The following is a 111,563-nucleotide window of genomic DNA, read 5'->3' as shown; positions in this document are numbered from 1 at the left end:
CCGTGCCCGAGCACGTGGCGATCGTGATGGACGGCAACGGCCGGTGGGCGAACCGCCGCGGACTGAATCGCATCGAGGGGCACAAGGCAGGGGAGGAGGTGCTGCTCGACGTCGTCGCCGGTGCCATCCAGGCCGGGGTGAAGCACCTGTCGGTCTACGCGTTCTCGACCGAGAACTGGGCGCGCTCGCCCGAGGAGGTGCGCTTCCTCATGGGCTACAACCGCGACGTGCTGCACCGCCGACGCGACCAGCTCAACGAGTGGGGCGTGCGGGTGCGATGGGCGGGGCGCAAGCCGCGGCTGTGGGGCAGCGTCATCAAGGAGCTGCAGTACGCCGAGCAGCTGACGCGCGGCAACGACGTGCTGACTCTCACGATGTGCGTCAACTACGGAGGACGCATCGAGCTGGTCGACGCGATGCGGGCGATCGCGGCGGATGTCGCGGCAGGACGGGTGAAGCCCAGCGCGATCAGCGAGAAGATGATCCGTCGTCACCTGTACGTGCCCGACATGCCCGACGTCGATCTGTTCGTGCGGAGCTCGGGGGAGCAGCGCACGTCGAACTTCCTGCTGTGGGAGTCGGCGTACGCCGAGATGGTGTTCCTCGACACGCTGTGGCCGGACTTCTCGCGCGAGGAGCTGTGGCGTGCGATCGGCATCTACCTCTCGCGCGACCGGCGCTTCGGCGGGGCGGTCGACGCCCCGGACGCGTCCGCCTGAGCGCGCAGCCACCCCTCGGTCTCGCGCGGATGGCGCATCCGCACGATGGTGAGGTGGGGGAACTGCTCCTGGAGAAGGGGGAGACGCTCGGCCCAGAGACGCAGCGTCTTCGTCTGCCAGGCGAGGATGTTCTTCTCGGGATCCCGGTTGAGCATGTTCCACGGTCCGGGTTCCCGTTCGGCCCGTGGAACAGCGCGTCGATCTCGACGTGTCGTAATCCCCACGCTTCGCCGATACGTCGGGCGAGGGTGGTTTTCCCCGACCCTGAGACGCCGGCGATCAGCACCCGATCGGGCCGGATCGGCAGGGGATCGTCGGCGGAGAGCATCCGAGAATCCTATCGACCGGAATAGCTCTCCTGCGGATGCGGTTTGATGGGAGTGTGACTGAACCCATCTCGATCGACATCTGGTCCGACATCGCCTGCCCCTGGTGCTACATCGGCAAGCGCAACCTCGAGAAGGGCCTCGAAGCCACGGCATCCGATGACGACGCTCCACAGGTGACCATCACCTTCCACTCGTTCGAGCTCTCGCCCGACACCCCGGTCGACTTCGACGGAGACGAGATCGACTTCCTCGCCGGGCACAAGGGCATGCCGCGCGCACAGGTCGAGCAGATGCTCTCCAACGTCACGGGCGTCGCGGCGAACGCCGGTCTCGAGTACCGGTTCGACCTGCTCCAGCACACGAACACCGTGAAGGCGCACGAACTGCTGCACTTCGCGAAGGCCGAGGGCCTCCAGCACGAGATGGAGGAGCGCCTCATGTCGGCGTACTTCACCGAGGGCAGGCACGTCGGGCGGGTCGACGACCTCGTCACGCTCGCGACGGAGGTCGGGCTCGCCGCGGATGCCGCCCGCGAGGCGCTGGAGACGGAGCGGTACCTTCCGGCCGTCCGGCAGGATCAGGCTCAGGCCCGAGCGTACGGAATACAGGGCGTGCCGTTCTTCGTCATCGACGGCCAGTACGGCATCAGCGGCGCGCAGCCGCCGGCGGCCTTCGAGAACGTGCTCCGCGACCTGTGGGCGAAGCGCGGCGAGGTCGAGCCGGAAGAGGCGACCGCCTAGCGGGTCAGGGCCGCCTCGATCGCCTCCACGATCTCGGGAGCGTCCGGCTTCTGCTTGGGCCGGAAGCGCAGCACGTCGCCGTCGGGCAGCACGAGGAACTTCTCGAAGTTCCACTCCACCCGCCCCGCCTTGCCATCGGCATCCGCCGTCTGCTTGAGGGCCTTGTACAGCTCGGCTGCGTTGCGCCCGTTGACCTTGACCTTGTCGTTCACCGGGAAGGTGACGCCGTAGGTCGTCGAGCAGAACTCGAGGATCTCGTCGACCGAACCGGGCTCCTGGCCGAAGAACTGGTTGCACGGGAACCCGACGACGCTGAACCCGCGATCGCCGTAGAGGCGCTGCAGTTCCTCGAGCTGTTCGTACTGCGGGGTCAGGCCGCACTTCGAGGCGACGTTGACGACGAGGACCACGTCGGCGCCGAGGTCGTCGAGGGTCTTCTCGTTGCCCTGAGCGTCGGTGAAGGGGATCGAACGGAGCGCGGAATCGGTCATATGCACAGCTTAGGTCGCCGCATCCGCACCGGCTCGTCGTCTGGGAGAATGGAGACGACATGACTCTCGCGACCGCCACCGCCCGCCCCCTCCGCATCGGCCCGATCGAACTCGACGTGCCGGTCGTCCTCGCACCCATGGCGGGGATCACGAACACCGCCTTCCGTCGGCTGTGTCGCGAGTACGGGGCCGGGCTCTACGTCAGCGAGATGATCACGTCGCGGGCACTGGTCGAACGCAACGAGACGACCATGCGCCTGATCCGGCATCACGAGTCCGAGACGCCGCGGTCGATCCAGCTCTTCGGCGTCGACCCGAAGACCATCGCCGAAGCCGTGCGCATCATCGTCGCGGAAGATCACGCCGACCACATCGACCTCAACTTCGGGTGTCCGGTGCCCAAGGTCACGCGCCGAGGCGGAGGCGCCGCGCTTCCCTGGAAGTCGCGGCTGTTCGCCGAGATCGTGCAGCAGGCCGTGAAGGCCGCGGGCCCGCTCCCTCTCACGGTGAAGATGCGCAAGGGCATCGACCGCGACCACCTCACCTTCCTCGACGCCGGCCGGGCCGCGGAAGACGCGGGGGCTGCCGCCGTCGCGCTCCATGCCCGCACGGCGAGCGAGTTCTACTCCGGCTTCGCCGACTGGAATGCGATCGGGGAGCTGAAGCAGGCGGTCACCAGCATCCCGGTGCTCGGCAACGGCGACATCTGGTCGGCCGACGACGCCGTGCGCATGATGGAGCAGACCGATTGCGACGGCGTCGTCGTCGGACGCGGCTGCCTCGGTCGTCCGTGGCTCTTCGGCGAGCTGGCCGCCGCTTTCGGCGCGAGCCCGTCGACGAGCTCGGAAGGCGGTCGGGTGGTCGACGCGACGCTCGGCTTCGTCGCCGACGCGTTCCGCCGTCACGCGCAGCTGCTCGTCGAGTTCTTCGAGGACGAGGACCGCGGATGCCGCGACATCCGCAAGCACGTCTCGTGGTACTTCAAGGGCTACCCGGTCGGCGGCGACATCCGCACGGGTCTCGCCACCGCGTCCAGCCTGGCGGAGATCGACGAGCTGCTGGGTCGGCTCGATCGTTCCGCGCCCTACCCCGGGGCGGATGCCGAAGGCCAGCGCGGGCGCGCCGGCCATCCGAAGCGCACCGCCCTGCCGGACAAGTGGCTCGAGTCCCGCGAGATCGAGTCGTCGGCGTCGGAGATGATGCGCGGAGCGGAGATCGAGAACAGTGGCGGCTGACGCTTCGACAGGCCGGGGCGGGCACCGCGCCGACGGCTACGATCCCCGCGACGCCGAGCGGTTCTTCGCCGAGACGCATCGCTCCGAGCGCGACGACTTCGCGCGAGACCGGGCCCGGGTCCTGCACTCCGCGGCGCTGCGCCGTCTCGCCGCGAAGACCCAGGTGCTGAGTCCCGCCAGCACCGCCGACTTCGCGCGCAACCGCCTCACCCACTCCCTCGAGGTCGCCCAGGTCGGCAGGGAGCTCGCCGCAGCCCTCGGCGTCTCCGCCGACGTCGTCGACACCGCCTGCCTGAGCCACGACCTCGGGCACCCGCCGTTCGGGCACAACGGCGAGCGCGCCCTGAACGAATGGGCCGCGGACATCGGGGGCTTCGAAGGCAACGCGCAGTCGCTGCGCATCCTCACCCGGCTCGAGGCCAAGGTGCTCGACGAGGGTGAGCGGTCGGTCGGTCTCAATCTGACCCGGGCGAGCCTCGACGCGACCTGCAAGTACCCGTGGACGGTCGACAGCCCGGTGCCCGACCCCAGCGGACGACTCAAGTTCGGCGTGTACCCCGACGACGAGGCGGTGTTCCGCTGGATGCGCGAGGGGGCTCCCGGTCGGCTCCGCTGCATCGAGGCCGAGATCATGGACCTCTCCGACGACATCGCCTACTCGGTGCACGACTTCGAGGATGCGATCGTCAACGGCTACGTCGACGTCGCGCAGCTCGCCGAACCGCGGGAGCACGATGCGCTCGTCGGCCGCATCCAGCAGTGGGTCGGATACGACTTCACGCGTGACGAGCTGGCCGATGCGCTCTACCGACTGGCGTCGCAGCCGATGTGGCTCGCCTCCTTCGACCGCTCACGACAGGCGCTCGCCCGGCTCAAGAACCTGACCAGCGACCTCATCGGCCGGTTCGCGCGTGCGGCCGTCTTCGCCACGCGCGAGGCCTTCGGCGGCCATGCGCTCGTGCGCTACAACGCCCACGTCGTGGTTCCGCGCGTGGTCGAGGCGGAGATCGCGGTGCTCAAGGGCATCATGGGGCAGGCGATCGTCACCATCGACGCGCGCAAGGGCGTCTACAAGGAGCAGCGGCGGGTGCTCACCCGGCTGGCCGATTCACTGTGGTCGACCGACGCCCTGTGGTCGGCCGGCGCCGACGTGCTCGAGCCGGCGTTCGCGGCCGACTTCCACGATGCGGTCGACGACGCCGCGCGGGCGCGCGTCGTCGTGGATCAGATCGCGAGCCTCACCGATCAGAGCGCCATCGATTGGCACAACCGCCTCGTCGGGGAGATCGATCCGGCGGAGGTCGGCATCTGGACGCCGAGGCACGTCCGCCCGGGTGCGCGCTCGCACGTCGGAAGGCGGCCCGTCGCCGAAGGGGCCCGCTGACATGCCCCGTATCCGGCAGGCCGACGTCGACGAGGTCAAGGCGCGCACGAACATCGCCGACATCATCGGCGAGCGCGTCGCACTGAAGTCGGCCGGTGTCGGCTCGTTGAAGGGCCTGTGCCCGTTCCACGACGAGAAGAGTCCGAGCTTCCACGTGCGGCAGCAGGTCGGCTATTACCACTGCTTCGGCTGCGGCGAGTCCGGCGACGTGTACTCGTTCCTCCGCGAGATGGACCACGTGAGCTTCACCGAAGCCGTCGAGCGCCTGGCCGGGCGCATCGGCTACACGCTGCACTACGAAGACGGCGGTGCCGCCCCCGAGACGAGCGGTCGCAGCCGCCTGTACGCGGCGAACACGGCGGCGGCCGAGTTCTTCCGCTCGCAGCTGCTGTCGCCCGACGCCGAAGCTGGTCGCCGCTTCCTCGGCGAGCGCGGATTCGATGCCGGCGCCGCAGCGCATTTCGGCGTCGGCTTCGCTCCACGCGGGTGGGACGGCATGCTCAAGGCCCTCACAGCGCAGGGCTTCACCCGGGAGGAGCTCGTCACCGCCGGACTCGTCTCGACCGGACAGCGCGGTGTGTACGACCGTTTCCGTGGTCGGCTGGTCTGGCCGATCCGCGACGTCTCAGGACAGACGATCGGTTTCGGTGCGCGCAAGCTCTTCGACGACGACCAGGGTCCGAAGTACCTCAACACGCCAGAGACGCCGATCTACAAGAAGGCGCAGGTGCTGTACGGCCTCGATCTGGCCAAGCGCGACATCTCGCGCGGCGATCCCCGCCGTGTCGTGGTCGTCGAGGGCTACACCGACGTCATGGCCTGCCATCTCGCGGGGCTCACGACCGCGATCGCCACCTGCGGCACCGCGTTCGGCTCCGAGCACATCAAGGTGCTCCGCCGGGTGATGGGCGATGACAACGCGTCGGGAGAGGTGGTCTTCACGTTCGACGGCGACGAGGCCGGGCAGAAGGCCGCACTGCGCGCATTCACCGAGAACGACAGGTTCAACGCCCAGACCTTCGTCGCCGTCGCGCCGGACGGGCTCGACCCCTGCGACCTGCGTCTGCAGCGCGGCGATGCCGCGGTGCGCGGTCTGATGCACGCCAAGCAGCCGATGTTCGAGTTCGCGATCGACCGCAAGCTGAGCGGATTCGACCTCGCCACCGTCGAGGGTCGCGTGGGCGCCCTCCGGGCCGCTGCGCCGATCGTCGCCGAGATCCGCGACCAGCTCCTCCGCCCGGGGTACGAGCGCGTGCTGGCGCGGCGCCTCGGCATGGATCCGACCGAGGTGCGCAGCGAGGTGGAGCGCGCCGCGCGTGGCGCCTCCCGTGAGCCGGCTGTCCGCAGAGAGCCGTCGCCTGCCGAGCCGAGCGCGAGCGGGGGCGCGGCGGGGGTGATGCCCGTGACGCTGGCGAGCCTGCCGCGCACGGCTGACGTCGCGGTCGAGCGCGATGCTCTGATGGGCGCGCTGCAGTACGGCCATCAGGTCGAGCAGGAGCTGCTGAACAGGGCTCTCGGCGCCCCGTTCCGCACGGCCGGGCTCGAAGCCGTGCGCGAGGCCGTGGCATCCGCCCCCGATCGCACGCGCGCCGGCTGGGTGACCGACGCCGTGAACGGTGTGCGGGAGCCGTATCGCTCCCTCGCGGGTGAGCTGCTGATGACGCCCTTCCCTGCGAAGAACGAGGAGGGCGCCGTCGCCTCGGCCACCGATCTCGCCCGGCGCCTCATCCTCCGCCAGCTCGAGCACGAGAAGCAGGAGCTGCTCGGCGCGGTGCAGCGGGTGCCCGCCGATTCCGACGGTGGACGGGCGCTGCGCGTGCGTCTGCGCGACATCGACGTCGAGCGCCAGCGGTTCGCCGAGTCGTAACACCTCAGCCCGTCGCGCAGAGGGCAGGATGGAATCATGTCCCGCACGCCCGACTCGTCTCCCGCCATCGAGTGCTCGGACCTGGTGATCGACCGGGTGGGACACGGCGCTCCGACGCGGGCGGTCGACGGAGTCACCTTCTCGCTCGCTCCGGGTGAGCTGATCTGCGTGGCCGGACCGACGGGTTCGGGCAAGTCGACCCTCGTCGCGGCGCTGGCGGGATCCACCGATCCCTCGGTGCGGGTCGTGGGCGGCAGCGCCGAGGTCTGCGGCGTCAACATCCGTCGCCCGGGGCGCAAGCACCGCATCCTCACCTACCGCACGGGCTTCGTCCCCCAGGGCGCCGGCGCCGACCTTCCGCCGCGCCTCACGGTGAACGAGGTCATCGCCGAGCCGATCCTCATCCGCGAGCGCCGGGTGAACGCGAAGGCACTGTCGATCCGCGTCGCCACCCTGCTCGACGAGCTGCATCTGCCGCTCGGCACGGCGGCGAAGTTCCCCTATGAACTGAGTGCGGGCATGCGTCAGCGGGTGGCGATCGCGCGGTCGTTCGTCTTGGAGCCGCACGTGCTGATCGCCGACGAGGTGCTCGCGAACCTCGATCTCGAGGTCCGTCCGGTCGTCTTCGACGCCATCACCCGTCGACGGAAGGAGCAGGGCATGGCGGCGCTGCTCGTCACGAACGACGCCGATTTCATCCGCGAGCTCAACGCCGAGACCCTGATGCTCCGCGGCGGTCACGTGGTGGCCAGAGGAGTGGGCAAGGACCTCCTCTGGGCGCCGAACGCGGAGTCCGATTCACGCCACTGAGCGCGACACGCCCGACCCGCGCGACGCAGTGCCGGGTGTCATGAGTCGGGCCCGGAGTTTGCTAAGCTTGTCGAGTTGCCCGCTCGTCGGAGCACATTCCTCGGTAGCTCAATTGGCAGAGCAGCCGGCTGTTAACCGGCAGGTTCTTGGTTCGAGTCCAAGCCGGGGAGCCAAGACCCCCGGTCTTCTTCGGAAGGCCGGGGGTTTCTCCGTTCTCGGGGGACGGTGGAGGTACAGCCGCCCACCGCGCACGACGGGGTGAACGAGGAGAGGCCCCGCCGATGGCGGAGCCTCTCCTCGGTGCTGTCGGGCGATCAGCGCGCGGCGCCCTTGAGGGTGCCGGTGACGGGTCCGGCCGGGTCGGAGATCACGCACTGGATGACGCGGTCGTTCAGCTGCTCCCAGGTCTCCTTCGTCGGAGTGATCGGGTAGACGTCGAGCGTCGACTCGTCCCAGATGACGCCGACGAAGTCGGTGTAGGCGTCGCCGATGCATCCGTCGGTGGCGGCGTCGACCGCCTCCTCGGAGAACTCCCCGTCGTCCATCCTGAACTCGTGGTAGACCTCTTCATCGTGGGGCTCGTCGCACGGCACGACGTCGACCGCCTCGATGAGTCCGGTGGCGCTCGACATCTTGCAGTCGCCGACCTTGAGCGCGAACACGTCGATGTTCGCGCTCTCGGTGACCTGGCCGGTCTCGTCGTCCCGGTCGGCGTCTGCGGGACCACCTCCGAGGATGCTGTTGAGCGCGCTGCAGCCGGTCAGGGCGAGCGAGAGCGCCAGAGCGGCCCCGGCGAGTGCGAGCGCGCGTCGGTTGCGCAATTTCATCATGGTCGTGTGTCCCCTCCACAGAGCGTGAGTGCGCCAGAATACCGATATATCGGCTGCGCGCGTCCACGCTATCCGCGGCGGAGTCTATGACGCAACTCCGAGGATGCTGTGTCGCAGCTGGAAGAGCGGGGTCAGCCTTCGAGGTCGTCCACGCCCGGCATCCAGCTCATGCCGGGACGGCCCCAGCCGCGCTTCTTCGCGATCTTCTGCACCGTCTTCCAGTCGCCGTCCGAGAGCCGGTCGACGTACAGGACGCCGTCGAGGTGGTCGAACTCGTGCTGCATGATCCGTGCTCGCCACCCGTCGACATCGATCGTCACCGGGCGACCGTCCAGGTCGATCGCCGTCACGTGCACCCGGTCCGATCGTCGCAGCGGGAACCGCTCGCCAGGAAAGGACAGGCATCCTTCCGATTCGAGCTCGGGATCGGGCTCTCCGGGCTCGACCGGGGCGATCCACAGCTCCGGATTGATGAGGACGCCGCGCCAGGGCCGGTCGTCGTCGTCGACGTAGGCGTAGGTGTAGATGCGCAGCGGGACGCCGACCTGGGGTGCCGCGAGTCCGACGCCGGGGGCGGCATCCATGGTCTCGAACATGTCGGCGACGAGGGTGCGGATGTCGTCGGTGACCTCCTCGACGGGGGAGGCGGGGGAGTGAAGCACGGGGTCGCCCATGATGCGAATCGGAAGTACAGCCACGTCACAACCCTACTGCGCGGGGTGCGGCGGGTAGGGTCGTAGTGTGAGCGCAGGGGTGTGGACGAACACGGCGGAAGAGGTCGGCGACCAGCTCGTCGGCGCCTTCCAGAACCCGGGACTTCTGCTCGGCATCCCGCTGGCACTCGCCGGCGCGGTCTTCATGTCGTTGGGTGCGCAGTACCAGCACCGCGGCGTCGAGAAGGTCGAGCGACTCAGCGGTGCCGACGGGGCCGCCGGTCTCACCGGCCGTCAGATCAAGGCCCTGCTCACGAGGCCCTCGTGGATCGCCGGAACCCTCATGCTCGGTCTCGCGATCGTCTGTCAGCTCGCCGCGCTCGTGAAAGCACCGCTGATCGTCGTCCAGCCGCTGGGCGCGATCGCCCTCGTCATCACCACGCTGCTGAACGCCCGCATCTCGGGGCATTCGCCCACCCGCAAGTCGTTGACCGCCATCGTCTTCTGCGTCGGCGGCATCTTCCTCTTCGTGTTCTTCGCGGCCATTTACGCCACCGAGAAAGAGGTGACCGAACGCGAGCTGTTCGTCATCCTCGCTCTCCTGCTGGTCGTGATCATCGTTCTGGGGGCATGCTGGCTGATCCTCCGGCATCGCATGCGCGCCCTGTTCTACGTCATCGGGGCGGGAATCCTCTACGGCTTCGTCGCCACTCTCGCGAAGGTGGTCATCAAGCGCATCGAGGCCGGTCACTTCGAATGGATCACCGCGATCTGTGTGATCGCGCTCCTGGCCGCGGCATCCGTCGGAGCGTATTTCGTGCAGACCGCCTACAGCTCGGGACCGCCCGACCTCGTCATCGCCGGCCTCACCGTCGTCGATCCGCTCATCGCCGTGCTCATCGGCATGATCGTCCTCGGCGAGGCGGCCGCCGCGCCGTGGTGGGTCTTCATCGTCTTCGCGGTCGCCGGGGCCATCGCCGTCTGGGGCGTGGTCAACCTGGCGCGCTATCACCCGCAGGTCCTCAGCGAGAGCCAGGAGCTCCCGATCGTGCGCGGGAGTGATCCCCAGGCTCAGTAGGCCTGATCGATCAGATCGGGGGAGACCTCGGCCGCCGCCGCCTCGTCGACGAAGAAGACGGTGCGCTTGCGTCCCTTCGCTCCGGCAGCGGGGACACTCGTGTAGCTCGCTCCGGCGAGAGCGAGACCGAGCGCGGATGCCTTGTCGGCGCCGGTCAGCACGAGCCAGACGCGCTTCGACGAGTTCAGCACCGGCCGCGTCAGGGTGACGCGCTCGGGAGGCGGCTTCGGCGAGTCGCGCACCGGCAGGGCGGCGGCATCCGTCACCGTCACCTCATCTCGATCGGGGAAGAGTGATGCGATGTGCCCGTCGGGTCCCACGCCGAGGAAGCAGACCGCGAAAGAGGGCCATGGATGCTCGTCGGTGCCGTGCTGCGCGAGCTCGGATGCGTAGGCCGCGGCGGCCTCGTCGAGGGTCAGACCGCTGTCTGATCCCGCGACCTCGTGGATGTTGTCCGCGGGGACGGGGATGCGGTCGAGGAATGCCTGTCGGGACTGCCGGGCATTGCGGTCGGGGTGGTCTCGAGGGACGAACCGCTCGTCGCCCCACCAGAAGTGCACGAGCGACCAGTCGATGTCGTTCACCCGCCGGTCAGCGGATGCCGCCTCGAGCACCGCGCCGCCCATCGATCCCCCGGTGAGGGCGATGTGAGCGATCCGGCCGTTCTTCGTGCGCGCGCGCACCCGCGTGAGGAAGCGATCGGCCACCCGGGAGGCGAGATCGGCGGGTGTCGGCTCGACGACGACCCGCTTCTCCGCTGACGAGACCTGCATCGACGTCACGCTCCTGTCTCGGGCGGACCCAGCTGTTCCCACCCGTCGGTGATCACACGACCGTACAGGAGATCGGGGTCGAGCCGGCGCAGCTCCTCGGCCAGACACTCGCGCAGCGTGCGACGCGGGAGGTGCAGGTCGTGGTGGGGCTGATCCGGCTGCGTGAGAACGGCGACGCCGGGGGACGGCCGTTCGAGCAGGATGTCGCCCGCTTCGCGCGTCAGCCGCACCGACTTGATGCCCTCCTGCCAGTGCTCCGGATCCTCGTACGACCAGCGCACCGGGACCTCGAGCGCCATCTGCAGCCAGGCCGCGAGCAGGGCCGTCGACGGAGAGGCAGCCGCTCCGCGCACCTCGACGTCGGTGATGGCCTGATACGGCGGCTGGTCGAGCACGGCCGCGAGCTGCTCCCGCCAGTGGGTCAGCCGCGTCCAGGCCAGGTCGGTGTCGCCGGGGGCGTGCGTGCGGCCGAGCAGTGCGAGTCGATCCCGCACATCCGGCGACGTGGCGGCATCCGTGATCCGACGCTGGGCGATCCTACCCAGGGGAGAGGTGGAGGGCGATTCCGGAGCCTCTTCCGGCCACCAGGCGACCACCGGGGCGTCGGGCAGGAGCAGACCGGTGAGCAGGCTCTCCTCATTGCTCGCCGCCTCGCCGAACGCGCGCAGCACGACCACCTCGCTCGCGCCGGCGTCTCCGCCCACGCGGATCTGGGCGTCGAGGCGCGACTCGCCCTCACCCGTCGTGAGGACGATCACGCGCATCGGGTGCTCACGCGACGCGTCGTTCGCCGCGTCGATCGCCGCCTCGGCGACGCCGTTGCGCGCCGCGATGACGAGGGTGAGCACGCGGCCGAGGGCGACGGCGCCGCCCTCCTCGCGCACCTTGACGAGCTGTTTCGCGACCTGACTGACGGTCGTGTCGGGAAGGTCGATGATCACGGGCGTCTCCAGACTCGTCCGTCGCGCGCCAGGAGGTCGTCGGCGGATGCCGGACCCCACGAGCCGGGCGCGTACTGCTCGACCGGGCCGCCCTCGGCCGCCCAGTACTTCTCCACGGGGTCGAGGATCTTCCACGAGAGCTCGACCTCTTCGTGCCGGGGGAAGAGCGGCGGGTCGCCCAGCAGGACGTCGAGGATCAGGCGCTCGTAGGCCTCGGGGCTCGCCTCGGTGAACGCGTGCCCGTAGCCGAAGTCCATCGTGACGTCGCGCACGTTCGATCCGCTGCCCGGCACCTTCGAGCCGAAGCGGATCGTGACACCCTCGTCAGGCTGCACGCGGATCACCAGGGCGTTCTGACCGAGCTCCGACGCGTTGCCGCGCCCGAACAGGTGCTGCGGCGCACGGTTGAACACGACCGCGATCTCGGTGACGCGGCGACCGAGCCGCTTGCCGGTGCGCAGGTAGAACGGCACTCCCGACCAGCGGCGCGTGTCGATCTCGAGCTTGATCGCCGCGTACGTCTCGGTCGTCGACTCGGGGTTCATCCCCTCCTCTTCGAGGAAGCCGGTGACCTGCTCGCCGCCCTGCCAGCCGCCGGCGTACTGTCCCCGTGCGGTCGCGAGCGAGAGGTCCTCCGGCACGTGCACCGCGGCGAGAACCTTCTCCTTCTCGTTCCGCAGGTGCTCGGCCGACAGGCTGATCGGCTCCTCCATGGCCGTGAGGGCCAGCAGCTGCAGGAGGTGGTTCTGGATCACGTCGCGCGCCGCGCCGATGCCGTCGTAGTAGCCGGCACGCCCGCCGACCCCGATGTCCTCGGCCATCGTGATCTGGACGTGGTCGACGTAGTTCCGGTTCCAGATCGGCTCGTACAGCTCGTTGGCGAAGCGCAGAGCGAGGATGTTCTGCACCGTCTCCTTGCCGAGGTAGTGATCGATGCGGAAGATCGAATCGGCCGGGAAGGCCACCTCGAGGGCGGCGTTGAGGGCGCGAGCCGACTCGAGATCGTGGCCGAACGGCTTCTCGATGACGACGCGACGCCAGTGCTCGTCGTCATCGGCGTCCTCCCCGACGAGACCCGAGTCCTTGAGTTGCTTCGCGACGAGCGGGAAGTCCTTCGGCGGGATCGACAGGTAATACGCGTGATTGCCCATGGTGCCGCGCTCCACGTCGAGCGTCTCGACGGTCTCGCGCAGCTTCCGGAACGAGTCGGGGTTGTCGAATTCGCCGGAGACGAAGCGGATGCCCTGCAGGAGCTGGGTCCAGGTCTCCTCACGGAACGGCGTGCGCGCGTGCTGCTTGACGGCGTCGTAGACGACCTGGGCGAAGTCCTGATCCTCCCAGTCGCGTCGGGCGAAACCGACGAGCGCGAAGCCCGGCGGCAGGAGGCCGCGGTTGGCCAGGTCGTACACCGCGGGCATCAGCTTCTTGCGCGACAGGTCTCCGGTCACGCCGAAGATCACGAGCGCACTGGGCCCCGCGATCCTGCTGAGGCGACGATCGTCGGGGTCACGCAGCGGGTTGTGCCCGCGCGAGAGGGGAACAGACATCGGTCGAGGATTCTCCTGCGGTCTACTTCTGGGCGGCTTCGAAGAGGGAGAGCACGTCGGCCGACGACTCGGTGATCGTCAGCGTGACGACCGGGCGGCCGTGCTCGGCGAGCACCGCCGCATCGCCGGCGGCCTGCGCCTGGATGAGCTGCCCGAACGTGAACGGACGCCCGGGGATCTCGAGGTCCACCTCGGTGCGCTCCAGGATCTGGAGGAACACGCCCTGCGCCGGACCGCCCTTGTGGTACTGGCCCGTGGAGTGCAGGAAGCGGGGACCCCAGCCGAACGTCGTCGGGCGACCCGAATCGGCGGCGACGAGCTCGCGCAGGCCCTGGAGCTGCGGGACCTCGAGGCGGTTGACGTATGCCTGGATCGACACGTATCCGTCGGCGGGCAGCTGCGCCCAGAGCGCATCGAGCACGCCCTCGACGGTGCCCGACGCGGCGAGGGCGGGATCGGAGACCCGCACCTCGATGCCGTGCTCGACGAACGCGGGAGCGGTCGGCTCGGGCCGGGCGTCGAGCAGGCCGCGGGCCGCGACCTTCGCCGACTCGACGTCGGGCTGGTCGAACGGGTTGATCCGGAGCAGGTGACCGGCGATCGCGGTGGCGTACTCCCAGACGATGAGCTGAGCGCCCAGGCTGCCGCTGACGAGGATCTCGCCCGGGTGGCGCTCGTGGAGGTGGAACTCGTTCGCGTCGTCCACGAGGCGGACGATCTGCAGATCGGCCGGCTTCGCGTCGAGCTCCGGCGACACCGGGAGCAGAACGACGGGGAGGATGCCGGTGCCGTCCTTGCCGGTGGACTCGGCGATGAGCTGCTCGATCCAGTCGGGGAGACCGACGATGTGCGTGCCGTCGGTGATCAGGCCGAGCTTGTCGCGGCGAGGGGTCGTCGCAGCGATCGCCGCGCCCAGGCGGAGGGCGGGGTTCTCGGCGGAGTCCACCGCGACCTCCAGCAACGACGCCTCGGCCTCGTCGAGCAGTTCGTCGATGTCGACGCCGGCGAGTCCGGAGGGCACGAGGCCGAAGGCCGTGAGCGCCGAGTAGCGCCCACCGACGTGCGGATCGGCGTTGAACACGCGGTATCCCGCCTCGCGCGCCGAGGCGTCGAGGGGCGAACCCGGGTCGGTGACGACGACGATGCGCTCGGTCGGGTCGATGCCGAGGTCGCGGAAGGCGGCCTCGAAGGTGCGGCGCTGCGAATCGGTCTCGACGGTGGACCCCGACTTCGACGAGACGACCAGCACCGTCTCCTCGAGACCGGCGTCGAGCGCGGCGAGCACCTGCCCGGGAGCGGTCGAGTCGAGGATGGTCAGCGGCACGCCGGCGGTCTGCGCGATGACCTCGGGGGCCAGTGACGATCCGCCCATGCCCGCGAGCACCACGCGGGTCACGCCGCGCGCGCGCAGATCGTCGCGCAGCGCGACGATCTCGGCGACGAGCGGTCGCGAGATCGAGACGGCCTCCACCCAACCCAGGCGGATGGACGCCTCCTGCTCGGCGGCGGCCCCCCACAGCGTGGCGTCGCCGCCCGTGATGCGGGAGGCGACGAGGTCGTGGACCAGACTCGGCACGGTCTCGTCGATCGCCGTCCGGGGCGCACCCGAGGTGTGGATGGCGAACGTCATCGCTGCGCCTCCAGCGTCTCCGCGACCTGGGCCAGCAGGTCGTGCCAGGAGTCGATGAACTTCGCGACGCCCTCGTCCTCGAGGACCTGGGTGACGTCCTCGAGGTCGATGCCGACGGCGGCGAGCTCGTCGAAGACCCGGTGGGCCTCGGCGTAGCCGCCCGTGATGGTGTCGCCGGTGATCACACCGTGGTCGAAGGTGGCCTCCAGCGTCTTCTGCGGCATGGTGTTCACGACGCCGGCCGCGACGAGCTCGGTCACGTACAGCGTGTCGGGGAGGTTCGGGTCCTTGACGCCCGTCGACGCCCACAGCGGTCGCTGCAGGTTGCCGCCGATCGCCAGGAGGTCCTGAGCGCGCTTCTCGGCGAATTTCTGCTCGAACAGCTCGTAGGCGAGGCGGGCGTTGGCGAGGCCGGCCTTGCCCTTGAGCGCCGTCGCCTCGTCGCTGCCGATGGCGTCGAGTCGCTTGTCGGTCTCGGTGTCGACGCGCGACACGAAGAACGAGGCGACGGAGTGGATGCTCGCCAGGTCGAAGTCCGCGCTGTGCGCGCGCTCGAGCCCTGTCAGGTAGGCGTCGATGACCTCGGCGTAGCGCTCGAGGCTGAAGATGAGCGTGACGTTGACGCTGATCCCCGACGCGATCGCCTCGGTGATCGCGGGGAGGCCGGCCTTCGTCGCCGGGATCTTCACCAGGAGGTTCGGGCGATCGATCTTCGACCAGAGCTCCTTCGCCGACGCGACGGTGCCCGCGGTGTCGTGGGCCAGGTCGGGGGAGACCTCGATGGAGACGCGCCCGTCGACGTGACCCGACTTCTCCCACACCGGCCGGAAGATGTCGAGTGCGTCGCCGACGTCCTGCGTGGTGGCGGCGAAGACGGCGTCTTCGGGCGAGGCACCCGACGCGGCGAGCTCGGTCACCTGCGCGTCGTAGGACGTGTCGTTCTTGTCGGTGATCGCGTTGGCGAAGATGGTCGGGTTCGTCGTGACGCCCGTGACGTTGCGGGACTCGATCAGCTCGGCGAGGTTGCCCGAGGAGATGCGGGTGCGCGACAGGTCGTCGAGCCAGATGCTGACGCCCGCGGCGGCGAGCTGTTCGGTGGGGGTGCTCATGCGTTCTCCTTGGTGCTGTGTGCGGCGATGGTCTCGCGCGCGGCCTGGACGACCGCGTCGGTGGTGATGCCGAACTTCTCGAACAGTGTCTTGTAGTCGGCGGAGGCGCCGAAGTGGTCGATGCCGACCGAGCGCCCGCGGTCGCCGACGATGCCGCGCCAGCTGAGCACGGACCCCGCCTCGACCGAGACGCGTGCCGTCACCGACGCCGGAAGCACGCTCTCGCGGTAGTCGTCGTCCTGCTCGGCGAACCATTCGAGCGAGGGCGCGGAGACGACGCGGACGTTCACGCCGTCGGCGGCCAGCCGCTCGCGGGCAGCGACGGCCAGCTGCACCTCGGATCCGGTGGCGATGACGATGACGTCGGGGGTGCCGCCGGGCGCCTCGGCGAGGACGTAGGCGCCGCGCACGGCCTGGGAGGCCGCTGCGAGCACGTCGCCGGATGCCGCGCCGTCGCCGCGCTCGAACACCGGGATGTTCTGACGGGTGAGGGCGATGCCCGACGGGCCGCCCTGACGACGGAGGATCTCGAGCCACACGACCGAGGTCTCGTTCGCATCGGCGGGGCGCACGACCGTGAAGTTCGGGATCGCGCGCAGCGTGGCGAGCTGCTCGATGGGCTGGTGCGTGGGGCCGTCTTCGCCGAGCGCGACGGAGTCGTGCGTCCAGACGAAGATCGACGGGATGTCCATCAGCGCGGCCAGACGCACCGACGGGCGCATGTAGTCGCTGAAGATGAGGAACGTCCCCCCGAAGGGGCGGGTCGGACCGTGCAGCTTGATGCCGTTGACGATCGCGCCCATCGCGTGCTCGCGGATGCCGAAGTGCAGCACGCGACCGTAGGGGTCGCCCGTCCACTCGTGGGTCGACCATTCGGCCGGGATGAACGACGCCGCATCCTTGATGGTGGTGAGATTCGACTCGGCGAGGTCCGCCGATCCGCCCCACAGCTCGGGGAGCTCGGAGGCCAGGGCGTTGATCACCTGACCCGACGCGGCGCGCGTCGAGACGTCCTTCCCGCTCTCGAACACGGGGAGGGCGGCATCGATGTCGTCGGGGAGCCGGTGCGCCTCGAGCCGGTCGAGGAGCTCCTTGCGGTCGGGATTGGCGGCCGCCCACTCGTCGAACGCGGTCTGCCAGTCGGCGCGGGCCGCGGCGGCGCGATCGGCCAGCCCGCGGGTGCGCTCGAGCACGTCGTCGGCGACGACGAACGTCTGCTCGGGGTCGAAGCCCAGCACCTTCTTCGTCGCGGCCAGCTCGTCGGCTCCGAGCGCCGATCCGTGGATCTTGCCGGTGTTCTGCTTTCCGGGCGACGGCCAGCCGATGATCGTCTTGAGGATGATGAGCGACGGCTTGCCGGTCTCGCCGTTCGCGGCCTCGATCGCGGCAGAGAGCTCGGCGACGTCCTCGACGTACTCGCCGGTCTTCTTCCAGTCGACGACCTGAACGTGCCAGCCGTAGGCCTCGTAGCGCTTCGCGACGTCTTCGGTGAAGGCGACGTTGGTGTCATCCTCGATCGAGATCTGGTTCGAGTCGTAGATCGCGATCAGGTTGCCGAGCTCCTGGTGGCCGGCCAACGACGACGCCTCGCTGGTGACGCCCTCCTGCAGGTCTCCGTCACCGGCGATCACGTAGACGAAGTGATCGAACGGGCTCGTGCCGGCCGCGGCATCCGGATCGAACAGCCCGCGCTCGTACCGCGCGGCGTACGCGAACCCGACGGCCGAGGCGAGCCCCTGGCCCAGCGGGCCCGTGGTGATCTCCACGCCCTTCGTGTGGCCGTACTCGGGGTGGCCCGGGGTCTTGGAGCCCCAGGTGCGCAGGGCCTTGAGGTCGTCGAGCTCGAGGCCGAACCCGCCCAGGTACAGCTGCACGTACTGCGTCAGGGACGAGTGCCCCGCCGAGAGGATGAAACGGTCGCGGCCCAGCCAGTCCACGTCCTTCGGGTCGTGACGCAGCACCCGCTGATACAGCAGGTAAGCCGCCGGTGCGAGGCTCATCGCCGTGCCGGGATGACCGTTGCCGACCTTCTCCACGGCATCCGCCGCAAGGATTCGCGCAGTGTCCACCGCGCGCCGATCGAGCTCATCCCACTGCAATTCCGACACGTTCATGCCCTTTCCGACAGTTTCGAGGGCGCCCGTATTCCCTGGCGCATCCGCAACGTCACGGAGAGAGTGTGCACAGCGCCGGGCGCGAGTGGTCCCAGCATAGCGGGGGGCTCCACCGCATCACGCGGCCTTGACAACCGGATGACGTCATCGCGTGTCATACACTGGAGAGGTTGTCCGGGTACGCGTGCGGAGGAGGCGATCGAGATCTCGACGATGTCTGATCAGGCCGTGAAGAGGTCGTCCGTCGGTCGCACCGTCAAGGCGTACGTCGCGCTGACCAAACCGCGCGTGCTCGAGCTCCTGCTCGTCTCGACCGTGCCGGTGATGTTCCTCGCGCAGGGCGGGCTGCCCGATCTCTGGCTGGTCCTGGCGACCGTCATCGGCGGCTCGCTGAGTGCGGGATCCGCCGCCGCGTTCAACATGTATCTCGACCGCGACATCGACGCGCACATGCACCGCACGTCGAGCAGGCCTCTCGTCACCGGCGAGGTGAGCCCGCGCGGCGCGCTGATCTTCTCGTGGACCCTCGCGGTGACCTCGACGCTCTGGCTCTGGCTCACCACCAACTGGCTGGCGGCGACGCTCTCCGCGAGCGCGATCTTCTTCTACGTCGTGATCTACACGATGATCCTCAAGCGCCGCACCGAGCAGAACATCATCTGGGGCGGCATCGCCGGATGCTTCCCGGTGCTCATCGGGTGGTCGGCGGTGACCGGCTCGCTCGACTGGCCGGCGTTCATCCTGTTCCTGCTCGTCTTCCTCTGGACCCCGCCGCACTACTGGCCGCTGTCGATGAAGTACAAGGACGACTACGACGACGTCGACGTGCCGATGCTCGGAGTGACGCGCAACGCGTCGCAGGTGGGCCTGCAGGTCATCCTCTACGCGTGGGCGACCGTGGCATGCTCGCTGCTGCTCGTCCCGATCGCCGGCATGGGTCTCGTCTACACCGTGTCGGCCCTGGTGTTCGGCGGCTGGTTCATCTACGAGTCCCACCGCCTGTACAACCGGGCGGTGCACGGCACCGAAGCACGTCCGATGCGGGTCTTCCACGCCTCGATCACGTATCTCACCCTGATCTTCGTGGCGGTGGCGGTCGACCCGCTGCTGCCGTTCTGACTCGACGCCGGAAGGCGACGGCGGCGACCGCGACGAGCTGAGCGGCGCCGATCGCTCGGCGCCGCTCGAGGGGGTCAGCGAGTGACCGCGGGCGCGTGCGGGGCGTCCGTCTCGCTCTGCTCGATCGCGGCGTCGCTCTGCGGCTCGCTCGTCCTGTCCGCAGGTGCGCTCGTCTCGACGGCCGGCTCGACCGTCTGATCCGCGGGCTCGCTCTCCGGCTCGACGGCGTCCGCCGACACGGGGGCGTCCACCGGCTCGGCGGTGCCCACCGGCTCGGCGGCGACGGGGCGCGTGACCACCGACGTCACGGCGGCCAGCCCCACGGCGAGCAGCACTCCGATGATCCCGGCCCCGAGGACCGCGGCGCCGACGACCACGAGCGACTGGCCCACATAGACCTCCACACCGGTGGCGGTGCCGTCGAGCAGCGTGGTCGTCATCGTTCCCAGCTGACTCGCGATCATCCATCCGCCCACGAGCACGGAGACCAGGGCGAGGACGAGGAGGAGCCAGAAGGCGATGGTGCGTGAGAGTGAGGTTTTCATGGCGCCCACCCTTCCCGACCTGCCGATGAGACGTCGATGGGGGCGCTATGGATTCACTGTGCGGCTTCGGCGGGCTCGCCGGCGGCCGGGCGCTTCAGATGCAGGACGACCACCGTGTAGGTCGCCGCCGACAGCGCGGCGAGCACCATGTGGATGCCGACGAGCACGGGCGGGAGTCCCTCGCGGGCCTGCCACACTCCGACGCCCACCTGGACGGCGATGGCGACCACGAGCACGAGGAGCCAGCTCCGCGGCTCGAGGCGCAGCATCCACGCGGCGACGGTCAGCGTGAGCACCAGCGCGGCGAGGATGTATCCCGGCCACGAGTGCACGTGAGCGAGGACGGTCGCGTCGAAGCCGTGACGGAGCACGTCGGCATCGCCGGAGTGCGGACCGGACCCGGTCGTCAGGACCCCGAACACGATCGTCACGGCCAGAGCGAGTCCGGTCACGTGGCTCAGGATCGCGAACCAGGTCGGCACCGCGCGCTCGCGCGGGCCTGGCACGGCGGAGAGGCGCACGAGGAAGGCGGCCGTGACACACACGAGCAGCAGCGACGAGGTGTAGTGGAATCCGACGATGAACGGGTTGAGCCCCGTCAGCACGGTGATGCCGCCGACGAGCGCCTGCGCGACGACGCCGATGAGGACGATCCACGCCAGGGTGAGGAGGTCGCGTCGCTCCGGCGCTCTGCGCGTGAAGCGCACGGCCGCGACGATCACCGCGAGCAGCAGCACCGCCGTGGCGACGGAGAACACCGGGGTGTCCTGTCCCGGTGCGACGAGGTTCGCGACCAGCGTCGCGACGCCGAAGGCGACGGCGGCGGCCACGATGCCGCCCGCGGCGAACCACAGGGCCGAGACGACGCTGCGCCGACCGCCGGTGCGATGCAGCACGAGCAGCACCACGACGAGCGCGATGATGCCGACGACGCCGGTCATCAGCCGGTTGCCGAACTCGATGAGACCGTGCACGCCCTGATCGGCGTAGATCGGCACGAGCGATTCGGGGGTGCACAGCGGCCACTCCGAGCAGCCGAGGCCCGATCCGGTGAGCCGGACGGCCCCGCCGGTGCCGATGATGATCGTCTCGGCGACGAACGACAGCCAGGCGAAGATCCGCAGCAGCCGAGCCCACACGTCGGTGCCTGCCGCCGCCGGAACGGCGGGGCGAGAGGAGGGGGCGGTGGTGGTCTCGGGCATTGGCGTCTCCGAACCGCGCGGACACGGCGAGCGGCCCTGTCGTCAGGCGGAACCTGTAGAATCGGATTGTTGCGATGAGCGCTGACAGCGCGAAAGCATCGACAACAGTTTAGGCGCGAAGAATGCGCCGGTGATGAGGGCCCACAACGGCACACACTTCCGCAGACTCGACGGGGATCCGGTGTGCCGGGGCGGATGACACCGTTTCGGGACCTGATAGGAGAGTGTGTGATGTCGGATGTGCTGATCGACCGCCCGGAGCTCGAAGGTCTGGGGGTGTACGAGTTCGGATGGCACGATGAGGACGCCGCCGGAGCGGTCGCGCAACGCGGCATCTCTGAAGAGGTCGTCCGCGGGATCTCCAGCCTCAAGAACGAACCCGAATGGATGCTGAAGACCCGACTCAAGGGTTACCAGCTCTTCGGACGCAAACCGATGCCGACCTGGGGCGCCGACCTCAGCGAGATCGACTTCGACAACATCAAGTACTTCGTGCGCTCCACCGAGAAGCAGGCGCAGTCGTGGGAAGACCTCCCCGAGGAGATCCGCGAGACCTACGAGCGTCTCGGCATCCCCGAGGCCGAGCGCCAGCGTCTCGTCGCCGGTGTCGCCGCGCAGTACGAGTCGGAGGTCGTGTACCACCAGATCCGCGAGGATCTGGAGGAGCAGGGCGTCATCTTCATGGACACCGACACCGCCCTCCGCGAGCACCCCGAGTTCTTCGAGGAGTACTTCGGCTCGGTCATCCCCGCCGGCGACAACAAGTTCGCCGCGCTGAACACGGCGGTGTGGTCGGGCGGATCGTTCGTCTACGTCCCCAAGGGCGTGCACGTCGAGATCCCGCTGCAGGCGTACTTCCGGATCAACACCGAGAACATGGGCCAGTTCGAGCGCACGCTGATCATCGCCGACGAGGGCAGCTACGTGCACTACATCGAAGGCTGCACGGCTCCGATCTACAAGTCGGACTCGCTGCACTCGGCCGTGGTCGAGATCATCGTGAAGAAGAACGCCCGCGTGCGCTACACGACGATCCAGAACTGGTCGAACAACGTCTACAACCTCGTCACCAAGCGGGCCGTCGCGCACGAGGGCGCCACCATGGAATGGGTCGACGGCAACATCGGCTCCAAGGTGACGATGAAGTACCCGTCGATCTACCTCATGGGCGAGCACGCCAAGGGAGAGACGCTCTCGGTCGCCTTCGCGGGTCCCGGCCAGCACCAGGACGCCGGCGCGAAGATGATCCACATGGCGCCGTACACCCAGTCGTCGATCGTCTCGAAGTCGATCGCCCGCGGCGGCGGACGAGCCGGGTACCGCGGCGAGGTGCGGGTGGACGCCGCCGCTCACCACTCCGCCAACACCGTGCGGTGCGACGCTCTGCTGGTCGACACGAAGTCGCGATCCGACACCTATCCTGCGATCGACATCCGCGTCGACGACGTGCAACTCGGTCACGAGGCGACCGTGTCGAAGGTGAGCGAGGAGCAGCTGTTCTATCTGCAGTCCCGCGGCATGCCGGAGGACGAGGCGATGGCGATGATCGTGCGCGGCTTCATCGAGCCGATCGCGCGGGAGCTGCCCATGGAGTACGCGATGGAACTGAACAAGCTCATCGAGATGGGCATGGAAGGATCGGTCGGCTGAGATGACGACCCCCACGACGACGCCCACCGCGTCGCGCTCCTCGAGCGCGCACGTGGACCCCGCCGCCCAGGTGTCGGACGCCGGCTTCGTGCCCGTCCAGACCCGGTCCGAACGGCCGCACTCGTACGACCCCGGCGACTTCGGCACCCCCTCGGGGCGCGAGGTCAACTGGAAGCACACCCCGGTCGCGAAGCTCGTGCCGCTGTTCGAGGTCGCGGGCTCGACCGACGGGGTGGCCCACGCGTTCGGCGCGGGGGAGCAGTACCTGGCAGCGCCGCTCGCCGCCGACGCGGCACCGCGCGGCGAGGTCTTCCTGGCCGAGGACGTCACGTCGGCCGTCGCCTGGCAGGGCGCGGCCGAGGCTCTCCACATCCGCATCCCGCGTGAGGAGGAGGTCGCAGAGCCGATCCTTCTCGCCATCGAGGGTCAGGGCGCCGATCAGCGCGCCGACGCCCACATCGTGATCGAGGCGCTGGAGCACAGCGCCGCGACGGTCGTGCTGCAGCACACCGGCTCCGCCCAGTACGCACAGAACGTCGAGATCATCGTCCGCGACGGCGCGAAGCTCAGCGTCATCAGCCTGCAGCAGTGGCAGGACGATGCGGTGCACGCCTCGGCCCACCAGGCCCGGGTGGGTGCCGATGCCACGCTCAAGCACTTCGTCATCAGCTTCGGCGGCGGCGTCGTGCGCGTGAACCCGAGCGTCGAGCTCGCGGGTGCGGGATCCGAGGGCTACCTCTACGGCCTCTCCTACGCGGACGCCGGTCAGCACCTCGAGAGCCAGGTCTACCTGCACCACAAGGGGCCGCACACCACCGGAGACGTGCTCTACAAGGGCGCCCTGCAGGGTGAGAGCGCCCACTCGGTCTGGATCGGCGACGTGCTGATCGGACCGGATGCCACCGGCACCGACTCCTACGAGGCCAACCGCAACCTCGTGCTCACCGAGGGCGCCCGCGCCGACTCCATCCCGAACCTCGAGATCGAGACCGGCGACATCGTCGGCGCAGGTCACGCCAGCGCCACCGGTCGTTTCGACGACGAGCAGCTGTTCTACCTGCAGGCCAGGGGCATCACCGAGGAAGAGGCGCGCCGCCTGGTCGTGCTCGGCTTCCTCAGCGACATCGTGCAGCGTCTCGGCATCCCCTCCCTGGAGGAGGAGCTGCTGGCTGCCATCGAGACCGAGCTCGCCGAGGTGGACGCATGACGGCTCAGCGCGTCTGCGGCGTCGCCGACCTCGAGCAGGACACCCCGCTGCGCGTCGAGCCCGACGGTGTCGCGATCACCGTGATCAAAGACTCCGAGGGCGTCGTCCACGCGATCGGCGACACCTGCACCCACGGTGACATCTCGCTCTCGGAGGGCTTCGTCGAAGGCGAGACGGTGGAGTGCTGGGCTCATGGCTCGGCGTTCTCCCTGCTCACCGGCAAGCCCCAGAACCTCCCCGCTTATGAGCCCGTCCCGGTCTACGTCGTCGAGATCGACGGCGACGACGTGCTCATCGACCCGACTGTGACGAAGGAAGTCTGAATGTCTGTTCTCGAAATCCGCGACCTGCACGTGACGGTCGAGACCGAGGCGGGGACCACCCCGATCCTCAACGGGATCACTCTCACCATGAACACGGGTGAGACCCACGCCATCATGGGCCCCAACGGCTCGGGCAAGTCGACCCTGGCGTACACGATCGCCGGCCACCCGAAGTACACGGTGACGTCAGGCACCATCACCTTCGACGGCGAGGACGTGCTGGCGATGAGCGTCGACGAGCGCGCGCGTGCCGGTCTGTTCCTGGCGATGCAGTACCCGGTCGAGATCCCCGGCGTCACCGTCACGAACTTCCTGCGCACCGCGAAGACGGCTCTCGACGGGGAGGCGCCCGCGATCCGCCAGTGGACGAAAGACGTCAAGGCGTCGATGGCGAACCTGCGCATGGACCCGAAGTTCGCGCAGCGCAACGTCAACGAGGGCTTCTCGGGCGGCGAGAAGAAGCGCCACGAGATCCTGCAGCTCGAGGTGCTCAAGCCGAAGTTCGCCGTGCTCGACGAGACCGACTCGGGTCTCGACGTCGATGCTCTCAAGATCGTCTCCGAGGGCGTCAACCGCGCCAAGGAGGCGACCGGCCTCGGCGTGCTGCTGATCACTCACTACACCCGCATCCTCCGCTACATCCGTCCCGACTACGTGCACGTCGTCGTCGCCGGCCGGATCGTCGAGGAGGGCGGCCCCGAGCTCGCCGACCGTCTCGAGGACGAGGGCTACGACCGTTTCCTCGACCCCGCGGCCCCGCTCGAGGCGTAGGCTGGCCGCATGACCGCGACGCTCACCGACCAGAAGTACGACGAGGTCACCGAGGCGCTGAAGGACGTCATGGATCCCGAGCTCGGGATCAATGTCGTCGACCTCGGCCTCATCTACGACCTCGCCTGGGATGACGAGAACGACGCCCTCGTCATCCACATGACGCTCACCAGTGCTGGCTGCCCGCTCACCGACGTGCTCGAGGACCAGACGGCGCAGGCCCTCGACGACGTCGTCGAGCGATTCCGCATCAACTGGGTGTGGATGCCGCCGTGGGGTCCCGAGCGCATCACCGATGACGGCCGCGACATGATGCGCGCCCTCGGTTTCGCGATCTGAGGATGCTCCGGGTCACGGCGCTGCCCCTCGCCGAGCTGCGCGAGCGCACCAGTGAGAAGTGGCGGGAGTATCCCGCCGATGTGCTCCCGCTGTTCGTGGCGGAGACCGATTTCCCGCTGGCCCCCGCGGTCACCGCCGCCCTGCAGCGCGCACTCGATCTCGGCGACACCGGCTACATCGCCTCCCGTCCGCCTCTCGCCGAGGCGTATGCGGCGTTCGCCGAACGCCGGTTCGGCTGGCGACCCGATCCCGCTCGGATGCGGAGCACGGCCGACGTCAGCATGGGCATCGTCGAGCTCCTCCGCCGGGTCACCCAGCCCGGCGACCGGGTCGTCGTCACTCCGCCCGTGTACCCGCCGTTCTACGAGCTGGTCGACGAAGCGGGCGCGGAAGTGGTCCGCGTCCCGCTGCGTGACACGGGCACGGCGTGGGAGCTCGATCTCGACGGCATCCGCTCCGCCTTCGAAGACGGCGCCACCGCGATCCTGCTCTGCAACCCGCACAATCCCACCGGGACCGTTCACGATCGCGACTCGCTCGTGGCGCTCGCGGAGCTGGCCGAGGAGTTCGGCGCGGCCGTGGTCTCGGATGAGATCCACGCGCCCCTCGTCCAGCCGGGGAGCGGCTTCACGCCCTTCCTGGCCGCGGGAGACGCAGCCGGCCGCGTCGGCTACGCGGTGGTGAGCGCCAGCAAGGCCTTCAACCTCGCCGGCCTCAAGTGCGCCCTGATGATCGCCGCCGACGAGCAGACGAACGCCGTGGTGCGGGCGCTCCCGGTCGAGGTCGAATGGCGCACCGGCCAGTTCGGCCTGATCGCCGCGGTCGCCGCGTTCTCGGAGGAGAGCGATGCGTGGCTCGACGGGCTTCTGCGCACCCTCGACGAGAACAGGCTGCTCCTGGAGGACCTCCTGGCGTCGCGGCTGCCCGGCGTCCGCTACCGGATCCCCGAGGCGGGGTACCTGGCGTGGCTCGACTTCTCGGCGATGGCGTGGGGAGACAACCCGGGGCGCCGCATCCTGAAAGACGCCAGGGTCGCGCTGCAGGACGGGCCTGCCTTCGGTGAGGAAGGCCGCGGTCACGCTCGGCTGAATTTCGGCACGAGTCCCGAGATCATCACGGAGGCGATCGAGCGCATCGCATCGCTGGCCGGACGATGAGCGGGGCGGCGCCGGTCGTATCGATCTGGGACCGCGAGCGGATCTGGGTGACCAGCGGTTCGGTCGCGCTCATCTTCCTCGCGGCGATCGAGGCGCTGGCCGTGACCACCGTGATGCCGATCGTCAGCGAAGCGCTCGACGGGCAGGCGCTCTATGCGGTCGCGTTCGCCGGCACCCTCGCCACCAGTGTGATCGGCATGGTCGCCGCCGGAGCGTGGTCGGACGCGCGCGGCCCCCGTGGGGCGCTGTACGTGGCGGTCACCCTGTTCATCATCGGGCTGCTCATGTCTGGTTTCGCCACGACCATGCACCAGTTCCTGGTCGGGCGGCTCGTGCAGGGGCTGGGCACGGGCGGGCAGACGGTCGCGCTGTACGTCGTCGTCGCCCGGCTGTACCCGCCGCACCTGCACGGTCGGGTCTTCGCCGCGTTCGCGGCCGCCTGGGTCGTGCCCTCCATGGTCGGGCCGTTCCTCGCCGGAGCGGTCGCGGAGTACCTCGACTGGCGCTGGGCCTTCCTCGGCGTCGCGGTGCTGACGGCGATCGCGTTCGCGATCATCGCCCTGCGTCTCCGCGGCCTCGATCTCGGACGGGGCGAGCCGCAGGACCGCCGAAGCCTCGCGGTGCGGATGGCGTTGGCCGTCGTCGTCGCCGTCTTCGCGGTGCTGGTCGGTTTCAGCGCCGACATGGATGCCGCGATCGGGTGGCCCGTCGCGCTGGGGGCGATCGCCGTGATCGCCGTCGCCGTGCTCCCCCTGCTCCCGCGGCGAACCCTGCGCGCGGGGCGGGGTCTTCCGAGCGTCGTGCTGATGCGGGGGATCGCGGCCGGGACGTTCTTCGCCGCCGAGGCGTACATCCCCTACCTCCTCATCGAGCGCTACGGCTTCAGCGCCACCTGGGCCGGTGTGGCGCTGATGCTGGCGGCACTCGCCTGGGCGGGTGCCTCGCAGCTGCAGGGGCGGTACGGCGAGCGTCTCGGCAACGCCCGCATCACACTGATCAGCACGTCGGCGCTCCTCGTCGCCCTCGTCTCGGTTCTCGTCGCCGCGCTCGGCACGGTCTCGCCCGTGCTGGTCATCGTCGGGTGGGGCTTCGCCGGGGGCGGCATGGGCCTGCTCTATCCGCGTCTGACGGTTCTGACCCTCGCGTACTCGACTCCGGGGAACCAGGGGTTCAACTCCTCGGCCCTCTCGATCTCGGACTCGACCGGGTCGGCCATCGTGATCGCGGTCGCCGGCCTCGCCGTGGCGACCCTGGGCGGAGGAGCGGACGCGTTCGGTATCGTCTTCGCGCTGTGCATCGCTCTCGTCCTCGCTGGGCTGGTGCCAGGACTCCGCCTCGGACACGCGGCGGAATCCACGGCGGTCTGATCACGAGCCTCTCGCCGATCGGAACGATCAGGCGGAGGCGCGAGCGCGCGCGGAGCCGATGAGCGCCGTGACGCCGAGATCGAAGACGCGATCGAGTCCCTCCGTCACGTCGAGCCCCGCGTCAGAGGGCAGGGCGCCGTGGCTGTCGGCGTGCATGCGCTGCTGCACGAGGGTGGCATGGCCGAGCACGAAGTGCAGGATCGCCGCTGCGCGATCGTCGGCGTCGTCGGCGCCGTCCCGCCGGAGGGCGGTCGCCAGCGCGACCTGGGCGTCGAAGGAGCCCAGCTGGAGCGCATACGTGCTCAGGACCAGCTCGGCGCCGTCGCGATGCGCGAAGAGCGCGTCGCGGATGCGGCGAGCGATCGACAGCGCACCGCCGTCGATGCCATGGATCGACGCGGTGATGCGGTCGCTGAGTTCGGCCAGCAGCTCCTGCTTGCTCGCGAAGTGCCAATAGAGCGCGCTCGGCTGCACGTCGAGGCGCGCGGCGATGCGGCGCATCGACAGATCGGCCAGACCTACCTCGTCGAGCAGGTCGAGCGCAGTGCTCGCCACGCTTTCGCGGTCATGTCTGCTCGAGTTGTGCTCGGGGCTCATCGCCTCAGTATAGTGAACACCGTTCAGGTGAACACTGTTCAGGAAGTAGGAACCATGTCGTCGTCTCGTACCGAACTCGGGCGCGATCTCGCCCGCATCGCCGTCTTCGCGGCCCTCATCGTCGTGCTCGGCACGGTGACCGTGCCGTTGCCGGGCGGCGTTCCCATCACGGCGCAGACACTCGGCGTCATGCTCGCCGGCACCGTGCTGGGCCCTCGACGGGCGCCGCTCGCCGTGCTCGTCGTCCTGGTCCTCTCGGCGATCGGACTCCCGGTGCTCGCCGGAGGGCGCGGAGGCCTCGGCGTCTTCGCGGGGCCGACGGCAGGGTATCTGCTCGGGTGGGTCGTGGGCAGCATCGTGATCGGACTCATCGTGCGGGCCTCCCGGATCACGTGGTGGCGCACCGCCGTCGGCACCGTCGTCGGCGGCATCCTCATCGTCTACGCATTCGGCATCCCGGTGCAGGCGCTCGTGCTCGGCGTCGACCTCGTGCCGACCGCGCTCTCCAGCCTCGCCTTCCTTCCCGGCGACCTGCTCAAGGCCGCCGCCGCGACCGCGCTCACCCTCGCACTGCTGCGGGCCTACCCGCCGGCATTCGGGCGACGCCCCGCCGGGGCGGTGCGGGCGCGTGCGGCCTGACACGCGCACCCGAGTCATCGCCCTCGAGGCGGTGAACGTGCAGCGCGAGGGGCGCGACATCCTGCACGACGTGAGCATCGAGCTCGACGCGCCGCGCATCGCGGTCATCGGGGCGAACGGATCGGGCAAGTCGACCTTCGCGCGGCTGCTCAACGGCCTCGTCGCGCCGACGACCGGACGCGTCTCGGTGCACGGCGTCGACGTGCAGCGGAAGACCCGCGAGGTGCGGCGTCGCGTCGGCTTCGTGTTCACGGATCCGCAGGCGCAGATCCTGATGCCGACGCCGGCCGAGGACCTCGCACTCTCGATCCGGGGAGCCTCCCGGGTGGAAGTGGACCGCCGGGTGCGGGCCGTGCTCGCCGAGCACGGCCTGCAGGACCATGCCGATGTGCCGGCCTCGGCTCTCTCGGGCGGCCAGAAGCAGATGCTCGCCCTGGCGTCGGTGCTCATCACCCGGCCCTCCCTCATCGTGGCCGATGAGCCGACCACCCTCCTCGATCTGCGCAACGCACGGCGGATCGGCGATCTGCTGCTCGCCCAGGAGGCGCAGGTCATCGTCGTCACCCACGACCTCGAGCTCGCCGGCCGCTGCGATCAGGCGGTGCTGTTCGACGACGGGCGGATCGCGGCGTCGGGCCATCCGGGCGAGGTCATCGCCGCGTACCGGAGGTCGTGCGCGTGATCCGGCTCCGTCGACCGGGCACGAGCGTCGTCCACCGCCTGCCGGCGGGACCGAAGCTCGCCACGCTGGCGATCATCGCGATCGCGCTCTCGGCCTTCCCGCACGACGCCGGGAGCATCGCCGTGACCCTGGCGGCGGTGGCCGGGCTCTTCCTCCTCGCCGGTCAGTCGCCCCGCGTGCTCGCCGCCGAGGTCTGGCGACTGCGGTGGCTCGTTCTGGTGCTGGGCCTCGCGCTGTGGATCTTCGTCACCCCGCAGGTCGCATGGATCAACACGGGCCGGGTCGTCGCGCTGATCCTGCTGGCGAGCCTCGTCACGATCACCACGCCGATGGGCGACCTGCTGGCCGTGCTGAGGCGGATGCTCGGCCCCCTGCGTCGGTGGATCGACGTGGATGCCGTGGCGATGACCGTCTCGCTGACGATCGCGATGATCCCGGTCGTCGCGGGCTTCGCGGGCGACACCGCCGACGCCCAGCGAGCCCGCGGCGTGCGCCTCGGCGTCCGGGCAGTCGTGCCGTTGCTCGTGCGCACTCTGCGCCACGCGGACGACGTCGGCGACGCCCTCGCCGCCCGCGGGCTCGTGTGAGCGGAGCGCGAGGCGCAGTGCCGTCAGCAGTCCGACGACGGCGAGCGACGCCGTGGCCGCGGTCGTGCCGACGACGAGCAGCATCGCGATCATGCCCACTCCGATCAGGGCCGCCCCGGCGAGGCGTCGGGACGAGGTCGTCGCCGCGGGTGCGGGACGTGTCTCGGAGCGCGTGAGTGCGACCGCGACCACCGCGCTGAGGACGAGAGCGGTCAGGAGCCACAGCGGGCGGCCGGCCCACCAGGCGGCGCTGCTGGGATCGGGAAGAACGGCGCCGCTGACGAGGGCGATGAGAGCGGTGACGCCGGCCATCGCCAGCAGCACGGGCATGTGCCAGAGGTAGATCGTCATGGCGCGACGGTTCACGAACTGCGAGAAGGCCGCGGGCAGGGTGCGGCGGCCGAGCCGGTCGATGCGGTCGCGAAGCAGGGAGACGAGACCGAGGTGCACGATGCCGACGAGCACGAGCGCACCGGTGGGCGGGTTGATGTTGGCGACGAGGTCGGGGGAGTAGATCCCGGCCGCGAAGGCGCCGATGAGTGCAGTGAGAGCCGTGCCGGCGGCGATCCGGCGGGTGCGGCGGCTCAGCGCGTCGATCGTGCCGTCGGCGAGGAAGAAGCCCAGCTGCTGGAGCGTCAACCACACGAACGCGAGATTGAGGAATCCGATCGCGTCGACTCCGGTGTGCCCACGGAGGAGGTCGACGACGACCACCGCCCCGGCGAGCAGACCGACCGTGGCTACGGGGGCGCTGCGGTGCGCGGCGGCGAGCACGGGAAGCAGCGCCTGACACAGCAGGAACACGCCGAGGAACCAGAGCGGCTGCGCGAAGCGGAATCCGGCGGTCGCCACGAGATGACCGGGAACGCCGGCCAGCTGAAGCATCGCGAGCAGCGCTCCCGCCACGCCGATCACCAGGACCGCCGGGCGCAGGAGACGGTGGATGCGGGCGGCGACGAACGCGGCATCCGACCGTCCTCGCTCGCGACCGCGACGGTGGGCGAGGAAGCCCGCGAACCCTCCGATGATGAAGAACAACGGCATGACCTGCAGCGCCCAGCTCACCGGGACGATCCACCAGGTGCCGTCGCTCGCGTTCTCGAACACCGGACCCCCGGCGGTCACCGTGACACCGACCATGATCGCGTGCAGCAGCACCGCGCCGGTCACGCACAGCGCGCGGAGGAGGTCGATGCCGGTGTCGCGACCGGGCGGCGTCGGGGAAGCGGGCGGTCGGGGGGTGTGGAGCTGCGGTGCCTCGACGGTGGCCATGTGTCCTCCTCGGTGGGGTGTCCGAGGAGCGTACGGACGGGGTGATCGACGGGGGATCACCCTCGGGGGTCGTCGCACCCCTTACCTAGGAGTGATTCAGGAGGCCGGTTCGACGAGTCCGGTGTCGTACGCGAGGATCACGGCGTGCACGCGGTCGCGAAGACCGAGCTTGGAGAGCACCTTGCCGACGTGCGTCTTGACGGTCTGCTCGGCGATGAACAGCTCGGCGGCGATCTCGCTGTTCGAGCGGCCGCGGCCGATCAGGACGAGGACCTCCCGCTCGCGTTCGGTCAGCCCGGCGAGCACGGTCTGCGAGCGCGGCGCGGCGGGCCTGCGACCCGCGAACTGCTCGATCATCCTGCGGGTGACGCTCGGCGCGAGCAGCGCGTCGCCCGCCGCGATCACACGAACGGCGTGCACGAGCTCCTCGGGGAGGGCGTCCTTGAGCAGGAAGCCGCTGGCGCCCGCTTCGAGGGCGTCGTACACGTAGTCGTCGATGTCGAAGGTCGTCAGCATGAGGATGCGGGGCACATGGGCGGCCGGATATCCGGGCCCGAGGATGCGCCGCGTCGCCTCGATGCCGTCGAGTTCCGGCATCCGCACATCCATGAGGATGATGTCGGGGTCGAGCCGGGCCGCCAGCGTGACCGCCTCGGCGCCGGTCGCCGCCTGCCCGGCGACCCGGATGCCGTCGTGCGCGTCGAGGAGGGCCGCGAAGCCGGCGCGCACCATGGCCTGGTCGTCGGCGATGAGCACGGTAACGGTCATGGGTTCTCCTGGGGGTCCGGCGAAGCGGCGTCCGGCGGGCTCGTCGAGCCGGCGAGAGGCAGGGACGCCGCGACCTCCCATCCTCCCTCGTCGGTCGCCCCGGCCGAGAATGTGCCTCCGAGCAGTTCGACGCGTTCTCGCATGCCGCGCAGGCCGTGCCCGGAACCGCGGGAGTCGGCCGGCTCGATCGGTGGGGAATTGCGCACGCGGATGCCGACGGAGGACGCATCCGCCCGGATCCGCACGGTGACGGCGGCGCCGTGCGCATGACGCACCGCGTTGCTCAGCGCTTCCTGCGTGATCCGGTACGCGGCGATCTGCACCGCGGACGACGCCTCGGCGATCGGTCCGGCGATCTCCAGACCGACCGTCACGCCCGCACGTCGGAGGGTGTCGACCAGGGCGGCGACGTCGTCGATGCGCTGCTGCGGAGTGAGCTCCGTCGACTGGTCCTCGGTGCGCAGCACGCCCAGCATCCGGCGCATCTCGGTCAACGACGTGCGCGCCGTCGCCGCGATGCTCTCGAACTCGGCGACTGCTTCGTCGTCGAGGTCGGAGAGGCGGTAGCGAGCGGTGGAGGCCTGCACCTGGATCACCGACATGCTGTGCGCGATCACGTCGTGAAGCTCGCGGGCGATGCGCGTGCGCTCCTCGACGAGGACGCGCTTCGACTCCTCGAGCGCCGAGTGCTCGCGCTCGCGGGTGAGCTCGGCCGCGACGCGCAGGCGGCCGGCGATGAGGAGGGCGATCAGGTAGGCGGCGGTGGCGACGGAGGCGGCGACGATGAGGTTCGCGGTGACGTTGGCGGCCGTGGCGGCGCTCGACGCGACCTCGGGCCGCAGCATCGGGGCGATGAGCGAGCCCAGCGCGCCACTGACCAGGGGCAACACTCCGAGCCGCCCGCCGTGACGCAGCGTCACCACGCCCACGATGAGCACGAACGACAGCAGGGCCGGCACCGACCAGGGCCACGGCGCCTCGGTCGCGAGAGCGGCCGGAACCACGAGCGGCAGCGCGAACGACCCGGCCGTGAACGACACGATCGCCCAGCGCGGCCGGGACTCGGCGAGCAGCGGAGCGCCGCACACCGCGGCGGCCAGGAGGAACGACAGGGGGAGCGGGATGCCGTAGAGAGTCGCGGCCAGCGGCACGAGGGTCGCGGCGAGAGCGACCGTCCCCGCCGCCAGAAGCACCAGGGCCAGGACGGGTCGACGGATGCGGGGGTGCTCCGTGCGCATCCGATCTCGAGCCATGGGAGTCATCCTGCCAGGTGTGCCACCGGCGAGCGGCGGCGGCGGATCGCGGTGGCGCGGTCGATCGTCACCCCGATGGCCAGCGCGATCACGATGCCGATGCCGGCGCTCAGCAACGGCTGGTCCTTCACCCAGCTGCCCGCGACCAGGCCGATGATCAGGCTGAGCACGCTCCAGCTCGCGCCGGCGATCAGGCTCAGCGGCAGGAAGCGTCGCCAGGCGAACCCGAGGGCGCCGGCAGACATGTTCACCGCCACACGTCCGACGGGAACGTACCGTGCGCCCAGGATCAGCGCGGCGCTGCGCCTGTCGAGAGCCGCCTCGGCGTGAGCGAACGCCGCCGCCACCCGCGGTCGTCGCATCCACCTCCATCGCACAGTGCCGACGCGGCTTCCGATCGCGAACGCGATGTTGTCGCCGATCGCCGCGCCGACGGCTGCGACGAGACCGAGCGGCACCAGCATCCACCATTCGCCCGTCGACGACGCCACGGCGGCCGCAGCCACGAGCACCGTCTCGCTTGGCACCGGGGGGAAGAATCCGTCGATCACCGTCACGGCGAAGAGCACGAGGAAGAGCCACGGTGACGCGACGGCGTGAAGGATGAGCTCGTTGATGACGTCCACCCCTGAAGGCTAGGAACGCGGGCTCGCGACGACATCACCCTGCGGTATCGTCTGCGTCACCCCGGAGAGTGAGATCGCGAGGCGGCGGTCGTCACCGCCCGGCGATCTATACTGGGAGGCTGGCCCATCGGCCGACTCCCACCCTGAACGAACGGACATCCGCTGTGCTCGCCGTGCACGACCTCGAGATCCGCGTTGGCGCGCGACTGCTCATGGAGAACGTCTCCTTCCGCGTCGCCGACGGTGACAAGATCGGACTGGTCGGCCGCAACGGTGCCGGCAAGACGACGTTGACGAAGGTGCTCGCCGGCGATGTGCTTCCGTCGGGCGGGAACGTGACCCGTTCCGGCGAACTCGGCTACCTCCCGCAGGACCCGCGGTCGGGCAACCCGGATGACCTCGCACGCACGCGGATCCTCGACGCACGCGGCCTGGGACAGCTGAACCTCGGCATGACCGAGGCGTCGCTGGCGATGGGATCCGACGACCCGGCCGTCGCCGCGAAGGCGATGAAGCGCTACGCGACGCTGACCGAGAAGTTCGAGGCGCAGGGCGGCTACGCCGCCGAGGCCGAGGCCGCATCGATCGCGCACAACCTGTCGCTGCCCGACCGCATCCTCGACCAGCCGCTCTCGACGCTGTCGGGTGGTCAGCGCCGGCGCATCGAGCTGGCGCGCATCCTCTTCTCCGACGCCCAGACGATGATCCTCGACGAGCCGACGAACCACCTCGACGCCGACAGCGTCGTCTGGCTGCGCGAGTTCCTCAAGGGCTACAAGGGCGGGCTGATCGTGATCAGCCACGACGTGGAGCTCGTCGGCGAGACCGTGAACCGCGTGTTCTACCTCGACGCCAACCGTCAGGTCATCGACACGTACAACATGAACTGGAAGAACTACCTGCGTCAGCGCGCAGCCGACGAGGAGCGCCGCAAGAAGGAGCGCGTCAACGCCGAGAAGAAGGCCACGACGCTGCAGCAGCAGGCCGCCCGCTTCGGCGCGAAGGCCTCCAAGGCCGCGGCCGCTCACCAGATGGTCGCTCGCGCCGAGAAGCTGCTGGCCGGACTGGAGGAGGTGCGCCAGGAGGATCGCGTCGCCAAGCTGCGATTCCCCAAGCCCGCCCCGTGCGGCAAGACGCCCATGATGGCCTCCGGCCTGTCGAAGTCGTACGGGTCGCTCGAGATCTTCACCGACGTCGACCTCGCGATCGACCGCGGATCGAAGGTCGTGGTCCTCGGACTCAACGGCGCCGGTAAGACGACCCTGCTGCGCATGCTCGCGGGGGTCGACCAGCCCGACACGGGTCAGCTCGAACCCGGTCACGGGCTCAAGGTCGGCTACTACGCGCAGGAGCACGAGAATCTCGACGTGAGCCGCTCGGTGCTCGAGAACATGGTGTCGGCCGCCCCGCACATCACCGAGACCGAGGCGCGGAAGGTGCTCGGCTCGTTCCTCTTCACCGGTGACGACGTGCTGAAGCCCGCCGGTGTCCTCTCCGGAGGGGAGAAGACGCGCCTGTCGCTGGCCACGCTCGTCGTGTCGTCCGCGAACCTGCTGCTGCTCGACGAGCCCACCAACAACCTCGATCCGGCGTCACGCGAGGAGATCCTCGGCGCTCTCGCGCACTACGAGGGCGCGGTGGTGCTCGTCTCGCACGACCCGGGAGCGGTGCAGTCGCTCAATCCCGAGCGCGTGCTGATCCTCCCCGACGGCGTGGAGGACATCTGGAGCCAGGAGTACCAGGACCTCATCGAGCTCGCGTAGATCGGGACTGCCTCGACGGCGTCATCGCGCGTCGAGGAGCTCGTCCTCGACGTCGGCGTCGCGGTCGCGGCGTCGGGGCCTGCGCGCCGGCGCCTCGACACCCTCGACCTCCTCGCGATGCTTCACGATCTCGGTGCGGATGATGTAGGCGATGAAGATGAAACCCATCACGGCGAACAGGATCCACTGGATCGCGTAGGAGAGATGCGGTCCCGGATCGTCGGTCGGCGAATCGAACGTTCCGAGGGCGCCGTCTCCGGCCGGCCGCTCATCGACGAGCTGGCCGTACGCTCCGGTGATCACGTCGCCGCCGACGAGCTCGGCGATCGACGGGAGATGGATGGTGGGCACCTGGCCCTCGGGCGCGCCGCGGCCGGAGGCGGGCAGCTGCTCGCCGGGCCGGAGCCTGACCGTCACCTCGACCCGGCCCTCCGGCGGGGCCGGGACGGCGTCCGGTGCGTCGCCGTCTCCCGGCGGCACCCATCCGCGATCGACGATGAACACCCTCCCGTCGTCGTCACGGAAAGGCACGAGCACCTCGAAGGCGCTCGTGCCGCCGTGCGGCCGATTGCGCACCAGCAGCTGCTGGTCGGCGAGGTACTCGCCGTGCAACGTCGCCGGATGCCACTGGTCGGCGGGGTCGAGCGCGCCGTCCTGGTCGATGAGCTGCGCGAGCGGCGCCGGATCGGCGTCGTAGTTCTGCTCGACGAGCGCGATCTGCTCCGATCGGGACTCGTTGCGCTCGAACTGCCAATGGGAGAGGAAGGCGCACGCCACCGCGAATCCGATCGCCACGAGCACGTAGACGCTCCACCGCGTCATCCGACCGCTCATGCGGGAACACCGTCGCGAACGGTCACGGGGAAGTCGCGAGCGGCGAGATAGTCGCGGAGGAACGCGACGTGCTCGTCGCACGCCAGCCAGATCTTCTCGCGATCAGCCGAATGGATGCGCGGATTGCGCCAGACGACGTGCCGGGTCGCCGCGCCCCGGCATCCGGCGCGCGAGCATTCGAGCTCGGTCACGATCGATCCCGGCGGCTCTCGTGAATGGTGAAGACCTGCGGATCGGACGTCTCGATCACGGTGTGCTCGGGCGTCGGCGCCTCGATCTCGCGCTGCGGCGACTCGGCGGTGGTCTCGGTGCTGTCGCTGCCGGCGTTGGCGAACACCACGGCGATGTAGGGCAGCACGGCCGCGGCGATGCCGAAGACCCAGGTGTACCAGCCGTAGGGCTGGACCAGCACCATCAGAGCGAAGCACACGATGCGTATCGTCATCGTCAGGGCGTACCGGCGCACACGATGGTCGGCCTCATCCCGCGGGGACTGCGGCAGTGAGGTGACAGCCGGGACCTGACGTGCGTTCTTCACGATACCTCCAGCCTACGCCGGTCCGGCGGGCTCGGGGCGCGCGAGGAAGCCGCTCAGCCGGCGTAGAGGAACGGCAGCGTGAACGCGCCGAAGAAGAGGAGACCGACGATGGTCGAGACGATCGTGAAGACCAGCAGACCCGCCACGACGTAACCGAGGATGAGGCCCGCGAACGCCATGCCGCGACCGCCGATCGCCGGGTCGCGCTTGGTCTGGCGCAGGGCCATGTGGCCGGTGATCACGGCGGCGATCGAGGCGAGCATCGGAATGAGAGCCCAGAACAGCACCAGTCCCGCGATGCCGCAGACGAGCGACGTGATCGCGAGACCGCTGACCGGCCGGGGCGGCGGAGCGGGATAGCCGGGAGTCACGTACGGCTGCGGGGCGGCGGCGCCGTAGGGTGCGGCGGGCGGCGGTGCGTACGAGGGAGCGGCGCCCGGATACGCCTGCGTCGGCGCCAGGGGAGCCGGGGCGGCGGCGGGAGCCGGCGGTGCGAACGGAGCCGGCGCGGCGGGAGCCGAGGCCGCGAACGGAGCCGGGGCGGCGGCGGGAGCCGGCGGTGCAGGCGGTGGGGTGAGCGGCGGCTCCTGCGCTGCGGGTGGGGGGTTGTAGCTGTCGTCGCTCACGTGTTCGCCTTTCGTCCCGTTCAGCGTTCCAGCCCGGGTCGCCCCCTGTCAATCGGACCGCCGGCGATCGCAGGGCTCGCCGATAGGATCGAGGACGGCCGCGAAACCCCCGGCCACCGGCTTGCGAATCAGGAGTGGTACCCATGAGTGCTCAGCGCGTCGTCCTCGTCACCGGAGGCAATCGCGGTATCGGCCGCGCCATCGCCGAGCGATTCGTCCGTGAGGGGTACCGCGTCGCGGTCACCGCCCGGTCGGGAGAAGGCCCGGAAGGCACGCTGACCGTGCGCGCCGACGTGACGGATGCCGCGGCGCTCGATGCGGCGTTCACCGAGGTGGAGCAGCAGCTCGGCCCGGTGGAGATCGTCGTCGCGAATGCCGGCATCACGAAGGACACGCTTCTGCTGCGCATGAGCGACGACGATTTCGACAGCGTGGTCGCCACGAACCTCGGCGGCACCTTCCGGGTGGTCAAGCGCGCATCGAAGGGCATGCTCCGCGCCCGGTTCGGCCGAGTCATCCTGATCTCGAGCGTGGTGGGCCTCTACGGCTCCGCGGGTCAGGTGAACTACTCCGCGTCGAAGAGCGCGCTGATCGGCTTCGCGCGCTCGCTGACGCGCGAGCTGGGAGGTCGGGGGATCACGGCGAACGTCGTGGCGCCGGGATTCATCGAGACCGACATGACGGCCGAACTGCCCGAGGAGACGCAGAAGCAGTACAAGGCGAACATTCCCGCCGGACGCTTCGCGACGGCCGACGAGGTCGCCGGCGTCGTGACCTGGCTCGCCGGCGACGACGCCGGCTACATCTCGGGCGCCGTCATCCCGGTTGACGGCGGACTCGGGATGGGGCACTGATCCCGCGGCCGACCCGTCGGCTCAGCGTGTGACGGCTGCGTCGATCAGGGCGGCGAGCCTCGCCGGCACGGAGAACTGCGGCCAGTGGCCGGAGCCGATCCGCACGACCTCCGCGTCGTCGATCGCGTGGTACTCGTCGGCGTACGGGCCCCACTGGTCGATCATGCCGTCGAACGTCTCCTGATCGAGTGCTCCCATGAGCAGCGTGACCGGAACGCGGTGGCGCGCGCTGTCGCGGAGCACGATCGCGTCGGTCGGAACTCGGGCGGGCACGCTGAGAGTGAGGGGAGCGGTGCGCTCGCGCGTCTCGTCGTCGAGATCGCTGACGTCGTCATCGGGGAAGTGGTCCCAGCCCGGGAACGGCACGACCCCGTCTGCGACCGCGAACTCGCTGATGCCGTTGCCGGATGCCGGAGGCACGGTGTCGACGAAGATCACTCGGGCCACGCGCCCGGGCCGTGCGTCGGCGACGCCCCACGCCACGTTGCCCCCGCCGCTGTGACCCACCACGATCACGTCGCCGTCGAGCGCGTCGACAGCGGCCACCGCGGCGTCGACCCAGTCGGCCATGCCGATCTCCGCGGACTCGGCCGCCGGTGCGCCCAGTCCGGGAAGCGTGAGCGGATGCGTTCGATGCCCCGCCTTCTCGAGGATCGGGACCACGTCGTTCCAGCTGGAGCCGTCGAGCCAGAGGCCCGGAATGAGGATGATGTCCATGACCCGACGGCAGTCACGGCCACCGACATCCACCAGGCGCGCCCGCGGTCTACGGCAGCAGCGGGATGACCTCGGCGAGGTCCTGCCGGGCCACGACCAGGCTCGCGGCCTCGCGGACCGCCGGCTTGGCGTTGAAGGCGAGCCCCAGACCCGCCGTCGCCATCATCTGGAGGTCGTTCGCCCCGTCTCCGATCGCGATCGTTGCGCGCCGGTCGATGCCCAGCTCGGACGCCCACTCGGCGAGGGTCGACGCCTTGACCGCGGCATCCACGATGGCGCCGTCGACCCGGCCGGCGAGCGCGTCGTCGGCGATCTCGAGCCGGTTCGCCCGCCAGCGATCGACGCCGAGCTGCGGGGCGATGTGATCGAGGATCTCGTGGAACCCGCCCGAGACGACGCCGACGACGCCACCGCGCGCGTGCACGGCCGCGATGAGCTCGTGTACCCCCGGAGTGGGCTCGACGCGAGCTCGCACGCGCTCGAAGGCCGACACCGGCACTCCTTCGAGCGCCGCCACGCGCGACCGCAGGCTCGCCGCGAAGTCGACCTCTCCTCGCATGGCCGCCTCGGTGGCAGCCTCCACCTCGTCGCGCCGACCGGCCTCGTCGGCCAGCAACTCGATCACCTCATCGCGGATGAGCGTGGAATCGGCATCGAGGACGACGAGGAATCGCGCGGAGGTCACGTCGTCGAGCCTACCGATCGCCGCGACCCGGTTCGTGCCGGTGACCGCGTCACCGCTCGATGAAGACGCCCTTGCCGACGACCGTGATGCCCGACTCGGTGACCGTGAAGCCCCGGGCCAGGTCGCGCTCCCGATCGACGCCGACGGTGGCTCCGTCGGCCAGCACGACGTTCTTGTCGAGGATGGCGCGGTGCACCCGCGCCCCCTGGCCCAGTCGCACATGGTCGAAGACGACCGAATCGGTGATGGTCGAGCCGCCGCCCGCAAGCGTCCACGGGCCCACGACGCTGCGTTCGAGATGGGTGCCCGAGAGCACCGACCCCAGCGAGACGATCGAGTCGATGGCATTGCCGATGCGACCGACGGAGTCGCGGACAAACTTCGCCGGCGGCGAGTTGACGGCCTGCGAGTGGATCGGCCACTCCATGTTGTAGAGGTTGAAGATCGGCAGGGTGGAGATGAGGTCGCGGTGGGCGTCGAAGAACGAGTCGATGGTCCCCACGTCGCGCCAGTACGACCGGTCGCGCGGCGACGATCCCGGCACGTCGTTCTGCTTCATGTCGTAATAGCCCGCCTCGCCCCGGTCGACGAAGTAGGGGACGATGTCGCCGCCCATGTCGTGCCCCGACGTGGGCGACTCGCCGTCGGCCTCGACGGCGGCGATCAGCGCGTCGGTGTCGAAGATGTAGTTGCCCATGGAGGCGAGCACCTCGTGCGGCGAGTCGGCGAGGCCGGTGATCTCGGTGGGCTTCTCGAGGAACTGCTTGATGCGCCCGGTCTCGGCGTCGGCGTCGATGACGCCGAACTGCGAGGCGAGGGCGAGCGGCTGACGGATGCCGGCGACGGTGGCCTTCGCGCCCGAGGCGATGTGCGCGTCGAGCATCTGCCGGAAGTCCATCCGGTAGACGTGGTCGGCGCCGATCACCACGACGATGTCGGGCTTCTCGTCGTTGATGAGATTGAGGCTCTGCAGGATCGCGTCGGCGGAGCCCGAGAACCATCGTTTGCCGAGCCGCTGCTGGGCGGGAACCGACGCGACGTACGAGTCGAGCAGAGCCGACATGCGCCAGGTCTGCGAGATGTGGCGGTCGAGGCTGTGCGACTTGTACTGCGTCAGCACGACGATCTGACGCAGGCCCGAATTGATGAGGTTGGAGATCGCGAAATCGATCAGCCGGTACTGTCCGCCGAAAGGCACCGCGGGTTTTGCGCGATCGGCCGTCAGGGGCATGAGGCGCTTGCCCTCGCCTCCGGCGAGGATGATCCCGAAGACCTTCTTTGGAGCGGACATGGCTCCACCATAGAGGTCGACGAGGCGCGCTCCTAGCGCCTGGACAAGTGAGTCGCTAGCGTCTAGAGCATGCGAGTCGAGATGATCACGAAGGAATATCCGCCGGAGATCTACGGCGGTGCCGGCGTGCACGTCGCGGAGCTCGTGACCGCTCTGCGACGCAGCATCGAGGTGAGCGTCCGGGCGTTCGGCGCCGCCCGCGATGAGCCGGGAACCTTCTCGTACCGGGCTCCGCAGGAGCTGGCGTCTGCCAACGCCGCACTGCAGACCCTCGGCACCGACCTCGAGATCGTCTCGGCGATCGCGGATGCCGACCTCGTCCACAGCCATACCTGGTACGCGAACTTCGCCGGGCACCTCGCCTCGCAGTTGCACGGCATCCCCCACGTCCTGACCGCGCACAGCCTCGAACCCCTCCGGCCGTGGAAGGCCGAGCAGCTGGGCGGCGGCTACGCGGTGTCGAGCGGAATCGAGAAGCTCGCCTACGAGAACGCCGCCGCCGTCATCGCCGTGAGCGCGGGCATGCGCGCTGACATCCTGCGCAGCTACCCGCAGGTCGACCCCGACCGGGTGCACGTGATCCACAACGGCATCGACGTGGAGCGCTGGCGTCCGGTGGAGGATGCGGCCTTCCTGCAGTCGATCGGCATGGATCCCGCGCGGCCGTCGGTCGTCTTCGTCGGTCGCATTACGCGTCAGAAGGGGCTTCCGTATCTGCTGCAGGCCGCCCGGCTCCTGCCGCCCGAGGTGCAGCTGGTGCTGTGCGCCGGTGCGCCGGACACCCCGGAGATCATGGCCGAGGTGCAGGAGGGCGTGCGTCTGCTGCAGCAGAGCCGAGACGGTGTCATCTGGATCGAACGGATGCTGCCGCGCGACGAGCTCTCGGCGATCCTGACGGCCGCGACGACCTTCGTGTGCCCCTCGGTGTACGAGCCGCTGGGCATCGTGAACCTGGAGGCCATGGCCTGCGGCGCAGCCGTCGTCGGCACCGCCACCGGCGGCATCCCCGAGGTCGTCGCCGACGGCGTGACCGGGCGGCTCGTGCCGATCGAGCAGGTGCAGGACGGCACCGGAACCCCGGTCGACCCGGGGAGGTACGTCGCCGACCTCGCCGCGGTGCTCACCGAGGTGGCCTCCGATCCGGAGCGGGCGCGCGCCTACGGCGAGGCCGGACGGGAGCGCGCCAGGCACGAGTTCAGCTGGGGCGCGATCGCCGACACCACGCGCGCGCTGTACGCGGAGCTGATCCGCTGAGCCGATAGGCTGGCGATATGTCGAGCGCTCTGGAATTCACCGACGTCGTCGTGCGCCGTGAGGGGCGCAACATCATCGATCACGTGACCTGGCAGGTCGACGACGACCAGCGGTGGGTCGTCCTCGGACCGAACGGCGCCGGCAAGACGACGCTCCTGCAACTCGCCGACACCCTCATGCACCCGACGTCGGGAACCGTGACGGTGCTGGGCGAGACCCTGGGCCGAACCGACGTCTTCGAGGTCCGCCCGCGCATCGGATTCGCCTCGTCGGCGATGGCCAAGCGCGTGCCCCGCGACGAGACGGTGCTCGACACCGTGCTCACGGCGGCCTACTCCGTGCTCGGACGGTGGAACGAGAGCTACGAGGAGATCGACGAGCGCCGCGCGCGGCGGGTGCTCGCCGACTGGCGCCTGGAACACCTCGCCGAGCGCACCTTCGGCACGCTCAGCGACGGCGAGCAGAAGCGCGTGCAGATCGCGCGGGCCGTGATGACCGATCCCGAGCTGCTGCTGCTCGACGAGCCGACGGCGTCGCTCGACCTCGGCTCCCGCGAGGAGCTGCTGGCGCTGCTCAGCGGCTACGCGTCGTCTCCGACGACGCCGGCGATGCTGATGGTCACCCACCATGTCGAGGAGATCCCGGTCGGCTTCACGCATGTGATGCTGCTCCGCGAGGGACGGGTCGTCGCTGCGGGACCGATCGGCGACACGCTGACCGCCGACGCCCTGGGCGAGGCGTTCGGAATGCCGATCGCTCTCAGCGCGGAAGACGGCCGCTACGCCGCCCGCGCCGCTTCCTGAGACGCTCGCGCCCCGGCTCGCGATCCGATTCCTCAGCCGGGCGGAGAACTGATAGAATCGACCCTTGGTGCTCTCGCGCCGCAGACTTCCCTCGTCCCTGGCACAATCCAGGGCAGCACTTAAGGAATCCCATGAAGACTGACATCCACCCCGACTACCAGGCCGTCGTGTTCCGCGATCTCGGCTCGGGCGAGACCTTCCTGACGCGTTCGACCGTCACGAGCGACAAGACCATCGAGCTGGACGGCGTGGAGTACCCCGTCATCGACGTCGAGATCTCCTCGGCCTCGCATCCGTTCTACACGGGCAAGCAGCGCATCATGGACTCGGCCGGTCGCGTCGAGAAGTTCAACCAGCGCTTCAAGGGCTTCGGCGGCTCCTCCAAGTAAGGTCCGCCACGAGATAGGCCCCGGTTCCTCGGAACCGGGGCCTATATCTTTCTCCTGCCCTTTCTCCTTCGGCGCGCCAGAATTCAGATGTCGAGGACGATGCGACCGCCGTCGATCCTGCTCGGCGGGTCTCCCGGCGATGGCGCCGGGGCCGTCCGCCGGGTCTGACGATCCCGCTCCTGACCGGCCTCGTGCGCGGTGGGGGACCAGACCGCATCGAAGGCCCCGCCGAGCCCTCCGGACGCACCGCGGTCGTACTTCTCCTCGACGGGCTTCCGGGAGAACGTGTGCATCATGCCGGAGACGAGCAGGATCGGTCCGAGGGCCAGCGCGAGGGCCAGCGTCATCCACCCCATGACCTCGCTCATGGGGCCAGGATAGACGGCGCCCGCCCATCCGGCATCCGTTGTCGGAGGGATGCGCTCAGCGGATCCGACGCCCCTGCGCCAGGTCGATCAAGTGCGTCAGCACCGGTCCGGAGCGCAGCCCGTTGTGCTCGTGCTCGCTCGTCACCCACAGGTGCACGTCGCGGAGCAGTCGTCCGGTCTCGAGCGAGAACTCCAGGGGCACATACGTGTCGTTCGCGTACACGACTGCGGCACCGGTCGTTCCCGAGGTCTCGATCGCGCCCGGGTCGTAGAGCCGCGGCCACTCGAACTCGGCGAGCTCGAGCGCGACGTCGCGCCAGGGCTGGAACGCCGGCACCGTCTCGGTCCATTCGCGGCGGATGTGCTCGCCGGTGAACAGCGTCACGTCGTCGCGGAAGTCATCGGGCTCCGTGCGCTCCGCCGACCACCGCGTCGCGTGGCCGTCGGCGTAGCTCGATTCGTGAAAGGCGAAGTAGAGCGGGTTGCGACCCCCGAACGGCATCGCGTTCATGAGGTCGTACCGGAAGGCGTTCGAGCGGTGGTCGCGTTCGAGCAGCGACCACACCGTCTGCCAGCCGTCGTTCATGCCGAGCGCCGACCCCGCGGACCGTAGGCGTGAGGGCGAGACGACCTCGCCGTCGGGGAGGACGATGTCGCCGGCACGAGCGTGGTCGACGAGTCTGCGCATGCGGTCGCGGTGCTCCGGGAACCGACGGTAGTAGCGTTCTGAGGCGTCGCGCATCTTGTCGTAGCAGAGCGCGTAGACGTCGTCGGGGTGGCGTCCGACCGCGCTCAGTCCGCCGGTGATGAACACGTCGGCGAGCGAGGCGGCGGCCGTCGAGATGTAGGCGAGCGTCGTGAAGCCGCCGAACGACTGGCCGAGCACGGTCCAGGTGGCGGCGCCGAGGTGCTCGCGCATCGCCTCGCAGTCACGCACGATCGAGTCGGCGCGGAGGTGGGTGAGGTGCTCGGCGACGGCGGATGCTCCGCGGGCCAGGTCGTCGTCGCCGACGGGCGTCGACAGGCCGGTGCCCCGCTGATCCAGCATGACCACGCGGTAATGGGCCAGCGCCTCGTCGAGCCATGCCGGGGCTGTCGACGAGTGGAAGGGGCGGGGAGCCTCATGCCCCGGCCCGCCCTGCAGGTAGACGAGGTAGGGGAGCGACTCGCCGTCGTCGCGGGTCACCACGCGGGCGAAGATCTCGATCGTGCGGGTGTCGCCCGGGTCGTCCCAGACGAGCGGGACGGTGAGGGTGTGCTCCTCGACCTCGAGGTCGAGGAGGTGGTGGATGGTCGTGGTCATGTCACATCACGTTCCCGATGTAGGAGTACTTCACGAAGACCTCGGCGGCGATGCCCGCCTCGTCGAGGACGCCCTGGACGGCGCTCATCATGTAGGTGGAGTCCCAGCCCATGTAGAGGTGGTGGGAGTGGTCGAGCTGATCCCACTGTCCCTTCCACGCGGTCTCCTCGTAGATCGGCCCGCCGTGCGCGGCACAGTACGAGACCGCCGCGTCGCGCGTGTCGCTCCACGCGCGCCGGAAGACGCGGTTGAAGAGGTGCTTGACGTCGTACACCTCCCAGCGCTCGCCCCGGTACTCGACGTAATCGAACTCGCGCTCCCAGCCCGCCGGCCAGCCCCGTCGCCGGACGGCGTCGAGGATGGGGGTGAGCCCGTCGTCGTCGATCTCGGGCAGCGCAGGACGCGCCCAGAGGGGCAGCAGCCGGGTCGTGAGACGTACGGTGCGCTGCGCGATGGCCGCGGTGTCCCAGCTCTCCGTCGCCTGCAGCTCCGCCGTTTCGGGCACGGTGCTTCGGGCGTAGGCCGAGGCCCGTTTCACCGGATAGGACTCGCCGAAGGAGCGCTCCGCCAGGCTCTGCTCCAGAAGGGTGAGGTTGCCGAGCGTGGGGGCGAGGGCGCGATGGGCGTTCCGCTCGTCGTCGGAGTAGTCGAGCCACTCGCGCACGCCGTCACCAGACCATGCGTCGGCCGGCACGGTCGGGACGATGTGCTCGACGTCGTAGTCGGTCGTGTCGTCGACGCCCTCGAGTCGGCCCAGCACGTAGGCCGGATGGGGGAGCTCGCTGTACTTCAGCACGGCGCTGACGCGCTCGTCCGAGGGGGTGATGCGCGCGAAGGCGCGCTCGAGCGCCTCGCTGCCGTCGCGACGCGCGCGGCACAGACGGGCCACGAGACGCTCGTTCGGGAGGTTGACCAGCGTCCGCCGAAGGTACATCGCCTGGATGCGCTCGAGCGTGAGGATGAGCTCGTCGCGAGAAATGAGGCCACGGGCGTGATCGCTGTACGCGCTCAGCACGAGAGGGTACGAGGCGCGACCGAAGGTGTTGACGAAACGGAGCTGCCGCGCGATCTCGGCATCCTTTTCGAGGGAGGGATCGAGCAGGATGCCGTAGATCTCGGCGTAGTGGCGCCAGAGCGCCGCATCCGCCTGCAGATGCTCCACGTCGACGCGAGGGAAGGAGCTCCGGAACGCGCTGTAGACGCCGTGCTCTCCGTTGGCCGCCACCTCCCGGCCGGTCGTCATGACGAGGTAATGACGCCAGAAGGCGCCGATCGTCTCGCCCGTGTGGCGTTCGATGGGGAGCCAGAACCGGGCCTCCACATCGAGCTGCTCCGCGTGCGTGAGCCCCATGAGGATGTAGTTGTGGATGAGCTCGTGGTCGCGCAGCGGCTCGCCCGTCGAGTTCAGGCTCTCGAAGATCTGTTGCGCGTTGGCGCCCGCGCCGAGCGTGATGGACACGTGCTCGAGCCGCTTCAGGCCGCGCCAGATCGCCGCCGCCTCGTCGGCGTGCACCTGGCTGCGGAAGAACGCGTAGTTGTCGTCGAAGCGGGACTCGCGGTCGGCGCCGTCGCCGCGCTCGAGCACGACCGACTCGTACAGGTCGGCCCAGGCGTCGTGCGGTCGGAGTTTAGTGCGCGTCGGATCGTCCGGGCGGACGAGCACGCGGCCGAGTTCGGCTGCCAGATCCGGATGGGAGTCGCGGACCGTGTGCTGCAGGGCGGCCGCGAGCAGCATCAGGGTGGTGATGCGCTGCTGTCCGTCGATGAGGACGAGGTCGGTGTCGGCATCCGAGTCGTCCGCCGCCGACAGGATCGAGCCGAGGAAATGCCTGTGCGACCCGTCTTCTGCCGCGACCGCCCGGACGTCGGCGAGGAGCTGCTCGCACCCTCCGATGTCCCAGCGGTACTGACGCTGATACACAGGGACGACGATGCCCGTCGTCCCTGCCGCGAGCCATTCGATCGTGTTGACTGCCGTCGCCTCGACGTTGGTCGCGGTGCTCATGCTGGTGTCTCGTCCCTCCTCGACACGGGGCGCTGCCGACCCGCTGCGCGCCCGGTCCAGTCTATTCGGTTATGCACGGCGCCCCTCCGAGGGGCGGGCCGGCGCCGCTGTTAGGCTTGCCTTATCAGGGCCTGTTAAAACGTGCTGGCCCCCGATGAAAGGATCTGACTCAGATCATGGGATACATCAAGTCCGCGGCTCTCGAGGAAAAGGGATTCGTCGTCCTCGACAGCTACGACCAGGAGCTCGACCCCAAGGAATGGCTCGACATCGAGTACAACGATTGGAAGTCGTCGGGTGACACCCGCTTCGCCCCCCTCGCGAGCGCCTTCGGCGACATCGAGTGCAACGGCTTCTGGAACCACAAGCCGCCGCGCACCGACAAGGACGGCGTCTGGATCGACTCGCAGGTCGCCAAGGCACCCAACCTGACGCGCCGCGCGCAGGAGCCGGGCGCCAACGTCGGCCGCTGCCGGGTGATCGAGCTGCAGCCCACGCCCTACGGCGACTGCCTCTACAACCTGCACCAGGACGACAACAACCGTCTCAACCCCGACGGCACGGGGTGGGTCGTGCGAGGATTCTTCAACCTCACCGACGACAAGGACAGCTACTTCGTCCTGCGCGAGAACCGCACCGACCCGAGCATCGAGTACCGCATCGCGCTGCCGGCCGGCGCTCAGCTCATCGTCGACACGCAGCGCCTCTGGCACGCCGCGACGCACAACGGCGACGAGCCGCGTTACTGCCTCATCACGTCGTGGACCTCGGGCCCCGAGCTCGACGCGTACATCGAGAAGTACCACGGCACCGACGACGTCCCGAACGTCGAGGTGCCCCAGGACGTGCTGGAGCACGGCTACGCCGAGCAGGCGCGGAAGGATGCTGCGCGTGCGGCGTACTACGCGGCCAAGGGCCAGCAGGTCAAGCAGGCGATGAGCGAGGCCTGACGCCCCGCTTCCGTTCCGCGAGACCCCGTCTTCGCGCCGAGACCCCCGCCTGTGAGCGTCTGCAGGTGGGGGTCTCGGCGCGAAGCAGGGGTCTCGACGAGCAGCGTCGAATCACACGCTTGTGATTTCGGATCGGCTCGGGGAGAATGGGCGCATAACCGCATATTCTCGCCACTCCCGTGTGGGTTAGGTCGTTGGGGAAGACGCACCTGATGAAACGGAGAGATCATGGCGACGGCTTACGCACGCGGAGTGGTGTTCATCCACTCCGCGCCTCGCGCGCTCTGCCCGCACCTGGAATGGGCGGTGGGGCGCGCTATCGGGCGCGCGGTGAACTTCGACTGGACAGAGCAACCCGTCCTCGAGGGTTCGCGCCGCGCGGAGTTCTACTGGGACGGTCCGGTCGGCACCGGTGCTGCTCTGGCGACCGCGATCCGCGGGTGGGAGCACCTCCGGTTCGAGGTCACCGAAGACCCGACGCCGCGGAGCGACGGCGGCCGCTGGCTGCACACGCCGGATCTCGGCATCCACTACGCGCAGACGGATGCCGCGGGCAACATCGTCATCGGCGAGGACCGCATCCGCTACGCCATGGAGATCGCGGCCGGCAATGCGGTCGAGCTGCAGCGCGAGCTCGATATCGCTCTCGGCTCGGCCTGGGACGAGGAGCTCGAGCCGTTCCGCCACGCGAGCGATGACGCCCGCGTGGTCTGGTTGCACAAGGTCGGGTAGCCACGAGCCCGGAGTGCGGGAGGCGTGAGTATCGGATGCCGGTGATTCGTCCCGGACGCTGAGAAGACGTTTCCCCCTCCGCTCGACGAGGGCTCCGCTCCGATTCCGGAGCGGGGCCCTCGTCGGTGGAGCGACGCGGTTCAGTCGGCGCCGGCCACCACGAGGACGGCGTTGTGGCCGCCGAAGCCGAACGAGTTGCTGATCGCGTATTGGGGGCCGTCGCCGAGGGGCGTGGGCTCGCCGGAGAGACGGAACGGCACGGCCGGGTCGGGCTCGGTCATGTTGATGGTCGGGGGAGCGACGCGGTCGCGCAGCGCGAGCAGCGAGAAGATCGCCTCAAGCGCCCCCGTGCCGCCGAGCAGGTGACCGGTCGAGGCCTTGGTCGCGGAGACGGGGATCTCGTCGATCCGGTCGCCGAAGACCTTCTTCAGCGCGACGTACTCGTTCGGGTCGCCCACGGGCGTCGACGTGGCGTGGGCGTTGATGTGGGTGATCTGGTCGGGGGTGAGACCTGCCTCGTCGAGCGCCTGGACGACCGCGCGTGCCGCGCCGTTGCCCTCGGGGTCGTTGCCCGTGATGTGATACGCGTCGGCCGTGACCCCACCACCGAGGACGTATCCGTAGATCTTGGCGCCGCGCGCCTTCGCGTGCTCCTCGGTCTCGAGGATCAGCGCCGCAGCGCCCTCGCCCATGACGAAGCCGTCACGATCGATCGCTCCCGGGCGCGAAGCGTGGGCCGGGTCGTCGTTGCGACGCGACAGTGCCTGGGCCGACGCGAACGACGCCATCGTGATCGGGTGGATGGCCGACTCGGTGCCGCCGGCGATCACGACGTCGGCCAGACCCTCCTGCAGGTGGTGGAAGGCATGGATGAGCGACTCGGTGCTCGAGGCGCAGGCGCTCACCACGGTCTGGGCATAGGCTCGGGCGTGGAACTGCAGCGACAGGTTTCCGGCGGCCGCGTTCGGCATGAGCATCGGCACCGTCAGCGGCATCACGCGGCGCGGGCCCTTCTCGCGCAGCGTGTCCCACGCGTCGAGCAGGGTCCACAGCCCCCCGATGCCGGTGGCGAAGTCGACGCCGAGGCGCTCGGGCGCCACCTCGGGCGCTCCCGCGTCCTCCCAGGCCTCACGGGCGGCGATGAGGGCGAACTGCGACGACGGGTCGAGTCGCTTGGCCTCATGCCGGGGGAGCACCTCCTCCGGGCGCACGATGGCCTCCGCGGCGAACGTGACGGGGAGGTCGTACTGCTCGACCCAGTCGTGCTCGAGGGTGCGGGTGCCGGAGACGCCGGCGAGCAGGTTGCTCCAGTTCTCGGGAGCGGTCCCGCCGATGGCGGACGTGGCGCCGATGCCGGTGACGACGATGCGCTTGGTCATGGTGTGGTTCCTTGTCGGGGCGGGGGTCGAGCGGAGGGCGGGCAGAGGCAGAGGATGCCACGCCCCGCAGGCGCGGGGGTGGCATCCTGAGCGGACTACTCCTGGCCCGCGACGATGAAGTCGACCGCGTCGCCGACGGTCTTGAGGTTCTTGACCTCGTCGTCGGGGATGGTGACGCCGAACTTCTCCTCGGCGTTGACGACGATCGTCATCATCGAGATCGAATCGATGTCGAGGTCGTCGGTGAACGACTTCTCGAGGGCGACCTCGGAGGCGTTGATGCCGGTCTCGTCGGTGATCAGCTCTGCGAGGCCGGCGAGGACCTCATCGTTGGTGAAAGCCATGTGGTCTTCCTCTTTCTTACGGGTTGTTTTCGGAACCGTGGAACAGTCTAGGCAAGGTGGCGCGATCTCAGGGGAGGACGACGACCTGGGCGGCGAACACGAGTCCGGCGCCGAAGCCGATCTGCAGAGCGAGCCCGCCGGAGAGTTCCGGGTGCTCCTGCATGAGGCGGTGGCTGGCCAGCGGGATCGACGCCGCCGACGTGTTGCCGGTGGTCTCGATGTCGCGCGCGATCACCGTGGTCTCGGGCAGCTTCAGCTGCTTGGCGAACTCGTCGATGATGCGCATGTTCGCCTGGTGGGGGATGAACGCGGCGATGTCGGACGGCTGGACGCCCGCCTTGTCGAGCGCCTCGCGCGCGACCTTCGCCATCTCCCACACCGCCCAGCGGAAGACCGTGGGGCCTTCCTGACGGAGGGTCGGCCACGGCGCCTCCCCGTCGCGGAACTCGGTGAGCGTGGCGTTCATGCCGACGGCATCCGCCTTCGAACCGTCGGAACCCCAGACGGCCGGGGCGATGCCCGGGGTGTCGCTCGGCCCGATCAACGCGGCGCCGGCGCCGTCGCCCAGCAGGAACGAGATGCTTCGGTCGGCGGGGTCGACGACGTCGGACAGCTTCTCGGTGCCGATCACCAGCGCGTAGCGGGCGGCGCCGGCCTTGATGAGGGCATCGGCCTGCGCGACCGCGTAGGCGTAGCCGGCACAGGCGGCGTTCACGTCGTACGCCGCGGCGGGGTTCGCCCCCACCCGGTCCGCGACGATCGCCGAGACCGACGGCGTCTGCTTCGGGTTGCTGATGGTCGCCACGATCACGAGATCCACCTGATCGGCGGGGACCCCGGACTTCTCGATGGCCTCGGATGCCGCGGCGGTGGCGAGGTCGATGGCGTCGGTGCCCTTGTCGGCGCGGACGCGGGTGATGATGCCGGTGCGCTGGCGGATCCACTCGTCGCTCGAGTCGATCGGACCGATGAGGTCTTCGTTCGGCACGGCGTTCTCACCGCGCGCTGCTCCGAACGAGTAGATGCGCGTGTAGGCCGGTCCGGCGACCTGGGCGAGGGTGGCGCTCATGCGGCTTCTCCGTTCAGCAGCGCGACGGCCGCGTCGAGGTCTTCGGGGGTCTTCACGGCCACGGTCGGGATGCCGCGCAGCCCCCGCTTGGCGAGTCCGACCAGTGCGCCGGCGGGAGCGAGCTCGATCAGACCGGTGATGCCGTGTTCGGCGAACGAGGTCATGCAGAGGTCCCAGCGCACCGGCGAGGAGACCTGGTCGACCAGGAACGAGAGCGCCTGAGGGCCGCTTTCGACGATCGAGCCGTCGCGGTTCGTCCAGAGGGTGATCGAGGGGTCGGCGGGCGTCACCGTCTCGACGGCTTCGCGCAATGCGGCCACCGCCGATGCCATGTAGTCGGTGTGGAACGCCCCGGCGACCTGCAGCGGGATGACGCGCGTGCCCTTGACCGGTTCGGTCGAGAGAGCCTCGAGTCCGCGCAGCTCACCGGCGACCACGAGTTGACCGCCGCCGTTGTAGTTCGCGGGCGAGAGACCGAGCTCGGACAGGCGCTCGAGCACTGCCGTCTCGTCGCCGCCCAGGACGGCGCTCATCCCGGTCGGCGTCTGGGCGGCGGCATCCGCCATGGCACGCCCGCGGATGCCGACGAGTCGCATGCCGGTCTCGGCATCGATGACGCCGCTGGCGACGAGCGCGGCGATCTCGCCCACGGAATGACCGGCGATGCCGTCGGCACGGCGGCCGGCGCGTTCCGCGAGGACGTCGCCGGCGATCAGCGACGCGGCGACGATGAGGGGCTGCGCGATCCGCGTGTCGCGGATCGTGTCGGCATCCGACACCGTGCCGTGCTCGCGCAGATCGACCTCTGCTGCCTCCGAGTAGGCGTCGAGGCGCTCGGCCACCCCGTCGAGCTCGAGCCAGGGAGCGAGGAATCCGGGGGTCTGCGAGCCCTGTCCCGGGCATACGACGACAATCACCTCTTCAGTCTGCCAACGATTCGGGCAGAGCGGTGGATGATCCATCACAAGATTCCGAAGAACCCTTGTGAGTGGCGCACAGTGATCGGTCGGTCAGCGCGGCGGGCGGCGCAGGTTCGCACGCCGACGGGTCTGATCGGTGACGCCGATGGAACCGAGGATCAGAGCCGTCTGCAGGATGAGCGCCTCGCGCGGACCCGTGGCGTCCCACCCGATGACCTCGCTGACGCGCTTGAGCCGGTAGCGGACCGTGTTCGGATGCACGAACAGCTCCCGGGCGGTCGCCTCGAGCGAACGCCCGTTGTCGAGGTAGCTCCAGAGCGTCGTGACGAGATCGGTGGAGTGCGCCTGCAGCGGGCGGAAGATCCGTTCGATGAGGGTCTGCTTCGCGAGCGGGTCGCCGGCCAGCGCTCGCTCGGGAAGGAGGTCGTCGGCCTCGACCGGTCGCGGGGCGCTGCGCCAGGCGCGGGCGACGGCGAAGCCGGCCAGCGCGGCGCGGGCGCTCTGGCTGGCGTCGACCAGCGCCGCGACCGCTGGACCCAGCACGACGTAACCCGGACCGAACGACGGCTCCAGACGCCCGGCGATCTCCTGGAATCCCAGTTCGTCCTCGTCGCCCTCCTGCTGGCCCTCGACGCGTGCGCGCCCGAGCACCAGCACCAGACGGGAGCCCTGCACTCCGATGAGCACGTCGACAGCGAGCTTGCGGGCGGTGCGGCGCACCAGGTCGACGTCGAACTGCGGGGGAGTCGTGCCCACGAGCACGGCGACCTCGCCGTGGCCATGCCAGCCGAGCGCCGCGATGCGGCTGGGCAGCTCCTCGTCGGCCTCACCGGTCAGGATCGAGTCGACGACGAGCGCCTCGAGACGGGCATCCCACAGCCCGCGCGCCTCCGCGGCGCGCGCGTACACGTCGGCGGCCGCGAAGGCGACGTCGCGCGAATACAGCAGGATCGCTTCACGCAGATCATTGCCGCGGCCCGCCACGCGCTCCTCCGTCACCTCGACGGTCACGCGGATCAGCTGCAGCGTCTGCTGGAGGCTGACGCTGCGCAGCAGCTCACGGGGAGCAGCGGCGAAGATATCGGCCGCGATCCACGGAGTCGAGGTGGGGTCCTCGTACCACTGGATGAACGAGGTGATGCCGGCCTGGGCCACCAGCCCGACCGCGGAGCGGCGGGCCGGTGGCATGTCGGCGTACCAGGGGAGGGTGTCTTCCAGCCGCTTGATCGTCACCGAGGCGATGTCGCCCGAGATCCGGCGCAGCCAGGTGAGGGTTGCGGCCTTGTCCATGCCGCTGGAAGGCGGAGCTGTCACCGAGGGCTCAGCTTTCGCCGCCCGCGTTGCCGCTCGTGCCCGCGTTCACGTCGTGCAGGCTGTACTTCTGGATGGCCTGCGCCGCGAGCGACCGGTCGACGGCCCCTTCTTCGGCCAGCGACTGCAGCGTGCGGACGACGACCGAGGGGCCGTCGATCTTGAAGAAGCGTCGAGCGGCGGCGCGCGTGTCGGAGAAACCGAACCCGTCGGCGCCGAGCGTGGCGAAGCGGTTGGGAACCCACGGGCGGATCTGGTCCTGCACGGCGTGCATGAAGTCGCTCACCGCGATGACCGGGCCCTCGGCGCCCTGCAGCTTCTGCGTGAGGTAGGCCGTGCGCGGCTCCTCCTCGGGGTGCAGGAAGTTGTGCTCGTCGGCGGCGAGGCCGTCGCGGCGCAGCTCGGTCCACGACGTGACCGACCAGACATCGGCGATCACGCCCCAGTCGTTCTTCAGCAGCTCCTGGGCCTCCAGCGCCCACGGAAGACCGACGCCCGAGGCGAAGAGCTGTGCCCGGGGGCCGTCGCCCTCGCCGACGGAGACGCGGTGGATGCCGCGGACGATGCCGTCGACGTCGACGTCTTCCGGCTCGGCCGGCTGCACCAGAGGCTCGTTGTACACCGTGAGGTAGTACATGACGTTCGGGTCTTCGTGGTTCCCGCCGTACATGCGCTCGAGACCGGAACGCATGATGTGTGCGATCTCGTAGCCGTACGCCGGGTCGTACGAGACCGTCCCCGGGTTCGTCGCCGCGAGGAGGTGCGAGTGCCCGTCGGCGTGCTGCAGCCCCTCGCCGGTCAGGGTGGTGCGGCCGGCCGTGGCGCCGATGATGAAGCCGCGGGCCATCTGGTCGCCTGCCGCCCACTGGGCGTCACCGGTGCGCTGGAAGCCGAACATTGAGTAGAAGAGGTATACCGGGATCAGCGGCTCGCCATGTGTGGCGTACGACGTGCCGGCGGCCGTGAACGCGGCGAGGGCGCCGGCCTCGTTGATGCCGACGTGGACGATCTGACCCTGCGGGCTCTCCTTGTAGGCCAGGAGCAGCTCGCGGTCGACCGAGGTGTAGTGCTGGCCGTTCGGGTTGTAGATCTTCGCGGTCGGGAAGTACGCGTCCATTCCGAAGGTGCGTGCCTCGTCGGGGATGATCGGCACGATGCGGTGGCCGAAGTCCTTCGAGCGGAGGAGGTCCTTGAGCAGACGCACGAACGCCATCGTGGTCGCGATCTCCTGCGTGCCCGAGCCCTTCTTGGGGAGCGCGTACGCGGAGTCCTCGGGCAGCGACAGGCCGACGTGCGTCGAACGGCGCTCGGGCAGGAACCCTCCGAGCGCACGACGGCGCTCGAGCATGTACTGGATCGTCTCGTCCTGCGGCCCGGGGTTGTAGTACGGGGGCAGGTACGGGTTCTCCTCGAGCTGCGCATCCGTGATCGGGATATGCATCGCGTCGCGGAACGTCTTCAGGTTGTCCAGCGTCATCTTCTTCATCTGGTGGGTCGCATTGCGGCCCTCGAAGTGTGGACCGAGGCCGTAGCCCTTGACGGTCTTGGCGAGGATGACGGTGGGCTTGCCCTTGTGCTCGGTCGCCGCCTTGAAGGCCGCGTAGACCTTGCGATAGTCGTGGCCGCCGCGCTTGAGGTTCCAGATGTCGTCGTCGGAGTAGTCGGCGACGAGGGCGGCGGCGCGCTCGTCGCGCCCGAAGAAGTGCTCGCGGATGTACGCGCCCGACTCGGCCTTGTAGGTCTGGTAGTCGCCGTCCGGGGTGATGTTCATCAGATTGAGCAGTGCGCCGTCGGTGTCGCGGGCCAGGAGGTCGTCCCATTCCCGACCCCAGACGACCTTGATGACGTTCCACCCGGCGCCGCGGAAGAACGACTCCAGCTCCTGCACGATCTTGCCGTTGCCGCGCACCGGTCCGTCCAGGCGCTGGAGGTTGCAGTTGACGATGAACGTCAGGTTGTCGAGTCCTTCGTTCGCGGCCACCTGCAGCTGGCCGCGGCTCTCGACCTCGTCCATCTCGCCGTCGCCGAGGAAGGCCCAGACGTGCGAGGCCGAGGTGTCTTTGATGCCGCGGTTCTCGAGGTACTTGTTCGACATCGCCTGGTAGATGGCGTTGATCGGGCCGAGGCCCATCGAGACCGTCGGGAATTGCCAGTACTCGGGCATCAGACGCGGGTGCGGGTATGACGGGAGGCCGTTCGGAGCGTGCGACTTCTCCTGTCGGAAGCCGTCGAGCTGGTCCTCGGTGAGACGGCCCTCGAGGAAGGAACGGGCGTAGGTGCCGGGGGAGGCGTGCCCCTGGATGAAGATCTGGTCGGCGCCGCCGGGGTGGTCGGCGCCCTTGAAGAAGTGGTTGAAGCCGACCTCGTAGAGGGCGGCCGACGAGGCGTACGTCGAGATGTGGCCGCCGACCCCGATGCCGGGGCGCTGCGCCCGGTGCACCGTGATCGCGGCGTTCCAGCGGATCCAGGCGCGGTAGCGGCGCTCGATCTCCTCGTCACCGGGGAACTCGGGCTCGTTCTCCGGTGCGATCGTATTGATGTAGTCGGTGGTCGGCACCATGGGCACGCCCAGGTGCAGCTCCTTCGAGCGCTTGAGCAGGCTGAGCATGATCTCACGGCCGCGGCCGTGGCCCTTCGCCTCCACCAGCTCGTCGAGCGACTGCTGCCACTCGCCGGTCTCCTCCGGATCGCTGTCGAGGGGGCCCTGGGAGTACGGATCCTGGTCGTGAACGGTCACGGGTGGAGCCTTTCGTCAAGCTGGCAGGTCGTGCCAAGGAAACGGGAAGCGACGCGGGCAGCCTTGTCGGCTGTGCACAACGCGCGCCGCACTCAGCCTAGCCCTGATCCACGACACCGGTGCACAAACGGGTCCCCGATACACTGAGGGCGTCAGGGCCTTTAGCTCAGCTGGTAGAGCGCCACGTTTACACCGTGGATGTCGTCGGTTCGATCCCGGCAGGGCCCACAGAGAATCGCCGGTCCTCCCGGATCGCGGAGATCGCACTGACGGCGATCGCCACTGCGCCGTTCACGCCGCAGCCAGCCGGTTCTTCGAGCGGCGGCGTTCGCCGACGAGGAAAGCGACGAGCAGGATTGCTCCGGTCACGATCACCAGGTACGTGCTCAGCGTCGGCAGGAGGCCCAGGAGGCTCTCTGACGGGTATTCACCGTGCAGGAAGAGCGTCGGGTCGGTGCTGGCATGCACGAGCATCGGCGCGATCAGGGTGCGGGTGACGCGGAGGATCAGGAACATGCAGATGCCGAAGAAGAACGTGTACACGATCTGCAGCAGCGTGACCCCCAGCCCCTGAGTGGACGTGAACAGATTGGTGAAGTGCAGTGCGGCGAAGATGCCGGCGGAGGCGAGGGCGACGGCGATCTCGCCGTGACCACCCTTGCGCATCAGATCCACCGCGAACCCGCGGGTGACGAGCTCCTCGACGAACCCGACGAACAGACCGGTCAGCAGCCAGGTGAACACCACAGTCAGCGGGGCCTTGGCGTAGTCGATGCTGAGCAGCGCAGCCACGTTGATGGCGAGGACGACGATCAACGCGATCCACATCCACCGGCGACCGCCCAGGCTTTGCCGGGCGAACAGCTCCCGCAGCCATCCCACGGACGCCGCGAAGGCCACGAGCAGGATGCTGGTGACGATGATCGGCAGCGCGGTGGCGAAGAACACGTGCGACGCGCTGCCTTCCTCGCCTTGCACTCCTTCATCGACGAGGCCGAGCAGGAATCCCGTCAATTCGTAAACGCCCAGGTATGCGGCGGCGAGCAACAGTGCACGCCAGAATCCGCCGCGGTTCCAGAATCGCTTCCATGCTGAAGACTGCGCGACCATGACAGCTCCATCCCGGAACGCGATGTTCAGGCATCGGATCGGCCTCGCGTCTGAACGGCATTCTGGCAGAAGACGGCGGCACACCGATGAACATCCTCGGGTCCGCGTCACAGAGTGTCCTGCGTTCGGTGACCCTCACACCGTGGATGTCGTCGGTGCGATCCTCCTTTAGCGGCGGTCGCTTCGCGGGTCAAGCGGCTCGGACCCGCGGCATCCTGCTTGATAGCGTGGCGGTCGCCACGATCCGCATGGTTCGGGCGGATCGCGGGAGGCGCGCATGATGGGATTGTTCCGACGGCCGGAGGAGCCCGCACCCGAGTCACCGGGCCTCTGGTCCCGCGGGTTCGGTCTCGTCGCCAGCCGCAGCTTGCAGACCCTCGCCGTGCTCGCGCTCGTGGCGGTGGGCGTGCTCGTCGTCACTCAGCTCTCGCTGGTGTTCATCCCCGTGACCATCGCGCTGATCCTCGCCAGCGCGATCCATCCCCTCGTCAGCCTCATGCGGCGGCGCGGCGTGCCCTCGATCCTCGCCACCTGGATCGCCCTCATCGGCATTCTCGTCGTGCTCGGCGGCGTGGTCTGGGTGATCGTCCTCACCGTCCGCAGCCAGTGGGACGACCTGGTCGAGTCGGCCGCCGACGGCCTCACGCAGGTGACGGCCTGGCTCGACACGCTGCCGTTCGACCTGCAGGCGTTCGACCTCGACGAGATCTGGTCGTACGTCAGCGGCTTCCTGACCAGCAGCTCCTTCGGGCAGGGCGCCATCGCGGGCGTCTCGGCCACCGCCAGCTTCTTCACCGGCCTGGTGCTGATGATCGTCGTCCTGTTCTTCTTCCTGAAGGACGGCCCGCGCATCTGGGAGTTCCTCCTGCGACCGTTCACCGGTCCGAGCTACGCGCGAGCGCGGCGCATCGGTGACAAGGCCGTCGAGGTCTTCGGGGGATACGTGCGCGGCACATCGATCATCGCGGCGGCCGACGCCGTCGGGATCGGGCTCGGGCTCGTGATCCTGCAGATCCCCCTGGCCCTGCCGCTGGCCGTGATCGTCTTCCTCACGGCCTTCATCCCGATCGTCGGCGCGACCCTCGCGGGCGTGCTCGCGGCGCTGGTCGCCCTCGTCACGCACGGCCCGGTCGCGGCGCTCATCGTCATCGGCATCGTCGTCGTCGTCAACCAGGTCGAGGGCAATCTTCTCCAGCCGATCGTCATGGCCCGGTCGCTCCGTCTGCATGCGCTCGTCATCCTGCTGGCCCTGGCGGCCGGCACCATCCTGGGCGGCATCGTCGGAGCAGTGCTCTCCGTCCCGCTCGCGGCCGCCGCCTGGGGCGTGATCTCGGTGTGGGACGGCCCGCACACCGCGGCGCGCCCCTTCCGCAAGAAGCGACCCGAGACGGTCGACGGCGGCGACGGCTCGACCGTCCACGCGGCGTCATGAGCGCCGACGCGGGCGCGCCGACGACGCGGCGCATCGTCATCAGCGGGGCATCCGGATTGATCGGCAGCGCCCTGACCGCTTCCCTCCGCGCGGACGGCATCGAGGTCGTCACCCTCGTGCGTCGGCCGCCGGGAGATCCGTCGGAGCGCGAGTGGATGCCGGGGGAGCGCGAGCTCGATCCCGAGGTGCTCGCCGGCGCCGAGGCCGTCGTGGCGCTCGGCGGCGCGAGCGTCGGCCGCCTGCCGTGGACCCGCGGCTATCGTCGGGAGCTGGTGGAGTCGCGGTTGCAGGCGACGAAGACGATCACGACCGCCCTGCGCGCCCTCCGCGCCGACGCACCGGCGCTGGTGTCGGCATCGGCCGTGGGCTACTACGGATCCGCGCCGGGGGAGCACCTGACCGAGGACTCGCCGGCCGGAGACACGTTCCTCGCACGGTTGTGCGTGCGGTGGGAGGGCGAGGCGCGCCGTGCCGAGGACCACACCCGTGTCACCCTTCTGCGCACGGCGCCCCTCATCCACCGGGAGGGCGTGCTGAAACCGCTCATCCGGCTCACCGCCCTCGGCGTCTCGGGGCCGCTCGGCCCTGGCACGCAGATCTGGCCCTGGATGTCGCTGGACGACGAGGTGCGTGCGATCCGCCATGTCATCGACCACAGGATCACAGGTCCGGTCAACCTCACCGGGCCGGCACCCGCATCCGCGGACGACATCGGACGTGCGCTGGCGCGGGAGATGCGCCGTCCCTTCTGGCTGCGCGCGCCGTCGTGGGCGCTGCGCCTCGGCCTGAGCAGGGCGGCGGCCGACTCGCTCCTCCTCGCCGACGCCGATGTGCGGCCGGCGGCGCTCGAGGCGACCGGCTTCCGCTTCCGGCATTCGACCGCGGCGGAGGCGGTCGCCTCGGCGATCTGATCTTCTGCGACCGGCTGCGCTCGGCTGCCAGACTGAGCGCATGCAGATCATCGAGAACTCGAAGCTCACGGTCGTCGGCGCGGGAAGCGTGGGGTCGAGCGTCGCGTACGCAGCGCTGATCCGCGGGTCGGCCCGTCATGTCGCCCTGTACGACATCGCGACCGACAAGGTCGAGGCGGAGGTTCTCGACCTCGCGCACGGCACGCAGTTCACCGGCTCCAGCGACATCGTCGGCGGCAGCGACATCTCGGTCGCGGCGGGATCGCACGTCGTGGTGATCACGGCGGGAGCGAAGCAGAAACCCGGCCAGACACGCACCGAGCTCGCCGAGGTGAACGCCGCGATCCTCCGCACCATGATGCCTCGGCTGCAGGAGGTGGCCCCGAACGCGGTCTACATCATCGTGACCAACCCCTGCGACGTGCTCACGGTCATCGCGCAGGAGGCGACGGGCCTGCCTCCCGAGCGCATCTTCGCATCGGGCACGGTGCTCGACACCTCACGTCTGCGCTGGAAGCTCGCCGAGCGCGCCGGCGTCTCGACCGCGAGCGTGCACGCGAACATCGTGGGCGAGCACGGCGACACCGAGTTCCCCCTCTGGTCGCGTGCCACGATCGGATCCGTGCCGATCCTGGACTGGGAGGCGCCGGGGCATCCGCGCTTCACGGTCGACGAACTCGATGCCATCGCCGTCGACGTCCGCGACGCCGCCTACAAGGTGATCCAGGGCAAGGGGGCGACGAACTACGCGATCGGGCTGTCGAGCGCGCGGATCGTCGAGGCGGTCCTGCGCGACGAGCATGCCGTCATGCCCGTCAGCACCGTGCTCCGCGACTTCCACGGCCTCGACGGCGTCGCCCTGTCGGTCCCGTCCATCGTGAGCGCGCAGGGAGCCTTCCCGATCCGGAACACGTCGTTCTCGGATCGGGAGCTCGCCCTGCTGCGCCACTCGGCCGATGCGCTTGCCGGAGTCACCGCGTCGCTGCGCGGCTGATCGCCGACCCGCTCCGGTCGCAGGTCAGCGGCTGTGAGGATCGCGACCGTTCAGCGTGGCCACGACCTGGGCGTAGTCCCCACGCGCCTCGCCGTACCGCAGGAACTTGACGTTCTCGACCTGGATCTCGCTGGCGTCGGGATGGGCCGCGATGAGTCCGACGACCTCGCTCACGAACGCGTCGAGCGGCATGGCGACGTCGCTCTCCTCCTGACCCGGCATCAGGGCGGTCCGCACCGCCGGAGGCTCCAGCTCCACGACCTTCACGCTCGTGCCGGCGAGCTGGAGGCGGATCGATTCGCTGAGCATGTGGATCGCGGCCTTCGTCGCGTTGTACGTGGGCGTCACCCGCAGCGGCGCGAAGGCGAGTCCCGAGGAGACCGTCATGATCGTCGCATCCGGAACACCCTGCAGGTGCTCGATGAACGCGCCGATGAGCCGGATCGGGCCGAGCAGGTTCGTCACCACGGTCTCCTCGGCGGTCTCGAGGAATCCCTCGGGCCGGGTCCAGTCCTCGGCGCGCATGATGCCGGCCATCGCGATGACGACATTGAGATCGGGATGGGCTGCGATCACCTCGGATGCGGCGGTGCGGATGCCGGCGGCATCGGTCGTGTCGATCCGCACGGTGCCGATCGCCGGATCGGCCGCCGCGATCTCCTCGAGCAGTTCCGTGCGGCGCCCGCCGACGATGACGGTGTTGCCCTCGGCGCGCAGCGCCCGGGCCAGCGCCAGTCCGATGCCGCTGGTCGCGCCGGGGATGAAGATGGTGTTTCCGCTGATGTTCATGCGCCCAGCCTTCCGGGCCGGTCGCGACGCGACCAGGGACGGCTCAACCCGGGATCGGCGGTCCCTGGATGCGGTCGTCGGCCGCCGGGGATACTGGGAGCGTGAATCGAGAAGCACTGGCCGATTTCCTGCTGCGGCGACGAGCGGCGCTGCGACCGTCGGACGTCGGCCTGAGCGCCGGGGCGCGGCGGCGCACTCCGGGTCTGCGTCGCGAAGAGGTCGCCCAGCTGGCCGCGATGTCGACCGACTACTACACCCGTCTCGAGCAGCGGCGCGGGCCTCAGCCGAGCGTGCAGATCGTCGCGGCGCTGGCCAGGGCGCTGCGCCTCTCCACCGACGAGCGCGACTATCTCCATCGAGTGGCGGGGTACAGCGCGCCGGATCGCACCGTGTTCACGGATTACGTCCGCCCGGGTCTCCAGCGCATCCTCGATCGCCTGCACGACTCGCCGGCGTTCGTGGTGTCGGCGCTCGATGAGGTGCTCGTGCAGAACGAGGCGGCGCGAGCCCTGCTCGGCGACGCGAGCCACCTGACGGGCATCGAGCGCAGCGGCATCTACCGCTGGTTCGCCGATCCCGTCGGGGAGCGGCGCCGATACCCCTCGGCCGATCATGCCCGGCAGAGCCGATCCCTCGTCGCTGCGCTCCGGGCCGCGCACGCCGCGGAGGGGACCGCACCGCGTGCCGCCGAGATCGTGCGCGCGCTGGCCGCCCGCAACCCCGAGTTCGTCGAACTCTGGGAGACGCACGAGGTGCGGCGACGATTCGAGGAGCACAAGGTGCTGATCCACCCCGAACTGGGGGAGATCGAGGTCGACTGCCAGGCCCTGTTCACCGAAGACGAATCGCAGGCCCTGATCGTGCTGACCGCTGTGCCCGGGAGCGAGGCGGCCGACAAGCTCGACCTCGTGCGCGTTCTCGGCACACAGCGGGTCTGAAACTCAGGACTCCTCGTGCGTCGCAGGATCGGCGCCGAAGAGGCGGCCGTCCGGGCGACCGAGCGCCGTGATCGCCCCGACCTCGGCGTCGTCGAGCGACGCCTCGGCGGCGCGGAGGTTCGCGACCTGATGCTCCGCCGACGACGCCTTCGGGATCGCGACGGTCTCGCGGGCGATGTGCCAGGCGAGCACGGTCTGCGCGGGGGTGATCCCGTGATCGCTCGCGATCTCGCGGATGACCGGCTCGTCCAGCAGCTCCTTCGCGCGCCCGAGGGGACTCCACGCCTCGGTCAGGATGCCGCGCTCGCGGTGGTAGGCCAGCTGCTCCTCCTGCGGGAAGAAGGGATGCACCTCGATCTGATTCACGACCGGACGCACGCCCGTCTCGCGCTCGATGCGTTCCAGGTGCTCGGGGAGGAAGTTCGACACGCCGATCTGGCGCACGACGCCGCGCTGCTGCGCGTCGACGAGCGCGGCCCAGGCCTCGACGTACTCGTCCTGACTCGGATTGGGCCAGTGGATGAGATGCAGGTCGGTCGCGTCGACCCCGAGCCGCGACCGGCTCTCCTCGATGCTCGCGCGAGCCCGGGCCGAGGCATGATGCCGGCCGGGGAGCTTCGTCGTCACGATGATCTCCGACCGGGCGACGTCGGAGTCGCGGATGCCGCGGCCGACCGAGCCCTCGTTCTCGTAGTTGAACGCCGAATCGATCAGGCGGTACCCCGACGACAGGGCCGCGGACACGGCCTCGGCTCCGGCATCCCCGTCGAGGGCATAGGTCCCGAGACCGATCGCGGGGAGGGCGAAGCCGTTGTGAGCGGAGAAGGTGGGAACGGTGGACATCGGGTCTCCTTCGGGTGCGGTCCCTCCCAGGGTAGGCGCTGCGGTGAGCGCCGCGTTCCCCACGCCGGAAGGGTCCGCCGGCCGCGTCCGGCTTGAGCCGAAGTGCACGGGTGGGAGAGGCTGGCGACCATGACCTCGTGGATCGCGCTCTCGTGACTGCCGCCGATCAGTGCCCGTGCCTCTCCGGCAACACCTTCGCGACGTGCTGCGGACCGCTGCTCGCGGGTGCTCCCGGTCCGACGGCGGAGCGCGTCATGCGATCCCGATTCACGGCCTTCGTCCGGCACGACGATCGTCACCTCCTCCGCACGTGGCATCCTTCCACCCGGCCGCGTTCGATCGCGTTCGAGCCCGATCTGCTCTGGCGGCGTCTGCTGATCGTCGACCGCGTCGCAGGCGGCCCTTTCGACGACGAGGGGATCGTCGAGTTCGAGGCGTTCTGGCGGCAGGGCGCGCAACGGGGAGCGCTGCGCGAGCGCAGTCGTTTCCGGCGAGAGCAGCACCAGTGGTACTACGTCGACGGAGACGTGCGGTGATGGGCGGACGCCGCCGCAGCGACTAGATTTGACTGCGTGAACGCCAGTCCCGAGAACCAGCGCACCCTGCTCGACATCGCCGACATCGACCGGCGCATCGCGCAGGCGGAGCGTGCGCGCACGCAGCCGACGCAGGGCCCGCGCATCACCGAGCTCGTCGCCATCCGTCAGGATCAGCTGCGCGAGCTCACCGCGCTGACCGGAACGCGTGACGACGTGCGCACCGAGTTGACCCGCCTCGAGTCCGACGTGGCGCTCGTCGAGCAGCGGCGCGTTCGCGACGCCGAACGCCTGGCCGCCGCCACCAACCCGAAGGAGGCCCAGGCGCTCGAGCACGAGCTGGCCAGCCTCGCGCGTCGTCAGAGCGACCTGGAAGACGCCGAGCTCGACGTGATGGGTCGCCTCGAAGAGGCCGAGGCGGCCGTCGCCGCCCAGCAGGCGCTGCTCGACACCACCACCACCGAGGGTTCCGCTCTCACCGCGCAGGCGAAGGCCGACGTCGCCGCCGCCACCGAACTGGGCGCACAGCTCGTGCGAGACCGTGCCGCTGTCGCCGCCACCGTGCCCGCTGCGCTCCTCGCCGACTACGACCGCCGTGCCCGCAACAGCGCCGGTGCCGCACTCCTGACCCGCGGCACCTGCGAGGGCTGCCGCATGGTGCTGCCCAGCACCGACCTGAACGACATCCGTCGCGCGCCGGACGACGCCGTGGTCTCGTGCCCCGAGTGCGGCAGCATCCTCGTGCGCACCGAGCAATCCGGACTGTCGTGACCGGAGAGTTCGCGCGGCGACGATGAGCGGGTCGTCGACGGTGGCGGAGCGGCGCATCGCGCTGGTCGCGCTCGGCGCCGGCGAGTATGCGGCCGTCGATCTCGACGCCGAGGGCGGAGAGCAGGCGAGGACGTTCATCGGATCGGGCGAACTCGCCTCGTGGGTCTCCGCCGCCGAGGGGGCCGACCGACCGCGCTGGATCATCCGATCGGCCGACGAGGTGTACGCCGAGCTGCTCGCAGCCGGCGTCCGGCTGAGCCGCAGCCACGATCTCGTGCTCTGCCATGCGATCCTGCGCGACACCGCCCGGGTTCCCATCCCGCTCCCGCCGTCGACGGCGTGGCGGCGGCGCGACCCGGTCGCGTCGGAGCCGTCGCTGTTCGATGCGCTCGGGGAGGAGCGCCATGACGACCCGATCGCCGAGCTGCTCGAGCAGTACCGGTCGCAGCGCGAGGTGATCGCGAGAGAGCCGGACGGGCGACTGACCCTGCTGTGCGCAGCCGAGTCGGCGGGCGGGCTGATCGCGCAGGAGATGCGAGCGGCCGGGCTCCCGTGGGACGAGCGGGTGCATGACGAGATCCTCACCGAGACGCTCGGCGCGCGTCCGATCGCCGGCGGTCTGCCGAGCCGGATGGTCGAGCTGGGCGACCGGGTGCGGTCGCTCCTCGACGATGCGACACTGCATCTCGACAGCCAGCCGAAGCTGCTGCGGGCGCTGCACCGCGTGGGCGTTCCGGTGGAGTCCACCGGCCGGTGGGAGCTCGCCCAGCACGACCACCCGGTGATCGAGCCGCTTCTGGCGTACAAGAAGCTCTCCCGACTCCTCAGTGCCAACGGCTGGGCTTGGCTGGCCGAATGGGTGCACGAGGGGCGCTTCCGCCCGATCTACATCCCGGGAGGAGTGGTGACGGGACGGTGGGCGTCGGCGGGTGGGGGCGCCCTCCAGCTGCCACGGAGTCTGCGACCGGCTGTGCGGGCCGACCCCGGGTGGACCCTGATCGTCGCCGACGTCGCCCAGCTCGAGCCGCGGATGCTGGCGGCCATGGCCGCGGACGAGGCGATGGCGCGCGCCGCGCAGGGCACCGACCTGTACGCCGGCGTGGTCGCCACAGGAGCGGTCGCGACGCGCGAGGAGGCCAAGTACGCGGTGCTGGGCGCGATGTACGGCGCGACCACCGGCGACAGCGGCCGGTTGGTGCCCCGACTGCGCAAGGTGTATCCGAAGGCCATGGCGCTGGTCGACGCCGCCGCTCGCACCGGCGAGGACGGGGGAATCGTGTCGACCTGGCTCGGTCGGTCCTCGCCCCGTCCGTCAGACGAGTGGATGCGCCTGCAGTCCGATGCCACGGCGGCCGACCCCGACCCGGCCGTCGTCGCGCTCGCCCGTCGACGCGCACGGGACTGGGGGCGGTTCACGCGGAACTTCGTGGTGCAGGGCACGGCGGCCGAGTGGTCTCTGATCTGGTTGGCGGAGATCAGGCACCGGCTGCAGCAGATCCCGCCGGTGTTCGCCGAGTCGGCGTCGGCCACCCCGTTCGCTCAGGAACCGCATCTCGCGTTCTTCCTCCACGACGAGGTGATCCTCCACGTGCCCGAGCAGCATGCGGATGCCGCGGCCGAGGCCGTGCGCGAGGCTGCGGTGGTCGCGACCCGCCGTCTGTTCGGCACTTTCCCGATCGACGTGCCGCTCGACCTCCGCATCGCGCGGTCGGCCGAGAAGCGGCATCCGGTCGCGGGCGCCTCCGAGACGTAGACTGGAGGGGCGAATGGGTCGACCGGACGGTCGCGTGGCGGGTGACCGCACCGAGGAACGTCCGGGCTCCATAGGGCAGGGCGGTGGGTAACACCCACCCGGAGAGATCCGCGAGAAAGTGCCACAGAGAGCAGACCGCCCCGTATTCCGGTCCCCGAGCTCGTCGACGGGCCCGGAGGGGTAAGGGTGAAAGGGTGGTGTAAGAGACCACCGGGGGTCGTGGTGACGCGACCCGCCAGGTAAACCTCGCCCGGAGCAAGGTCAGACAGAGGATGATGACGCGGCCCGCCGAGTCCTCGGGTAGACCGCTGGAGCGGCACGGCAACGTGTCGCCGAGAGAGATGGCCGTCGAAGGGGCGAAGAACCCCGGAACAGAACCCGGCGTACAGGTCGGCCCATTCGCCCCGCTTCGACAGGCTCAGCGACCCACGGGTCCCTGAGCCTGTCGCGCCTGGGTCCCTGAGCCTGTCGAGCCCTGGGCCCCTGAGCCTGTCGAAGGGCCGAGCCGTGGGTCCCTGAGCCTGTCGAGCCCTGGGCCCCTGAGCCTGTCGAAGGGGGTGAGCCCTGGGTCCCTGAGCCTGTCGAAGGGCCGCGCCCTGGGCCCCTGAGCTTGTCGAAGGGCCGAGCCGTGGGTCCCTGAGCTTGTCGAAGGGCCGAGCCGTGGGTCCCTGAGCCCGTCGAAGGGGGTGAGCCCTGGGCCCCTGAGCCTGTCGAAGGGCTAGTCGCCGGCGAGCGACGCGGCGCCGATGATGCCGGAGTTGTTCCGGTGGATCGCGGGGACGATCGGGGTCTTCAGCTCGAGGAGGGGGAGGAAGTCGCCGGCGTTCTTCGAGACGCCTCCGCCGACCACGAACAGGTCGGGGCTGAAGAGGAACTCGATGTGCGAGTAGAACGCCTGCAGTCTCTCGGCCCAGGCGGCCCAGCTGAGGTTCTCCCGTTCCCGCGCCGACGTCGCCGCCCACTGCTCCACCGACTCGAACTCGCCGAAGTTCAGGTGCCCGAGCTCGGTGTTCGGCAGCAGCACGCCGTCGTAGAGGAACGCCGAGCCGATGCCGGTGCCGAGCGTCGTCAGCAGCGTGAGTCCTCGCACGTCTCGGGCGGCACCGTGTCGCACCTCCGCGACGCCCGCCGCATCGGCATCGTTCACGAAGACGATGTTGCGACCGAGGCCGTCGCGGAAGAACCGCTCGGCGTCGAAGTCGATCCACTCCTTGGAGACATTGGCTGCCGAGAGGGTCTTGCCGCGCTTGACGATGGCGGGGAACGCGACGCCGAGCGGCATGGTCGAGTCGTGCACGTCGAGCGTCTTCAGCACCGACTGGACGGCGACGAGGACGTCTTTCGGCGATGCCCCTTCCGGGGTGGGGACGCGCACCCGGTCGGATGCCATGATGCCGTGTTCGAGGTCGACGATCCCCGCTTTGATTCCCGTGCCGCCGATGTCGACGCCGATCGCTTTTGCCATGGGCGATAGCTTAGCGACGAAGGTCCGCGCCAGTAGGATCGATGACATCACGGGAAGAAGGGACAGTCATGTCTGACGGCGACGCGAAGTACTGGTACAACTCCGAGACCGGCCAGGTGGAGTTCGGCATGATCTCGCCGTCGATCGACCGGGTCGGTCCGTTCGACACGGCCGAGCAGGCCGCCCGCGCACCCGAGGTCATCAAGGAACGCTCGCGCGCCTGGGCCGAGGAGGAGGCCGCCGAGCAGGGCTGGGACGTGCGCAGCGGCGACGCGAAGGGCCAGGGCGCGGAGTAGTCATGGACAAGCAGAGGGACTTCGTGCTCCGGACCATCGAGGAGCGCGGCGTCAAGTTCGTGCGGTTGTGGTTCACCGATGTGATCGGGACCCTCAAGTCGGTGGCCATCGCGCCGGCCGAGGTCGAGGGAGCCTTCGCCGAGGGCATCGGGTTCGACGGGTCGGCGATCGAGGGACTCACCCGGACCTTCGAGTCCGATCTGCTGGCGCAGCCCGACCCGACGACGTTCCAGACGCTGCCCTGGCGCGGTGAGATCGATCCGACCGCCCGCATGTTCTGCGACCTGACGACCCCCGACGGCCAGCCCGCTGTCGCCGATCCGCGGCACGTGCTCAAGCGCTCGCTGGCGAAGGCCGCCGACGCCGGATTCACCTTCTACACGCACCCCGAGATCGAGTTCTATCTCCTGAAGTCCTCGTCGTTCGGACCCGAGGGCCCCGTTCCCGTCGACTCGGCGGGATACTTCGACAACGTGCCAGGGGGAACGGCCCACGACTTCCGGCGGCGCTCGGTGCGGATGCTGGAAGACCTGGGCATCTCGGTGGAGTTCAGCCATCACGAGGGCGGACCGGGCCAGAACGAGATCGACCTCCGCTACGCCGACGCGCTGACGACGGCCGACAACATCATGACCTTCCGCACGGTGATCAAAGAGGTGGCGATCGAGCAGGGCGTCTACGCGACGTTCATGCCCAAGCCGCTCAGCGGGCAGCCGGGCAGCGGGATGCACACGCACATGTCGCTCTTCGAGGGCGATCAGAACGCGTTCTACGAGGAGGGGGCGAAGTACCAGCTGTCGAAGACGGGTCGGCACTTCATCGCCGGTCTGCTGCGGCACGCGAACGAGATCGCGGCCGTCACGAACCAGTTCGTCAATTCGTACAAGCGCCTCTGGGGAGGCGACGAGGCGCCGAGCTTCGTCACGTGGGGTCACAACAACCGCTCGGCTCTCGTGCGCGTGCCGATGTACAAGCCGAACAAGGGACAGTCCTCGCGCGTCGAGTATCGCGCGCTCGACTCCGCGGCGAACCCGTACCTGTCGTACGCGCTGCTCCTCGCCGCCGGCCTGAAGGGCATCGAGGAGGGTTACGAGCTGCCGCCCGAGGCCGAGGACAACGTCTGGGCCCTCAGCGACGCGGAGCGCCGCGCCCTCGGGTACGCCGCGCTTCCGGCCAGCCTCGACCATGCCCTCGAATACATGGAGGCGTCGGAGCTCGTCGCCGAGACGCTGGGGGAGCAGGTGTTCAACTACGTCCTGCTCAACAAGCGCAAGGAGTGGGAGGCCTACCGGGGTCAGGTCACCCCGCTGGAGCTGAAGAACAACCTCGAACTCCTCTGAGCATCGACGCATGGCTCGCCCGGACGACTCCGTCTCCCTCTCTGCTCTGGCGAGGCTCGGCTTCTCCGAGCTGAGCGAGGCTTCGGCATCCCTCTCCGAGCTCGCATCGATCCTCGACGTGCCGCGTGCGTCGCTGCTGGAGGGGGCGGACGCCGCCGATCCCGACGCGGCGGTTCGCGGACTCGTGCGCGTGGCACGGCGGGACGCGTCGCCGCTCCGGGCGCTCCTCGCGAGCCCGGAGGGGCGTCATCGGGCCTGGCGCGTCTTCGGTGCATCCGAGGGCCTGGCCGACTTCTTCCTCCGGCATCCCGATCAGCTCTCGGTGCTGTCGGAGTCGATCGACGCTCTGCCGTCGCGGGAGGCGCTCCGCGACCGGCTGCTCGCCTCGGTCGATGCGGAAGACGGGGTCGCGAGATCGGGCGATGACGCGGCGGTCGTCGCGGCACGGGTCGCGTATCGCCGCAGCCTCGCCGCGATCGCGGCGTACGACCTCACCCACCCGGCGCCCGAGACCGTGGTCGGCGACGTCGCGGCGGCGTTGGCCGACGCCGCCGGTGCCGCCCTCGAAGCCTCGCTCGCGATCGCCCGCGCCCGCCTGCGCGCGAGCGTGCCGGCGGAGCAGATCGCGGCGACGCGCCTCGCGATCATCGGCATGGGGAAGTCGGGAGCGCGGGAGCTCAACTACGTCAGCGACGTCGACGTGATCTTCGTCGGCGGCAGCAGCGACGAGGAGGTCGTCGCCGAATCCCGCGCGATCGACATCGCCACGCGGCTGGCGCGCGACACGATGCGAGGACTCGACGGCATCGAGGTCGAGCCGCCGCTCTGGGAGGTCGACGCCAACCTGCGGCCGGAGGGCAAACAGGGTGCGCTCGTGCGATCGCTGGCATCCCATCTCGCGTACTACGACCGCTGGGCGAAGAGCTGGGAGTTCCAGGCTCTGCTCAAGGCGCGCCCGCTCGCCGGCGACGCCGACCTGGGCGCCGAGTACATCGCGGCCGTGCAGCCGAAGATCTGGTCGAGTGCGGCTCGGCAGGACTTCGTCGAGAGCGTCCAGCGCATGCGCGAGCGCGTGATGGAGCACATCGACCCGGACGACGCCCCCTACCAGCTGAAACTGGGCTCCGGCGGACTCCGCGACATCGAGTTCACCGTGCAGCTTCTCCAGCTCGTGCACGGTCTCACCGACGAGTCGTTGCGCACACGCGGCACGCTCGAGAGCCTCGACGCGCTCGTCGCCGGCGGATACATCGGACGGACGGATGCCGCGGCCTTCGCCGACGACTATCGCGTCCTGAGACTCATGGAGCATCGCCTTCAGCTGCGCGAGCTGAGCCGCACGCATCTGCTCCCGCGCACGCCCGCGGGACTGCGGGTGCTGGCCCGCAGCACCGGGCTGGCGGAGTCGGGCGACGCGATCTGGACGCGGTGGGAGAGTGTGCGCCGCGAGGTGCGCGAGATCCACACCCGGCTGTTCTACCGCCCGCTCCTCAGCGCCGTGGCCGGACTGCCCGAGGAGGAGCGCACCCTCTCCGCCGCGCAGGCGCACGATCGCCTCGCGGCCATCGGGTTCCGCGATCCTGCCGGCGCACTGCGTCACATCGGCGCCCTCACGACCGGACTGAGCCGGAAGACGACGATCCAACGGCACCTCATGCCGATCATGGTGCGCTGGTTCGCCGACGGCAGCGACCCCGACTACGCCCTGCTGGCCTTCCGCCGGATCAGCGAGCGACTCGGAGACACCCCGTGGTTCCTGCGCATGCTGCGTGACTCGTCCGGGGCGGCGGAGAGTCTCACCCGCCTGCTGTCGTCGTCGCGGTACATCGGCGAGCTCATGGAGTGGATCCCCGAATCGGTGGCCTGGCTCGACAGCGCCGAGCGGCTGCGCCCGCGCGGGGCGGCCGCCCTCGACGAGGAGGCGCGGGCGATCCAGACGCGTCATGACACCGTGAGCGACGCGCTGCGCGCCGTGCGCGCTCTGCGCCGCCGCGAGCTGCTCCGCACCGCTATGGGCGCGGTGCTCGACGTGCTCACCATCGAAGAGGTGGCGACGGCGCTCACCGAGATCACCGAGGTGACGATCCAGGCGGCGCTGCGCGCCGTCGTCCGAGAGGTGGTCCCGCCCGAAGACGCCGCGCTCGACTTCGCCGTGATCGCCATGGGGCGCTTCGGGGGTGCCGAGCTCGGATTCGGCTCCGACGCCGACATCCTCTATGTCTACGACGCCAACGGCGTCGACGGTCAGCGGGCGCAGGCGCTCTCGACGCAGATCGTCGCCGGCCTCCGCGAGCACCTCACCGATCATCGGGTACCTCTCGATCTCGATGCCGACCTGCGCCCGGAGGGCCGCCAGGGGCCGCTCGTGCGCTCGATCGAGGCGTACACGGAGTATTACCGGCGGTGGTCGCTCTCCTGGGAGGCGCAGGCGCTTCTGCGCGCCCGAGGCGTGGCGGGCAGCGCGAAGCTGATCTCCCGCTTCACCGACCTCGCCGACTCGATCCGCTATCCCGACGCGGTCGACCTCCAGGGCACGCGCGAGATCAAGCGGATCAAGGCGCGTGTCGAGGGGGAGCGGCTGCCGCAGGGGGCCGATCCCCGTCGGCATCTCAAGCTCGGGCCCGGAACACTGAGCGACGTCGAGTGGCTCGTGCAGCTGCTCCAGCTACAGCATGCCCATGCCGTCGTCGGGCTGCGGACGACGTCGACCCTCTCGGCGCTCGAAGCCGCGGTGGACGCCGATCTCGTGCCGGAGGTCGAGGCCGAGCGTCTGCGCGAGGCCTGGCGGCTGGCGAGTCGGCTGCGATCGGCGATCACTCTGTCGACCGGCAGGACCAGCGACATCCTCCCCGCCGATCGGCGCGAGCTCGACGCGATCGCACGGCTTCTCGGCTATCCCGATCGGTCGGCGAGCGACCTCGAGCAGGACTACCTCGGCGTCACGCGGCGCGCGCGCAAGGCGTTCGAGCAGCTGTTCTACGGATGAGGCGGCATGCCGGTTTGCAGTATCCGCCGCCGTGACCCAAGCTGACGATATGACCCCTGAGCGCATCGCGATCGTCTGGAATCCTTCGAAGACCGAGCGGGCGCTGCTGGAGGATGCCGTCGCCGAGGTGTTCGGCGATGCGCACGACGTGCGGTGGTGGGAGACGACGCCGGAGGACCCCGGGCGCGGCATGGCCGAGGAGGCCCTCGAGGACGGGCGCGGGATGGTGATCGCGGTCGGCGGCGATGGAACGGTCCGCGCCGTGGCCGAAGCCCTCGCCGGAACGGATGCGATCCTGGGCATCATCCCTCAGGGAACCGGAAACCTCCTCGCACGCAACCTCGACATCCCCCTCACGCCCGCCGCGGCCGCGTTCGAGCGACTGCGCGACGGCGAGCCGCGGCGCATCGACCTGGGCTGGGTCTCGTACGAGGGCACCGAGCATGCGTTCGCGGTGATGGTGGGATTCGGCATCGACGCGCAGATGCTGGTGGAGACGGACGAGGACCTGAAGTCCAAGGCCGGCTGGCTGGCATACGTGGAGGCCATGGGGCGAGCGCTGGCAGCCACGGAGATGACCGAGCTGACGCTCACCGTCGACGGCGAGAAGGCGGCGGCGGTGCAGGGTCACACCATGCTCATCGGCAACTGCGGGATGGTGCAGGGCGGCATCCGTCTGCTGCCCGACGCGGTGCTCGACGACGGCAAGCTCGACGTGCTGATGGTGAGCGCAGACGGCGCCCTGCAGTGGCTCGACACGCTGCGCTCGTTCGTCTGGGACAACGGCATCCGTCGGTTCTTCGCCGGGGCCGACGAGGCCGTGAGCACCGACTCGGCCCGCCACCTCCCGGTTGAGACGATCTCGGTCGAGATGGAGAAGGCACTCATGTTCGAGATCGACGGCGAGGAGGTCGGGGAGATCTCCTCGTTCCAGGTCCGTGTGCAGCCGGGAGCGATCCTCGTCCTCTGATCGGGCCGGCCGGGCCGGCTACATCGTCACGGCCGGCGGGATGACCTTGCGGTCCTGCGCGGGGAAGACGACCTTCTGCACGATGATGATGATGCTGGCGGCGACCGGGATCGCGACAAGCGCTCCCAGGATGCCGCCGAGCGCTCCGCCCGCGACGGCGGCGATGACCACGAGCGCACCCGGCACGGCGACGGCCTTGCTCATGATCCGCGGCGACAGGACGTAGGCCTCGATCTGCATGTAGACGAGGTAGTAGCCGATGGCGATCAGGGCTGTCACCGGCGAGACGAACAGGCAGATCAGGGAGTTGATGATCGATGCGCTCAGCGTTCCGACCAGAGGGATCATCGAACCGATGAAGGCGATCAGGGCGAGCAGCGCGGGGACCGGCGCGCCGATGATGCTGAGGAAGATGAGGCTGAGAACACCGTTGACGAGCGCGAGCCCGGCCTGGCCGATCACGTAGCGGCCGACCGCCCCCGACACGTCTTCGAGCAGTTCGCTGAAGGTCTCGCGGTGATAGGCGGGGACGAAACGGATGGCCATGCGCTTCATGCTGCGCAGCGACGCCATGAAGTACAGGGTGAGGATCAGCACGATCGTGACCCCGGTGAAACCGCCGGCGATTCCGGCGCCCACGGCGAACACACCGCCGCCGATGTCGAGGAAATTGTCGGGATCCTGCACGAAGCCGAGCACGCCTTCGACGGCGTCCTCGATCGTCGAACCGAACTGCCCGCTCACATCCTTGAACCAGGCGCTGTTCATGAAGTCCTCGATCATCTGCGGACCGTCGGAGATGAGGTTGCTGATCTGCTCGATGAGGAGCGGGACGATCGACAGGATGATGCCGGCGAAGGCGACGACCACCGCGGCTACGACGATGGCGACCGCGGCGGCGCGCGGAAGCTTCCTCTCGATGAATCTCACGATCGGGTCGAGGCCGAGGGCGAGGAAGATCGCGACGCCGATGTACACCAGCACGGTCGCCAGCTGATCGACGATGCCGCCGATGACGAGAGCGACCAGCACACCGAGGGCTCCGAGGAGCCCGAACATGAACGGGTTGGCGCGGGCGTACTTGGCGACGGCGTTCGACGGCTGCGTCTGCGCCACCGGCTCGGCGACGGTCGCGAGGTCGGTGTTCGGTGCCATTCGTCTACGGCGCATGGTTCCCCCGGTCGGGTGTCGGACTCACCCGTCGATCATCCCGCATCGCCGGGTGCTGTCCGTCGGACACGCGCGAAGACTCCGGAAGCGTCACGCCTTCGGGTTCCTGTGCCGCAGGACCCCGAAGGCGAGGGTGGCGACGAACAGGGCGATGCCGATGATCGCGAGCCAGACCAGACCGTCGATCACGAAGCCCACGACCGAGAGCGCCGCCCATGCGACGAGGAGGATCACCAGAACGGTCCACATGAGGTCACCGACCGGTGAGGTCGACCGTCTCGTTCTCGGCGTCGTACTGCTCCCCGGTGAGCTTGGACTTGACGAAGCTGAACAGCGACGCGATCCTTCCGCCAGGGCTGTCCCAGTACTCCGCGGTCTCGGCGGTGAACCTGAGGAGTCCGACGTCGGGGTCGTCGGGACCCTCGGGGAACCACGCCTCCACCGTCGAGCTCCACAACTCGTCGATCTTGGCCCGGTCCTCGACCAGCTCGGCGCGGCCGGACAGCGAGACCCAGGAATCGTCGGAGCTGAGCGAGATGCCGACGCGTTCGTCCTGCCGGATGTCGGCGACGAGCGACGCGCTCTTCGAGACGAGGAACCACAGGTCGCCGTCGAACTCGGCCTCCTGCACCGTCAGCGGATGCGAGACGAGTCGATCATCGGCGTTGCGGGTGGTGAACATGGCGAAGCGGAACTCCTTGACGAGCTCTGCGACGCGCTGGACGGGGGAGGTGTCGGACATGGGGTCGCCCTTTCGTGCACGGTCGGTTCCGTCCCATGATGCGTCGAGGCACCGCGGGCGAGGAGGGGCTTGCGGTCGGTCGTGCGGCGCGATAGCCCGGAACCGACGCACAGGCTCTGGTGCGGGCACCGACCGCGTGATAGGTCTGTACGGGTCGACAGGCGGGAGAGGGGTCCGGTGTGAAGCTGCTGCTGACGTCGGGAGGCGTCACGAACGCCTCCATCCACCGCGAGCTGCAGCAGATGCTCGACAAGCCGATCGAGGAGTGCGACGCGCTGTTCATCCCCACAGCGCAGTGGGGCCATCCGATGTGCTCGCCGCGCTCCGCGTGGAGGTCCGCCGCCGGCACCGGCTCCGATCTCGTCGACCTGGGATGGGCATCCGTGGGACTCCTGGAGCTCACCGCCCTACCCAGCATCGACACGTCACGGTGGCGGGACTGGGTGCTCGATGCCGACGTCCTCCTCGTCGACGGCGGCGAAGCCGTCTACCTCGCGCACTGGATGCGGGAGTCGGGGTTCGTGGACCTGATCCCCGAGCTCTCCCGGACCGTCTGGGTCGGGGTGAGCGCCGGAAGCATGGTGCTCACGCCTCGCGTAGGCCGGGAGTTCCTGGAGTGGAGACCCGACGGCGACGACGGCACGCTCGGACTGGTGGACTTCTCCGTCTTCCCGCATCTCGACTACCCGGGGTGGGACGAGAACACCGGCGAGAACGCTCGGCGGTGGGCCGAGAGCATCGGCGGCCCCGCCTATGCCATCGACGACCAGACGGCGATCGCCGTCGTCGACGGTCGGGCACGGGTCGTCTCGGAAGGCGACTGGCTCGCCTTCGGTCTCGAACCGCGGGACTCGTCCTCGAAGGAGTGAGCGGGCGTCCCTAGCCGTAGAGCAAGTGAGAACCGCTCCACAGCGAGATCTGGAGGGCGAGAATGCCGGCCAGGATGAACAGGGTCGGCAGCAGCGCGAGCGAGTCGATGACGATCCCGACGATCATCATCCATCGCGGCCGGGCCCCCCGACGATGTGCGAGCGCGGCGACGATGAGCCCGATGACCGCGATCGGCAGGGTGGTCAGAGCCGCCCCGAAGCCGATCGGCAGACCCGCGAGGCCGGGAGTCATCGACGACCAGATGAGGCCGACGCCGATCACGGCGAGCGACAGGCATCCGAGCACGAGAGACCAGACGGCGAATCCCGACGGCGATGTCTGCGACGTCATGGCGCGCCCTTCCTGGTCGCCCGCGCTCTCCCCGGTGCGGAATGAGACACAGGGTAGCGCGTTCGCGCCCGGAGACGGGAGAACCCCTCCGCATCCGGCGATGTCGCGCGGTTGCGGAGGGGTTCGGGCGCCTGCGGAAGATCAGACTCCGAAGTACAGCTCGTACTCGAACGGGTGCGGACGCTGCGCCATCGGCAGGATCTCGTTCTCGTACTTGTACGAGATCCAGGTCTCGATGAGCTCCTTCGTGAACACGCCGCCCTCGAGGAGGAACTGGTGGTCGGCTGCGAGCGCGTCGAGCGAGTCGAGCAGGGAGTTCGGCACCTGCGGGATGCCCTTCGCCTCCTCGGGCGGGAGCTCGTAGAGGTCCTTGTCGACGGGCTCGTGGGGCTCGATGCGGTTCTTGATGCCGTCGAGACCGGCCATGAGCTGAGCGGCGAAGGCGAGGTACGGGTTGCCCGAGGCGTCGGGCGCGCGGAACTCGATGCGCTTGGCCTTGGGGTTGGAGCCCGTGATCGGGATGCGGATGGCGGCGGAGCGGTTGCCCGCCGAGTACACCAGGTTGACCGGGGCCTCGAAGCCCTTCACCAGACGGTGGTAGCTGTTCAGGGTCGGGTTGGTGAAGGCGAGCAGCGCCGGCGCGTGCGCCAGGATGCCGCCGATGTACCAGCGTGCGATGTCGCTGAGCTGGCCGTACCCTGCCTCGTCGAAGAACAGCGGCTTGCCGTCGTTCCACAGGGACTGGTGGGTGTGCATGCCCGAGCCGTTGTCGCCGTAGAGCGGCTTCGGCATGAAGGTCGCGACCTTGCCCCACTCGTTGGCGGTGTTCTTGACGATGTACTTGAACTTCAGGATGTCGTCGGCCGCGTGCACCATGGTGTCGAAGCGGTAGTTGATCTCCTGCTGGCCGGCGGTGCCCACCTCGTGGTGCGAGCGCTCGAGGATGAAGCCGGCGTCGATCAGCTTGAGCGTGATGTCGTCGCGCAGGTCGGCCGTCTTGTCGACCGGGCTGACGGGGAAGTAGCCGCCCTTGTACGGGGTCTTGTTGGCGAGATTGCCGCCCTCCTCCTCACGGCCCGTGTTCCATGCGGCCTCTTCGGAGTCGACCTTGTAGAAGCTCTCGCCGGCGGTGACCGAGTAGCGCACGTCGTCGAAGATGTAGAACTCGGCCTCGGGGGCGAAGAACGCGGTGTCGGCGATGCCCGTCGAGGCGAGGTACTTCTCGGCCTTCTTGGCGACCTGGCGCGGGTCCTTCGAGTAGATCTCGCCGGTGCGCGGGTTGTAGATGTCGAAGATCATCACGAGGGTGGTGGCCTCGCGGAACGGATCGATGTACGCCGTCGTCACGTCGGGGATCAGCTGCATGTCCGATTCGTGGATGCTCGCGAAACCGCGGATCGAGGAGCCGTCGAAGAGCTGTCCCTCGGTGAAGAAGGCCTCGTCCACCGTCGCGGCGGGAATGTTGAAGTGCTGCTGCACACCGGGGAGATCGGTGAAACGGATGTCAAGGAATTTGACGTCGTTCTCCTTGATGTAGGTCAGCACCTCGGACGAATCTTTGAACATGTACGACTCCTGTAACGCGGATCGATGGCTTCGGGGCCATTGTGCACAGTACGGCCGGGGCGTTTCCCCGGGGTGTCCGCTTTGTTTCGGGCATGTTACAGGGGTCGCCTAGGCTGGGACGGTGACGGATGCTGTGAACACCTACCCCGGCGAACGACTCGGTTTCCCGGAATCGGGCCCGGGGAGCATCGGCCGACCGGGGCGCCGCATCGGCGCCCTCGCCATCGACTGGGTGGCGGCCGTGATCATCTCCATCGCCTTCTTCGAGTACGACTCCCTCGCCACGATGGCCGTCTTCGCGGTGGTCCAGATCCTGTTCATCCCGACCGCGGGCGGGAGTCCGGGCCACCGCATCCTCGGCATGCGCGTCGTGCGGCTCGACGGCGCCTGGGTGGGGCTCTGGCGCCCGCTGGTGCGCACGGTGCTGCTGATCCTGGTGATCCCCGCGGTGATCTGGGACGCCGACCAGCGCGGCCTGCACGACAAGGCGGCCGGCACGGTGCTCATCCGCGCCTGAGCGGGTCGGCCCGTCGGCCGATGCGGCTCAGGCGCGCCCGCGGTTGCGGCGCCGCGCCTCGCGAGGGGCCCGACCGCCGAGGAAGGACCGTGCCGGGTCGACGATGTAGCCGTGGCGCAGGGCCTCGCGTCCGATCAGCATCCGGAAGCCCATCTCGTCTCGATTGCTGAGCGTCACCTCGGCGAACACCTCGCGATCGACGAGACGGATGAGGAGCTTCACGACCAGACGCTCCTGGGCGTGACCGGACGAGCTGCGCACAGCGCGGCGGTCATGGACGGGGGTCTCGACGACGACGGCGTCTTCGTGCGTGTCCTGCCAGGGGTTCACCCGGAAGCGCACCCACGCCTCGCCCTCGCGCTCGAACTCCGTCACGTCGAACGCATGCAGCGACGAGGTGCGGGCACCCGTGTCGATCTTCGCCTTGATCCAGTCGACTCCGAGATCGGGAAGGGTCACCCACTCTCGCCACCCCGTGAGGGTGTTTGAATGGGGAGACCTACTCACCTAATACATCCTGGCAGGAAATCCCCCGTGAAGATCGCAGTGCTCTCCCGTGCGCCACAGGCGTACTCCACTCAACGACTGCGTGCAGCGGCGCTTCAGCGCGGACACAACGTCAAGGTGCTCAACACGCTGCGCTTCGCGATCGACCTCACGTCGGATGAGCCCGACCTGCACTACCGCGGTCGTCAGCTCAGCGACTACGACGCGATCCTCCCGCGCATCGGCAACTCGATCACGTACTTCGGCACCGCGGTGGTGCGGCAGTTCGAGCAGATGGACGTCTACACGCCGAACACCGCGAACGGCATCTCGAGCGCCAGGGACAAGCTGCGCGCGAACCAGATCCTCTCGCGCCACAACATCGCGATGCCCCCCACGGCGTTCGTGCGCAATCGGGCCGATGTGCGACCGGCGATCGAACGCGTCGGCGGCGCGCCCGTGGTCATCAAACTGCTCGAGGGGACGCAGGGGATCGGCGTGATCCTCGCGCCGCAGGTGAAGGTGGCCGAGGCGATCATCGAGACGTTGCACTCGACGAAGCAGAACGTGCTCATCCAGAAGTTCATCTCCGAGAGCCGGGGGCGCGATATCCGAGCGCTCGTGGTGGGGGATCGGGTCGTCGCCGCGATGCGGCGCTCCGCCGCCGGCGACGAGTTCCGCTCCAATGTGCATCGCGGCGGGTCCGTCGCCGCCATCGAGCTCGATCCGGTCTACGAGCGCGCCGCCGTCCGCTCCGCCCAGATCATGGGTCTGCGCGTCGCCGGCGTCGACATGCTGGAGGGGGAGGACGGCCCGCTCGTGATGGAGGTCAACTCGTCGCCCGGCCTGCAGGGCATCGAGACGGCCACGAAGCTCGATGTCGCGGGTGCGATCATCGACTACATCGCCGGTCAGGTGGCCTTCCCCGAGATCGACGTGCGCCAGCGCCTCACGGTCTCGACGGGCTACGGCGTCGCCGAGCTGATGGTGCACGGAGCCGCCGATCTGGTCGGCAAGACCCTGGGGGAGGCGGGCCTCTGGGAGCGCGACATCACCGTCTTGACGCTGCATCGTGGCGTCAGCGTGATCCCGAACCCCCGCAAGCACGTGGTGCTCGAAGCCGACGACCGTCTGTTCTGCTTCGGCAAGCTCGAGGAGATGCGGTCGATGGTGCCCGAGCGCCGACGGCGCCGCGCCAAGGTGCGCCGCCTGCCTCGGCAGCCCCTCTCGGAATGAACGAGAGCGCGGCCGCCCCGGACGGGACGGCCGCGCTCCGACGACGCGCGGATGCCGGACTCAGCGCGGACGCTGCGCGCGGACCTTCGTCGGGTCGATGCCCTTCGGGATCGGGAGGGACGAGAGCGACTGCGAGACGGATTCGATCCGACGGATGACCGCGGCCATGGTCGTCTTGTCGATCGCCTTGGGCAGCTTCTTGATGGTCTTGGCGAGGTCGGCGATGGCGACCTCGTCGTCGCCGTGGCCGACGTAGAGAACGGTGACGGGCACGCCGTGGGCCACGCGCTGGGCTTTGCTCCGCTCTTCGTTGACGAGACGCGTGAGCCGACCGCGCGCGCCTTCGCCCACCACCACGATGCCGCCGCGACCCACCGTCCGGTAGACGGCTTCCTGGGTCTTCGGGTTGATGCCGACGGGGGTCTCCGACGCCTGCCACCGGCGCCCGAGGCTCGTGCTCAGCACGTGGCCGGTCGCGCCGGGCATGCCGTCGATCTTCGTGTACATCGCCGAGGTCGACAGGCGCGTCATGAGGAACAGCGCTCCCAGCACACCGAGCATGAGCCCGGTGATGCCCCAGAGGATGAGGGTCCACACCTGGAACGGCGGGATGAGGTAGCCGGCGATGAGGCCGAGGAGGATTCCGATCAGCAGGATCCCGACCTGCGCCCACGGCAACCAGGCGTATGCCTCACGGGTGAACCGGAAGAGGGACTTGATCTGGGAGATGAACCCAGGACGCTTCTCGGGTTCAGGAGCACGCTTCGCCATGACTACCAGCCTACCGAGTCGACGGATGCCGTGATGATGAGTTCGCGCCCAGCGGAGCGACGAGGGCTGCACTGCGCCTCCACAACCACGCGTACTGCGGCGATCCGTCCACACTGCCTCGGATCGCTGCCGCGAGGGTGCTCGACGCGATGGGATGAGGGCATGACAGACGTCGAGACGATGGATCGTTCCGAGGTGCTCCTCCCGGGTGCTCATCGGGTGGTCCGCGTGCTCGACCCGACGGAAGGCCCCTTCGCGGGTGCTCTGGTCACGCAGGGGGAAGCGGTGGCCGTGCGGGTCGACGCGTCCGCTCTCGCGGGGTGGGCGGGGTGGCGCTTCGCCGGAGCGGAACACGTTGCGGGTCCCGTCGATGTCATCCGTCGGGTCGACGGGCACGATGCACTCCTGCCGTGGTGCACGGAGCAGGTGCTGGGGTACCTGGCCCGCCGCTCGGCGGCGGGCGCTCCGCTGCCGGCGGGGGAGTGCAGCACGCTCGTCGTGAGCCTTCTGCGAGGGCTCGACGAACTGGGGGCGGACGCCGACGGGGTGCGCACGGGGGTGTGGTGGCTGACCGACGGCGGCCGCCCCACCCTCGTCATCGGCGATGGGCACGACGCCCGCGATGACGCGGCGCAGATCATCGAGCGACTGATCGGCGGCTGCCGCGACAAGGGATCGCTGCGCGTGCTCTCCACGGTGCGTCAGGGACTCCTCGCGGCTCTGCCGCACCCCCGTGTTCCCCGGCCGCTTCTGAACCAGTGGGAGGGGGAACTCCTCGCCATCGCCGCACCGCGACCGCTCACACGCGATACCTTCGCACCGGAGCGGGCGTGCGACATCGCCCGCGTCCGCGATCCGAAGGAGCGGCTGGTCCGGCCGACGCGCGCCGATCGCCCGACCACGCGCCGCGCGCTGTCGCGGCGGAAGAGCCGCGTTCGGCCGCGCCTCTCCTCGATCGGATCGCCGATCATGGCCGCCGTCGACGCACTTCGCGTCTGGAAGGAGAGCCGGGTCCGAGGAACGCGTTCGAACCGGTCGCCGGTACGGGCCGCGCACGATCGATCCGCACCCGGACGGAGGCGCCCCGCGCTGATCGTGGCCGGGGGCGCAGCCGTCGTCGTCCTCGTCGGGGGGCTGGTGTGGCCGACCGGGGAGTCCGGGGAATCGGCGGCGCGGGCGGGTGGCGCGGCCGACCTCGAGTCGCCGGCATCGTCGTCCGACCCGGGCGCCGCGCCCCCGTCACCGGAGAGCTCGTCCGCCGTGACTCGCGCGACGGAAGATCCCTCCGCCGGGAGCCCCGAGGCGGCCGTGACGGCGCTTCTCGCGCGCATAGCCGAGTGTCGGGATGCGGGCGATCAGATCTGCGCCGATGCGGTGGCACCCGGGGCCACCGGCGTCGTCGCATCGGTCAGCCTGCCCGCGGATCGCTTCCCGACGACGGAGCTCGTGGATGAGTATGGCGACGTCGCGGTGATCCGGCTCGGATCATCGGGCGACATCGGCGGACCGGCCCCGGGTGACGACCGAGCGCCGGCGATGACCGAGCAGATGCTGGTGCTGGCGCGTCTGAACGAGAAATGGCTGGTCCGCGACGTCTACGGCGTCGCGGACCAGCCAGGGTGAGGATATGTCGTCAGGCGCCGAGCTGAGCGGCGAACTGCGCCGACTCGAGGCGCGCCTTGACGGCGCCCAGGAATCGTGCGGCGTCGGCACCGTCGATGATGCGGTGGTCGTACGACAGCGCGAGGTAGACGTACGAGCGCACGGCGATCGCGTCGGTCCCTCCGACCTTGACCAGACCCGGGCGCTTGACGACCGTGCCCGTGCCCAGGATCGCCGACTGAGGGAGGAAGACGACAGGCGTATCGAACAGGGCGCCTCGCGAACCGGTGTTGGTCAGCGTGAACGTGCCGCCGGCGAGCTCGTCCGGCTTCAGCTTGTTGTCGCGCGTACGTGCGGCGAGGTCTGCGATCTCGTGAGCGATCTGCGCGATGTTCTTCGACGCCGCATCACGGAGCACGGGAGTCAGCAGGCCGCGCTCGGTGTCGACGGCGATCGAGACGTTCTCCGATGCCGGGTAGACGATCTGGTCGCCGTCGACGGTCGCGTTGACGATCGGGAACGCCTGCAGAGCTTCGGCGGCCGCGAGTGCGAAGAAGGGCAGGAAGGACAGCTTGTCGCCGGTCTTCTCGAGGAACGAGGCCTTCACGCTGTCGCGGTAGTCGGCGAGGGCCGTGACATCGACCTCGACGACCGTCGTCAGCTGAGCCGTCTGCTGCATCGACTCGACCGCACGCTTCGCGAGGACCTTGCGCAGGCGCGACATCGGCTGCGTGGTCCCTCGGAGCGGCGACACCTCGAGCGGCGCCGGTGCCGGGGCGCCGGCTGCGTCTGCGGCAGGGGCGGGCGTGGCAGCGGACTCGGCGGCCTTCAGCACGTCTTCCTTACGGATGCGACCGCCGACGCCGGTGCCGGTGACCGACGCGAGGTCGACGCCCTGCTGGGCGGCGAGCCGACGCACGAGCGGAGTGACGTACAGGTTGTCGCTCTCGGTGGGCAGACTGAGCTTCGGCGCGGCCGATTCGGAAGCGGATCCGGTGGTCGACTCGGCAGCGGCGGGAGCCGGCTTCGGCGCGGCCGCCTGCGCGGCACCGCCGGTGGCCTCTTCCGGGGCCGCCTCAGCGGGAGCGGCGACCGGGGTCTCGGCCTCCGGCCGCTCGGCGGGCTGCTCGACGGGCGTCTCGGAGACCGACGCCGCAGCACCCGGAGCCTCGGCGGCGGTCGGCGTCGCGGCCGGAGCCGCGTCGGCGGCAGGTGCCGCGCCGGAACCGACCCGGGCGAGAACGGCGCCGACGGCGACGGTCTCGTCTTCGGCGGCCAGGATCTCCTGCAGCACACCCGCGACGGGCGAGGGAATCTCGGTGTCGACCTTGTCGGTGGAGATCTCGAGCAGCGCCTCGTCGACCTCGACGCTGTCACCGACCTGCTTCAGCCAGCGCGTCACGGTGCCTTCCGTGACGCTCTCGCCGAGCTCGGGGAGCACGATGTCCTTGGCGTCGCCGGACGGCGCGGCATCCGCGGCGGCTGCCTGCGAGCTCGCGTCCTGCTCGGTCGAGGCCTGGGGGGCGGGCGCCTCCTCGGCGGGCGCCGATGTGTTCTGCTGCTCGGCGGGCGCCTCGGCCGGGGCCGACTCCGCCGGGGCTGCCTCTTCGGCGGCGGGGGCATCCTGCGACGGGGCGGCGGCGCTGCCGTCGCCGATGCGCGCGAGGAGGGCGCCGACCTCGACGGTCTCGTCCTCGGCCACGAGGATCTCCTCGATCACGCCGGTGACCGGCGAAGGGATCTCGGTGTCGACCTTGTCGGTCGAGATCTCGAGCAGGCCCTCATCCGCCTGAACGGTGTCGCCCACCTGCTTGAGCCAGCGGGTGACCGTACCCTCGGTGACGCTCTCGCCGAGAGCGGGGAGGACGACGGATGTGCTCATGACTGAGTCTCCTTCAACAAGTTGTATGACGCGTGTCTAGCTTAGTGACTCGGGCACCGGTTGGTGCTCAGAGGGCGTGCAGCGGCTTCCCGGCCAGCGCGAGGAAGGCCTCGCCGAGCGCTTCGCTCTGCGTCGGATGCGCGTGGATGAGGGGAGCGATGTCCTCGGGGTGGGCCTCCCATGCGACGGCGAGCTGCCCCTCGGTGATCAGCTCGCCGACCCGGTCGCCGATGAGGTGCACGCCGACGACCGGTCCGTCCTTCAGCCGTACGACCTTCACCGATCCGCCGGTCCCGATGATCTCGCTCTTGCCGTTGCCGGCGAGGTTGTACTCGTAGGCGACGACCGCGTCGGCACCGTGCTCGGTGATCGCTGCATCCTCCGTCACTCCGACAGATGCCACCTCCGGGCTCGAATACGTGACCTTCGGGATCTGCGAGTCGGGCACCGTCACCGGCGAGAGGCCCGCGATCCGCTCCGCGACGGCGATGCCCTGCTGGAATCCGCGGTGCGCCAGCTGCAGTCCGGGAACGATGTCGCCGACGGCCCAGACGCCGGGCGCTCCGGTGCGCAGGTCGGAGTCGACGACCACGAAGCCGCGATCGAGCGCCACGCCCGCCTCCTCGTACCCGAGGTCGGCGGTCACCGGTCCGCGTCCGACCGCGACGAGCAGGTAGTCGGCGGTGAACTCCGTGCCGTCCTCGAGCGTCACCGTCACCGAATCGTCGTTCTGCGTGGCGCTCTGGAAGCGCACGCCGAGCGAGTACCGGATGCCGCGGCGGCGGAACGCACGCTCGAGGCCCTTGCTCATGGTGACGTCTTCGTTCGGGACCAGGTGGGGCAGGGCCTCGATGATGGTCACCTCGGCGCCGAAGGATCGCCACACGCTCGCGAATTCCACGCCGATCACGCCTCCTCCGAGGACCAGCACCGTGCCGGGGATCTCGTCGAGGGCCAGCGCCTGCTCGCTCGTGAGGATGCGCCCGCCGATGTCGAGTCCGGGGAGCGACCGGCTGTACGAACCGGTCGCGAGCACCACATCGGCCCCGACGTAGACGTCGTCTCCGACGCTCACGCTGCGGTCGGGGTTCAGGCGTCCGTGCCCGACGACCGTCGTGATGCCGCGTGCCTTGACCAGGCCCTCGAGTCCCTTGTACTTCTTGGCGACGATGCCCTCGCGGTAGTCCCGCACTCCGGCCGGATCGATGCCGACGAGCGTGGCCTCGACTCCGACCGATGCCGCGTCGCGCACGTTCTCCGCGACCTCCGCCGCATGCAGGAGAGCCTTCGTCGGGATGCAGCCGCGATGCAGGCAGGTGCCGCCGACCTTGTCCTTCTCGATGAGGGCCACCGACTTGCCGAGCTCGCTCGCACGGAGCGCGGCGGCGTAGCCGCCGCTGCCACCGCCGAGGACGACGACGTCGAAGCTGTGATCTGCCATGTGTCATGCCTCCTTGTGGGATGCTGCCGCGGATGCTGCGGCGAAGGCGATGAGCGTTCTGACCATCGCCCCCGTGGGGCCCTTCTCGGTGAATCCGTACGGCGCGCCCCCGTGTTCGCCGGACCCCGCGATGTCGAGGTGCACCCACGGGATGCGCGGCGCGTCCTCGTCGTCGGAGGTGCGGCCGACGAACCGACGGAGGAAGAGTCCGGCGTAGGACGCCCCGCCCATGCGGTCGCTCATGTTGACGTTCTGCAGGTCGGCGATGGGCGACTCGAGGGACTCCTCCATGTACGCCGGCAGAGGCATGTGCCAGACGAGCTCATCGGCGTCGCCTGCGGCGGCGAGGATCTCGGCGACCGTGTCGTCATCGCCGAAGACCCCGGTGTGGCGATGCCCGAGGGCGGCGACGATCGCGCCGGTCAGCGTGGCGACGTCGATCACCACGTCGGGGTTCTCCCGGCTGGCGGCGACGAGCCCGTCGGCCAGCACCAGGCGGCCCTCGGCATCCGTGTTGAGGACCTCGACCGTCGTGCCGTCGAGGATGCGCACCACGTCACCGGGCCGCAGAGCGCGTCCGGACGGCATGTTGTCGGTGATGCAGAGCCAGGCGGTCACGTGGACCGGGAGGCCGAGCATGGCGATCGCGCGGATCGCGGCGAGGCCGGTGGCGGCCCCCGCCATGTCGAACTTCATGCCGACCATCGACGCGGCGGGCTTGAGCGAGAGACCGCCGGTGTCGAAGGTGATGCCCTTGCCGACGATCGCGATGTGGCGGGCGGCGTCGGCGGGCGAGTAGTCGAGGCGCACGAGGCGCGGCGGCCGGTCGGACCCCTGCGCGACGCCGAGGATGCCCCCGAAGCCCTGTTCGGCCAGGGCGTTCTCGTCGAGGATCTCGACGGCCACGTCGAGGTCGGCGACGCTGTCGGCGGCGCTCTGCGCGAGCTGCGCCGGGCTCTGCCATTCGGCCGGGACGTTGACGAGGTCCTTGATCAGTGCCACGGCCTCGCCGGCGGCCTTCGCGCGGTCCAGCGCCGCGTCGTCGATGTCGGCGTGCAGCGTGACGGCGGTCGCTCGCGTCTTCCCCTTGTCGGAGCGGTACGTGTCGAACCGGTAGCCACCGAGCACGGCGCCTTCGGCGGCGGCCTCCGCGTAGCCCTCGAGACCGGCGGCGAGGCCGACGGCGACCCGGTCGAACCCGGTCAGAGAGCGCAGTGCCGTGCCCACCGCGTTGCGCACAGCGGCGGCGTTCGGCGTGGCGCCGACTCCGACGACCGCGAAGGGCAGCGAGGTGACGTCGGGAGCGTGAATCCGGAGGTAGGACGACGGTGAACCGGTGAAACCGACGGCCGAGAGGGTCTCGGCCAGTCCGGGATACGCCTCCAGCGGGTCCGCCGCCGCGGAGATGTCGGGGACGACGAGCACTGCGGCGTCTGCAGCGCTTCCGGGGAACTGAACGGTGGTGTGCGAGAGCACGGGAAGCGTCATGCCTCCCATCCTAGGAGCCCGGATCCGGGCGGGCGCCCGGCCGCCCCGCGCGTGTTCGCTCTCAGCATGACGTCGCCAGCCCCCGCATCCGGCGCTGCTCGTAGCATGGAGGCATGCCCTTCTCCGGTGAGATCCACGAACGTGTCGCGAACGCGCCGACGGTGCCGCGCGGATTGCCCCTGGTGGTGCTCCTCACCGGCTTCACCGATGCCGGCAGCGCGGTGGCGGGCCTGATCGAGCATCTCCGCGAGACGGCGTCGCCCCGTCCGATCGCGGTGTTCGAGAACGATCTGCTCCTCGACTATCGCGCGCGCCGTCCGATCATCTCCTTCGATCAGGATCATCTCACCGAGTTCCGCCCGGCGCGGCTCGAGCTCTCCCTCGCGACCGACGCCCTCGGCCAGCCGTTCCTGCTGCTGGCCGGCTACGAGCCGGACTTCGCCTGGAACGCGTTCGCGGAGACGGTGCTCGACCTCGCTGCCGAGTTCGAGGTCGTGGGCCTCAACTGGGTGCACTCGATCGCGATGCCGGTCCCGCACACGCGGCCGATCGGCACCACGGTCAGCGGGAACCGCCGCGATCTGGCCGTCGCCCATTCGGTGTGGCGGCCGCGCACGCAGGTGCCCGCGACCGCGGGCCACCTTCTCGAGTTCCGTTTCGTCGAGAGCGGCCACCGCGCCGTCGGTTTCGTGCTGCTGGTGCCGCACTACCTGGCCGAGACCGAGAATCCGGATGCCGTCATCGCCGCCGCGGACAAGCTCATGTCGGCGACCGGGCTCGTCCTGCTGCTCGACACCGTGCAGGAGCGACGCGAGGACTATCTCGCCCGCGTCGACGAGCAGGTGGCCGGCAACGACGAGTTGCAGCAGATGGTGCACAACCTGGAGCGTCGCTACGACGCGTACATGGCCGGTCGCAATCCCGACGACGAGTCGTACGACGAGGGCGGTTTCAACGAGCGCGATCTGCCCAGCGCCGACGAGCTGGCGGCCGAGCTGGAGCGCTATCTCGCCTCCCGGCCCTCGGGCGACGACGACAAGCCGGGCCGCGGCTGAGCGCGTCCGGCCTGCCATCCCCGGCGGAATGCATCCGCATCGCCGCACGTGTGCGATACTAGGAGTCCGACCCGTTGTCAATCAGTGTTTTCGAACACCGCACTTGACAAGGGTCTTACTAGTGTCCGAAATGTCCCGGGGCGGCCCCCAGCCCCGTGAAAGGCGAAACGTGACTCCTGCCACGACGAAGAAGACCCGGACGAAGAAGGCCGACGAGATCACCGTCGACGAGGTCGACATCGAGGTCGACGCTGCCGAGAAGCCGGCGCCGCTGAGCGCTGCGAAGCGTGCGGCTGCGAAGCGCGCACCGGTGAAGAAGAAGAAGTCGGATGACGTCGTCGATGAGGACGAGTCTCCTGCGGCTGCGGCCGCCGAGGAGGGCGAGGACGAGGAGGACGACTCCAAGCCGGCGTTCACCGAGCCGCTGCCGACCGGCGCGATCGTCATCTCGTCGAACGACGACGAGGACGTGCCCGTCTACTCGACGCAGATCACCGGTGCCACGGCCGACCCGGTCAAGGACTACCTCAAGCAGATCGGAAAGGTCGCGCTGCTGAACGCGGCCGAAGAGGTCGAGCTCGCGATGCGCATCGAAGCCGGACTCTTCGCCGAGGAGAAGCTCTCGGCCATGTCGGCCGCAGAGAAGACCAGCCAGCTGGGTCTCGACCTGCAGTGGGTCGCCCGCGACGGGCAGCGGGCCAAGAGCCACCTGCTCGGCGCGAACCTCCGCCTCGTGGTCTCGCTGGCCAAGCGCTACACGGGCCGCGGAATGCAGTTCCTCGACCTGATCCAGGAGGGCAACCTGGGTCTCATCCGCGCCGTCGAGAAGTTCGATTACACCAAGGGCTTCAAGTTCTCGACCTACGCGACGTGGTGGATCCGCCAGGCGATCACCCGCGCGATGGCCGACCAGGCGCGCACGATCCGAATCCCCGTGCACATGGTCGAGGTCATCAACAAGCTCGCCCGCGTGCAGCGGCAGATGCTGCAGGACCTCGGCCGCGAGCCCACGCCCGAGGAGCTCAGCCGTGAGCTCGACATGACGCCCGAGAAGGTCGTCGAGGTGCAGAAGTACGGCCGTGAGCCGATCTCGCTGCACACTCCGCTCGGCGAAGACGGCGACAGCGAGTTCGGCGACCTGATCGAGGACACCGAGGCGGTCGTCCCGGCCGACGCGGTGGGCTTCACCATGCTGCAGCGCCAGCTCGAGCAGCTGCTCGATTCCCTGTCGGAGCGCGAGGCGGGCGTGATCCGCATGCGCTTCGGGCTCGGCGACGGTCAGCCCAAGACGCTCGACCAGATCGGCGACACGTTCGGGGTGACGCGGGAGCGCATCCGTCAGATCGAGTCGAAGACGATGGCCAAGCTGCGCCACCCGAGTCGCTCGCAGTCGCTGCGGGACTACCTCGAGTGATGCAGGCGAACGAGGGCAAGGCGCTCGAGACGAGCGTCGACGGGAAGAGCTATGCGCGCATCCCCCTGCGCACACGCGTCGTCATGCCGGACGACGACCTCGACGCCGTCATCACGGAGTACGCGAAAGAGGCGGTGCGCCCCGGCGATCTGCTGTTCGTGACCGAGAAGATCGTCGCGATCACGCAGGGCCGGTCGTACCGCCTCGACGAGATCCGTCCGCGCCGACTGGCCCTCTTCCTGTCGAAGTACGTCACGCGCACGCCGTACGGCATCGGCCTGGGCATGCCCGAGACGATGGAGATGGCCCTGCGCGAGTGCGGCACGCCGCGCATCCTGCTGGCGGCTGCGGTCGCGGCCGTGACGAAGGCCTTCGGGCGCAAGGGCGACTTCTACCGCATCGCCGGTGACAAGGCGCGTGCGATCGACGGGCCGACCAAGCACACGATCCCTCCCTACAACGAGGCGGTCGTGCTCGGTCCGAAGGATCCGCGCGGGGTGGCCGCCCATCTGAAGTCGATCCTCGGCGGCTCGCTGGAGGTCGCAGTGGTCGACATCAACGACCTCGGCGGCAACATCCTCGGCTCGACCCTCGACAAGGAGGGGGAGCGCCGTCTGGTGAGGATCCTCGGCGACAACCCGCTCGGTCAGGGGCTCGAGTCGACGCCGTTGGGGATCGTTCGCGCGGTCTGACCCTTCGACAGGCTCAGGGACCCAGGGCGGGCTCAGGGACCCAGGACTCTTCGACAGGCTCAGGGACCCAGGGCGGGCTCGGGGACCCAGGGGCCGAGGGTCAGAAGCCGATGATCTCGCGATACCGCGGCTTGTGCCCGGTGCGGATGCCGGTGACGCTGGGCTTGTTCTCGTAGACGCCGGCGCCCCAGTTGCCCTCCACGAGCACCGGGCCCTCGGGCGACACGACGATGTCCCAACCGACGTACTGCACCTGCGGGACGACGCGCGCCACTCGGTCGACGAAGGCGCGCACCTCGTCCATGAACGGCAGCTGGAAGTCGGCGATCGGGAAGCCCGAGTCGGGGTGGTTCCGGTGCACGTGCCCGTGCGAGTCGTATCCGGCGCCGACCGCATGCCCGTTCTCGTCGAGCATCGTGTAGAAGCCGCCGAAGGTCATCTGGTCGCTCACCGCGCCGCGGCCGAACTTCTGCGCCATCGCCAGGATGTGCGCCTTCTCTCCGTCGAAGAAGGCGGTGACGCGGGTGGTGTTCACCGTGCCGGGGCACACGGCGGCGAGATCGTCGTGCTGACGGATGACCTCTTCGATCAGCAGCTCGCCGCGATCGAGCAGACCGCGATGGAATGCCGTCCAGTCCTCGACGTCCGATGCGTGGTAGCGGTGCACGCCCGTCCCGGCCTGCCCGACGGGCTCCTTCGTGACGATGGTTCCGAGGCGCTCGGTGAGCGTGCGCACGGCATCCGCATTGGTCTCGTCGACGACGAGCCACTCCCGATGCAGGTGGTCGGCGAAGTGGCGGTTGAACTCGATCTTGTCCTGGAAGATCCACCGGTAGTCCGGGTGGTCATAGCGCTGCGAGAGCTGATTCGATACCGGGTGCGTCATGTACGTCTCGCGCTCGGCCCGGCTGAGCATGGCGAAGTCGTAGTCGATGTAGTCCTGGAATCCGACGTTGTGCCTCGCCGCCGACCACAGCATGTCGGCGATCACGGCCGGCACGGCCTTGTGATGCTGCTCCGACGCCTCCTTCGCGCGCTCCACCACCGATCCGATGTCGATCCGACGGGCACGTCCCATCAGATAGCGGATGCGGGGCGCGAGTGAGAGACGAGACATGGGGCTCCGGGGGTAGGGGACCCGATCAGTCTACGGGCCGCTCGCTGATCGTCCGGGGAGCCGGAAGCTAGGCTGGGGACGTGTGCGAGACGACCTCCAGCGCCCTGCCGCGCGCCCTGATCTCCCGCTCCGCACTCGCGGCAGCCGCCACCGCAGCCGTGCAGGCGGGCGGACGCACCGCCGACCTCCGACGCGACGCCTGGGGACACGGACTGCTCGCCGTCGCGCACGCGGTCGTCGCAGCCGGTGCGGATCGCGTGCTCGTCGACTCCGCGGGCGAGATCGACGCGCTGGCGCTCGAGGGGATCGTCGGCGCCACCGCCGGTCACGCCGACATCGATCCCCGCCTGCTGTACGGACTGCCCGACGGGGACGGCGTGCCGGCCACCCGTCCCGTCATGCGACTCGTCGGTCGCGTGATGTCGACGAAGCGGCTTCGGGCCGGCGACGCCGTCTCCTACGGCTACACCCACCGCGTGAGCGCGGACACGACGGTGGCCCTCGTGACCGGAGGATACGCGCAGGGTGTGGTCAGGGCGCTCGGCAACCGGGCGCACGTCGAGGTCGACGGCGTGGCCCGGCCGATCATCGGACGCGTCGCGATGGACGTCTGCGTGGTCGACCTCGGCGCACGCGTCGTCGCTCCCGGTGCGGATGCGATCTTCTTCGGAGGCACCGGTCCGGCGGCGCCGGCCCTGGCCTGGTGGGCCTCCGTCACCGGGATGACCGTGGCGGAGCTCGTCGCCGTCGCCGGAGCGCACGCCGTTCGGGGGTGGGAGGCGTGAACCGCCCGGAGCTGAGGATCAGCAGCAATGCCTTCCGGACGAACATCGCGGCCGTCCGGGCGCGGATCGCCCCATCCGCGCTCATGCTGGTGCTCAAGGACGACGCCTACGGGCACGGGCTCGGCTGGGCGGTCGAGACGGCCGTCGAGGCGGGTGTCTCGTGGTTCGGCAGCTACGACGTCCGCGGAGGCGTACGGGTGCGCCGGATCGTCGGCGGCGATGCGCGGATCCTCGCCTGGGCCACCTCGACCGACGACGAGATCGACGAGGCGCTCGCCCACGACCTCGACCTGGGCGTCGGCACGGCCGACTACCTGCGCCGGGTCATCGCCCGCGCCGAGATCCTCGGTCGTCGTGCCCGCGTGCACCTCAAGATCGACACCGGGCTGCATCGCAACGGCATCCTGCCCGACGAGTGGGCGGCGGCGATCGCCGAGGTGCGAGAGGCGGAGGTGCGGGGGCACCTCACCCTCGCCGGCGTCTGGAGTCACATCGCGGAGGCGAGCGACGCGGACGACGACGCCTCCCGTCTGGTCTTCCTCGACGCGGTGCGCGTCGCCGGGGAGGCGGGAGTCTCGCCCGACGTGCTGCACCTGACGGCATCCGCGGCGTCGTGGTGGCGGCCCGAACTCCGCGGGTCGGTCTCTCGGATCGGGGCGTTCTGCTACGGCATCCGTTCGGCGGACGGACCCGAACTCGACGGCATCCGTCCCGTGGCCTCTCTGTGCGCAGTGGTGTCGGAGGTCGTCGGCGGAGACGCGGTGGTCGGCGTCGGCAGCTTCGACGGACTTCCGTCCACACTCCGAGACGCTTCCGTCGGCACCCCCGCCGGGGCACGGCGGCTCCGCGCGATCGGAGAGACGACGTCGATCGTCGAGGGGTGGTCCGGTATGCGTCCGGGGGACGAGGTGACGATCTTCGGCGACGGGCGGTCCGGCGAGGTGAGCGCCACCACGCTCGCGGAGCGCATCGACACCGTCGGGGAGGAGATCCTCACCCGGCTCAGCCCGCGCGTCCGGCGCGTGATCGTCGACTGAGGCGCGGAACGAAGAAGACTCCGGGCCCGCGCCGATGCGCAGTCCCGGAGTCGGGTTCCGGCCGGAGCCGTGAGTCGGGTCGGATCAGGGGGCGTCGACGAGGCGGGCGCTCTCGTCGTGCCAGCTGGTCGCGATGCTGCGGAGCTTCTCCTCGTACTTGCGTCCGTGGTGCGCGCAGAACAGGAGCTCGGATCCGTTGACCTCTGCGGCGATGTACGCCTGTGCGCCGCAGGAATCGCAGCGATCCATCGCGGTCAGGCGGAACTCGACGGCGGAAGCCTCGCGTTCAGTCGTTGCATTCATCTCGGTGCCTCCTCGGGTGTCGGCCTCGCTTGGGTCGTGCTCAATACAACCACGCTGCACCTGGGGTGATGCCCGGATCGCGGCGTGTTTCGCTCAGCGCGTACGTCTCCGGCGCGAGCTGACCTCGCCCGGGGAGTGTCTGACGGCTCCCGGACCGGCCCCGCAATAGAATCGGAGATTGTGACCGCCGAGTATTCCGCCCATCATCTCCAGGTGCTCGAAGGGCTCGAGGCCGTCCGCAAGCGCCCCGGCATGTACATCGGCTCGAACGGATCGCCCGGGCTCATGCACTGCCTGTGGGAGATCATCGACAACGCCGTCGACGAAGCCGTCGCGGGCAACGGCGACAAGATCGACATCATCCTGCACGACGACGGCAGCGTCGAGGTGCATGACCGGGGGCGCGGCATCCCCGTCGATGTCGAGCCGCGCACCGGCCTCACCGGCGTCGAGGTCGTCTTCACGAAACTGCACGCCGGAGGAAAGTTCGGCGGCGGGTCGTACGCCGCGTCCGGTGGACTGCACGGCGTCGGCGCGTCGGTGGTGAACGCATTGTCGGAGCGGCTGGACGTCGAGGTCGACCGCGGGGGCAAGACCTACGCGATGTCGTTCCACCGCGGCGAGCCGGGGATCTTCCAGGATGCGGGGGAGAAGCGGCCGGACGCGCCCTTCACCCCGTTCGAGGACGACAGCGAGCTGCGCGTGGTCGGGAAGGCTCCGCGCGGGGCGACCGGCACCCGGATCCGCTACTGGGCGGACCGCCAGATCTTCACCAAGGACGCAGCCTTCCAGCTCGGCGACCTCGAGACCCGCGCCCGTCAGACGGCGTTCCTGGTGCCCGGGCTCGAGATCGTGGTGCGCGACGACCGGGCGAAGAGCGGCTCCGGTCCCGCCGACGTCGCCGCCGTGGCCGAGGGCCTGCTGTCCGCCTCGGTCGACGAGGCGTCGAACGAGGTCTCGTACCGCTACGAGGGCGGGATCTCGGAGTTCGTCGACTATCTCGCGACGGACCCGCCGGTGACCGACAACTGGCGCATCCAGGGCGAGGGAACCTTCCGCGAGACCGTGCCGGTCCTGCAGGCCGATGGGCACATGGTCGCCACCGAGGTCGAGCGCACCTGCGCGGTCGACATCGCCCTGCGTTGGGGAACGGGCTACGACACGACCGTGCGGTCGTTCGTGAACATCATCGCGACGCCCAAGGGCGGCACGCATCAGCAGGGCTTCGAGCAGGAGCTGCTGAAGGCGCTGAGATCGCAGGTCGAGCAGAACGCCCGTCGGCTGAAGGTCGGGAACGACAAGCTCGAGAAGGACGACGTGCTCGCGGGCCTCACGGCCGTGCTGACGGTCAACGTCCCGGAGCCGCAGTTCGAGGGGCAGACCAAGGAGGTCCTCGGCACGCCCGCCGTGCGGCAGATCGTGGCGCAGGTGCTGCGCAAGGACCTCACGTCGCGGTTCGCCTCGACGAAGCGCGACGACAAGAGCCAGACCGCCCAGCTGCTCGACAAGATCGTCTCGGAGATGAAGGCACGCGTGTCGGCGCGCGCCCACAAGGAGACGCAGCGTCGCAAGAACGCCCTCGAGTCGTCGACCCTGCCGACGAAGCTCGTCGACTGCCGCACCAATGACGTCGAGCGCAGCGAGCTCTTCATCGTCGAGGGCGACTCGGCGCTGGGCACGGCGAAGAACGCGCGCAACAGCGAGTTCCAGGCGCTGCTGCCCATCCGCGGCAAGATCCTGAACGTGCAGAAGGCGTCGATCAGCGACATGCTCTCGAACGCCGAGTGCGCGTCGATCATCCAGGTGATCGGGGCGGGATCCGGTCGCACGTTCGACATCGACGCCGCCCGCTACGGCAAGGTCATCCTGATGAGCGACGCCGATGTCGACGGTGCGCACATCCGCACGCTCCTGCTCACGCTCTTCTTCCGCTACATGCGTCCGCTGATCGAGAACGGCCGCGTGTTCGCCGCGGTCCCGCCGCTGCATCGCATCATCGTGATGAACCCCGGTTCGAAGCCCAACGAGACCATCTACACCTACAGCGAACAGGAGATGCACGCGCTTCTGGCGAAGCTGCGCAAGGCCGGCAAGCGGTGGCACGAGCCGATCCAGCGCTACAAGGGCCTGGGTGAGATGGATGCCGAGCAGCTGGCGAACACCACCATGGATCGCTCGGGCCGACTGCTGCGGCGGGTGCGGATGGAGGACGCGGAGGCGGCCGGACGCGTGTTCGAGCTGCTCATGGGCAACGAGGTGGCTCCGCGCCGGGAGTTCATCATCGACTCCTCCGGACAGCTGTCGCGCGAGGCCATCGACGCCTGACCGTCCCGCGCTCGGCTCTCGGCCGGCGCCGCCTCAGACGATCGTGCGGCCGATGCTGCCGATGACGCCGTCGATCGCCTGTCCCGAGGCATCGCGTCGCGCCCCGGCTTCGGGGAGCTTGCGCACCGCGCCGGTCGGGTCGACGGCCAGGGCGGGGTTCGGTCCCACCCAGGCGACCGTGAGCCGGTCCTCGCCCTTGAGGAAGGCGTGCGCCCGTACGCCGCCGGTGGCGCGGCCCTTGCCGGGATACTCCGCGAACGAGGAGACCTTCGCCCGGCCGGGATCGGTCCCGGGAAGCGCGCTGTCGCCGCCCGAGACGGTCGCGACGACGGCATCGGCTCCCGAGCCCACCACGCCGAAGAACAGCACCGACGACCCGGCCCCGAGCTTGATGCCCGCCATCCCGCCCGCGGGGGCGCCCTGCGGCCTGACGGCGGATGCCGCGAAGTGCAGCAGCTGCGCGTCGGAGGTCACGAAGACGAGCTCGGCGTCGTCGGGCGCGTCGGCGGCGCCGACCACCGCGTCGCCGGGCTTCATCCCGATCACCTCGAGCTCGGGCCGGACCGGGAGCGATGCCGGGACGATGCGCTTGACCGTGCCCTGGGCCGTGCCCAGCGCGATCGGCGTCTCGCTGTCGAAGCGCACGAAGCCCACGATGCGCTCGCTCTTGGCGGGAATGCCGAGGTAGTCGCGCAACGGCGTGCCCGCGGCGAGCTGTACCGAGGAGGCGGGGACCGACGGCAGGTCGACGGGCGAGAACCGCACGACACGGCCGGCGCTGGTGAGGGCCCCGATCTCGGCGCGCACCGTCGTCTCGACGGTGGCGAGGACCGCGTCGTGCTTGCTGCGTCGGGCCGGGGCACTGAGCTCCTGCCCCTCGCCCAGGTCGACGCGAACCGCGCGGCCCGTCGTGGACAGGACGAGCACCGTCGGCGAGTCGGCGATCTGCAGGTCGGCCGAGCCCTTGGTCGCGCGCGGCTTCGGTGGTGCGGCGTTCATCAGCAGGGTGCGGCGCGGGGTGCCGTAGGCATCGGCGGCCGCGTCGAGCTCGCGCGCGACGGCGGCGCGCAGCAGTACGGGGCTGGCCAGGAGCTCGCGCAGGGTCGCGATGTCGGCGAGCAGCGCATCGCGCTCGGCCTCGAGCTCGATGCGGGAGAACTTCGTGAGTCGTCGGAGGCGCAACTCGAGGATGTACTCCGCCTGCAGCTCGCTCAGATCGAACACGGATCGCAGTCGGGTGCGCGCCTGCTCCGAGTCGTCCGACGAGCGGATGACCTGGATGACCTCATCGATGTCGAGGATCGCGATGAGGAGGCCCTCGACCAGGTGCAGGCGCTCCTCGCGACGCGCCAGGCGGTAGCGGCTGCGCCGGGTGATCACCTCGAGCCGGTGACCGACGTAGACGCTGAGCATCTCCTTCAGTCCGAGCGTGCGCGGCTGACCGTCGACGAGGGCGACGTTGTTGATGCTGAACGAGTCCTCGAGCGGCGTCAGGCGGTACAGCTGCTCGAGCACGGCGTTCGGGTCGAATCCGGTCTTCACGCCGATCGCGACGCGGAGGCCGTGGTTGCGATCCGTGAGATCGGTCACGTCGCTGATGCCCTGCAGCTTCTTCGACTGCACGGCGTCGCGGATCTTCTCGATCAGCCGCTCCGGCCCGACCATGTACGGCAGCTCGGAGACGATGATGCCGGTGCGGCGCGGGCCGAGCGGCTCGACCGACACCCTGCCGCGGACCTTCAGGGCGCCGCGGCCGTTGGTGTAGGCGTCCTTCACGCCGTCGAGGCCCATGAGGATGCCGCCGGACGGGAAGTCCGGGCCCGGCACGAACTCCATCAGCTCCTCGGTGGACGCCTCGGGGTTCTCGAGCAGATGGGTGGCCGCGGCGACGACCTCGATGAGGTTGTGGGGCGCCATGTTGGTCGCCATCCCGACCGCGATCCCGCTGGCGCCGTTCACGAGGAGGTTCGGGAACGCCGCCGGCAGCACGGCGGGCTGCTGGAACTGACCGTCGTAGTTCGGGATGAAGTCGACGACGTCCTCGTCGAGGTTCTCGGTCAGGGCGAGCGCAGCCGCCGCCAGACGGGCCTCGGTGTATCGGGCGGCCGCCGGACCGTCGTCGAGCGAGCCGAAGTTTCCGTGGCCGTCGACGAGGGGCACCCGCAGGGCGAAATCCTGAGCCAGGCGCACCAGGGCGTCGTAGATGGCGGAGTCGCCGTGAGGGTGGAGCTTTCCCATGACCTCGCCGACGACGCGGGCGCTCTTGACGTGCCCGCGATCGGGTCGGAGCCCCATCTCTGCCATCTGATACAGGATGCGGCGTTGCACCGGCTTTAATCCGTCGCGGGCATCGGGCAGCGCGCGCGAGTAGATGACCGAGTACGCGTACTCGAGGAACGAGCCCTGCATCTCGCTGGAGAGGTCGATGTCCTGGATGCGTTCCGCGACGGACTCGGGCGGCGGGGTTTTCGGCATGGACTTCCTGAGGGCGTAGAGGAGCCTGTGTCAGACTGGCTCGGATGTCCCTCATGCTACCGTCCGAGTCGCCGAGCACCCGGAGCCTCGTCGGGGTGGCGGACGACCTGCTCGCCGCGCTCCGCGGCGATGCCGATGCCCTGCCACGGGCCTCGTCGGTCGTGCTCGTCGTCGTCGACGGTCTGGGGGCGATCTCGTTGCGGTCGCACGCCGGACACGCCCGTGCGCTGACGAGCGGCATGACCAAGCGAGATGTGGCGCGATCGGTGTTCCCGTCGACGACCGCGGCCGCGTTGACGAGCATCCTCACCGGAGTGGGCCCGGGCGAGCACGGTCTCGTCGGCTACCGGGTTCTCGACGCCGAGCGCGACCGCCTGGTCAATCAGCTCAGCGGCTGGGAGTCCGACGGCCTCGACCCCCTGACCTGGCAGCCCGCCACCACGGTCTTCGAGCGCGCAGGCGCCCTCGGGCACGAGAGCTTCGCCGTCGGGGTGGCCGCCTATGCGCAGAGCGGGTTCACCCGGGCGACGCTCCGCGGCGCCGAGTTCGTCGCCGCGGCGACTCCGGCGACGCGCGTCGAGACGGCGTACGACCTCGCGCGGCAGCATCCGGGATCGCTGGTGTACTGCTATCTGCCGGAGGTCGACAAAGCGGGCCACCGGCACGGCATCGACTCGGCCGAGTGGGTGGCGGCGCTCGAAGAGATCGACGCGGCGCTCGCGACGCACGTGCCCGCCGGCGTCGGCGTGCTCGTCACCTCGGATCACGGGATGGTCGATGTCCCGGTCAACCGGCAGGCCGTGCTCGACGAGCGGCACCTCGTCGGCGTGCGACATCTGGGCGGCGAGCCGCGGATGCTGCACGTGTACCTCGCACCGGAGGCCGACGGCGCCGAGATCGGCGCCCGCTGGCGCCGCGATCTCGCGGGCGTGGCCGACGTCGTCGATCGACAGGAGGCGATCGCCCGGGGCCTCTTCGGGCCCACGGTGACGCCGGCCGCGGCCTCCCGCATGGGCGATCTGATGGTGGCGTCCCGCGGCGCGAACGCGGTCTACGACGGCACCGCCGCCGATCAACGCAGCCGGGGGATGGTCGGCCAGCATGGAGCTCTCACGCCGGAGGAGCGCCTCGTGCCGCTGCTCCGGCTCGGCGCCTTCGCTCGCTGACCGAGGTCGCGCGCAGTCGGCCGTCTACTCGTCGGTGCGGGCGCCGAAGACGATCTCGTCCCACGACGGCATGGCATTGCGGCGCCGCCGACGGGCGTTGCCGTCGGCGGAGTCGTTCGACGACGGCTGCGGAGCCGGCTCCGGCGCGTCGGGTTCGTCGCCCTGGTCGAAGGCGTCGAAGAGCGCGATCGGATGCTGCTCCGAGTGGTCGTCGGTCTCGTCAGGGAGCACCGGCGCCGTCTCGCGCTGTCCGCGACGCCGACGGAGCGCCTCGAGCAGGTCGGCGGTCTCGGGGTTCGTCGTCTGCGACTCGGGCGCTCGGTTGATCGCGGCATCCTGCGCCGCGGCGTTCGAGCGCTCCGGGCCCCCCGGTTCCTCGGTGGTCTCGGGGGTCGGCACCAGGCGCGGGCCGAACGCGCCGGAGTCGAATCGGCTGTCGTCCTTGTACGGCGACGCCGTGCGCTCGTGGTCGACGGCGCGCAGACGCGGGATCAGGCCTTCGGGCAGCGATCCCTGGCGCGACAGCTGCGTCGCATCGGCGTTCAACGGCGAGAGGGAACTGCGTCGCGGGTCGAAGCTCCAGCGTGCATCGTGGTCGACGTCGTTGGCGGTGAACTCCAGCTTGACGACCCAGCCCGATTCCTCCTTCCAACTGGCCCAGCGCTCGGCCGTGGCTGCGACCTCGGCGAGCTTGTCGCGGACCGCGGCGCCGAAGGTGGGTTGGGCGTCGGGCTCCACCTCGCTGCCGATGAGCACGGGGACGGCGAGAGCCTGACCGATGATGTGCTCGCGCTCGGCGAGCACCGGTCCTTCGAAGCGCACGACGTCGTCGATGCTGATGCCGAGCAGTTCGGCGACCTCGGCCGCCGTCAGGCCGGCGCGGATCTGCGCCTGGATGTCGCGGGGGCTCGCCGCGAGCCTCTGGGCGGTGGGATCGGCCTGGCGCGTCGCGCGCCGGATCTCGCGCTGCAGCACGTCGTCGATGGGCAGCGCGAAGCGCTCGCCCGACTCGGTAGCGAGGACGAGAACCCCTGCTTCTGTGCCGACGATGGTGACGTTTTCCATGCGAATGCCCCTCTGGTGGGTGTGCGTTCATGGTGTCACGCGGTAGGCGCCGGGAGCGGGAATACCCTGGGCGCGCCGTGAGTTTGTCCAGACGCACGGACCCGCATTTGCGAAAAGCGATCCGGTCATGCAAACTATGGCCGCCGATTACCCGACGGCGCACCACCCACTCGCACCATGAAAGTGGAGATCTAACCCCATGGCAACCGATTACGACGCGCCCCGAAAGAGTGAAGACGACTCCGAGTCGATCGAAGCCCTCAAGGAGCGTGTGCCGGACAAGCTGTCCGGCGCCAGCGGCGACGAGGACTCCGACAACCCCTCGAGCTTCGACCTGCCCGGTGCCGACCTCTCCGACCTCGAGCTCGATGTCGTCGTGCTGCCCGCGCAGCAGGACGAGTTCACCTGCATGAGCTGCTTCCTGGTGAAGCACCGCTCGCAGCTCGACCACGAGGGCGCATCCGGACCCATCTGCAAGGAGTGCGCCGCCTGAGCGCATCCGAACGAGACGCGCGCCCCCGACCTCGGTCCGGGGCGCGTTTGTCGTTCCCGACCTCTTTCCCGTTCCCGCCTTCGCTGAGTCGCGAGTCAGGAGCGGGTCACGAGCGAATCACGAGCGGGCGGCGCGGATGGCGGCGGCGAGGCGGTCGGGCGTGCGCGTCGAGATGGTCCACGCGGTGACGGGGTCGTCGGGATCGACGTCGGGGACGACCACGATCCCGTCGATCCCGCCGCGGATGAGATGCCAGCCGCGGGCGGGGAGACCGGGACCGCGGGCCTGCCGCGCATCCTCTCCGGTGAGGGCGATCGGCTCGCCGAGGAAGCGGACGTCGATGTGCGCGCGACCTGCCCGAAGGACTCCGCCCGCGACGGCGACGACCGGAGTGGCCACGATGAACGCCGTCACCAGGGCGGCCGACACGACCGCGCCGATGACGAGCGCGATCGTCGAGCCGACCGGCACGAAGATCAACGAGACCATCGGGCCCGCGAGGGCGACGGTCACCAGCAGCCACAGGCTCGGGGCCAGTCGCTCGCGGTAGAGCGGACGTGCGTCGGCGACGGTGTTCTGCATTAGCCTCATGGGGTGATCGATTCCGTTGATGTGCCCATTATCGCCGCTGCGCTCCCGGGATACGCCCACCCCGGGGATGCCGGAGCCGACCTCGTCGCAGCCGAAGCCGTGCATCTCGCCCCGGGTGAGCGCGCCCTCGTCCCGACCGGGGTGCGCATCGCGCTGCCGGACGGGTACGCGGCCTTCGTCGTGCCGCGCAGCGGCCTCGCCGCGAAGCACGGCATCTCGATCGTCAACGCACCCGGCACGGTCGACGCCGGCTATCGGGGCGAGATCAAGGTGAGTCTGATCAACACCGATATCCACAGCGCGTACGATGTGGCCGTCGGCGACCGCATCGCGCAGCTGATCGTCATGCCCGTGACACGAGCCACGTTCATCCCGGTCGAAGAGCTGCCGGAGAGCGTGCGCGGCGACGGAGGATTCGGATCCACCGGATACCAGGCAGGTGTCCACCAGGACGGAGCAGGACGAGGCTGATGACTGACGACAACGCGACTCCCACGAAGTCGGCGCCCGAGAACCGGGCGACCGAGGGCCCCTTCGACGACTCCGAGGCGAACCCGGTCCGGCCGTACATCGATCTCGGCGGGATCAAGATCCTGCCGCGGGAGGGCCTGAACCTGCGGCTGGAGGTGGAGGAGCAGTCCAAGCGCATCGTCGCGGTCGGACTCGACTACGCCGACTCCTCGCTCCAGGTGCAGCCGTTCGCCGCACCGCGGTCCGGCGGGCTCTGGGACGAGACCCGCGTGCAGCTGCGCGACCAGGTGAAGGCGCAGGGCGGGCGTGTCGAGGAGCGCGAGGGTGCTCTGGGCAAGGAGCTGCTCGCCGAGGTGCCGGCGCCGGCGAGCGAGGGTTCCGGACTCCGCCTCGCACGCTTCATCGGCATCGATGGACCGCGTTGGTTCCTCCGCGGAGTGATCGGCGGAGCCGGTGCATCCGACCCCGAGGCGGCCGCGAAGGTCGAAGACCTGTTCCGCTCGATCGTGGTCGTCCGGGGTGGCGCGCCGATGCCACCGCGCGATCTGATCCCGCTGAAGATGCCGGCCACGCCGGGATCGGCGTGACCGCGCCCGGCCCCGGCGAGGAGCGCGAGCAGAGCGCATCCGACGTCTTCGGTGCCGCGCTCGGCGGCGCGGCTCGTCGTGCGGGCATCGACCCTGCGCAAGGCGCGAGCACGCAGACGGTCGTCTGGTCGGCCATCGGCGGCTGGCGCGGCATCCTCGAGTCGGTCCTCCCGAGCCTGGCGTTCGTCGTGCTGTTCACGATCAGCCCCGAGCCGCTCATCCTGTCGCTGGGTGTCTCGGTCGGACTAGCGGCGGTTTTCACCGTCATCCGTCTGCTGCAGAAGTCGCCGCCGTCCGCCGCCATCGGCGGCCTCGTCGCGGCGGGTGCGGCAGCCGCGCTGGCGCTGTGGACCGGTCGTGGTGCCGACAACTTCGTGCCCGGTCTCATCACCAACGCCGCCTACGGCACGGTCCTGCTCGTGTCGGCACTGATCGGCTGGTCGCTGATCGGCCTGGCGGCCGGGTTCCTGATGGGGGAGGGGACGGCGTGGCGGAACGATCGCCGCAAGCGGCGCGCCTTCCGGTGGCTGGGGATCGCCTGGGCCGCGCTCTTCTTCGCGCGTCTCGCCGTGCAGCTGCCGCTGTATCTCGCCGACGAGGTCACCGCTCTCGGCACGCTGAAGCTCATCATGGGTCTGCCGCTCTTCGCTCCGCTCATCGCGGTCACCTGGCTCGTCGTCCGGGCGCTGTATCCGCGGGAGGCCGCGCACGACGGCCCCGCCGAGGCGTGATAGATTTATCTCGACATCAAGATAAATCGCAGGCTTTCGCCGATGACCTGCGCGGCGCAGACTGGTTAGGACCACCTTGCTAGCCGCAGGGGCTCAGCGGCGAGCAAGATGGAGGCGCCTGTCGCTCCCATCCGAATAGAAGGAGACGGATTCGTGTCCACGGTGAACAGCTTCGGTGCCCAGAGCACCCTGACGGTCGGCAGCACCGACTACGAGATCTTCCGCATCGACACGGTGCCCGGTTTCGACAAGCTCCCGTTCAGTCTCAAGGTGCTCCTCGAGAACCTGCTGCGCACCGAAGACGGCGCGAACGTCACGAAGGCGCAGATCGAGGCGCTCGGGTCGTGGGATGCCGCGGCCGAGCCGAACACCGAGATCCAGTTCACGCCCGCCCGCGTGGTCATGCAGGACTTCACCGGCGTGCCCTGCATCGTCGACCTCGCCACCATGCGCGAGGCCGTGACGGCGCTCGGTGGAGACGCCAACAGGATCAACCCGCTGTCGCCCGCCGAGATGGTCATCGACCACTCGGTCATCGCCGACCTCTTCGGCTCGGAGAACGCGCTCGAGCGCAACGTCGAGATCGAGTACGAGCGCAACGGCGAGCGCTACCAATTCCTGCGCTGGGGCCAGACGGCCTTCAGCGACTTCAAGGTCGTCCCGCCGGGAACCGGCATCGTGCATCAGGTGAACATCGAGCACCTGGCGAAGGTCATCTACGACCGCACCGTCGACGGCGTGCTCCGCGCCTACCCCGACACCTGCGTCGGCACCGACTCGCACACGACGATGGTCAACGGCCTCGGCGTGCTCGGCTGGGGCGTCGGCGGCATCGAGGCCGAGGCCGCGATGCTGGGCCAGCCCGTGTCGATGCTCATCCCGCGCGTCGTCGGCTTCAAGCTCTCGGGCGAGATCCCCGCAGGAGTGACCGCGACCGACGTCGTGCTCACCATCACCGACCTGTTGCGTCAGCACGGCGTCGTCGGCAAGTTCGTGGAGTTCTACGGCGAGGGCGTCGCATCCGTCCCCCTGGCCAACCGCGCGACCATCGGCAACATGTCGCCCGAGTTCGGCTCGACCGCGGCCATCTTCCCGATCGACGACGTGACCCTCGACTACCTCCGTCTCACCGGACGCAGCGACGAGGCGGTGGCCCTGGTCGAGGCGTACGCCAAGGAGCAGAAGCTCTGGCACGACCCGTCCCACGAGCCCGTCTTCAGCGAGTACCTGGAGCTCGACCTCGGCACGGTCGTCCCCTCGATCGCCGGGCCGAAGCGTCCGCAGGACCGCATCCTGCTCTCCGAGGCCAAGGCGCAGTTCGAGCAGGACATCCTCGCCTACGCCACCGCCTCCACCTCGGACGACGTCGTCGACCTCGAGTCGAAGCACTCCTTCCCGGCGTCCGACCCGGGCGCCGTCCCCGGTGAGGAGGAGCCGCGGACCACGCGTCCGGTGCACATCAACAGCGGTGCGCCGACCAACGCCTCGAAGCCCGTTCCGGTCACCACGCCCGAGGGGGAGAAGTACATCCTCGACAACGGCGCGGTCACGCTTGCGGCGATCACCTCGTGCACCAACACCTCGAACCCGTCGGTCATGATCGCCGCCGGTCTCGTGGCGCGCAAGGCACGCGAGAAGGGCCTGAAGCAGAAGCCGTGGGTGAAGACCACGCTCGGCCCGGGGTCGAAGGTCGTCACCGACTACTACGAGAAGTCCGGCCTCGACAAAGACCTCGAGGGCCTCGGCTTCTACACGGTCGGCTACGGCTGCACGATCTGCATCGGCAACTCCGGCCCCCTGATCGAGGAGGTCTCCGAGGCGATCAACTCGCACGACCTCGCCGTCACCGCCGTGCTCTCCGGCAACCGCAACTTCGAGGGGCGCATCAGCCCCGACGTGAAGATGAACTACCTCGCGAGCCCGCCGCTGGTGATCGCCTACGCGCTGGCCGGATCGATGCACTTCGACTTCGACACCGACGCTCTCGGCACCGACCCCGAGGGCAACGACGTGTTCCTCAAGGACATCTGGCCCACCCCGGACGAGGTGCAGGAGATCGTCGACTCGTCGATCTCCCGCGACCAGTTCATCAAGCAGTACGCCACCGTGTTCGACGGCGACGAGCGCTGGCGCAGTCTTCCCACCCCGGACGATGCGATCTTCCAGTGGGACGAGGACTCGACCTACGTCCGCAAGGCGCCGTACTTCGACGGGATGACCATGGAGCTCACCCCGGTGAAGGACATCGAGGGCGCCCGCGTCATGGCCACGCTCGGCGACTCGGTCACGACCGACCACATCTCCCCGGCGGGCAACATCAAGCCCGGCACGCCCGCGGCGCAGTACCTGACGGAGCACGGCGTCGACCGCAAGGACTTCAACTCCTTCGGCTCGCGCCGCGGCAACCACGAGGTGATGATCCGCGGAACGTTCGCCAACATCCGCCTGAAGAACCTCATGGTCTCAGCGGTCAACGACGGCCAGGTCGTGGAGGGCGGCTACACCCGCGACTTCACGCAGCCGGACGGCCCGCAGTCGTACATCTACGACGCGAGCATGAACTACCAGGAGCAGGGAACGCCGCTGGTCATCTTCGGCGGCAAGGAGTACGGCTCCGGTTCGTCGCGCGACTGGGCGGCCAAGGGCACGAGCCTGCTGGGCGTGAAGGCCGTCATCACCGAGAGCTTCGAGCGCATCCACCGCTCGAACCTCATCGGCATGGGCGTCGTCCCGCTGCAGTTCCCGGCCGGCGAGAGCTGGGAGTCGCTGGGCCTCGACGGCACGGAGATCGTGTCGATCACCGGGCTGGAGGAGCTGAACAACGGCGTGACGCCGAAGACCGTCCACGTCACCGCCGCCCCCAGCGAGCACTCGCCCGAGGGCAAGCAGACCGTGGAGTTCGACGCGGTCGTCCGCATCGACACCCCCGGTGAGGCCGACTACTACCGCAACGGCGGCATCCTGCAGTACGTGCTGCGGTCGCTCGTCTGAGAGCATCGCGAAGGGGGTCCGGTTCCGTGAACCGGACCCCCTTCGGCGTGTCAAGGGGCCCGGCGCTCTCGGCGCTTTCCCGACGGGCCGGGGTAGGATCGAGACGGCGCGCGACCCGGATCGCGCGCCCCGACGGAGCCTGCGAGGAGGTGCAGATGCCGATTCTTCCGAGCATCTCAGGACCCCGTGACCTGGACGCCCTGTCCACCGATCAGCTCGAGGAGCTCGCGGAGGAGATCCGCGCCTTCCTGGTCGAGAACGTCTCTCGCACCGGCGGTCACCTCGGCCCGAACCTCGGCGTGGTGGAGCTGACGATCGCCCTGCATCGGGTCTTCTCGTCGCCCGACGACCCGTTCATCTTCGACACCGGGCATCAGTCCTACGTGCACAAGCTGCTGACCGGACGCCAGGACTTCTCCGGGCTCCGCCTGCGCGGCGGTCTGGCCGGATATCCGCAGCGCAGTGAGAGCCCGCACGACGTCGTGGAGTCGTCGCACGCATCGAGCTCGCTGAGCTGGGCCGACGGGGTGTCGCGTGCGCTGACGGCGACCGGGCGCAGCGACCGGCACGTCGTCGCCGTCGTCGGCGACGGCGCCCTCACCGGCGGCATGACCTGGGAGGCGCTGAACAACATCTCCGACGACAACGACCGCAACCTCGTCATCGTCGTCAACGACAACGGCCGCTCGTACGCGCCGACGATCGGCGGCATGTCGCGGTTCCTCAACCGGGTGCGCACCGCCGCGGCGTACAAAGACCTGCACAAGCGATCCGACCGCCTCTTCCGCGCCCTCGGCCCGGTCGGACGTGCGGTGTTCCGCGGCGTCCGGGGCGGCACCCACGGGTTCCTCTCGCGCTTCACCAACAACGAGGCGCTGTACTCGAACCTCGACATCAAGTACCTCGGCCCGGTCGACGGTCACGATCTGCCGGCACTGCTCGAGACCCTCGAGCTGGCGAAGACCTACGGCGCACCGGTGATCGTTCACGCGATCACCGAGAAGGGTCGGGGATATCAGCCCGCCCGCGACGACGAGGCCGATCAGTTCCACGCCGTCGGCCGCATCGATCCGTCCACGGGGGAGACGCTCTCTTCGGGCGGACGCGGCTGGACCGATGTCTTCTCCGACGCGCTGGTCTCGGTCGGCGAACGCCGCCCCGATGTGATCGCCATGACCGCGGCCATGCTGCGCCCGACAGGGCTCGCGCCGTTCGCCGAGCGATTCCCGGAGCGCGTGTACGACGTCGGCATCGCCGAGCAGCACGCTGTCGCGTCCGCCGCCGGTCTCGCCTTCGGGGGACTGCACCCCGTGGTGGCGCTGTACGCCACGTTCATGGGCCGCGCCTTCGACCAGGTGCTGATGGACGTCGCGCTGCACCGCGCAGGCGTGACCTTCGTGCTCGACCGCGCCGGGGTCACCGGGCCCGACGGGGCCAGCCACCACGGCATGTGGGATCTCGCGATGCTGCAGATCGTGCCGCACATCCGCATCGCGGCGCCTCGCGACGCGGCACGCCTGACCGAAGCCCTCGACGAGGCGATCGACGTCGACGATGCGCCGACCGTCATCCGCTTCCCCAAGGGCGAACTCGCCGACGACGTGCCCGCGCTGGAGCGACTGCACGACGGGGTCGACGTGCTCGCGCGCGGCGAGTCGGAGGACGTGCTCATCGTCGCGATCGGACCCTTCGCGGGCCTCGCCCTCGACGTCGCGGCACGCCTGCGGGCGCAGGGGATCGGTGCCACCGTCGTCGACCCGCGGTGGGCCATCCCGGTCCAGCCCTCGGTCGTCGCCCTGGCCGCGCGTCACCGCCTGGTGATCACGCTCGAAGACGGCATCCGGGTCGGAGGCATCGGAACCCGTGTCCGCCAGGTCCTCCGCGAAGCGGGCATCGACACCGCGGTCGACGAACTGGGCCTGCCCGACGAGTTCATCGACCACGCCTCGCGCGACCAGATCCTCGCCGACGCCGGCCTCACCGCTCCGAAGATCGCACAGGACGTCGTCTCGCAGGTGCTCGGAACGAGGGTTCCCGTGGCCCGCGATGCGGGGACGACCGGCGCGATCGACCTGCCGCTTCACGAGCGGAGCTGACGCGCGAACGGCTGGGTGTCCGTGACGCGGGCGAGAGTCCGTCGGGGGGCCGCGCAGACCCGTCAGTCGAATTCGTCCAGCACCCGGGAGACGATCGATGCGACGGCCGCGCGGCTTCGTTCCCGGTCGTCGTCGACGAGTCCGATCCTGGTTCGGCGGTCCAGCACGTCGTCGACCGTCATCGCGCCTTCCGCCCGCACGGCGAACTCGATGCGCCCGCGCGTGACGGCGAGGCCCGGCGCGACCGGGGCCTCCGCATCCGGGAGGGCAGCGCGTGCGGCCGGGTCGTCGTCGATCAGGCGGAGGGACGACGTGCGGCTCGGGCCCGACGCGAGCGCGCGCGAGCGCACCGCCAGCTCCACGGCATCCTCGGCCATGCGCCGGTAGGTGGTGAGCTTGCCGCCGAGCACGGTCACGAACCCGCCGTCGGACAGCGACACGAGGTGACGGCGCGAGACGTCGGCCGTCGCATCCGCTCCGTTGTCGACGAGGGGACGCAGGCCGGCGAACGCTCCCCGCACCTGCGCCCGACGGATGGGCGCCGTGACGACCCTGTTGAGCGTGGCGAGCAGGAAGGCGATCTCAGGCTCGGTCGCCTCGGCGACGCGCGGAACGGGCCCGGGTGCGGCTTCGTCGGTGAGACCGACGATCACGCGGCCGAGTCGCTGCGGGAGCGCGAAGACGTATCGGCTGATGGATCCTTCGTGCGGGACGGTGAGTGCCGCCGACGGCGAGCCGAGGTCGTCGGCGTCGAGCACGATGTGCGTTCCCCGGCTCGGACGCACGGCGATGGTCTCATCGAGCTGTCCGGCCCAGACGCCGGTCGCGTTGATGACGCTGCGCGAGCGGATCTCGAAACGCTCGCCCGTCAGCACGTCGCTCACGACCGCACCATCGCCGCGCAGCGCCTCGGCACGCACGCGGGTGAGGATGCGTGCTCCCCGCGAGGCGGCGGTGCGGGCGACGGTCACGACCAGTCGTGCGTCGTCGACCAGCTGCCCGTCGTAGGACACCATCCCGCCGCGCAGCCGGTCGTCGGCGAGCGCCGGGAACAGCCGTTTCGCGGTCCGCGCGGAGACGGGATGCGGTGCCGGCAGGCTCGAGCGCGGCGTGCGCGCCTGCATGCGGAGCAGATCGCCCAGAACCATGCCGACGGCGCCGGCGCCTCGCTGTCGCAGACTGACGCCCGGGAGGAACGGCAGAAGCTGGGGGAGAGGGCGAATGAGGTGCGGTGCGATGACGGTCATCAGCAGGTGCCGTTCGATCGCGCTCTCCCGGGCGGTGGCCACGTCGCCGGTGGCGAGGTAGCGCAGACCGCCGTGCACGAGCTTGGAGCTGAAGCGGCTGGTTCCGAAGGCGAGGTCTTCGGCTTCGACGAGCGTCACGCTCAGACCCCGCGACGCGGCGTCGAGCGCGACTCCGACGCCGGTGATCCCCCCGCCGACGACCAGCACGTCGCTCGTCTCGACGGCGGCTCGTTCGAGGTCACGCCGACGCCGGCGCGGATCGAGGTCGGGCGATGCGTCGATCATGCCCGCAGATGCCCGTCCAGAGCCGCCCTCAGCTCGCGCTCCCACGCGGCCTCGTCGATGAGGTCGGCGACCGTGCTGTGGGAGATCACCGCGGACTGCGTGATGAGCAGGAGCATCACCGCGATCTCCTGCGGTGCGCCCGCGCGGACCGATCC

106 protein-coding genes, 2 tRNA genes, 1 other RNA gene and 1 pseudogene (2 of these 110 cut by a window edge) are annotated in these 111,563 nt (G+C 69.6%); 56 read left to right on the top strand and 54 right to left on the bottom strand.

Annotated elements, in window-relative coordinates; translation table 11 throughout:
• On the top strand, window positions 1-719 hold the 3' portion of the coding sequence (locus AB3M90_RS06820; protein WP_412950835.1) for an isoprenyl transferase. The gene continues 85 nt to the left of window position 1, outside the view; the window shows 719 of its 804 coding nt (coding positions 86-804); the start codon falls outside the window, past its left edge; its stop codon occupies window positions 717-719.
• On the opposite strand, the gene AB3M90_RS06815 is transcribed toward AB3M90_RS06820, so the two are convergent.
• Window positions 659-874 carry a hypothetical protein gene (locus AB3M90_RS06815; protein ID WP_412950834.1) on the bottom strand — a complete coding sequence of 72 codons (216 nt, stop codon included), beginning with the start codon at window positions 872-874 and terminating at the stop codon, window positions 659-661. The genes AB3M90_RS06820 and AB3M90_RS06815 overlap by 61 nt on opposite strands.
• Before the next feature lie 227 nt (window positions 875-1,101).
• On the opposite strand from AB3M90_RS06815, the gene AB3M90_RS06810 reads away from it, so the two are divergent.
• Window positions 1,102-1,788: a DsbA family oxidoreductase gene (locus tag AB3M90_RS06810; protein ID WP_412950833.1), complete on the top strand. Its 687-nt coding sequence runs from the start codon at window positions 1,102-1,104 to the stop codon at window positions 1,786-1,788.
• Here the strand turns inward: AB3M90_RS06810 and AB3M90_RS06805 are convergent.
• Window positions 1,785-2,279 (bottom strand): glutathione peroxidase, encoded by a 495-nt coding sequence (locus AB3M90_RS06805; RefSeq protein WP_412950831.1) that lies wholly within the window; start codon window positions 2,277-2,279, stop codon window positions 1,785-1,787. The two genes, AB3M90_RS06810 and AB3M90_RS06805, sit on opposite strands and share 4 nt — an antisense overlap.
• Before the next feature lie 59 nt (window positions 2,280-2,338).
• Between AB3M90_RS06805 and dusB the strand changes: the two genes are divergently transcribed.
• The 5 genes from dusB (at window position 2,339) to AB3M90_RS06780 (ending at window position 7,748) form a co-directional block, all read left to right on the top strand.
• Window positions 2,339-3,514, top strand: a complete 1,176-nt coding sequence (gene dusB, locus AB3M90_RS06800; RefSeq protein ID WP_412950830.1) for a tRNA dihydrouridine synthase DusB — start codon at window positions 2,339-2,341, stop codon at window positions 3,512-3,514.
• On the top strand, window positions 3,504-4,898 hold the full coding sequence (locus AB3M90_RS06795; RefSeq protein ID WP_412950829.1) for a deoxyguanosinetriphosphate triphosphohydrolase: 1,395 nt from the start codon (window positions 3,504-3,506) through the stop codon (window positions 4,896-4,898). The genes dusB and AB3M90_RS06795 overlap by 11 nt, the downstream gene beginning before the upstream one ends.
• 1 nt (window position 4,899) lies before the next feature.
• Window positions 4,900-6,765 (top strand): DNA primase, encoded by a 1,866-nt coding sequence (dnaG, locus tag AB3M90_RS06790; RefSeq protein WP_412950827.1) that lies wholly within the window; start codon window positions 4,900-4,902, stop codon window positions 6,763-6,765.
• A gap of 36 nt (window positions 6,766-6,801) precedes the next feature.
• Window positions 6,802-7,575 (top strand): ATP-binding cassette domain-containing protein, encoded by a 774-nt coding sequence (locus AB3M90_RS06785; protein WP_412950826.1) that lies wholly within the window; start codon window positions 6,802-6,804, stop codon window positions 7,573-7,575.
• Window positions 7,576-7,672: 97 nt separating this feature from the next.
• Window positions 7,673-7,748 (top strand) — tRNA-Asn (locus AB3M90_RS06780).
• 141 nt (window positions 7,749-7,889) lie between these two features.
• Here the strand turns inward: AB3M90_RS06780 and AB3M90_RS06775 are convergent.
• Both AB3M90_RS06775 and def read right to left on the bottom strand, forming a co-directional pair.
• A complete protein-coding gene (locus tag AB3M90_RS06775; protein WP_412951246.1) occupies window positions 7,890-8,402 on the bottom strand; it encodes a septum formation family protein in 513 nt (170 codons plus the stop codon).
• 134 nt (window positions 8,403-8,536) lie between these two features.
• Complete coding sequence (def, locus tag AB3M90_RS06770; RefSeq protein WP_412950825.1) at window positions 8,537-9,103, bottom strand: peptide deformylase; 567 nt, start codon at window positions 9,101-9,103, stop codon at window positions 8,537-8,539.
• 43 nt (window positions 9,104-9,146) lie between these two features.
• On the opposite strand from def, the gene AB3M90_RS06765 reads away from it, so the two are divergent.
• Window positions 9,147-10,136, top strand: a complete 990-nt coding sequence (locus AB3M90_RS06765) for a DMT family transporter (RefSeq protein WP_412950824.1) — start codon at window positions 9,147-9,149, stop codon at window positions 10,134-10,136.
• Here AB3M90_RS06765 and pgl read toward each other — a convergent pair.
• From pgl to tkt, 6 genes are read right to left on the bottom strand one after another with little or no spacing between them, the layout of a single operon-like run.
• The gene (gene pgl / locus AB3M90_RS06760) at window positions 10,130-10,909 is read right to left on the bottom strand and encodes a 6-phosphogluconolactonase (RefSeq protein WP_412950823.1); all 780 of its coding nucleotides are present in this window, start codon (window positions 10,907-10,909) and stop codon (window positions 10,130-10,132) included. The genes AB3M90_RS06765 and pgl overlap by 7 nt on opposite strands.
• A gap of 5 nt (window positions 10,910-10,914) precedes the next feature.
• A complete protein-coding gene (locus AB3M90_RS06755) occupies window positions 10,915-11,850 on the bottom strand; it encodes a glucose-6-phosphate dehydrogenase assembly protein OpcA (protein WP_412950822.1) in 936 nt (311 codons plus the stop codon).
• Window positions 11,847-13,397 (bottom strand): glucose-6-phosphate dehydrogenase, encoded by a 1,551-nt coding sequence (gene zwf / locus AB3M90_RS06750; protein WP_412950820.1) that lies wholly within the window; start codon window positions 13,395-13,397, stop codon window positions 11,847-11,849. The genes AB3M90_RS06755 and zwf overlap by 4 nt, the downstream gene beginning before the upstream one ends.
• A gap of 22 nt (window positions 13,398-13,419) precedes the next feature.
• Entirely contained in the window at window positions 13,420-15,027 is a 1,608-nt protein-coding gene (locus tag AB3M90_RS06745) for a glucose-6-phosphate isomerase (RefSeq protein WP_412950818.1), read from the bottom strand.
• A complete protein-coding gene (tal, locus tag AB3M90_RS06740; RefSeq protein WP_412950817.1) occupies window positions 15,024-16,136 on the bottom strand; it encodes a transaldolase in 1,113 nt (370 codons plus the stop codon). Before tal ends, AB3M90_RS06745 begins: the two co-directional genes overlap by 4 nt.
• Window positions 16,133-18,244, bottom strand: a complete 2,112-nt coding sequence (gene tkt, locus AB3M90_RS06735; RefSeq protein ID WP_412951245.1) for a transketolase — start codon at window positions 18,242-18,244, stop codon at window positions 16,133-16,135. Before tkt ends, tal begins: the two co-directional genes overlap by 4 nt.
• 210 nt (window positions 18,245-18,454) lie before the next feature.
• On the opposite strand from tkt, the gene AB3M90_RS06730 reads away from it, so the two are divergent.
• Window positions 18,455-19,369 (top strand): heme o synthase, encoded by a 915-nt coding sequence (locus AB3M90_RS06730; RefSeq protein ID WP_412951244.1) that lies wholly within the window; start codon window positions 18,455-18,457, stop codon window positions 19,367-19,369.
• A gap of 74 nt (window positions 19,370-19,443) precedes the next feature.
• Here the strand turns inward: AB3M90_RS06730 and AB3M90_RS06725 are convergent, their stop codons facing one another.
• Window positions 19,444-19,914, bottom strand: coding sequence for a hypothetical protein (locus tag AB3M90_RS06725; protein WP_412950816.1), 471 nt, complete (start codon window positions 19,912-19,914; stop codon window positions 19,444-19,446).
• 53 nt (window positions 19,915-19,967) lie between these two features.
• Entirely contained in the window at window positions 19,968-21,116 is a 1,149-nt protein-coding gene (locus AB3M90_RS06720) for a COX15/CtaA family protein (protein WP_412950814.1), read from the bottom strand.
• A 231-nt stretch (window positions 21,117-21,347) separates the two neighbouring features.
• Here AB3M90_RS06720 and sufB point away from each other — a divergent pair, with 231 nt between their 5' ends.
• From sufB to AB3M90_RS06685, 7 genes are read left to right on the top strand one after another with little or no spacing between them, the layout of a single operon-like run.
• Window positions 21,348-22,766 carry a Fe-S cluster assembly protein SufB gene (gene sufB, locus AB3M90_RS06715; protein ID WP_412950813.1) on the top strand — a complete coding sequence of 473 codons (1,419 nt, stop codon included), beginning with the start codon at window positions 21,348-21,350 and terminating at the stop codon, window positions 22,764-22,766.
• Between the two features lies 1 nt (window position 22,767).
• Complete coding sequence (gene sufD / locus AB3M90_RS06710) at window positions 22,768-23,973, top strand: Fe-S cluster assembly protein SufD (protein ID WP_412950812.1); 1,206 nt, start codon at window positions 22,768-22,770, stop codon at window positions 23,971-23,973.
• Window positions 23,970-24,296, top strand: a complete 327-nt coding sequence (locus AB3M90_RS06705) for a non-heme iron oxygenase ferredoxin subunit (protein ID WP_412950811.1) — start codon at window positions 23,970-23,972, stop codon at window positions 24,294-24,296. Before sufD ends, AB3M90_RS06705 begins: the two co-directional genes overlap by 4 nt.
• On the top strand, window positions 24,297-25,067 hold the full coding sequence (sufC, locus tag AB3M90_RS06700) for a Fe-S cluster assembly ATPase SufC (RefSeq protein ID WP_412950810.1): 771 nt from the start codon (window positions 24,297-24,299) through the stop codon (window positions 25,065-25,067).
• 9 nt (window positions 25,068-25,076) lie between these two features.
• The gene (locus AB3M90_RS06695) at window positions 25,077-25,406 is read left to right on the top strand and encodes a metal-sulfur cluster assembly factor (RefSeq protein ID WP_412950808.1); all 330 of its coding nucleotides are present in this window, start codon (window positions 25,077-25,079) and stop codon (window positions 25,404-25,406) included.
• 2 nt (window positions 25,407-25,408) lie between these two features.
• Window positions 25,409-26,563, top strand: a complete 1,155-nt coding sequence (locus AB3M90_RS06690) for a MalY/PatB family protein (RefSeq protein WP_412950806.1) — start codon at window positions 25,409-25,411, stop codon at window positions 26,561-26,563.
• A complete protein-coding gene (locus tag AB3M90_RS06685; RefSeq protein ID WP_412950805.1) occupies window positions 26,560-27,930 on the top strand; it encodes an MFS transporter in 1,371 nt (456 codons plus the stop codon). The genes AB3M90_RS06690 and AB3M90_RS06685 overlap by 4 nt, the downstream gene beginning before the upstream one ends.
• Window positions 27,931-27,957: 27 nt before the next feature.
• Here AB3M90_RS06685 and AB3M90_RS06680 read toward each other — a convergent pair whose 3' ends face one another.
• Window positions 27,958-28,527, bottom strand: coding sequence for a TetR family transcriptional regulator (locus tag AB3M90_RS06680; RefSeq protein WP_412950804.1), 570 nt, complete (start codon window positions 28,525-28,527; stop codon window positions 27,958-27,960).
• Window positions 28,528-28,581: 54 nt separating this feature from the next.
• On the opposite strand from AB3M90_RS06680, the gene AB3M90_RS06675 reads away from it, so the two are divergent.
• From AB3M90_RS06675 to AB3M90_RS06665, 3 genes are read left to right on the top strand one after another with little or no spacing between them, the layout of a single operon-like run.
• Complete coding sequence (locus AB3M90_RS06675; RefSeq protein ID WP_412950803.1) at window positions 28,582-29,166, top strand: biotin transporter BioY; 585 nt, start codon at window positions 28,582-28,584, stop codon at window positions 29,164-29,166.
• Window positions 29,156-29,848: an energy-coupling factor ABC transporter ATP-binding protein gene (locus AB3M90_RS06670; protein ID WP_412950802.1), complete on the top strand. Its 693-nt coding sequence runs from the start codon at window positions 29,156-29,158 to the stop codon at window positions 29,846-29,848. Before AB3M90_RS06675 ends, AB3M90_RS06670 begins: the two co-directional genes overlap by 11 nt.
• A complete protein-coding gene (locus tag AB3M90_RS06665; protein ID WP_412951242.1) occupies window positions 29,839-30,435 on the top strand; it encodes an energy-coupling factor transporter transmembrane component T family protein in 597 nt (198 codons plus the stop codon). The genes AB3M90_RS06670 and AB3M90_RS06665 overlap by 10 nt, the downstream gene beginning before the upstream one ends.
• A 183-nt stretch (window positions 30,436-30,618) precedes the next feature.
• Here the strand turns inward: AB3M90_RS06665 and AB3M90_RS06660 are convergent.
• From AB3M90_RS06660 to AB3M90_RS06645, 4 genes and pseudogenes are all read right to left on the bottom strand, one after another.
• Window positions 30,619-31,707 (bottom strand): annotated as a pseudogene (locus tag AB3M90_RS06660) (acyltransferase family protein); the annotation flags it as partial.
• 96 nt (window positions 31,708-31,803) lie between these two features.
• Window positions 31,804-32,475 (bottom strand): response regulator, encoded by a 672-nt coding sequence (locus AB3M90_RS06655; protein ID WP_412950801.1) that lies wholly within the window; start codon window positions 32,473-32,475, stop codon window positions 31,804-31,806.
• Window positions 32,472-33,728 carry a sensor histidine kinase gene (locus tag AB3M90_RS06650; protein ID WP_412950800.1) on the bottom strand — a complete coding sequence of 419 codons (1,257 nt, stop codon included), beginning with the start codon at window positions 33,726-33,728 and terminating at the stop codon, window positions 32,472-32,474. Before AB3M90_RS06650 ends, AB3M90_RS06655 begins: the two co-directional genes overlap by 4 nt.
• A gap of 5 nt (window positions 33,729-33,733) precedes the next feature.
• On the bottom strand, window positions 33,734-34,354 hold the full coding sequence (locus AB3M90_RS06645) for a DedA family protein (RefSeq protein ID WP_412950799.1): 621 nt from the start codon (window positions 34,352-34,354) through the stop codon (window positions 33,734-33,736).
• Window positions 34,355-34,518: 164 nt separating this feature from the next.
• Here AB3M90_RS06645 and AB3M90_RS06640 point away from each other — a divergent pair, with 164 nt between their 5' ends.
• Window positions 34,519-36,117 (top strand): ABC-F family ATP-binding cassette domain-containing protein, encoded by a 1,599-nt coding sequence (locus AB3M90_RS06640; protein ID WP_412950798.1) that lies wholly within the window; start codon window positions 34,519-34,521, stop codon window positions 36,115-36,117.
• A gap of 21 nt (window positions 36,118-36,138) precedes the next feature.
• Here AB3M90_RS06640 and AB3M90_RS06635 read toward each other — a convergent pair whose 3' ends face one another.
• Genes AB3M90_RS06635 through AB3M90_RS06620 form a run of 4 tightly spaced genes read right to left on the bottom strand, consistent with a single transcriptional unit; the run spans window position 36,139 to window position 38,115 of the window.
• On the bottom strand, window positions 36,139-36,951 hold the full coding sequence (locus tag AB3M90_RS06635; RefSeq protein WP_412950797.1) for an SURF1 family cytochrome oxidase biogenesis protein: 813 nt from the start codon (window positions 36,949-36,951) through the stop codon (window positions 36,139-36,141).
• Window positions 36,948-37,142 carry a hypothetical protein gene (locus tag AB3M90_RS06630; protein WP_412950796.1) on the bottom strand — a complete coding sequence of 65 codons (195 nt, stop codon included), beginning with the start codon at window positions 37,140-37,142 and terminating at the stop codon, window positions 36,948-36,950. The genes AB3M90_RS06635 and AB3M90_RS06630 overlap by 4 nt, the downstream gene beginning before the upstream one ends.
• Complete coding sequence (locus AB3M90_RS06625) at window positions 37,139-37,489, bottom strand: DUF3099 domain-containing protein (RefSeq protein ID WP_412950795.1); 351 nt, start codon at window positions 37,487-37,489, stop codon at window positions 37,139-37,141. The genes AB3M90_RS06630 and AB3M90_RS06625 overlap by 4 nt, the downstream gene beginning before the upstream one ends.
• A gap of 53 nt (window positions 37,490-37,542) precedes the next feature.
• The gene (locus tag AB3M90_RS06620; RefSeq protein WP_412950793.1) at window positions 37,543-38,115 is read right to left on the bottom strand and encodes a DUF4190 domain-containing protein; all 573 of its coding nucleotides are present in this window, start codon (window positions 38,113-38,115) and stop codon (window positions 37,543-37,545) included.
• A 143-nt stretch (window positions 38,116-38,258) separates the two neighbouring features.
• Here AB3M90_RS06620 and AB3M90_RS06615 point away from each other — a divergent pair, with 143 nt between their 5' ends.
• Window positions 38,259-38,969, top strand: coding sequence for a beta-ketoacyl-ACP reductase (locus tag AB3M90_RS06615; RefSeq protein ID WP_412950791.1), 711 nt, complete (start codon window positions 38,259-38,261; stop codon window positions 38,967-38,969).
• Window positions 38,970-38,990: 21 nt separating this feature from the next.
• Here AB3M90_RS06615 and AB3M90_RS06610 read toward each other — a convergent pair whose 3' ends face one another.
• Genes AB3M90_RS06610 through AB3M90_RS06600 form a run of 3 tightly spaced genes read right to left on the bottom strand, consistent with a single transcriptional unit; the run spans window position 38,991 to window position 41,662 of the window.
• Window positions 38,991-39,686 carry an alpha/beta fold hydrolase gene (locus AB3M90_RS06610; protein ID WP_412950788.1) on the bottom strand — a complete coding sequence of 232 codons (696 nt, stop codon included), beginning with the start codon at window positions 39,684-39,686 and terminating at the stop codon, window positions 38,991-38,993.
• Between the two features lie 49 nt (window positions 39,687-39,735).
• A complete protein-coding gene (gene serB / locus AB3M90_RS06605) occupies window positions 39,736-40,371 on the bottom strand; it encodes a phosphoserine phosphatase SerB (RefSeq protein WP_412950786.1) in 636 nt (211 codons plus the stop codon).
• A 49-nt stretch (window positions 40,372-40,420) separates the two neighbouring features.
• Window positions 40,421-41,662 (bottom strand): glucose-1-phosphate adenylyltransferase, encoded by a 1,242-nt coding sequence (locus AB3M90_RS06600; RefSeq protein WP_412950783.1) that lies wholly within the window; start codon window positions 41,660-41,662, stop codon window positions 40,421-40,423.
• Window positions 41,663-41,731: 69 nt separating this feature from the next.
• Here AB3M90_RS06600 and glgA point away from each other — a divergent pair, with 69 nt between their 5' ends.
• From glgA to AB3M90_RS06585, 3 genes are all read left to right on the top strand, one after another.
• Window positions 41,732-42,916 carry a glycogen synthase gene (glgA, locus tag AB3M90_RS06595; protein WP_412950780.1) on the top strand — a complete coding sequence of 395 codons (1,185 nt, stop codon included), beginning with the start codon at window positions 41,732-41,734 and terminating at the stop codon, window positions 42,914-42,916.
• A gap of 17 nt (window positions 42,917-42,933) precedes the next feature.
• Window positions 42,934-43,719, top strand: a complete 786-nt coding sequence (locus AB3M90_RS06590; RefSeq protein ID WP_412950777.1) for an ABC transporter ATP-binding protein — start codon at window positions 42,934-42,936, stop codon at window positions 43,717-43,719.
• A gap of 131 nt (window positions 43,720-43,850) precedes the next feature.
• Window positions 43,851-44,108 carry a type B 50S ribosomal protein L31 gene (locus tag AB3M90_RS06585; protein ID WP_047520045.1) on the top strand — a complete coding sequence of 86 codons (258 nt, stop codon included), beginning with the start codon at window positions 43,851-43,853 and terminating at the stop codon, window positions 44,106-44,108.
• A gap of 83 nt (window positions 44,109-44,191) precedes the next feature.
• Here AB3M90_RS06585 and AB3M90_RS06580 read toward each other — a convergent pair whose 3' ends face one another.
• From AB3M90_RS06580 to AB3M90_RS06570, 3 genes are read right to left on the bottom strand one after another with little or no spacing between them, the layout of a single operon-like run.
• Window positions 44,192-44,476 (bottom strand): hypothetical protein, encoded by a 285-nt coding sequence (locus AB3M90_RS06580; RefSeq protein ID WP_412950772.1) that lies wholly within the window; start codon window positions 44,474-44,476, stop codon window positions 44,192-44,194.
• 55 nt (window positions 44,477-44,531) lie between these two features.
• Window positions 44,532-45,779: an alpha/beta fold hydrolase gene (locus AB3M90_RS06575; RefSeq protein WP_412950770.1), complete on the bottom strand. Its 1,248-nt coding sequence runs from the start codon at window positions 45,777-45,779 to the stop codon at window positions 44,532-44,534.
• Window position 45,780: 1 nt separating this feature from the next.
• Window positions 45,781-47,784: a DUF262 domain-containing protein gene (locus AB3M90_RS06570; RefSeq protein WP_412950768.1), complete on the bottom strand. Its 2,004-nt coding sequence runs from the start codon at window positions 47,782-47,784 to the stop codon at window positions 45,781-45,783.
• A 176-nt stretch (window positions 47,785-47,960) separates the two neighbouring features.
• Between AB3M90_RS06570 and AB3M90_RS06565 the strand changes: the two genes are divergently transcribed.
• Together AB3M90_RS06565 and AB3M90_RS06560 are read left to right on the top strand one after the other, a co-directional pair.
• Window positions 47,961-48,734, top strand: coding sequence for a hypothetical protein (locus tag AB3M90_RS06565; RefSeq protein WP_412950767.1), 774 nt, complete (start codon window positions 47,961-47,963; stop codon window positions 48,732-48,734).
• A gap of 228 nt (window positions 48,735-48,962) precedes the next feature.
• A complete protein-coding gene (locus AB3M90_RS06560) occupies window positions 48,963-49,466 on the top strand; it encodes a DUF3145 domain-containing protein (RefSeq protein ID WP_412950765.1) in 504 nt (167 codons plus the stop codon).
• A gap of 140 nt (window positions 49,467-49,606) precedes the next feature.
• Here AB3M90_RS06560 and AB3M90_RS06555 read toward each other — a convergent pair whose 3' ends face one another.
• The 6 genes from AB3M90_RS06555 to aceE all read right to left on the bottom strand — a co-directional run bounded on the left by AB3M90_RS06555 (window position 49,607) and on the right by aceE (window position 57,226).
• Entirely contained in the window at window positions 49,607-50,845 is a 1,239-nt protein-coding gene (locus tag AB3M90_RS06555; protein WP_412950763.1) for a beta-ketoacyl-[acyl-carrier-protein] synthase family protein, read from the bottom strand.
• Window positions 50,846-50,940: 95 nt separating this feature from the next.
• Window positions 50,941-51,189 carry an acyl carrier protein gene (locus AB3M90_RS06550; protein ID WP_045258434.1) on the bottom strand — a complete coding sequence of 83 codons (249 nt, stop codon included), beginning with the start codon at window positions 51,187-51,189 and terminating at the stop codon, window positions 50,941-50,943.
• Window positions 51,190-51,256: 67 nt separating this feature from the next.
• The gene (locus tag AB3M90_RS06545; protein WP_412950762.1) at window positions 51,257-52,258 is read right to left on the bottom strand and encodes a beta-ketoacyl-ACP synthase III; all 1,002 of its coding nucleotides are present in this window, start codon (window positions 52,256-52,258) and stop codon (window positions 51,257-51,259) included.
• Window positions 52,255-53,175, bottom strand: coding sequence for an ACP S-malonyltransferase (locus tag AB3M90_RS06540; protein WP_412950761.1), 921 nt, complete (start codon window positions 53,173-53,175; stop codon window positions 52,255-52,257). The genes AB3M90_RS06545 and AB3M90_RS06540 overlap by 4 nt, the downstream gene beginning before the upstream one ends.
• A 93-nt stretch (window positions 53,176-53,268) precedes the next feature.
• Window positions 53,269-54,468 (bottom strand): PucR family transcriptional regulator, encoded by a 1,200-nt coding sequence (locus tag AB3M90_RS06535; protein ID WP_412951240.1) that lies wholly within the window; start codon window positions 54,466-54,468, stop codon window positions 53,269-53,271.
• Window positions 54,469-54,499: 31 nt separating this feature from the next.
• Window positions 54,500-57,226, bottom strand: a complete 2,727-nt coding sequence (gene aceE / locus AB3M90_RS06530; RefSeq protein ID WP_412950759.1) for a pyruvate dehydrogenase (acetyl-transferring), homodimeric type — start codon at window positions 57,224-57,226, stop codon at window positions 54,500-54,502.
• Window positions 57,227-57,381: 155 nt separating this feature from the next.
• Between aceE and AB3M90_RS06525 the strand changes: the two genes are divergently transcribed.
• Window positions 57,382-57,454: transfer RNA gene (locus tag AB3M90_RS06525), tRNA-Val, on the top strand.
• 63 nt (window positions 57,455-57,517) lie between these two features.
• Here the strand turns inward: AB3M90_RS06525 and AB3M90_RS06520 are convergent.
• Entirely contained in the window at window positions 57,518-58,336 is an 819-nt protein-coding gene (locus AB3M90_RS06520) for a CPBP family intramembrane glutamic endopeptidase (protein WP_412950757.1), read from the bottom strand.
• 277 nt (window positions 58,337-58,613) lie between these two features.
• Between AB3M90_RS06520 and AB3M90_RS06515 the strand changes: the two genes are divergently transcribed.
• From AB3M90_RS06515 to AB3M90_RS06505, 3 genes are read left to right on the top strand one after another with little or no spacing between them, the layout of a single operon-like run.
• Window positions 58,614-59,768, top strand: coding sequence for an AI-2E family transporter (locus AB3M90_RS06515; RefSeq protein ID WP_412950755.1), 1,155 nt, complete (start codon window positions 58,614-58,616; stop codon window positions 59,766-59,768).
• Window positions 59,765-60,679, top strand: a complete 915-nt coding sequence (locus AB3M90_RS06510; RefSeq protein WP_412950753.1) for a TIGR01777 family oxidoreductase — start codon at window positions 59,765-59,767, stop codon at window positions 60,677-60,679. The genes AB3M90_RS06515 and AB3M90_RS06510 overlap by 4 nt, the downstream gene beginning before the upstream one ends.
• A 40-nt stretch (window positions 60,680-60,719) precedes the next feature.
• A complete protein-coding gene (locus AB3M90_RS06505) occupies window positions 60,720-61,673 on the top strand; it encodes an L-lactate dehydrogenase (protein WP_412950751.1) in 954 nt (317 codons plus the stop codon).
• 24 nt (window positions 61,674-61,697) lie between these two features.
• On the opposite strand, the gene AB3M90_RS06500 is transcribed toward AB3M90_RS06505, so the two are convergent.
• Window positions 61,698-62,462 carry an SDR family oxidoreductase gene (locus AB3M90_RS06500; RefSeq protein ID WP_412950750.1) on the bottom strand — a complete coding sequence of 255 codons (765 nt, stop codon included), beginning with the start codon at window positions 62,460-62,462 and terminating at the stop codon, window positions 61,698-61,700.
• A 101-nt stretch (window positions 62,463-62,563) separates the two neighbouring features.
• Here AB3M90_RS06500 and AB3M90_RS06495 point away from each other — a divergent pair, with 101 nt between their 5' ends.
• Window positions 62,564-63,400, top strand: a complete 837-nt coding sequence (locus AB3M90_RS06495) for a helix-turn-helix transcriptional regulator (RefSeq protein WP_412950748.1) — start codon at window positions 62,564-62,566, stop codon at window positions 63,398-63,400.
• Window positions 63,401-63,403: 3 nt separating this feature from the next.
• Here AB3M90_RS06495 and AB3M90_RS06490 read toward each other — a convergent pair whose 3' ends face one another.
• On the bottom strand, window positions 63,404-64,243 hold the full coding sequence (locus AB3M90_RS06490) for an aldo/keto reductase (RefSeq protein WP_412950747.1): 840 nt from the start codon (window positions 64,241-64,243) through the stop codon (window positions 63,404-63,406).
• 137 nt (window positions 64,244-64,380) lie between these two features.
• Here AB3M90_RS06490 and AB3M90_RS06485 point away from each other — a divergent pair, with 137 nt between their 5' ends.
• The 4 genes from AB3M90_RS06485 to rnpB all read left to right on the top strand — a co-directional run bounded on the left by AB3M90_RS06485 (window position 64,381) and on the right by rnpB (window position 67,705).
• Window positions 64,381-64,779, top strand: coding sequence for a YchJ family protein (locus tag AB3M90_RS06485; protein ID WP_412950746.1), 399 nt, complete (start codon window positions 64,381-64,383; stop codon window positions 64,777-64,779).
• A 36-nt stretch (window positions 64,780-64,815) separates the two neighbouring features.
• Window positions 64,816-65,550, top strand: a complete 735-nt coding sequence (locus AB3M90_RS06480) for a zinc ribbon domain-containing protein (RefSeq protein WP_412950745.1) — start codon at window positions 64,816-64,818, stop codon at window positions 65,548-65,550.
• A gap of 22 nt (window positions 65,551-65,572) precedes the next feature.
• Complete coding sequence (locus AB3M90_RS06475) at window positions 65,573-67,303, top strand: bifunctional 3'-5' exonuclease/DNA polymerase (protein ID WP_412950743.1); 1,731 nt, start codon at window positions 65,573-65,575, stop codon at window positions 67,301-67,303.
• A 14-nt stretch (window positions 67,304-67,317) separates the two neighbouring features.
• An RNA gene (gene rnpB, locus AB3M90_RS06470) (RNase P RNA component class A) lies at window positions 67,318-67,705 on the top strand.
• A gap of 316 nt (window positions 67,706-68,021) precedes the next feature.
• On the opposite strand, the gene ppgK is transcribed toward rnpB, so the two are convergent.
• Complete coding sequence (ppgK, locus tag AB3M90_RS06465; RefSeq protein ID WP_412950741.1) at window positions 68,022-68,768, bottom strand: polyphosphate--glucose phosphotransferase; 747 nt, start codon at window positions 68,766-68,768, stop codon at window positions 68,022-68,024.
• Window positions 68,769-68,836: 68 nt separating this feature from the next.
• Here ppgK and AB3M90_RS06460 point away from each other — a divergent pair, with 68 nt between their 5' ends.
• From AB3M90_RS06460 to AB3M90_RS06445, 4 genes are read left to right on the top strand one after another with little or no spacing between them, the layout of a single operon-like run.
• The gene (locus AB3M90_RS06460; protein WP_412950740.1) at window positions 68,837-69,064 is read left to right on the top strand and encodes an SPOR domain-containing protein; all 228 of its coding nucleotides are present in this window, start codon (window positions 68,837-68,839) and stop codon (window positions 69,062-69,064) included.
• 2 nt (window positions 69,065-69,066) lie between these two features.
• Window positions 69,067-70,404 carry a type I glutamate--ammonia ligase gene (gene glnA, locus AB3M90_RS06455; protein ID WP_412950738.1) on the top strand — a complete coding sequence of 446 codons (1,338 nt, stop codon included), beginning with the start codon at window positions 69,067-69,069 and terminating at the stop codon, window positions 70,402-70,404.
• A gap of 10 nt (window positions 70,405-70,414) precedes the next feature.
• Window positions 70,415-73,390, top strand: coding sequence for a bifunctional [glutamine synthetase] adenylyltransferase/[glutamine synthetase]-adenylyl-L-tyrosine phosphorylase (locus AB3M90_RS06450; RefSeq protein ID WP_412950737.1), 2,976 nt, complete (start codon window positions 70,415-70,417; stop codon window positions 73,388-73,390).
• Window positions 73,391-73,439: 49 nt separating this feature from the next.
• Window positions 73,440-74,360: a diacylglycerol/lipid kinase family protein gene (locus tag AB3M90_RS06445; protein ID WP_412950736.1), complete on the top strand. Its 921-nt coding sequence runs from the start codon at window positions 73,440-73,442 to the stop codon at window positions 74,358-74,360.
• Window positions 74,361-74,378: 18 nt separating this feature from the next.
• Here the strand turns inward: AB3M90_RS06445 and AB3M90_RS06440 are convergent, their stop codons facing one another.
• From AB3M90_RS06440 to AB3M90_RS06430, 3 genes are all read right to left on the bottom strand, one after another.
• A complete protein-coding gene (locus AB3M90_RS06440; RefSeq protein WP_412950735.1) occupies window positions 74,379-75,515 on the bottom strand; it encodes an AI-2E family transporter in 1,137 nt (378 codons plus the stop codon).
• Window positions 75,516-75,620: 105 nt separating this feature from the next.
• Entirely contained in the window at window positions 75,621-75,779 is a 159-nt protein-coding gene (locus tag AB3M90_RS06435; protein ID WP_412950734.1) for a hypothetical protein, read from the bottom strand.
• A gap of 4 nt (window positions 75,780-75,783) precedes the next feature.
• On the bottom strand, window positions 75,784-76,272 hold the full coding sequence (locus AB3M90_RS06430; RefSeq protein WP_412950733.1) for a pyridoxamine 5'-phosphate oxidase family protein: 489 nt from the start codon (window positions 76,270-76,272) through the stop codon (window positions 75,784-75,786).
• A gap of 179 nt (window positions 76,273-76,451) precedes the next feature.
• Here AB3M90_RS06430 and AB3M90_RS06425 point away from each other — a divergent pair, with 179 nt between their 5' ends.
• On the top strand, window positions 76,452-77,141 hold the full coding sequence (locus AB3M90_RS06425) for a Type 1 glutamine amidotransferase-like domain-containing protein (RefSeq protein ID WP_412950732.1): 690 nt from the start codon (window positions 76,452-76,454) through the stop codon (window positions 77,139-77,141).
• A 10-nt stretch (window positions 77,142-77,151) separates the two neighbouring features.
• On the opposite strand, the gene AB3M90_RS06420 is transcribed toward AB3M90_RS06425, so the two are convergent.
• Together AB3M90_RS06420 and glnA (AB3M90_RS06415) are read right to left on the bottom strand one after the other, a co-directional pair.
• A complete protein-coding gene (locus AB3M90_RS06420) occupies window positions 77,152-77,493 on the bottom strand; it encodes a hypothetical protein (protein ID WP_412950731.1) in 342 nt (113 codons plus the stop codon).
• A gap of 141 nt (window positions 77,494-77,634) precedes the next feature.
• Entirely contained in the window at window positions 77,635-79,059 is a 1,425-nt protein-coding gene (glnA, locus tag AB3M90_RS06415; protein ID WP_412950730.1) for a type I glutamate--ammonia ligase, read from the bottom strand.
• A gap of 121 nt (window positions 79,060-79,180) precedes the next feature.
• Here glnA (AB3M90_RS06415) and AB3M90_RS06410 point away from each other — a divergent pair, with 121 nt between their 5' ends.
• A complete protein-coding gene (locus AB3M90_RS06410; protein ID WP_412950729.1) occupies window positions 79,181-79,576 on the top strand; it encodes an RDD family protein in 396 nt (131 codons plus the stop codon).
• A gap of 27 nt (window positions 79,577-79,603) precedes the next feature.
• Here the strand turns inward: AB3M90_RS06410 and AB3M90_RS06405 are convergent, their stop codons facing one another.
• Window positions 79,604-80,083: an ATP-dependent zinc protease family protein gene (locus AB3M90_RS06405; RefSeq protein ID WP_412950728.1), complete on the bottom strand. Its 480-nt coding sequence runs from the start codon at window positions 80,081-80,083 to the stop codon at window positions 79,604-79,606.
• A gap of 27 nt (window positions 80,084-80,110) precedes the next feature.
• Here AB3M90_RS06405 and AB3M90_RS06400 point away from each other — a divergent pair, with 27 nt between their 5' ends.
• On the top strand, window positions 80,111-81,298 hold the full coding sequence (locus AB3M90_RS06400) for a RimK family alpha-L-glutamate ligase (protein ID WP_412950726.1): 1,188 nt from the start codon (window positions 80,111-80,113) through the stop codon (window positions 81,296-81,298).
• A 60-nt stretch (window positions 81,299-81,358) separates the two neighbouring features.
• On the opposite strand, the gene AB3M90_RS06395 is transcribed toward AB3M90_RS06400, so the two are convergent.
• Window positions 81,359-82,069 carry a DUF4191 family protein gene (locus AB3M90_RS06395; RefSeq protein WP_412950724.1) on the bottom strand — a complete coding sequence of 237 codons (711 nt, stop codon included), beginning with the start codon at window positions 82,067-82,069 and terminating at the stop codon, window positions 81,359-81,361.
• A gap of 162 nt (window positions 82,070-82,231) precedes the next feature.
• Between AB3M90_RS06395 and AB3M90_RS06390 the strand changes: the two genes are divergently transcribed.
• Complete coding sequence (locus AB3M90_RS06390; RefSeq protein ID WP_412950723.1) at window positions 82,232-83,692, top strand: hypothetical protein; 1,461 nt, start codon at window positions 82,232-82,234, stop codon at window positions 83,690-83,692.
• 10 nt (window positions 83,693-83,702) lie between these two features.
• Here AB3M90_RS06390 and sucB read toward each other — a convergent pair whose 3' ends face one another.
• The 3 genes from sucB to AB3M90_RS06375 form a co-directional block, all read right to left on the bottom strand.
• A complete protein-coding gene (gene sucB, locus AB3M90_RS06385; RefSeq protein ID WP_412950721.1) occupies window positions 83,703-85,553 on the bottom strand; it encodes a 2-oxoglutarate dehydrogenase, E2 component, dihydrolipoamide succinyltransferase in 1,851 nt (616 codons plus the stop codon).
• 67 nt (window positions 85,554-85,620) lie between these two features.
• Window positions 85,621-86,994, bottom strand: a complete 1,374-nt coding sequence (gene lpdA / locus AB3M90_RS06380; protein WP_412950719.1) for a dihydrolipoyl dehydrogenase — start codon at window positions 86,992-86,994, stop codon at window positions 85,621-85,623.
• A 3-nt stretch (window positions 86,995-86,997) separates the two neighbouring features.
• On the bottom strand, window positions 86,998-88,482 hold the full coding sequence (locus AB3M90_RS06375; protein WP_412950718.1) for a leucyl aminopeptidase: 1,485 nt from the start codon (window positions 88,480-88,482) through the stop codon (window positions 86,998-87,000).
• A gap of 113 nt (window positions 88,483-88,595) precedes the next feature.
• On the opposite strand from AB3M90_RS06375, the gene AB3M90_RS06370 reads away from it, so the two are divergent.
• The 3 genes from AB3M90_RS06370 to AB3M90_RS06360 all read left to right on the top strand — a co-directional run bounded on the left by AB3M90_RS06370 (window position 88,596) and on the right by AB3M90_RS06360 (window position 91,643).
• Window positions 88,596-89,537 carry a proteasome assembly chaperone family protein gene (locus AB3M90_RS06370; RefSeq protein WP_412950717.1) on the top strand — a complete coding sequence of 314 codons (942 nt, stop codon included), beginning with the start codon at window positions 88,596-88,598 and terminating at the stop codon, window positions 89,535-89,537.
• Between the two features lie 130 nt (window positions 89,538-89,667).
• A complete protein-coding gene (locus AB3M90_RS06365) occupies window positions 89,668-90,951 on the top strand; it encodes an RNA polymerase sigma factor (protein ID WP_412951239.1) in 1,284 nt (427 codons plus the stop codon).
• The gene (locus AB3M90_RS06360; RefSeq protein WP_412950715.1) at window positions 90,951-91,643 is read left to right on the top strand and encodes a coenzyme F420-0:L-glutamate ligase; all 693 of its coding nucleotides are present in this window, start codon (window positions 90,951-90,953) and stop codon (window positions 91,641-91,643) included. The genes AB3M90_RS06365 and AB3M90_RS06360 overlap by 1 nt, the downstream gene beginning before the upstream one ends.
• A gap of 100 nt (window positions 91,644-91,743) precedes the next feature.
• Here AB3M90_RS06360 and AB3M90_RS06355 read toward each other — a convergent pair whose 3' ends face one another.
• On the bottom strand, window positions 91,744-92,760 hold the full coding sequence (locus tag AB3M90_RS06355; RefSeq protein WP_412950713.1) for a sugar-transfer associated ATP-grasp domain-containing protein: 1,017 nt from the start codon (window positions 92,758-92,760) through the stop codon (window positions 91,744-91,746).
• Window positions 92,761-92,840: 80 nt separating this feature from the next.
• Here AB3M90_RS06355 and AB3M90_RS06350 point away from each other — a divergent pair, with 80 nt between their 5' ends.
• A complete protein-coding gene (locus AB3M90_RS06350; RefSeq protein WP_412950711.1) occupies window positions 92,841-93,545 on the top strand; it encodes an alanine racemase in 705 nt (234 codons plus the stop codon).
• Window positions 93,542-94,582 (top strand): alanine racemase, encoded by a 1,041-nt coding sequence (locus AB3M90_RS06345; RefSeq protein WP_412950710.1) that lies wholly within the window; start codon window positions 93,542-93,544, stop codon window positions 94,580-94,582. The genes AB3M90_RS06350 and AB3M90_RS06345 overlap by 4 nt, the downstream gene beginning before the upstream one ends.
• An 84-nt stretch (window positions 94,583-94,666) precedes the next feature.
• On the opposite strand, the gene AB3M90_RS06340 is transcribed toward AB3M90_RS06345, so the two are convergent.
• Window positions 94,667-94,885, bottom strand: a complete 219-nt coding sequence (locus AB3M90_RS06340; protein ID WP_412950708.1) for a DUF7455 domain-containing protein — start codon at window positions 94,883-94,885, stop codon at window positions 94,667-94,669.
• A gap of 180 nt (window positions 94,886-95,065) precedes the next feature.
• Here AB3M90_RS06340 and AB3M90_RS06335 point away from each other — a divergent pair, with 180 nt between their 5' ends.
• Window positions 95,066-97,210 carry a DNA gyrase/topoisomerase IV subunit B gene (locus AB3M90_RS06335; protein WP_412950706.1) on the top strand — a complete coding sequence of 715 codons (2,145 nt, stop codon included), beginning with the start codon at window positions 95,066-95,068 and terminating at the stop codon, window positions 97,208-97,210.
• 33 nt (window positions 97,211-97,243) lie between these two features.
• Here the strand turns inward: AB3M90_RS06335 and AB3M90_RS06330 are convergent, their stop codons facing one another.
• On the bottom strand, window positions 97,244-99,685 hold the full coding sequence (locus tag AB3M90_RS06330) for a DNA gyrase/topoisomerase IV subunit A (protein WP_412950704.1): 2,442 nt from the start codon (window positions 99,683-99,685) through the stop codon (window positions 97,244-97,246).
• A gap of 44 nt (window positions 99,686-99,729) precedes the next feature.
• On the opposite strand from AB3M90_RS06330, the gene AB3M90_RS06325 reads away from it, so the two are divergent.
• On the top strand, window positions 99,730-100,851 hold the full coding sequence (locus tag AB3M90_RS06325) for an alkaline phosphatase family protein (protein WP_412950703.1): 1,122 nt from the start codon (window positions 99,730-99,732) through the stop codon (window positions 100,849-100,851).
• A gap of 24 nt (window positions 100,852-100,875) precedes the next feature.
• Here AB3M90_RS06325 and sepH read toward each other — a convergent pair whose 3' ends face one another.
• Window positions 100,876-101,916, bottom strand: a complete 1,041-nt coding sequence (gene sepH / locus AB3M90_RS06320) for a septation protein SepH (protein WP_412950702.1) — start codon at window positions 101,914-101,916, stop codon at window positions 100,876-100,878.
• Window positions 101,917-102,115: 199 nt separating this feature from the next.
• On the opposite strand from sepH, the gene AB3M90_RS06315 reads away from it, so the two are divergent.
• Complete coding sequence (locus tag AB3M90_RS06315) at window positions 102,116-102,409, top strand: DUF4193 domain-containing protein (protein WP_045264923.1); 294 nt, start codon at window positions 102,116-102,118, stop codon at window positions 102,407-102,409.
• Window positions 102,410-102,526: 117 nt separating this feature from the next.
• On the opposite strand, the gene AB3M90_RS06310 is transcribed toward AB3M90_RS06315, so the two are convergent.
• Complete coding sequence (locus AB3M90_RS06310; RefSeq protein WP_412951237.1) at window positions 102,527-102,991, bottom strand: DUF3093 family protein; 465 nt, start codon at window positions 102,989-102,991, stop codon at window positions 102,527-102,529.
• Between the two features lie 12 nt (window positions 102,992-103,003).
• Here AB3M90_RS06310 and dut point away from each other — a divergent pair, with 12 nt between their 5' ends.
• The 5 genes from dut (at window position 103,004) to dxs (ending at window position 109,876) form a co-directional block, all read left to right on the top strand.
• Window positions 103,004-103,471 (top strand): dUTP diphosphatase, encoded by a 468-nt coding sequence (gene dut, locus AB3M90_RS06305; protein WP_412950701.1) that lies wholly within the window; start codon window positions 103,004-103,006, stop codon window positions 103,469-103,471.
• Complete coding sequence (locus AB3M90_RS06300) at window positions 103,471-104,058, top strand: DUF3710 domain-containing protein (protein WP_412950700.1); 588 nt, start codon at window positions 103,471-103,473, stop codon at window positions 104,056-104,058. The genes dut and AB3M90_RS06300 overlap by 1 nt, the downstream gene beginning before the upstream one ends.
• Window positions 104,055-104,789 (top strand): DUF3159 domain-containing protein, encoded by a 735-nt coding sequence (locus AB3M90_RS06295; RefSeq protein WP_412950699.1) that lies wholly within the window; start codon window positions 104,055-104,057, stop codon window positions 104,787-104,789. The genes AB3M90_RS06300 and AB3M90_RS06295 overlap by 4 nt, the downstream gene beginning before the upstream one ends.
• Window positions 104,790-104,942: 153 nt before the next feature.
• Window positions 104,943-107,780: an aconitate hydratase gene (locus tag AB3M90_RS06290; protein ID WP_412950698.1), complete on the top strand. Its 2,838-nt coding sequence runs from the start codon at window positions 104,943-104,945 to the stop codon at window positions 107,778-107,780.
• Window positions 107,781-107,935: 155 nt separating this feature from the next.
• Complete coding sequence (gene dxs, locus AB3M90_RS06285; RefSeq protein WP_412950697.1) at window positions 107,936-109,876, top strand: 1-deoxy-D-xylulose-5-phosphate synthase; 1,941 nt, start codon at window positions 107,936-107,938, stop codon at window positions 109,874-109,876.
• Between the two features lie 62 nt (window positions 109,877-109,938).
• Here the strand turns inward: dxs and AB3M90_RS06280 are convergent, their stop codons facing one another.
• The gene (locus AB3M90_RS06280; RefSeq protein WP_412950695.1) at window positions 109,939-111,408 is read right to left on the bottom strand and encodes a glycerol-3-phosphate dehydrogenase/oxidase; all 1,470 of its coding nucleotides are present in this window, start codon (window positions 111,406-111,408) and stop codon (window positions 109,939-109,941) included.
• Window positions 111,405-111,563: the end of a TetR/AcrR family transcriptional regulator gene (locus tag AB3M90_RS06275; RefSeq protein ID WP_412950692.1), read on the bottom strand. It continues 420 nt past the right edge of the window; only the last 159 of its 579 coding nucleotides appear in the window; the start codon falls outside the window, past its right edge; its stop codon occupies window positions 111,405-111,407. The genes AB3M90_RS06280 and AB3M90_RS06275 overlap by 4 nt, the downstream gene beginning before the upstream one ends.

Origin of the sequence: Microbacterium martis (genome assembly GCF_047246685.1) — a bacterium.
Taxonomy (GTDB): domain Bacteria; phylum Actinomycetota; class Actinomycetes; order Actinomycetales; family Microbacteriaceae; genus Microbacterium.
Note: the sequence above shows the minus strand (reverse complement) of the source record. Positions and strands in the feature narration are given on the sequence as shown.

Bases quoted from the DNA above. Each gene is read 5' to 3' on its own strand.
- sucB (WP_412950721.1), bottom strand. From the start codon at position 85,553: ATGAGCACATCCGTCGTCCTCCCCGCTCTCGGCGAGAGCGTCACCGAG.
- AB3M90_RS06315 (WP_045264923.1), top strand. From the start codon at position 102,116: ATGGCAACCGATTACGACGCGCCCCGAAAGAGTGAAGACGACTCCGAG.
- AB3M90_RS06310 (WP_412951237.1), bottom strand. From the start codon at position 102,991: ATGCAGAACACCGTCGCCGACGCACGTCCGCTCTACCGCGAGCGACTG.
- AB3M90_RS06615 (WP_412950791.1), top strand. From the start codon at position 38,259: ATGAGTGCTCAGCGCGTCGTCCTCGTCACCGGAGGCAATCGCGGTATC.
- AB3M90_RS06445 (WP_412950736.1), top strand. From the start codon at position 73,440: ATGACCCCTGAGCGCATCGCGATCGTCTGGAATCCTTCGAAGACCGAG.
- AB3M90_RS06690 (WP_412950806.1), top strand. From the start codon at position 25,409: ATGCTCCGGGTCACGGCGCTGCCCCTCGCCGAGCTGCGCGAGCGCACC.
- dnaG (WP_412950827.1), top strand. From the start codon at position 4,900: ATGCCCCGTATCCGGCAGGCCGACGTCGACGAGGTCAAGGCGCGCACG.
- AB3M90_RS06695 (WP_412950808.1), top strand. From the start codon at position 25,077: ATGACCGCGACGCTCACCGACCAGAAGTACGACGAGGTCACCGAGGCG.
- AB3M90_RS06520 (WP_412950757.1), bottom strand. From the start codon at position 58,336: ATGGTCGCGCAGTCTTCAGCATGGAAGCGATTCTGGAACCGCGGCGGA.
- AB3M90_RS06575 (WP_412950770.1), bottom strand. From the start codon at position 45,779: ATGACCACGACCATCCACCACCTCCTCGACCTCGAGGTCGAGGAGCAC.
- zwf (WP_412950820.1), bottom strand. From the start codon at position 13,397: ATGTCTGTTCCCCTCTCGCGCGGGCACAACCCGCTGCGTGACCCCGAC.
- AB3M90_RS06340 (WP_412950708.1), bottom strand. From the start codon at position 94,885: ATGAATGCAACGACTGAACGCGAGGCTTCCGCCGTCGAGTTCCGCCTG.
- pgl (WP_412950823.1), bottom strand. From the start codon at position 10,909: ATGCAGGTCTCGTCAGCGGAGAAGCGGGTCGTCGTCGAGCCGACACCC.
- lpdA (WP_412950719.1), bottom strand. From the start codon at position 86,994: ATGGCAGATCACAGCTTCGACGTCGTCGTCCTCGGCGGTGGCAGCGGC.
- AB3M90_RS06440 (WP_412950735.1), bottom strand. From the start codon at position 75,515: ATGGCACCGAACACCGACCTCGCGACCGTCGCCGAGCCGGTGGCGCAG.
- AB3M90_RS06475 (WP_412950743.1), top strand. From the start codon at position 65,573: ATGAGCGGGTCGTCGACGGTGGCGGAGCGGCGCATCGCGCTGGTCGCG.
- AB3M90_RS06460 (WP_412950740.1), top strand. From the start codon at position 68,837: ATGTCTGACGGCGACGCGAAGTACTGGTACAACTCCGAGACCGGCCAG.
- AB3M90_RS06555 (WP_412950763.1), bottom strand. From the start codon at position 50,845: ATGACCAAGCGCATCGTCGTCACCGGCATCGGCGCCACGTCCGCCATC.
- AB3M90_RS06450 (WP_412950737.1), top strand. From the start codon at position 70,415: ATGGCTCGCCCGGACGACTCCGTCTCCCTCTCTGCTCTGGCGAGGCTC.
- AB3M90_RS06570 (WP_412950768.1), bottom strand. From the start codon at position 47,784: ATGAGCACCGCGACCAACGTCGAGGCGACGGCAGTCAACACGATCGAA.
- AB3M90_RS06600 (WP_412950783.1), bottom strand. From the start codon at position 41,662: ATGTCCGCTCCAAAGAAGGTCTTCGGGATCATCCTCGCCGGAGGCGAG.
- AB3M90_RS06370 (WP_412950717.1), top strand. From the start codon at position 88,596: ATGCCCTTCTCCGGTGAGATCCACGAACGTGTCGCGAACGCGCCGACG.
- glgA (WP_412950780.1), top strand. From the start codon at position 41,732: ATGCGAGTCGAGATGATCACGAAGGAATATCCGCCGGAGATCTACGGC.
- sepH (WP_412950702.1), bottom strand. From the start codon at position 101,916: ATGGAAAACGTCACCATCGTCGGCACAGAAGCAGGGGTTCTCGTCCTC.
- AB3M90_RS06330 (WP_412950704.1), bottom strand. From the start codon at position 99,685: ATGCCGAAAACCCCGCCGCCCGAGTCCGTCGCGGAACGCATCCAGGAC.
- AB3M90_RS06680 (WP_412950804.1), bottom strand. From the start codon at position 28,527: ATGAGCCCCGAGCACAACTCGAGCAGACATGACCGCGAAAGCGTGGCG.
- AB3M90_RS06510 (WP_412950753.1), top strand. From the start codon at position 59,765: ATGAGCGCCGACGCGGGCGCGCCGACGACGCGGCGCATCGTCATCAGC.
- AB3M90_RS06420 (WP_412950731.1), bottom strand. From the start codon at position 77,493: ATGACGTCGCAGACATCGCCGTCGGGATTCGCCGTCTGGTCTCTCGTG.
- AB3M90_RS06745 (WP_412950818.1), bottom strand. From the start codon at position 15,027: ATGACGTTCGCCATCCACACCTCGGGTGCGCCCCGGACGGCGATCGAC.
- sufB (WP_412950813.1), top strand. From the start codon at position 21,348: ATGTCGGATGTGCTGATCGACCGCCCGGAGCTCGAAGGTCTGGGGGTG.
- AB3M90_RS06500 (WP_412950750.1), bottom strand. From the start codon at position 62,462: ATGAACATCAGCGGAAACACCATCTTCATCCCCGGCGCGACCAGCGGC.
- AB3M90_RS06355 (WP_412950713.1), bottom strand. From the start codon at position 92,760: ATGTCTCGTCTCTCACTCGCGCCCCGCATCCGCTATCTGATGGGACGT.
- AB3M90_RS06395 (WP_412950724.1), bottom strand. From the start codon at position 82,069: ATGGCGAAGCGTGCTCCTGAACCCGAGAAGCGTCCTGGGTTCATCTCC.
- AB3M90_RS06720 (WP_412950814.1), bottom strand. From the start codon at position 21,116: ATGCCCGAGACCACCACCGCCCCCTCCTCTCGCCCCGCCGTTCCGGCG.
- sufD (WP_412950812.1), top strand. From the start codon at position 22,768: ATGACGACCCCCACGACGACGCCCACCGCGTCGCGCTCCTCGAGCGCG.
- AB3M90_RS06325 (WP_412950703.1), top strand. From the start codon at position 99,730: ATGTCCCTCATGCTACCGTCCGAGTCGCCGAGCACCCGGAGCCTCGTC.
- AB3M90_RS06650 (WP_412950800.1), bottom strand. From the start codon at position 33,728: ATGGCTCGAGATCGGATGCGCACGGAGCACCCCCGCATCCGTCGACCC.
- tal (WP_412950817.1), bottom strand. From the start codon at position 16,136: ATGAGCACCCCCACCGAACAGCTCGCCGCCGCGGGCGTCAGCATCTGG.
- AB3M90_RS06535 (WP_412951240.1), bottom strand. From the start codon at position 54,468: ATGGACAAGGCCGCAACCCTCACCTGGCTGCGCCGGATCTCGGGCGAC.
- AB3M90_RS06815 (WP_412950834.1), bottom strand. From the start codon at position 874: ATGCTCAACCGGGATCCCGAGAAGAACATCCTCGCCTGGCAGACGAAG.
- AB3M90_RS06550 (WP_045258434.1), bottom strand. From the start codon at position 51,189: ATGGCTTTCACCAACGATGAGGTCCTCGCCGGCCTCGCAGAGCTGATC.
- AB3M90_RS06505 (WP_412950751.1), top strand. From the start codon at position 60,720: ATGCAGATCATCGAGAACTCGAAGCTCACGGTCGTCGGCGCGGGAAGC.
- AB3M90_RS06490 (WP_412950747.1), bottom strand. From the start codon at position 64,243: ATGTCCACCGTTCCCACCTTCTCCGCTCACAACGGCTTCGCCCTCCCC.
- AB3M90_RS06705 (WP_412950811.1), top strand. From the start codon at position 23,970: ATGACGGCTCAGCGCGTCTGCGGCGTCGCCGACCTCGAGCAGGACACC.
- AB3M90_RS06610 (WP_412950788.1), bottom strand. From the start codon at position 39,686: ATGGACATCATCCTCATTCCGGGCCTCTGGCTCGACGGCTCCAGCTGG.
- AB3M90_RS06545 (WP_412950762.1), bottom strand. From the start codon at position 52,258: ATGAGCGCCACCCTCGCCCAGGTCGCCGGACCGGCCTACACGCGCATC.
- AB3M90_RS06685 (WP_412950805.1), top strand. From the start codon at position 26,560: ATGAGCGGGGCGGCGCCGGTCGTATCGATCTGGGACCGCGAGCGGATC.
- sufC (WP_412950810.1), top strand. From the start codon at position 24,297: ATGTCTGTTCTCGAAATCCGCGACCTGCACGTGACGGTCGAGACCGAG.
- AB3M90_RS06775 (WP_412951246.1), bottom strand. From the start codon at position 8,402: ATGAAATTGCGCAACCGACGCGCGCTCGCACTCGCCGGGGCCGCTCTG.
- AB3M90_RS06675 (WP_412950803.1), top strand. From the start codon at position 28,582: ATGTCGTCGTCTCGTACCGAACTCGGGCGCGATCTCGCCCGCATCGCC.
- AB3M90_RS06435 (WP_412950734.1), bottom strand. From the start codon at position 75,779: ATGTGGACCGTTCTGGTGATCCTCCTCGTCGCATGGGCGGCGCTCTCG.
- AB3M90_RS06560 (WP_412950765.1), top strand. From the start codon at position 48,963: ATGGCGACGGCTTACGCACGCGGAGTGGTGTTCATCCACTCCGCGCCT.
- AB3M90_RS06785 (WP_412950826.1), top strand. From the start codon at position 6,802: ATGTCCCGCACGCCCGACTCGTCTCCCGCCATCGAGTGCTCGGACCTG.
- AB3M90_RS06515 (WP_412950755.1), top strand. From the start codon at position 58,614: ATGATGGGATTGTTCCGACGGCCGGAGGAGCCCGCACCCGAGTCACCG.
- AB3M90_RS06565 (WP_412950767.1), top strand. From the start codon at position 47,961: ATGGGATACATCAAGTCCGCGGCTCTCGAGGAAAAGGGATTCGTCGTC.
- glnA (WP_412950730.1), bottom strand. From the start codon at position 79,059: ATGTTCAAAGATTCGTCCGAGGTGCTGACCTACATCAAGGAGAACGAC.
- AB3M90_RS06655 (WP_412950801.1), bottom strand. From the start codon at position 32,475: ATGACCGTTACCGTGCTCATCGCCGACGACCAGGCCATGGTGCGCGCC.
- AB3M90_RS06725 (WP_412950816.1), bottom strand. From the start codon at position 19,914: ATGAAAACCTCACTCTCACGCACCATCGCCTTCTGGCTCCTCCTCGTC.
- dusB (WP_412950830.1), top strand. From the start codon at position 2,339: ATGACTCTCGCGACCGCCACCGCCCGCCCCCTCCGCATCGGCCCGATC.
- dxs (WP_412950697.1), top strand. From the start codon at position 107,936: ATGCCGATTCTTCCGAGCATCTCAGGACCCCGTGACCTGGACGCCCTG.
- AB3M90_RS06280 (WP_412950695.1), bottom strand. From the start codon at position 111,408: ATGATCGACGCATCGCCCGACCTCGATCCGCGCCGGCGTCGGCGTGAC.
- AB3M90_RS06390 (WP_412950723.1), top strand. From the start codon at position 82,232: ATGACAGACGTCGAGACGATGGATCGTTCCGAGGTGCTCCTCCCGGGT.
- AB3M90_RS06365 (WP_412951239.1), top strand. From the start codon at position 89,668: ATGTCCCGGGGCGGCCCCCAGCCCCGTGAAAGGCGAAACGTGACTCCT.
- AB3M90_RS06580 (WP_412950772.1), bottom strand. From the start codon at position 44,476: ATGAGCGAGGTCATGGGGTGGATGACGCTGGCCCTCGCGCTGGCCCTC.
- AB3M90_RS06635 (WP_412950797.1), bottom strand. From the start codon at position 36,951: ATGAGCGGTCGGATGACGCGGTGGAGCGTCTACGTGCTCGTGGCGATC.
- AB3M90_RS06360 (WP_412950715.1), top strand. From the start codon at position 90,951: ATGCAGGCGAACGAGGGCAAGGCGCTCGAGACGAGCGTCGACGGGAAG.
- AB3M90_RS06375 (WP_412950718.1), bottom strand. From the start codon at position 88,482: ATGACGCTTCCCGTGCTCTCGCACACCACCGTTCAGTTCCCCGGAAGC.
- ppgK (WP_412950741.1), bottom strand. From the start codon at position 68,768: ATGGCAAAAGCGATCGGCGTCGACATCGGCGGCACGGGAATCAAAGCG.
- glnA (WP_412950738.1), top strand. From the start codon at position 69,067: ATGGACAAGCAGAGGGACTTCGTGCTCCGGACCATCGAGGAGCGCGGC.
- AB3M90_RS06805 (WP_412950831.1), bottom strand. From the start codon at position 2,279: ATGACCGATTCCGCGCTCCGTTCGATCCCCTTCACCGACGCTCAGGGC.
- AB3M90_RS06585 (WP_047520045.1), top strand. From the start codon at position 43,851: ATGAAGACTGACATCCACCCCGACTACCAGGCCGTCGTGTTCCGCGAT.
- AB3M90_RS06430 (WP_412950733.1), bottom strand. From the start codon at position 76,272: ATGTCCGACACCTCCCCCGTCCAGCGCGTCGCAGAGCTCGTCAAGGAG.
- AB3M90_RS06590 (WP_412950777.1), top strand. From the start codon at position 42,934: ATGTCGAGCGCTCTGGAATTCACCGACGTCGTCGTGCGCCGTGAGGGG.
- AB3M90_RS06300 (WP_412950700.1), top strand. From the start codon at position 103,471: ATGACTGACGACAACGCGACTCCCACGAAGTCGGCGCCCGAGAACCGG.